This is a genomic window from Streptomyces sp. NBC_00353 (assembly GCF_036108815.1).
Lineage (GTDB): Bacteria > Actinomycetota > Actinomycetes > Streptomycetales > Streptomycetaceae > Streptomyces.
The window spans coordinates 3,725,375-3,840,717 of record NZ_CP107985.1; the positions used below are offsets into that span (position 1 = coordinate 3,725,375).

Sequence of the window (115,343 nt, forward strand, 5' to 3'; positions counted from 1 at the left end):
GCCCCGTCCGGCTGCTTGGTGAGCAACTCGCCCCACTCCTCCGTCACCTTGAGGAAGGCGAGGTTGAGCAGGGCCTCCTTGGAACCGTAGTGGTAACCGATGGAGGCGAGGTTGGTGCCGGAGGCCGCGACGATGTCGCGTGCCGTCGTCCGGGCGTACCCCTTCTCCAGCAGGCAGCGCTTGGCGCCTTCGAGCAGATCCTCACGGTGTCCCATGAAAGCAGCGTACCCGGCATGCAGACGTTTGTGTAAGACGCACGTCTACATGCCGGGTACGCCGGCCCGCACAGGATTTGCGATCAGTCGCTGAGGTTCACCGAGCGGGCCGAGGTCGCGCCGATCTCCTCGGCGATCTCGCTCAGGACCGCTGCCGGGACGTCGTCGTCGACGGTGAGGACGACCAGCGCCTCGCCGCCCGCGGCCGCCCGCGAGACCTGCATGCCGGCGATGTTGAGACCGGCCTCGCCGAGAATCTTGCCGACCGCGCCGACGACACCGGGACGGTCCTCGTACCGCAGGACGACCATGTGGTCGGCGAGCGCCAGGTCCACATCGTGCTCGCCGATCGCGACGATCTTCTGGAGGTGCTTGGGGCCGGCCAGCGTGCCGGAGACCGCGACCTCCTCGCCGCTCGCCAGCGTGCCGCGGACCGTCACCACATTGCGGTGGTCCGGCGACTCGGAGCTGGTGGTGAGGCGGACCTCGACACCGCGCTCCTGCGCGAAGAGCGGGGCATTGACGTAGGACACCGTCTCGTCGACGACGTCCTCGAAGACGCCCTTGAGCGCGGAGAGTTCGAGCACCTTGACGTCGTGCTGGGTGATCTCGCCGTACACCTCGACATCGAGGCGGGCCGCGACCTCACCCGCGAGCGCGGTGAAGATCCGGCCGAGCTTCTCGGCGAGCGGCAGGCCGGGACGTACGTCCTCGGCGATGACGCCGCCCTGCACGTTGACCGCGTCCGGCACGAGTTCACCGGCGAGAGCGAGACGGACGGACTTGGCGACCGCGATGCCCGCCTTCTCCTGCGCCTCGTCGGTGGAGGCGCCGAGGTGCGGGGTGCAGACGACCTGGTCGAACTGGAACAGCGGGGAGTCCGTGCAGGGTTCCTTCGCGTACACGTCGAGACCGGCGCCGGCGACGCGGCCCTCCTTGAGGGCGGAGGCGAGCGCCTCCTCGTCGACGATGCCGCCGCGCGCGGCGTTGACGATCCGCACCGAGGGCTTCACCTTGTGCAGCGCCTCGTCGCCGATCAGGCCGAGCGTCTCGGGGGTCTTCGGCAGGTGCACGGTGATGAAGTCGGAGACTTCCAGCAGCTCGTCCAGCGTGAGGAGCTTGACGCCCATCTGCGCGGCGCGAGCCGGCTGCACATAGGGGTCGTACGCGACGATCTTCATGCCGAAGGCCGACATGCGCTGCGCGACCAGCACGCCGATGCGGCCGAGGCCGACGACACCGAGGGTCTTCTCGCTCAGCTCGACGCCGGTGTACTTGGAGCGCTTCCACTCGCCGTTCTTGAGGGCGGTGTTGGCCTGCGGGATGTTGCGCGCGGTGGCGACGAGCAGACCGCAGGCCAGCTCGGCGGCGGTGACGATGTTGGACGTCGGGGCGTTGACGACCATCACGCCGGCCTTGGTGGCCGCGGAGACGTCGACGTTGTCGAGACCGACGCCCGCGCGGGCGACGACCTTCAGCTTCTTCGCGGCGGCGACGGCCTCGGCATCGACCTTGGTGGCGGAGCGCACCAGAATGGCGTCGACATCGGCGATCGCGGGGAGGAGTTCGGCGCGGTCCGCGCCGTTGCAGTGCCGGATGTCGAAATCCGGCCCCAGGGCGTCAACCGTGGCAGGCGACAGCTCTTCAGCGATGAGTACGACAGGTTTCGAGCTCACGTGAGTCCTCACAAGTCCAGTGCGGACGGCCGTCCCGACGGCCGCAGGCGGTGGAGGGGCTTGCCGCGTGGAAGACGCACGACACTGTGGGCCTGACGCGTGTATGTGTGGAGAAGTGTAGTCATGCGCGAGGGCGCATTCTGCGCCCCGATGGAAGGATCACCCACATGGGGCTGGACGACTTGTACACACGTACGGCGCCGCCTTCTTCCAGCGGTGATGCGGATGCGCCGCGGGGCGGGTCCGAAGACCCGCCCCGCGGCTGAGGACTTACGCGTCCTCGTCGTTCACCCAGCTCATGAGCTTGCGCAGCTCACGGCCGGTGGTCTCCAGCAGGTGGTCGCTGTCGGCCTTCTTGTACTCGTTGTACTTGGGCAGACCGTTGTGGTACTCGGCCATCCAGTTCTTGGCGAAGGTGCCGTCCTGGATCTCGGCGAGAACCTTCTTCATCTCGGCCTTGGTGGCGTCCGTGATGATCCGCGGGCCGGTGACGTAGTCGCCCCACTCGGCGGTCTCCGAGATCGACCAGCGCATCTTCTCCAGGCCGCCCTCGTACATCAGGTCGACGATGAGCTTCAGCTCGTGGAGGCACTCGAAGTAGGCGATCTCCGGCTGGTATCCGGCCTCGGTCAGGGTCTCGAAACCGGCCTTGACCAGAGCGGCGGTGCCACCGCAGAGGACGGCCTGCTCACCGAACAGGTCGGTCTCGGTCTCCTCGGTGAAGGTCGTCTTGATGACGCCGGCGCGGGTGCCACCGATGCCCTTCGCGTACGACAGGGCGAGCGCCAGGCCGTTGCCCGAGGCGTCCTGCTCGACGGCCACGATGCACGGGACGCCGCGACCCTCCTCGTACTGGCGGCGGACCAGGTGGCCCGGGCCCTTCGGGGCGACCATGCAGACGTCGACGTTGGCCGGCGGCTTGATGAAGTCGAACCGGATGTTCAGGCCGTGACCGAAGAACAGCGCGTCGCCGTCCTTGAGGTTGTCCTTGATGGACTCCTCGTAGACCTGGGCCTGGATCGGGTCCGGGACGAGGATCATGATGACGTCGGCCTCGGCGGCGGCCTCCGCCGGGGTCACCACGCGCAGGCCCTGCTCCTCGGCCTTGGCCTTGGACTTGGAGCCCTCGTGCAGACCGACACGGACGTCGACACCCGAGTCACGCAGCGACAGCGCGTGGGCGTGGCCCTGGCTGCCGTAGCCGATGACCGCGACCTTGCGGCCCTGGATGATGGACAGGTCGGCATCGTCGTCGTAGAACAGCTCGGCCACTGGGTCTTCTCCTTGGTGTGCAGGTGTTGCGTCCCACCGTACGGCGGGGTGCGTCAATTACGTTTTCGGGTCTCGCCATACGAGCGGCGAGAGGGGTGGCGGCTAGGCCGTACGGTCGAGGGCGCGCAGCGAACGGTCGGTGATCGAGCGCGCGCCGCGCCCTATGGCGATGGTGCCGGACTGGACGAGCTCCTTGATGCCGTACTGCTCCAGCATCTTGAGCATGGCCTCCAGCTTGTCGGCGCCGCCGGTCGCCTCGATCGTGACGGCGTCCGGGGAGACGTCCACGGTCTTGGCGCGGAACAGCTTGACGATCTCGACGATCTGGGAGCGGGTCTCGTTGTCGGCGCGGACCTTCACCAGGACGAGCTCACGCTGGATCGCAGCTGACGGCTCGAGTTCGACGATCTTCAGTACGTTGATCAGCTTGTTGAGCTGCTTGGTCACCTGCTCGAGGGGCAGGTCCTCGACACCCACGACGATGGTGATGCGCGAGATGTCGGGGTGCTCGGTGGTACCGACCGCGAGCGAGTCGATGTTGAAGCCGCGTCGGGAGAACAGGGCCGTGATCCGGGCGAGGACACCGGGCTTGTTCTCGACCAGGACGGAGAGCGTGTGCTTGGTGGACATGGAGTCGGTCTCTCTCTGTCTCTCAGTCGTCTTCGTTGTCGCCGAAGTCGGGGCGGACGCCACGGGCGGCCATGACCTCGTCGTTGGAGGTGCCGGCGGCGACCATCGGCCACACCATGGCGTCCTCGTGGACGATGAAGTCGATGACGACCGGGCGGTCGTTGATCGCGTTGGCCTCCGCGATCACCTTGTCCAGATCGGCCGGGTCCTCGCAGCGGATCGCGTAGCAGCCCATGGCCTCGGACAGCTTGACGAAGTCCGGCACGCGGGTGCCCTTCGCCGGGGCGCCCTCGGTGTCGGCGCCGGAGTGCAGCACGGTGTGGGAGTACCGCTGGTTGTAGAACAGGGTCTGCCACTGGCGGACCATCCCGAGCGCACCGTTGTTGATGATCGCGACCTTGATCGGGATGTTGTTGAGCGCGCAGGTGGTGAGTTCCTGATTGGTCATCTGGAAGCAGCCGTCGCCGTCGATCGCCCAGACCGTACGGTCCGGCATGCCGGCCTTGGCGCCCATCGCGGCCGGGACCGCGTAACCCATCGTTCCGGCGCCGCCGGAGTTCAGCCAGGTGGCGGGCTGCTCGTACTGGATGAAGTGCGAGGCCCACATCTGGTGCTGGCCGACGCCCGCCGCGAAGATCGTGTTCTCGGGGGCGAGCTCACCGATGCGCTGGATGACCTGCTGCGGGGAGAGGCTGCCGTCCTCGGGGAGGTCGTAGCCGACCGGGTAGGTGTCGCGCCAGCGGTTGAGGTCCTTCCACCAGGCGGAGTAGTCGCCGGTGTGTCCCTCGGTGTGCTCGGCCTGGACGGCCTGGACGAGGTCGGCGATGACCTCGCGGGCGTCACCGACGATCGGCACGTCGGCGGTGCGGTTCTTGCCGATCTCCGCCGGGTCGATGTCCGCGTGGACGATCTTGGCGTACGGGGCGAAGCTGTCCAGCTTGCCGGTGACGCGGTCGTCGAAGCGGGCTCCGAGGGCGACGATCAGGTCGGCCTTCTGCAGCGCGGTGACGGCGGTGACCGAACCGTGCATGCCCGGCATTCCCACGTGCAGCGGGTGGCTGTCGGGGAACGAACCGAGCGCCATCAGAGTGGTGGTGACGGGCGCTCCGGTGAGCTCGGCAAGGACCTTCAGCTCGGCAGTCGCCCCGGCCTTCATGACGCCGCCACCGACGTACAGCACCGGCCGCTTGGCCTGGGTGATGAGCTTGGCGGCCTCACGGATCTGCTTGGCGTGCGGCTTGGTGACCGGGCGGTAGCCGGGCAGGTCCTGGGTCGGCGGCCAGCTGAACGTGGTCTGCGCCTGCAGGGCGTCCTTGGCGATGTCGACGAGGACGGGGCCCGGACGGCCGGTGGAGGCGATGTGGAAGGCCTCGGCGATCGTGTGCGGGATGTCCTCGGCCCGGGTGACCAGGAAGTTGTGCTTGGTGACCGGCATCGTGATGCCGCAGATGTCGGCTTCCTGGAAGGCGTCCGTGCCGATCGCCTTGGAGGCCACCTGGCCGGTGATCGCGACCAGCGGGACGGAGTCCATGTGCGCGTCTGCGATCGGGGTGACCAGGTTGGTGGCGCCCGGACCGGAGGTGGCCATGCAGACACCGACCTTGCCGGTGGCCTGCGCGTAGCCGGTGGCGGCGTGTCCGGCGCCCTGCTCGTGACGGACCAGCACATGACGGACCCGGGTGGAGTCCATCATCGGGTCGTACGCCGGAAGGATGGCGCCGCCGGGAATGCCGAATACCGTGTCGGCCCCCACCTCCTCAAGAGACCGGATGAGGGACTGCGCACCCGTGACGTGCTCAACGGTGGCGGAGGACGATCCGCCGTTACGGGCCCGCGGCTGGGGATGATGGGCCCCGGTGGCCTGCTCGGTCATCGGCATTCTCTTCTCGAAGCTGAGGGTTTTTGCGGGGTTTTGAGGTGTGCCAGTGCAACAAAAAACCCCTCGTGCCGTGAGGCAAGCGAGGGGAGCGCGCCGGTGCGGTCTGCAGAGTGTCAACGAGGGACTCTGCTTCAGCCGACGCGCTTTCCAAGTACGAGAATTCGGGTGCGCATGGCATTGACCCTCTCTCCGACGCGCACAGCGTGTCAAGTAGGTGGGATAGGCATCTCAGAATGTGGTCCACTGAGCAGCGGAATCGAGCCGCCCGTCAGGACGGGCTGAGCAGTGGGTCCGCCCGGCACCGGGAACTCTCCGCGCACCAGCGTGCGGCGCAGACGGTACTCGTCCAGCGGTCCGGAGAAGGCCATCCCCTGGCCGTGCGTACAGCCCATGGCGCGCAGCGCGAGGACCTGTTCCGGCACGTCGACCCCGTCGGCCACCGACTGCAGGCCCAGATCGCAGGCGATCCTCAGCAGCCCACTGGTGATCTTGTTCAGTCGAGCCGATTCCACGACACCCTCGACGAGACCCCGGTCGAGTTTCAGTACGTCGATGGGGAGCCGGCGCAGCGCGTTGATCGCGGCGTAGCCACTGCCGAAGCCGTCGAGCGCGATCCGTACACCGAGCCGGCGCAGCGCGACGAGGCGCTGTTCGAGCTCGTCGAAGGAGACCCGGGGGTCGTTGTCGGAGACCTCGATCATCAGCGCCCCCGAGGGCAGGCCGTGCCGGGTGAGGAGCGCCTCGACGGAGCCGAACGGCATCGCCCTGTCCAGCAGTCTGCGGGCGGACAGCCGGACGGCAACGGCGACCTGGTGCCCGGCCCTGGCCCGGTCTGCGGCCTGCTCGACGGCCTCTTCCAGGAGCCAGCGGCCGAGCTCCGCGGTGCGGTCGCCGTCCTCGGTGACGCGGAGGAACTCGGCGGGGGTGAACAGGATGCCCTGGGCGGAGCGCCAGCGGGCCTGTGCGGCGACGGCCGCGACGGTGCCGGTGGCGAGATGGACCACGGGCTGATGGAGCAGGGCGAACTCGCCGTCCCGCAGGGCGGTGCGCAGCCGGGTCGCCAGTTCGGACCGGCGTACCACTTCGGCCTGCATCTGTGGGGCGTACAGCTCGACACGGTCCTTGCCGGCCGCCTTGGCGCGGTACATGGCGAGGTCGGCGTTGCGCATGAGGTCGGTGGGGGTGATGGCGGGCTCGGCGAAGGCGACCCCGATGGAGGCGGCGACGCGGACCTCGCCGCCGCCGATCCGGTAGGGCTGGGAGAGCGTGAGGCGCAGCCGGTCGGCGATCTCGTGGACCTGGTACTCCCGGGCGCCCTGGTTGCGCGTGCCGTCTCCGACGATGAGCGCCGCGAACTCGTCGCCGCCGAGCCGGGCCGCGGTGTCCCCGGCCCGCACGGACTCCTGGAGACGGCGGGCGGCCTGGACGAGCAGCTCGTCGCCCGCCTGGTGGCCGAGACGGTCGTTGACCGCCTTGAAGCCGTCGAGGTCGATGAAGAGCACCGCGGTGCCGGGGTCACCGGAGCGGCGGCCGCCGAGAGCCTGGCGGACCCGGTCGGTGAACAGGGCGCGGTTGGGCAGGTCGGTCAGCGGGTCGTGCTCGGCGTTGTGCTGCAACTGGGCCTGCAGCCTGACCCGTTCGGTCACGTCCCGGCTGTTGAGGATCAGCCCGCCCTGGTGGCGGTTGACGGTGGACTCGACGTTGAGCCAGTCACCGGTGCCGGATCTGAACCGGCACTCGATCCGCGTGGTGGGTTCCTCACCGGGCGGCGCGGCCAGAAACCGCCGCACCTCGTGGACCACGCGCCCCAGGTCCTCGGGATGGATGATCGAGGCGAGCTCGGCGCCGACGAGATCGTCGGCCTCCCGCCCGTAGACACCGGAGGCGGCGGGGCTGACGTACCGGAGGATGCCGGTGGGGGCGGCGATCATGATGACGTCGCTGGAGCCCTGGACCAGGGAGCGGAAGTGATTCTCCTTCTGCGCCAGCTCCTGGGTGAGCGCGATGTTGTCGACGAGCATGATGCCCTGTCGTACGACCAGGGCGAGCACCACCGTGCAGCCGGTGAAGACCACGACGCGGTCCACCCGGCGGCCCTCGATGACGTTGTAGAGAATGCCGAGGGTGCAGACGGCTGCGGCGAGATACGGCGTCAGCGCGGCCAGTGAACCGGCGATCGGACGGCTGGTGGTGCGCGGGGCCGGGCGGGGCTCGACAGCGTTGTCCCTTGTCCGGTTCGCACCCCAGGGGGCGTACGCGAGGAGCAGCGAACCGGCGAACCAGCCGGCGTCCAGCAACTGACCGGAGTGGTAGGTCTGGCGGAGCAGCGGCGAGGTGAACAGCGCGTCGCAGAGGACCGTCAGCGCGAGGGCGGCGATGGCGGTGTTCACCGCGGAGCGGTTGACGTTGGCCCGCCGGAAGTGCAGGGCGAGCACCATGGAGACCAGCACGATGTCGAGCAGTGGATAGGCCAGCGAGAGCGCCGCGCGGGCCACGCTCGCCCCTTCGGCGTCCGCGAGATGCGCGGTGCGGGCGAGCGCCAGGCTCCAGGAGAGCGTGAGGAGCGATCCGCCGATCAGCCAGGAGTCCAGCACCAGACAGACCCAACCGGCCCTGGTGACAGGGCGCTTGGCAAGGACGAGCAGCCCGACGATGGCGGGCGGCGCGAAGCAGAGGAAGAAGACGTCAGCCGGCGACGGGCTGGGCACATCGACCCCGAGCACGACCTCGTACCAGCCCCAGACGGCGTTCCCCCCGGCGGCCATCAGCGAGGAGAGCGAGAACAGCAGCCAGGCGGGCCGGAACCGGTCGCACGCGAAGCGCGCGTAGAGGAAGCAGGAGACGGCCGCGATCAGGGCAGCGGCACTGAGGCCGAAGTCGCCCATGACGAGCGCCAGCTCGGACGAGCCCCAGCCGAAGGCCGCCCCCACGGCGTAACCGCCGCAGACCAGGCCGAGAAGGATCTGCGAGACCGCCCCGGACGCCCCTCCGGCGGTCGACTGCCGGGAGAAGAACGCCCCGAAGGCGCTCGCCGGGGCGCTCACCGAGGTGTCCCCGATGCCGTCGGGCGGCTGAGGGCGCGGCACGATGGGCACCCGGGTGGTCTCCGTCGACCGCCCTGCCGCGTCGGATCGTTCGCCCATCGGCCCTGCATCGCCCGTCGCCCCCCTCGCGTTCCGCTGCCACCCCGCGCCGTCCCTTCCACGGCGCAGCCCCCATTCGGGACGATACACCAGACTCGTCACACAGGGACATAGTCCCTCTACTCTCCGTGACGATTTGGGGAGTTGTCGGCACTCTGCGCAGCAGAACGGCTTCACAGAGTGGTCAGCCGGTGGTGAGTACGACGTTCTGCACCGGCTCCCCCGCGGCGAACCGGGTGAGCTGTCCGGCCAGCAGTCGCTTGGCACGCGGCAGGAACGCCGAGGTGCTGCCGCCCACATGCGGAGTGATCAGGACGTTCGGAGCATGCCAGAGGGGGTGGCCGGCGGGCAGCGGTTCCGGGTCGGTGACATCGAGTGCCGCGCGCAGCCGCCCGGACTCGAGTTCGGACAGCAGAGCCTTGGTGTCCACGACTCCGCCCCGGGCGACGTTGACGAGCAGCGCGCCGTCCGGCATCGCGGCGAGGAAGTCGCCGCTCACCAGCCCTTGCGTGGAAGGGTTCAGCGGGGTGGACAGAATGACGATGTCGGCTTCGCGCAGCAGTGCGGGCAGGTCGTCGAGTGTGTGTACGGGGCCGCGTGCTGTTGTCCGCGCGGAGCGCGCGACGCGCGCCACCCGCGCACACTCGAAGGGCGCGAGCCGGTCCTCGATGGCGGCGCCGATCGATCCGTACCCCACGATCAGAACGGATTTGTCGGCGAGCGCCGGGTAGAAACCTGCCCGCCACTCCTCCTTGTCCTGACCGTGGACGAAGCCGGGGAAGCCGCGCAGCGAGGCGAGGATCAGAGCGAGGGCGAGCTCCGCCGTCGAGGCCTCGTGAACCCCCTTGGCGTTGCACAGCCGCACCCCGGCGGACAACCGGCCGAGCCCCGGCTGGACATGGTCGATGCCCGCCGAGAGCGTCTGGACGACCTGGACCGCCCCCATCCCGGCGAGCGGGCGGACCGCGATCTCCGGGCCCTTCATGTAGGGAACGACGTAGAACGCACAGTCCGCGGGGTCGGCGGGGAAGTCCTGCTCTCCGTCCCAGAAACGGTAGTTGAGCCCCTCGGGGAGCCCTTCGATCTCCTCGGCCGGAATCGGCAGCCATACATCGGGAGTCGTCATAGAAGTCATGGTCAGGAGGCTATGCGAAGTACGGGAGACGGCAGAGGTTACTTTGGGGTGCGGTGCGGGGTCCCGTGACGGCGGGACCGAGGGAGGGTTCGGGGAGTTGGAGCGCAGGAGTCTCGGTGCGGCGGCGCTCGCCGTGGGTGCGGTCGGGCTCGGCTGCATGCCGATGAGCTGGGCGTACAGCGCGTCGCAGCAGCACGGTGACCGTGCGTTGCGGACGGTGCACGCCGCGCTCGACGCGGGCGTCCAGCTGCTCGACACGGCGGACATGTACGGCCCCTTCACCAACGAGCTGCTGATCGGGAGGGCCCTCAAGGGGCGCCGGACCGATGCCTTCGTCTCCACCAAGTGCGGGCTGCTGGTGGGCGATCAGCACATCGTGGCCAACGGCCGTCCCGGCTATGTGCGCCGGGCCTGTGACGCGTCGCTGCGGCGGTTGCAGACCGATGTGATCGATCTGTACCAGCTGCACCGGGCCGATCCCGAGGTGCCGGTGGAGGAGACCTGGGGCGCGATGGCGGAGCTGGTCACCGCGGGCAAGGTGCGGGCGCTGGGGCTGAGCGCGGTCGGGGCGAGGGCCTCGCGCCGGCCGGGTGCGCGGATGCACGACGGAACGATCCGCCAACTGGAGCGGGTGCAGCAGGTCTTTCCGGTGAGCGCGGTCCAGGCGGAGCTTTCGGTCTGGTCGCCGGAGGCCCTCGACACGCTGCTGCCGTGGTGCGAGGCGCGGGGTGTGGGGCTGCTGGCGGCGATGCCGCTGGGCAACGGCTATCTGACGGGCACGCTGACGCCGGGCCAGGGATTCGAGCCGGACGATCTGCGGGCCAGGCATCCGCGGTTCACGGCCGAGATGATGGCGGCGAACCAGCCCGTGGTGGTGGGGCTGCGGCGGATCGCCGAACGGCACGGGGCGACTCCGGCACAGGTGGCGCTGGCGTGGGTGCTGCGCCAGGGCCCCCATGTGGTGCCGGTGCCGGGCACGAAGCGGGAGCGGTGGGCGGTGGAGAACGCGGGGGCGGCCGGGCTGGAGCTGACGGCGCAGGATCTGGCTGAGATTGCCCGGCTGCCGCGGGCGCTGGGTTCGTGGGACTGAGCGCAGAAACTCGGCGGTCATGCGGAACCCGGGGCGGGGCTGCGGTGTAAGAACAGTAGTCAGGCAGCCGTCGAAGGGATCGGTGCTGTGCGCGCTTCCGTATTCGGATCCGTAAGAGCTCTGGTGGAACGCCCACGAGGGTTTCCCGTTGCGCGCCGCGCGATGGTGACCGCGGTCGCGGTGGGCTCACTGATGATGTCGGCGGGGTGCTCGTCGAGCGACGGTTCAGGGAGCACGGGCGGTGACGCGGCGGGTACGACACACCCACCGCCCTCCTCCCCTGCTGTGTCCTCCTCGTCCTCCACCTTGCCGCCGCCGTCCTCGTTGCCGCCCGCAAAGGGCTCGGTGAAGGTGGTGTCGACGCTGACCGAGGGACTCGCCTCACCATGGGGTCTGGCGGAGCTGCCCGGCGGCGATCTTCTGGTGTCGTCGCGCGACGAGAGAACGATCACGCGGGTCGACGGGAGAACGGGGAGCAAGACGCTGCTGGGCACGGTGCCCGGGGTGTCGCCCGCCGGGGAGGGCGGGCTGCTGGGCATCGCGATCTCGCCGACGTATGCCTCGGACCATCTGGTGTACGCGTACTTCACGACCGGGTCCGACAACCGCATCGCCCGCATGCGGTACGACGAGCACGGTGACACCGGCCGGCAGCTGGGCGCGCCGCACACGGTCCTGCGGGGCATCCCGAAGGGCAACATCCACAACGGCGGCCGGATCGCCTTCGGCCCGGACCACATGCTGTATGCGGGGACGGGCGAGACGGGGAACACCGGCCTGGCGCAGGACAAGGCGTCCCTGGCAGGCAAGATCCTGCGGATGACGCCGGACGGCGAACCGGCACCGGGCAACCCCGAGCCCGGCCTGCTGATGTATTCGTACGGGCACCGCAATGTGCAGGGGCTGGCCTGGGACAGCCGGAAACAGCTGTGGGCGTCCGAATTCGGGCAGGACACGTGGGACGAGCTGAATCAGATCGTGCCCGGTGGGAATTATGGCTGGCCGAAGTACGAGGGGAAGGTCGGAACGAAGGGTTTCGTCGACCCCGTGGCACAGTGGAAGACGTCCGAGGCGTCCCCGAGCGGGATCGCCTTCGCCCAGGGCTCGATCTGGATGGCGGGCCTTCGCGGTGAGCGACTCTGGAGGATCCCGCTGTCGGAGAACCCGGACAAGGAACCTCTGGCGGCCCCGCAATCGTTCCTGAAAGGACAGTACGGCCGGCTGCGCACCGTGCTCGCGGCGGGCGGCAACAGACTCTGGCTGGTCACGAGCAACACGGACACCCGCGGCACACCGGAACCGGGAGACGACAGAGCCCTGGTGCTGGAGGTGCGGTAGCGGCTACAGCAGGCGAAAGGGCGCGAGCCGGTGTTCAACTTCTTCGAGGAACTCTTCGCCCCGGGCCGCAAGCACGCCGCGGAGGAGCAGAAACGCCTGGAGCTGACCCGGGTGGACCTGGGCGTGGGCGATCCCGGCCGGGGCCCGATAGACCTCGCGTCGGGAAAGGTGACGGTCCGCCTTCCTGAGCCGGAGGACGGGGACGAGGACGACGACGCCGCCGACGCCGACGCCGAGGACGGTCCATCAAGCTCGTCCGGCGATTGAGGACAGACGGGGCGGCGGCCCGGACCGCGCCCACACCCGCACCCGCACCCGCACCCGCACCCGCACCCGGCTATGACACCTCGCGGGCACGGTACAGGCGGAGGCGGTGGGCGAGCGCCGCGGCCTCGCCACGGCTGGAGACGCCGAGCTTGGCGAGAATGTTGGAAACGTGCACGCTTGCGGTTTTGGGTGAGATGTAGAGCTCCTCGGCAATCCTCCGGTTCGTGTGCCCGGCGGCGACGAGCCGGTGCACGTCCTGCTCGCGCCGGGTCAGCCCGAACGACTCCACTGCCGCGGCCGCCGCGTCCTGGCGCTGTTCCTCGGCCTGCTCGCGCTCCGCCGCCTTGTCCATGGTGGCGTCGTCGGCCGCGACGGTGACGGCGGTCGGGATCTCGTCGACGGAGGTGGCGAGCGTGATGCGGGCGCGGCCGGCCAGCAGCTCGATGGTCTCGGTCAGCGGACGCGCTCCGAGCCGTTCGGCGGCGCTGTGCGCGTCGCGCAGGAGGCTGGTGGCCCTGGCCCGGTCGCCGGAGGCGATGAGGAGTGCTTCGGCCCAGCGGTGGTGGACCTGCGCCAGTTCGTAGGGGCGGTACAGAGGGGCGAAGGCGGCGGCCGCACGGGACCAGTGGTCGGGGGTGTCGGTGCCCTCGGCGCGGGCCAGCTCGGCGTTGATCAGCAGACCGTAGGCGGCCCAGACCGGGACGAGCATCGGCAACTGCTTCAGGTGCTTACGGATCAGGGCAAGGACCGCCGGACGTCCGGGCTCCGTGGCGGGCAGGCCACGGGCGTCCGCCTCGGCCGTGGCGGCGATCTGGAGCAGGGGCAGCGCGTACCGCTGGGTACCGGGCGGGAAACCCAGTTCCGCCTGAGCCTCGAATGCGGCCCGCGCCTCGGCGAGGCGGCCCTGTTGTACGGCAAGGGTCATGGCGTGACGGACCGGGCTGAGGAGGTGCTGGGGCTGCGGGTCTCGGGAGCCGAAGTGGCGTTGGCTCAGCGCCAGTTGCACCTCGGCCTCGGCGAGGTCACCACGAGCGAGGGCCAGCTCGGTGCGGCATGAGGCGACGAGGCCGTGCGCCTTCCGGGACTGGGCGGCCCGGGCGGCCACGTCGATGGTGGCCTGGCTCTCGTCCCAGTGGCCGAGGGAGAAGTACGACATCGCCTGGTTGGAGCGGACCCAGGCCTCCGTGTCGGGGATGCCGTGGCGGTGGCAGACCTCGATCCCGTGGTCCGCGGCGGCCACGGCTTCCAGGGAGCGGCCCATCGCTTCGAGTGTGGAGGGGAGGTTGATGCTGGCGCGGCCCATGATGCCGACGAGGTGGAGTTCATCGGCTCGGTCGCGGACGGCGTACATCTCGGCGATGCCCTCGTCGACTGCGCCGGCGTCGGCGGTGAGCCAGCCTCGGGTGAGCCGGGCGTGCAGCTCGATGTACTCGTCGCCGACGAGTTGGGCGTACTCCACGGCCCGGTCGGCGGAGGCGAGTGTCTCGGCGCCGGGGCGGTGCAGGGCGCCCCAGCCGGCCACGCTCATGAGGACGTCGGCGTGTACGGCGGACGGCGGCAGACCTCGGACCAGGTCCTGGGCGGTGGCCAGTTCCTGCCAGCCGTCACCGCGGGTGAGTGCCTGCACCAAGTGCGAACGCTGGACCCAGAACCAGGCGGCGCGCAGCGGGTCAGCCTCGCCGTCCAGGACCCGCATGGCCTTCTTGGAGATGGCGAGGGCTCGTTCGCGGTCGCCGCCGAAGCGGGCGGCGACAGTGGCTTCGGCCATCAGGTCGAGGTAGCGCAGCGGGGTGGTGTCCGGTTCGCAGCCGCACGCCGGGTACACCTCGGCGTAGTCGATGGGGCGCAGGGTGCTGCGTATCTCGTCGGGGACGTCGTCCCACAGCTCCATGGCCCTTTCCAGAAGCCGCAGTTGCTCGGAGAAGGCGTAGCGGCGGCGGGCCTCGACGGAGGCCTTCAGCACGGCGGGGAGGGCCTTGGCCGCATCGTGTGCGCCGTACCAGTAGCTGGCGAGGCGGGTGGCGCGCTCACCGGCACGGACGAGGGTGGGGTCGGCCTCCAGCGCCTCGGCGTAGCGGCGGTTGAGCCGGGAGCGTTCGCCGGGCAGCAGGTCGTCGCTGACGGCTTCGCGGACCAACGAGTGCCGGAAGCGGTAGCCGTTGCCCTCCGGCGTGGTGAGCAGCAGGTTGGCGCCGACGGCTCCCCGCAGCGCCGCGATGAGTTCGTCCTCGGCGAGGCCGGAGACCGCGGCCAGTAGTTCGTACTCGACGGTGGAGCCGCCCTCGGCGACGATCCGGGCGATCTTCTGGGCGTCCTCCGAGAGCGCTTCGACGCGGACGAGGAGGAGGTCGCGCAGTGAGTCGGAGAGTCCGGAGCTGTCGCCGCACTCCAGGCTGCAGGCGAGCTCTTCGACGAAGAAGGCGTTGCCGTCGGACCGTTCGAATATCTCGTCGACGAGGGCGGGTTCGGGGGTGGCCGCGAGGATACCGGTGAGCTGGCGACCGACCTCGGCGCGGTTGAAGCGGGCGAGTTCGATCCGGCGGACGGTGCGGAGCCGGTCCAGTTCGGCGAGGAGCGGGCGCAGCGGGTGGCGGCGGTGGATGTCGTCGGCCCGGTAGGTGCCGATCACGACGAGGCGGCCGCTGCGCAGCGTGCGGAAGAGATAGGCGAGGAGGTGCCGGGTGGAGGCGTCGGCCCAGTGCAGGTCCTCCAGGACGAGGACGACGGGCCGGTCGGCGGAGATGCGTTCCAGCAGCCGGGCGGTGAGCTCGAAGAGGCGGGCGGTTCCGTGCTCGTCGGTGGCGTCCCGGTCGGCTTCGCCCAGTTCGGGGAGGAGCCTCGCCAGTTCGCCCTCCTGCCCGGCGCAGGCTGCGGCCATTTCGTCGGGCAGGGTGCGGCGCAGGGCGCGCAGCGCCGTGGAGAACGGGGCATACGGCAGCCCGTCGGCGCCGATCTCGACGCAGCCGCCGACGGCGACGACGGCCTCGCGTCGGCCGGCCGCTGTCAGGAATTCCTCGACCAGCCGTGTCTTGCCGACGCCCGCCTCGCCACCGATGAGCAGCGCCTGCGGTTCGCCGCCCGGGGCTCCCGGGCGGCCGGGGGGCCCGGCGGTGGCGCGGGCGAGCGCATCGGTGAGCGAGGTGAGTTCGCCTGCGCGGCCGACGAACACGGGACTGACGGACCTGGTCTCCACGCCGCCGAGCATCGCACATGGGTCCGACACAGTGGCGGTGGGAAGGGAATCGGCGCTCATCGCACGCTCGTCACGCGGCGCGGACGAACCGATTCCGGAACGTACTCACCGCCCCTTCGTCCTCCTGGCGTCCGGACCGGCGCGCGGCGCGGCGGGCCCGGCGGGCCTGCCGGACGACGCGCTCCAGCTCGGCCCTGCGGAGGAGTTCGGCTTCCTGGATCTTGTGGAGCTCGTACGCGTACATGTGCTTCTCCCGGATGACGACGGCCTGTTGAGGCCTGGTGGAGGGGCAGTCGGTGGCCGGCCCGGATCTTCCGGGCCCGGTTTCTGCCGTGCCTCTACTGTCGTCTCCCAGGGGGTGTCGCCACATCGGGCGATTTCCGCATCTCTACGGACTGGGGGCCTTAGGCGCACGCGACGGTTGCCGCATGCGGACCTAGGCCCCCCGAGTGGATGCCTTAGGGCACCGCTGGTAGTTGCGTACTGCTCAGTCGTGGCTCTCAGCCGGCGGCTGCGCTCGCCGCCGGCAGGGCGACGATGAGGTCGAAGTACATGCCGACGGAGATCAGTACGCCGAGGACGCCGAGCGCGATGCCGGCGGTCGCGACGGCGCGGACCCAGCCGGGCTGCGGGTCCTTGGCGGGTGCGCCGAAGGCCGGGCGGACCAGGGCGAAGACGCCGACGAGCAGGGCCAGCAGGGCGAAGATGCCGTTGACGAGGGCGGTGGAGTGCCAGGCGTCACCGTAGATCTCGGAGATCTGCCGGGCCACGGAGCCGCCGGAGGCGGTCTTCATCTGTCCCAGCAGGGTCTCGCGCTCGGCGACGACCCGGCCGGTCCAAGCCCCGGTGAGACCGACGATGCCGAGGCCGGTGGCGACAACGGCCTCGGCGGCCGCGGCGAGCCCCGACGGTGCCCGGTCGGAGTCGTCGTCCTCGAGGTCGTCCTCGAGGTCGTGGTCCAGGTCGGAGTCCCGGTCCGCGTCGGCGTCGAGGCCGCTGCCGTCGCTCACCGCGCGCTCGCCCTCGGCTTCGATGGCCGCCTTGTCGAGGCGGTCCGCCGCCTTCTCCCCGTGGTCGCCTTCGGCGGTGGGAGCTATGGGGGTCTTGGAAGTCGTGGGGTTCATGAGCCGCACGCTAGGCGGCCCGGATGAGAACGCCCTTAACGGCCACGGCCGGTCCGGCAGGCCCGCCCGGTTCCCCGGCCCCGCCTCAGCCCCGCTGTGCGCGCCATTCGGGCGCCAGGACGGACCATATCTCCGAGTCGTGCCTCACTCCGCGGTACGGATAGTTCTCGCGCAGCACCCCGTCGCGCGTCATCCCGAGCCGCTTCGCGACCGCCACACTGCGGGTGTTGGCGGAGGACGCCACCCACTCCACGCGGTGCATGCCGCGCTCCTCGACCGCCCAGTCGATCAGCTTCCGCACCGCCCGGGTCACCAGGCCGCGCCCCTCCCCCGCCGACTCCAGCCAGCAGCCGACCTCGCAGTTCCCGGACTCGGTGTCGAAGATCCGGAAGAGGACGCCGCCGACGAGGGTGCCGTCCAGCCAGATGCCGTACAGCCGGCCCGTGTCGGCCGCCTGCTTGTCGGCGTACCGCTGCAGCAGGGCGCGCGCCGATTCGAGGTCGGTGGCGAAGGTGGCGAAGGGGATCCACGGGTCGACGAGATCGCGCGCCCGGTCGATGTGGGCGAGGAACTCCTCCGCCTGCCAGATCTCCAGCGGGCGCAGTTCCGCACCGTCGTCACCCAGGGATACCGCGAACATCATGCTCCTTCGATGTCGGTCGATGTCGGTCTCGAGAAGTCGGTCTCAGGAGGTCCGTCCCAAGAGCTCCGTCCCAAGAGACCGCAATGAGATCTCAGTGGACGCGCTGTGCGACCGATCGGTCGTCCTCGCTGCTGCGCGCCCCGGAAATCCTCGCATGCGTCTCCCAGCACTCGGGCGGCTCGATGCTGATGCGCGGCAGCCGCCGTTCCAGCCAGCGCGGCAGCCACCAGTTCGCACCACCCAGCATGTGCATCAGGGCGGGTACCAGCAGGGTCCGCAGGACGAAGGCGTCGAGCGCCACCGCCGCCGCGAGCGCGATGCCGAACATCGCGATGACCCGGTCCCCGCTGAGCACGAAGGCGAGGAAGACCGAGATCATGATCACCGCGGCGGAGTTGATCACCCGGCTGGTCTCGGCGAGGCCGACCCGGACCGCCCGCCGGTTGTCGCCGGTCTCCAGCCACTCCTCGTACATCCGGCCGACCAGGAACACCTGATAGTCCATGGAGAGCCCGAAGAGCACGGACACCATGATCACCGGCAGGAAGGGTTCGATGGGGCCTGCGCTGCCGAGTCCGAGCAGTTCGCTCCCCCACCCCCACTGGAAGATCGCGATGACGACCCCGAACGAGGAGGCGACGGCGGCCACGTTCATCGCGGCCGCCTTCAGCGGAATGCCGATCGACCGGAAGGCCAGCAGGAGAAGCAGACAGCCGAGCCCTATGACGACCCCGATGAAGAGCGGAAGTCTGCCGATGATGATCTGTGCGAAGTCGTCGTAGCCGGCTGTCACCCCGCCGACATGGGCCCGGAGCGAGGTGTTCTCCTCGGCGTGCGGCAGGACGTCCGTGCGCAGCCGGTCGACGAGGGCACTCGTCTGCTGGGACTGCGGCGACGACGTCGGGACGACGGTGACGAACGCCGCGTCGCCGCTGTTGTTGTACGTGACGGGGCTGACCGATGCCACGCCGTCGGTGTCCCGCAGTGTGGCGGGCAGTGCGTCCATCGCGAGCCGGTCGTCGGCGCCGTCGAGCTGTGCGGCGATCGTCAGCGGACCGTTGACACCGGGCCCGAAACCATCGGCCAGCAGGTCGTACGCCTGCCGGGTGGTCGACGACGAGGCGTTGTTGCCCTGGTCGGAGGTGCCCAGATGCAGTGAGAACGTCGGCAGTGCGAGGACCAGCATCACTGCGGCGGCGGCCACGCCGAGCAGTTTGGGGTGACGTTCGACGAAGGCGGACCAGCGCGCGGCGAAGCCGGTGGGCAGTTCGGGCTGCGGTCCCTGCTCGGCGAGCTGTCTGCGTTCGCGCCGGCTCAGTGCCCGCATCCCGATGAACGACAGCAGTGCGGGCAGCAGCGTCACCGAGGCGGCGACGGTCAGCACGACGGTGAGCGACGCGGCGACGGCGACGCCGTTGAGGAACCCGAGCTGCAGGATCAGCATGCCGAGCAGCGCGATACAGACGGTGGCCCCGGCGAAGACGACGGCACGCCCCGTCGTCGTGACGGCGTTCTGCGCCGCCTCGGCGACCGGCAGACCGCGCCGCAGCCCTCTGCGGTGCCGGGTGACGATGAACAGGGCGTAGTCGATGCCGACGCCGAGCCCGATCAGCATGCCCAGCATGGGGGCGAAGTCGGCGACGGTCATCAGGTGCCCGAGCAGCACGATGCCCGCGTACGCCGTTCCGACCGAGACGAGGGCGGTGGCGACGGGCAACAGGCTGGCGGCGAGCGAACCGAAGGCGAGGAAGAGTACGACCGCGGCGACGACCACCCCGATGACCTCGCTGAGGTGGGCGGACGACGCTTCGGTGAGGGCGGCCACGGAGCCGCCCACCTCCACCTGGAGCCCGTCACCCGCGGCTGCCTTCGCGGTGTCGACGACGGTCCGGGCCTGCTGCACCGGGATGTCGTCGGCCTGCTGGTCGAAGGTGATCGTGGCGTAGGCGGTGTGTCCGTCCGCGCTGATCTGCCCGATGCCGGAGGCCCCGTAGGGCCCGGTGACGTCTCCGACGCCCGGCACCTCCTCGATCGCGTGCAGTGTCCGCGTCATCGTCTGCACGACGTCGGTGGCCCGGACGGTGGATCCGGTGGTGTGCCAGACGACGGTGTCGGTGTCGCCGCCGAGGTCCGTGAAGCCGCCCTGGAGCAGCTGGGTGGCCCGGCCCGACTCCGTGCCGGGCACCTCGTAGTCGTTGGAGTAAGCGGAACCCGCCGTGCCCGCCGCGGTGGCCGCGCCGCCGAGGGCGAGCAACCAGATGAGGACAGCGAGGAGACGGTGCGTGATGCACCAGCGGGCGATGGCAGCCAACGGACGCGCTCCCTGGTGGTTCGTGGATCTTCATCGGGAGATCTGATGAACAGCCCGCAAAGAACACATGACCTGAGAACCGTCACTCTGGCAGCCACTATTGATCATTTGCCCTTTTCGTGGCGATGCTCACAGTGTCTGATTATTCCCTTACATGCCCGGCGCCCCGTCCACCTCCCGCCCTCCCGCGCGTCCCCGTCCGGGTGGGCCCTCCCACGACACCTGTTCCGGTCAGCCGGAGACGCTCGCCCGGCCGTTCTCGATGTGTCCCATCAGCCGACGGCGGAAGACATCGTCCCCGTCGACCGTGACGGCCAGGTCGTACCAGCCGTGCGCGTCGGCCGCCGAGTGGACGACCGTACGGCTCCGCCCCGGCTTGACCTTGATCGTCCTCGTCCAGTCCCGCAGGTCCGCCTCGTCGACGTAGCCCAGCGGCCGGACGGTGTAGGTGAGCGTCCGCCGCCCCGTGTTGCGCAGGGTGAGGTGCAGATCGCGCTCGTGGACGTCGACCCAGGTGGCGACCTCGGGCCCGCCTTCGGCGGTTCCGGCGAACTCGCGGCGGAAGCCGTTCGGCCCGGTCACCGTGAACCGGTACGCCTCACCGGCAAGGGGCACCGTCCAGATCGCCGTGCCTCTGACGTCCCGGTGCTGCGGGACGGGGAACTCGCCCGCGTACGGGTAGAGCGCGAAGTGCGCCGACGAACGGCCCGTGTTGCTGAGGGCGACCCGCACCGCCCCGTCCACGATCTTCGCCTGCGCGTCCGGCTGGTACGGCAGCGGACGGGCGGGCCGGACACCGGACTCCTGTACGGGCATCTGCTGGACGGCGGGCGGCTTCGGCGCCCAGCGTCCGCTGAACGGCGGGATGACGCCCGGCTGCTCCACCTCGGGCCGGCGCCGTCCGCGCGTGAAGTCGAAGGCCGACGTCAGATCACCGGTGACCGTGCGCCGCCAGTCGCTGATGTTCGGTTCCTGCACGCCCGTCCACCGCTCCAGGAAGCGGATCACGGAGGTGTGGTCGAAGACCTCGGAGCAGACGTAGCCGCCCACGGTCCACGGCGACACGACGAGCAGCGGCACGCGCACCCCGAGGCCGGTGGGCTTGGACTCCCACTGCTCGTCGGTCACCTCGGGCGGCGCGACCGGCGGCGGGACATGGTCGAAGAAGCCGTCGTTCTCGTCGTAGTTGATGATGACGGCGGTGTGCCGCCAGACATCGGGGTGCCTGCCGAGCGCGTCCAGGACCTTGTAGACGATCGTCGCGCTGTGGATCGGGGAGGAGACGCTCGGGTGCTCGGAGTCGACCGCCGACGGCACCAGGTAGGAGACCTCGGGCAGTGTGCCCGCCGCGACGTCCTCGGCGAACGCGTCGGCCAGCGTGCCGGTCTCGACCCGGCGCAGCGCTCGCTCGAAGAGGCTGCGTTCGGCCTCGGTGAGCGTGGCGACCCCGTCCTCCAGCAGTCCGAGCAGCCGCTCGCGCTCCGCCGCGTCGTCCGTGTCACGGACGGCCGCGTAGAAGGACTCCATGTAGGTGTGGCCGCCGGTCTTCGCCAGCGCCTTGCGGGCGATCGCCTTGAACGTGGCGAAGAACTCGATCTGGTTGTCGGTGAAGTTCTCCCACTCGGTGTACGTCTTCCAGCTGTGCCCGGCCTTCTCCAGCCGTTCCGCGTACGTGCTCCAGCCGTATCCCGGATGGGTGCCCTCGCTGTACGCGTCGTTGCCGACCGCCCGCTTGCCGTTCGCCTCGAAGCCCGTCTTCCCGCTCCACAGGTGGTTCCGGTTGGGGCTGGTGGAGGTGTGGATGGACGAGTGGTAGGCGTCGCAGACCGTGAAGGTGTCGGCCAGTTCGTAGTGCAGCGGGATGTCGCGGCGGTCGTAGTACGCCATGGTGGCGGCCGTCTTCGCGGTCACCCAGCCGTTCATCCAGCCGCCGGCCCATGCCTTGCCGCCGCCGCTCCAGGAGTGGTCGAGGGCGCCTATGTACTGGAGATCCTTCTTCTGTATCGCGGCGGCGTCCCGGACCGGGAACGGCAGCACGGAGGTGCCCGATGCTCCGGGCTGCTCGAAGACGGGCTTGCCGGAGGGCAGTTCGATCGCGTTGCGGTCGCCGAAGCCGCGTACGCCGCGCAGAGTCCCGAAGTAGTGATCGAAGGAACGGTTCTCCTGCATCAGGATCACCACGTGCCTGATGTCCCCGAGCCCGCCGGACCCCGCCGGGCGCACCGGCTGCGCGGCGAGCGCGGCCTGCAGCGACGGCGGCAGCAGCGACCCGGCAGCCGCGGCACCGAGAGCGCCGCCGCCGAGCGCGAAGAGTCGTCGCCGTGAGATGTCCGTGGTCAAGTTGAGCCTCCCGAGTCCGGTCCTACAGCCGGGAAGCTAATCAAGCCAGGTGGCGGCAGAAAGACCACCGCGCGGCCCTGCGGTGAACGTCCAGCAGGCCACCTCGGGGAGCCCGGACCTCCTGCCCGGACCTCCTGCCCGGCCGCGGTACCGGTCACACCCCGATCGTGTGCAGCGCTCCCCACAGCGCGACCGTCGACACAACCAGTGTCGCCGGTACGGTCAGCAGCCCCAGCCGGGTGAAGTGGCCCAGTTCGGGCGCGGTGCCGTGGGCGTGCAGGATGCGGCGCCAGAGCAAAGTGGCGAGCGAGCCGACATAGGTGAGGTTCGGCCCGAGGTTCACCCCGATCAGCGCGGCGAGCAGCGGTCCCGGTCCGGCCGCCGCGACGACCGGGAGCAGGGCCAGGATCGCGGGCAGGTTGTTGATCAGATTGGCCAGCACCGCCGCCACCGCGGCCACCGCCAGCAGCGCGGGCAGTGACGAACCGTCCGGCAGGAGCGCGCCGATCCCGGCGCCGAGACCGTGATCGACGACCGCCTTGACCACCACGCCGAGGGCGAGCACGAAGAGGCAGAACAGTGGGTGGGCGGCGTGCACCAGCCCCTTGACCGTGGTTCTCCGCTGTCCCAGTGCCCGGATCCCGAGGACGGTCGCTCCGGCCAGCGCGGCCCACAGCGGTTCCGCGCCCGCGAACGACGTGACGACGAAGCCCGCCAGTGTCAGGGCGAGGACGACGAGCGTGAAGACGGGGACACCGGTCGGTTCCTCGTCCGGATCCGGCGGGTGCGCGCCCGCTGCCAGGTCGTCGGCGAAGACGCGGCGGAAGATGACGTACTCGACGGCGATGGCAGCCAGCCACGGCAGGCACATCAGCGCGGCGAAGCGAGTGAAGGAGAGGCCGCTCGCGGTGAACGCCAGCAGGTTGGTGAGGTTGGAGACGGGAAGCAGCAGGGACGCCGAGTTGGCGAGATGCGCGCAGGCGTACACGTACGGGCGGGGGCGGGCGCCGACACGGGCGGCGGTGGCGATGACGACGGGCGTCAGCAGGACCACCGTGGCGTCCAGGCTGAGGACGGCTGTGATCAGCGCCGCCACGACGAAGACCCCGCCGAGCAGCGGCCCGGTCCGCCCCCGGCAGAGACGGGCGACCATATGGCCGGCGGCCGTGAACAGTCCTTCGTCGGCGCAGAGCTGCGCCAGCACGAGAATGGCGGCGAGGAAGCCGACGACCGGCAGCAGGCTGCCGACCTGGGCCCGTGCGTCCGCGAACGGCACCGCGCCGAGGACCACCACCAGCACGGCGGCGGGTACGGCGATCGTCGCCTCGGGCAGCCCCCGGGGGCGTACGACGGCGAACGCCAGCACCGCGAGGAGCAGCGCGACGGAGACGATCTCGGCGGTGACGGTGTTCAGCGGACTCTCTCTCCGGACGCGCAAGGAATCATGAAGGGGCGGTGCACCCGTTGGCCGGGTGCACCGCCCCTTCACCTACGTACGTACGCAGCCGCAGCTGCGCGAAGGACTCAGCCCTCGACGCCGAGCTTCTCCAGGATCAGCTCGCGCACCCGGGCCGCGTCCGCCTGACCGCGGGTGGCCTTCATGACCGCGCCGACGAGTGCACCCGCCGCCGCGACCTTGCCACCGCGGATCTTGTCCGCGACGGCCGCGTTGGCTGCGATGGCCTCGTCCACGGCCGCGCCCAGGGCGCCCTCGTCCGAGACGACCTTCAGGCCGCGCTTCTCGACGACTGTGTCCGGGTCGCCCTCGCCCGCGAGGACACCCTCGATGACCTGGCGCGCCAGCTTGTCGTTGAGGTCGCCGGAGGCGACGAGCTCGGTCACCCGGGCGACCTGCGCCGGGGTGATCGCCAGCTCGTCCAGGGCGACGCCGGACTCGTTGGAGTTCCGGGCCAGCTCGCCCATCCACCACTTGCGGGCCTGGTCGGACGGGGCACCCGCCTCGGTCGTGGCGACGATCAGGTCGACCGCGCCCGCGTTGAGGATCGACTGCATGTCGAACTCCGAGACGCCCCACTCCTCGCGCAGCCGGTTGCGGCGTACGCGCGGCAGCTCGGGGAGCCCCTTGCCCAGCTCCTCGACCCAGTCGCGGGCCGGGGCGACGGGCACCAGGTCCGGCTCCGGGAAGTAGCGGTAGTCCTCGGCGTTGTCCTTGATGCGGCCGGCCGTGGTGGAGCCGTCCTCCTCGTGGAAGTGCCGGGTCTCCTGCACGACCTTGGCGCCGGAGTTCAACACCGCGGCGTGGCGCTGGATCTCGTAGCGGGCGGCACGCTCGACGGAACGCAGCGAGTTCACGTTCTTCGTCTCGGAGCGGGTACCGAAGGTCTCGGTGCCGTTGGGGCGCAGCGACAGGTTCACGTCGCAGCGCATCTGGCCCTGCTCCATGCGGGCCTCGGAGACGCCGAGCGCCTTGATGAGCTCACGCAGCTCGGCGACGTACGCCTTCGCGACCTCGGGGGCGCGCGCGCCCGCTCCCTCGATCGGCTTGGTGACGATCTCGATGAGCGGGATGCCCGCACGGTTGTAGTCCAGCAGGGAGTGGGACGCGCCGTGGATACGGCCGGTGGCGCCGCCGACGTGCAGCGACTTACCGGTGTCCTCCTCCATGTGGGCGCGCTCGATCTGCACCCGGAAGATCTCCCCGTCCTCCAGCTGGACGTCCAGATAGCCGTCGAAGGCGATCGGCTCGTCGTACTGCGAGGTCTGGAAGTTCTTCGGCATGTCCGGATAGAAGTAGTTCTTCCGGGCGAAGCGGCACCACTCGGCGATCTCGCAGTTCAGCGCGAGACCGATCTTGATGGCGGACTCGACGCCGATGGCGTTGACGACCGGCAGCGAGCCGGGCATGCCGAGGCAGGTCGGGCACGTCTGCGAGTTCGGCTCCGCGCCCAGCTCGGTGGAGCAGCCGCAGAACATCTTGGTCTTGGTGCCGAGCTCGACATGGACCTCGAGGCCCATGACGGGGTCGTACGTCGCGAGGGCGTCCTCGTACGGCACCAGGTCAGTGACAGTCACGGTGAAACTTTCCCTCTCAACCCAGCAGTACGTCGTCGTCGCCCAGGCGCTTCAGCTCTCGGTAGAGCAGAGCGATGCCGGTGGCGATGGCGGCAGCGGAGACGACGGCGTCGACCAGCCGGAGCGTGTCGTGCTCGGAGCGTGCCTTCTTGGCCTGCTTGAGCACGCTCACCGCACCGAACGCGGTGGTGCCGATGGACAGGTACGTACCGGTCTTGGACTTCTTGAAGCCCTTGGCCTTGGTCAGTGCGCTCACAGTGACGGAGCCTCCTCCAGCAGCGGGTGCCCCCACTTTTCCACGAAGGCGGCCTCGACGGCGGCCCCGACCTTGTACAGCCGGTCGTCCTTCATGGCGGGGGCGATGATCTGCAGACCGACCGGCAGACCGTCCTCCGGTGCCAGACCGCAGGGCAGCGACATCGCGGAGTTGCCTGCCAGGTTGGTCGGAATGGTGCACAGGTCGGCCAGGTACATCGCCATCGGGTCGTCGGCGCGCTCGCCGATCGGGAAGGCGGTGGTCGGCGTCGTCGGGGAGACGATCACGTCGACCTGCTCGAAGGCCTTCTCGAAGTCCCGCGTGATGAGCGTGCGGACCTTCTGCGCCGAGCCGTAGTACGCGTCGTAGTAGCCGGAGCTGAGTGCGTACGTACCGAGGATGATGCGGCGCTTGACCTCGTCGCCGAAGCCGGCCTCGCGGGTGAGCGCGGTGACATCCTCGGCGGACCTCGTGCCGTCGTCGCCGACCCGGAGGCCGTACCGCATGGCGTCGAAGCGGGCCAGGTTCGAGGAGCACTCGGACGGCGCGATCAGGTAGTACGCCGACAGACCCAGGTCGAAGGACGGGCAGTCCAGCTCGACGACGGTGGCACCGAGCGACTTCAGAAGCTCGACCGACTCGTTGAAACGCTGGACGACACCGGCCTGGTAGCCCTCGCCGGAGAACTGCTTGACGACGCCGATGCGCATGCCGTCGACGCTGCCGTTGCGGGCGGCCTCGACGACCGGCGGGACCGGGGCGTCGATGGACGTCGAGTCCAGCGGGTCGTGTCCGGCGATCACCTCGTGGAGCAGCGCCGCGTCCAGGACCGTACGGGCGCACGGGCCGCCCTGGTCGAGGGAGGACGAGAAGGCGACCATTCCGTAGCGGGAGACCGCACCGTAGGTGGGCTTGACGCCGACGGTGCCGGTGACGGCGGCGGGCTGGCGGATGGAACCGCCGGTGTCCGTGCCGATGGCGAGCGGCGCCTCGAACGACGCGAGGGCGGCCGAGGAGCCACCTCCGGAGCCGCCCGGGATCCGGGTGAGGTCCCACGGGTTACCGGTCGGGCCGTAGGCGCTGTTCTCGGTGGAGGACCCCATGGCGAACTCGTCCATGTTGGTCTTGCCGAGGATGACGACGTCGGCGGCCTTCAGCTTCTTGGTCAGGGTCGCGTCGTACGGCGGAACCCAGCCCTCGAGGATCTTCGAGCCGACGGTGGTCGGCATGGTCTTCGTGGTGAAGATGTCCTTCAGCGCGAGCGGGACACCGGCCAGCGGGCCGAGCTTCTCGCCCGCGGCCTTCTTCGCGTCGACGGCACGGGCCTGCGCGAGCGCGCCCTCACGGTCGATGTGCAGGAAGGCGTGGACCTTCTCGTCGACCGCGTCGATCCGGGCCAGGTGCGCCTCGGTGACCTCGACGGCCGTGAGCTCGCCGGAAACGATCTTCGCGGCGATCTCGGCGGCGGTGAGCTTGATGATGGAGCTGTTGTCCGTCATGGCTGTTAGTCCTCCCCCAGGATCTGCGGCACCTTGAAACGCTGCTGCTCCTGGGCCGGGGCGCCGGAGAGCGCCTGCTCGGGGGTGAGCGACGGACGGACCTCGTCCGCGCGCATGACATTGGTCAGCGGCAGCGGGTGGGAGGTCGGCGGTACGTCTTGGTCGGCGACCTCGGAGACGCGGGCGACCGCGCCGATGATGTCGTCGAGCTGACCGGCGAAGTGATCGAGCTCTTCGCCCTTCAGCTCCAGACGCGCCAGCCGGGCGAGGTGGGCGACCTCCTCGCGCGTGATGCCAGGCATGCAGCGATCCTCAGGGGTGAGTGTTGTGGTTTTGGCCCCAATCCTATGGGGTCCGGCGCTGACGGAGCCGCCACCCACGGAACACTCGCCTCCGGTCAGCCTCCGGCCGTGCCCGTATCGGGGGCGATCGGCTCGATTCCGCCGCCGGGATCCGGGCCACCGGGCCGGCTCATGTCGTCGCCGGACGCGACTGCGCGGCCCGCCCCGGCTGCCGCTGCTCCAACTCGGCCACCGCTGCGGTCACGCCCGTCACGCCCGATGCGGCGGCAGCGGCCGCGGCGGCCGCCGCCTCCAGCTCCGCCGGCCGCCGCCAGCCGTGCTCACCGCGCGCCCGCAGCCACGCCGTCGTCTCCTGCGGCGGCATCGCGGCCGCGACCAGCCACCCCTGCACCGCATCACAACGCAGGTCCCGCAGCCGCTCCCACGTCTCGTCGTCCTCGACGCCCTCGGCGACGACCAGCAGGCCGAGCGAGTGGGCCAGGTCGATGGTGCAGCGGACGATCTCCGCGTCCTCGTTGTCGACGGCCAGCCGGGCGACGAAAGACCGGTCGATCTTGAGCTCGCTGACCGGCAGCCGGCGCAGGTGGACCAGCGAGGAGTACCCCGTACCGAAGTCGTCGAGGGACATCTTCACGCCGTGCCCGGTCAGGCCGGCCAGCGTGTCGGCGGCGCGCTGCGGGTCCTCCAGCAGCACGTGTTCCGTAATCTCCAGCTGGAGGGAGCCGGCCGGTACGCCGTGCCGGGCGAGCCGGGCCGCGACGCCGCCCGCGAAGCCCGGGGTGTGGACGTCGCGCGGGGAGACGTTGACCGCGACCGGGACGAACAAACCCTGCGCCCGCCACCGGGCGACCTGGGCCAGCGCCGTCTCCAGCACGTACTCGGTGAGGTGCGGCATCAGACCCGACGACTCGGCGATGGCGATGAACTCGTCCGGAGGGACCCGGCCGCGCTCCGGGTGCACCCAGCGCACCAGCGCCTCGAGCCCGGCCACCTGGCCGTCGAACCGGACCTTCGGCTGGTAGTGGAGCTCGACCTCGCCGGCGTCCAGCGCGCGCCGCAGGTCCCCGAGGAGTCCGAGCCGGTCCGGGGTGTTGCTGTCCCGCTTCGACTCGTACACCTCGACACCCGTACGGTCCCGCTTGGCCTGGTACATCGCCACGTCCGCCCGTCTGAGCAGCCCTTCGGCGTCCAGCGCGTGGTCGGGGTAGACGGCGACTCCGGCGCTGGCCTCCAGCACCAGGGTGAGGCCGTCGAGGTCCAGTGGTGAGGAGAGCTCGGCGACCAGATGGCGGGCGACGCGCTGGGCACTGGTGGTGGAGTCCGCGGTCGGCAGCAGTACGGCGAACTCGTCGCCGCCGAGCCGCGCGGCCTCCGCTCCGCGCGGCAGGGCGAGCCGGAGCCGCTCCGCGATCTGCAGCAGCAGCCGGTCCCCCGCGAGATGGCCGAGGGTGTCGTTGACCGCACGGAACCGGTCGAGGTCGATCAGGACGAGCGCGGATCTGGCGCCGATGTTCTCGGCGTCCTCCAGCGCTGTCCATGTGCGCTCCAGCAGCCACTGCCGGTTGGGCAGTCCGGTCAGCGGGTCCCGCAGCTGCTCCTCGGCCCGGGCCCGGGCGATCCAGAGGGTGGAGTCCAGGGCGATCAGCGGAACGGCGAACAGCGGCAGCAGTACGGGTGTGGCGATCGCGACGACGCAGATCAGCGGGGCGAGCCCGAGGAGCGCGACCGCGACGAGCCCCTGGCGCAGCAGGGCGGTGCGGGCGATGGTCGGCAGCCCGCCGCCCTGGGGTGCCCGTGCGTACCAGAGGAGGATCCTGGTGACGACGAGATAGGTGGAGGCGGCCAGAATGACTTCCGGGACGGCGTCGATGCCCCAGTCGAGTGGCTGCCAGGGCGACTCGACGGACTGCAGGTCGCCGAACGCGGCGAGGACCAGGGCCGCCGCACCTATCCCCAGGATGTCCACCGCACCATGCAGCAGCCCCTGCCACCAGCGGTGTCTGCGCGCCACTCCGACGAGCACGACGACGACCAGGCTGACCAGGCCGGCGGGCACCCAGCCGTAGAGCAGCAGCACGGCGAGGGTGAGGGCGGCGCCGGATCCGGTACCGCCCCACCAGCGGTCCCGCCCGAGCGCGACGAGATGGCCGACGATGATCCCGGTGAGGACGGCGAGCGCCCAGCCTGCCGCACCGTTCGGGAAGAGTGCGTGCCCGGCGCTCACGGTCCGGTAGAAGCCGGTCGCCAGCTGAACAGCGGCGATCAGTACAACGGCGGCACCCACTTTGGGCATGAGGCCGAGGAAACCTTGCAGCCGTGACACCGGTGCGGCGCTCTCGGTCGGTTTCATTCCGTCCCTCTCACAGCCGGCGGTGCCGATGTCACCTGCTCGTCCCGCTCCCATGCCACCACGAACCCATGACCGTCACGCAGCCGGGATCACCGTCACGCATCCGGGCACGGCGGGCGCACGTCTCAACAGTAGGCCGCGGAACGCCCGTACGGGCAGCGCTCTACAGCTCTTGCCCGAATGCGAACTGACCATCACTCAGCATCTGATATGCGCCGAACGGGTGAACCGGGCGAACCGGTCGTGCCCTTCGCCCGTCCGGGCCCAACGCGGCTCGGCTACTCCTCGACCGGTCCGGCAACCGGTACGGCCGCCTCGCGTGCCGCGTCAGGCCCCTGTTCGAGCAGTACCGCGAAGCCCGCCCCGTCCAGAACCGGAACCTTCAGTTGCATCGCCTTGTCGTACTTCGAGCCCGGATTGTCGCCGACCACCACGAACGAGGTCTTCTTCGAAACGGATCCGGTCACCTTTGCCCCACGGCTCTGCAGGGCCTCTTTCGCGCCATCCCTGGTGTGGTCGGCCAGCGTGCCCGTGACGACGACGGTGAGCCCTTCGAGCGGACGCGGCGCCTCGTCCTCACCCGCGCTCTCGTCGGCCATCCGGACCCCGGCCTCCCGCCACTTGCGCACGATCTCCCGGTGCCAGTCCTCCGCGAACCACTGGGTGACCGAGGCGGCGATGATGGGTCCGACACCGTCCGCTGCGGCCAGCTCCTCCTCGGTCGCCGCCTCGATGCGGTCCATCGAACGGAACTGACGTGCCAGCTCCTCGGCCGCGACCGGACCGACATGACGGATCGAGAGCCCGGTGAGGATCCGGGCCAGCGGCGCCTGTTTGGCGGCGGTGATCGCTTCGAGCATCGCCACGGCGTTCTTCTTCGGTTCGCCGTGCTGGTTGGCGAAGACCAGGGCGGTCTTCGCCTCGCCGGTCTTCGGATCGTGCTTGGGCAGTCCGCTGTCCATGTCCAGGACGTAGGCCCGGATCGGCAGCAGCTGCTCGATCGTCAGCCCGAAGAGGTCGCTCTCGTCGCGCAGGGGCGGCTCGGTGGGCTCCAGCGGCTTGGTCAGGGCGGCCGCCGCGACATAGCCGAAGTGGTCGATGTCCAGGCACTTGCGGCCCGCGAGATAGCCGACGCGTTCGCGCAACTGCGCGGGGCAGAAGCGCGCGTTGGGACAGCGGACGTCGATGTCGGCCTCCTTCATGGGCCGCAGCTCCGTCCCGCACTCGGGGCAGTGGGTCGGCATCACGAACGCCCGCTCGGTGCCGTCCCGCAGATCGACGACCGGGCCGAGGATCTCCGGGATCACATCGCCCGCCTTGCGGATCACCACCGTGTCCCCGATGAGGACGCCCTTCTCCTTCACCACGTTCTGGTTGTGCAGGGTGGCGAACTCGACCTCGGAGCCCGCCACCTCGACGGGTTCGACCTGTGCGTACGGCGTGACCCGGCCGGTGCGTCCGACACCGACCCGGATGTTCACCAGCTTGGTGTTCACCTCTTCCGGCGGGTACTTCCAGGCGATCGCCCAGCGCGGGGCGCGCGAGGTGGAGCCCAGCCGGCCCTGGAGCGCGATCTCGTCGAGCTTGACGACGACGCCGTCGATCTCGTGCTCCACGGAGTGCCGGTTCTCGCCGAAGTGCGCGATGAACTCCCTGACGCCGTCGAGGGAGTCGACGACCTTGTTGTACTTCGCGGTGGGCAGTCCCCATTCGTGCAGCAGCTCGTAGGCATGCGAGAGCCGGTCGATCTCGAGGCCCTCGCGGGCGCCGATGCCGTGCACCACCATGTGCAGCGGGCGTCCGGCAGTGACCTTCGGGTCCTTCTGGCGCAGGGAACCCGCCGCCGCGTTGCGCGGGTTGGCGAACGGTTTGTCGTCGGCCGCCACCAGCCGGGCGTTGAGCTCCTCGAACGCCTCCATCGGGAAGAAGACCTCGCCGCGGATCTCGACCAGCGCCGGGATCCGGTCGCCCTTCAGCCGGTGCGGGATCTCGGCGATGGTGCGGACATTGGGGGTGATGTCCTCGCCGGTGCGGCCGTCGCCGCGGGTCGCGGCGCGGGTCAGCAGCCCCTGCTCGTACGTGAGGTTGACCGCGAGGCCGTCCACCTTGAGCTCGCACAGGAAGTGGTAGGTGCTGGTGCCGACGTCCTTGGCGACGCGCTCGGCCCAGACCGCCAGCCCCTCGTCGTCGAAGGCGTTGTCCAGGGAGAGCATCCGCTCGCGGTGCTCGACCGAGGTGAACTCCGTCCGGTACGGCCCCGCGACCTTCTGGGTCGGCGATTCGGGCGTACGCAACTGCGGGTACTCGTCCTCCAGGTCCTGCAGCGAGCGCATCAGCCGGTCGAACTCGGCGTCGCTGACGACCGGCTGGTCGTTCACGTAGTACCGGAAGCGGTGCTCCTCGATCTGCTCCGCAAGGAGCGCATGCTGCTGATGCGCCTCCGCGGGCACTTCCGATTTCTGTCCGCCGGCCATCGTCTCGTCCTCCCGTTACCCGATACCCGCTTACTCAGGGTTGTCTGCGAGCGATCTCGCGGCCCGGGCGCAGTGGGCGAGCGCGGCGCGCGCGTACGCGGGCGACGCACCTGCGAGCCCGCACGACGGGGTGATCACCAGCGACTCGGCGAGAGTCCCCGGATTCAGCCCCAGCCTGCGCCACAGCGTCCTGACACCCATGACGCTACCGCCCGGGTCCGACAATGCGCCCGAGGCCGGGTCGGTGCCGGGCACCACCCCGAGGAAGAGCTGCGTACCGCCTTCGACCGCTTCCCCGATCGCCTCCTCCTCACGCTCGGTGAGCAGTGAGAAGTCGAACGAGATGCCGTCGGCACCGGCCCGGCGCAGCAGCGCGAACGGCACGTCGGGCGCGCAGGTGTGCACGAGCGTCGCGTCTTCCCCGTTCGCCGCCAGGACATCGCGGAGCGTGCCCTCCACCACCTGCCGGTCCACGGCCCGGTAGGTGCGGTAGCCGCTCGCCGTCCTGATGTGCCCGCGCAGTGCGCCGGTCAGGGACGGTTCGTCGAGCTGGAGGATCACCCGGGCGCCGGGCATCCTGCGCCGTACCTCCGCGAGGTGACCCAGCAGCCCCTCGGCCAGGGAGGCCGCCAGATCGCGGCAGGCACCCGGGTCGCCGAGCACGGCCTCGCCGCCCCGCCGTTCCAGCGCGGCGGCAAGCGTCCAGGGACCTACGGCCTGGACCTTGAGCGGGCCCTGGTACCCCTGGGTGAACTCCTCCAGGGCGTCGAGGTCCTCACCCAGCCAGGAGCGGGCCCGCCGGGTGTCGCGGCCCGGTCGGTCACTGATGCGCCAGCCGCTGGGCTCGACATGGCCGTACATGTCGACGAGCAGTCCGATGGTCCGCCCGATCATGTCGGCGCCGGGCCCGCGTGCGGGCAGCTCCGGCAGATACGGCAGTCCCTCACCGTCCGCCAAGGACCCGGTGACGGTCTTCGCCGCCTCCCGCGCGTCTCCCCCGGGCATGGATCCGATCCCGGTCGCGCGGCACCCGCTGAACTTGCTTTTCTCGGTCACGCAGGAAGCCTACGGTCCGGGCCGCCGGCGCCGTCGCGGGCCCGGCCGGCCCGGCGGCCGACACTCGCGGGCCGGGGCCGGGCTCCACTCGGCGTCGGGGGACCCGGCCGCTGCGGACCCGGCGTCCGGGGCCTCAGTGCCCGGGGCGGACCGTGAGGTCGTTGACCTCGGCGTCGCGAGGCAGGTCGATCGCCATCAGGATCGTGGTCGCCACGGACTCCGGGTCGATGAACCGGGAGGCGTCGTACTCCTTCCCCTCCTGCTGGTGCACCTTGGCCTGCATGGGGCTGGCAGTACGTCCGGGGTAGACGGAGCTCACCCGGACACCGTTTCCGTGCTCCTCCTCGCGCAGCGAGTCGGCGAGCGCCTTCAGGCCGTGCTTGCTCGCGGCGTACGCGCTCCACTCGGCGTGTGCGCTGAGCCCGGCGCCGGAGTTCACGAAGACGACATGGCCCTGGGCCACGCGCAGTTGCGGCAGGAAGAGCCGGGTCAGCTCGGCAGGGGCGACCAGGTTGGTGTTGAGCTGGTAGTGCCATGCCTTGGGCGTGAGCTCCCCGACCTGGCCCAGCTCCACGACGCCCGCGACGTGCAGCAGCGAGTCGATCCGCTCCGGGAGCGACTGCTGTGCGAACGCCCAGGAGAGCCGGTCCGGGTTGCCGAGGTCGCCGACGAGCGTGCGGGCTCCGGGGTGGAGCGCGGCCAGTTCCTTGGCGCGGCCCGCGTCACGGGCCAGCAGCACGAGTTCGTCACCGCGCTCCAGGAGACGGCGGGCGACAGCTGCTCCGATGCCGGAACCGGCGCCGGTGATGAGGTGAGTGGACATGCGCCCATGGTCGCATCCGGCCGCGTGGCTACTGAATGCCGGACCACTCCTCCAGGTAGGCCAGCGCGCCGACCCCGTCCTTCGCGAAGAACACCAGGTCGGTGAGGGGAAGGGGCAGGAAGCCCTCGTCCTCCATGCGCTGGAACTGCAGACGCAGACCGTCGTAGAAACCCGCCGTGTTCAGCAGGACGACCGGCTTGTCGTGCTTGCCGTGCTTCTTCAGCTCCAGGATCTCGGTGGCCTCGTCGAGCGTCCCCATACCGCCCACCATGATCACGACGGCGTCGGCCTTCTCCAGGAGCAGCGCCTTGCGCTCGGCGAGATCGCGTGCGATCACCATCTCGTCGGCATCGGTCCGGGCCTGCGCGGCCATGAAGTCCACCGACACCCCGACGAGCCGCCCGCCCGACTCCTGCACCCCGTCGGCGACGACCTTCATCAGCCCGCTCTCCGACCCGCCCCAGACCAGCGTGTGCCCGCCGCGGCCCAGCAGCTCGGCGAACTCGCGGGCGGGCCGGGTGTAGCGGTCGTCGAGGTCGGCGGCGGAGAGAAAGACACAGATGTTCATACAGCAACGGTAAGTGCCCCCACTGACACTCCACGGGACGGGGGGGTTGGTCCGGGGAAGAATCCGGCGCACTGCACGGCTGAACAAGACATGACTTCCACCTCAGGACACGTGATCACCGTCGAGCCCGGCACCGAGCATGTCCGCGTGGTGCGTGACGGCCAGCTGCTCGCCGAGAGCCGCCGTCCGCTCGTACTGCGCGAGACGGGCTGTCCGGTCCGCTACTACCTGCCGCCCGAGGACGTCCGCACCGAGCTGCTCACGGCGTCGGACACCCACACCCACTGCCCGTTCAAGGGGGATGCCTCCTACTGGTCACTGCCGGACGCGGCCGATCTCGTCTGGGCCTATCCGGACCCCAAGCCCGAAGTCGCTGCGATCAAGGACCACTTCTGCTTCTACGACGCCGAGACGGTCTCCGGCTGACCGCCAGACACCTTGCTGGGCTGCGGAGTTGAGGAATCTCGAAAAACTTCGTCGCCGCAGCGATGAGTTCTGCGGTCCGCCGCAGTCCATCTGCACATGGACAGGACTCCTTCCCGTGACGGCACTTTGATCGCCCACCGGCGCAGAGGTGACGGGCCGCCCGTGATTCTGGTGGGCGGGGCGCTGAGCACCGCGGCGACCGAGACACCACTGGCTGAACTTCTGGCGTCGCGGTTCAGCGTCGTGACCTACGACCGGCGCGGCCGCGGCTCCAGCGGCGACGGTGTGCCGTACGCGGTCGAGCGCGAGGTCGAGGATCTGGCGGCGATGATCGATCGGGTCGGTGGCCGGGCCGCGGTGTTCGGGATGTCGTCCGGCGGCGCCCTGGCGCTGGAGGCGCAGGCCGCTGGGGTGCCCGTCGACCTGCTCGCGGTGTACGAACCGCCGTTCGCCCCGGACGCACCGAGCCGCCGGGCCAAGGCGCACTACGCGACCCGGCTGCACCGCCTGCTGTCCGCCGGGGACCGGGCAGGGGCACTCCAGCTTTTCCTGTCGCTGGCGGGGATGCCTGCCGACATGGTCGCCCGGATGCGGCACGCCCCTCTGTGGCGCGGCCTCGAATCACTGGCGCACACCCTGGCGTACGACGACGCGATCCTCGGCAATGGCGCGGTGCCCGCCGAGCGTCTCGGGTCCGTCACCGCGCGCACCATGGTGATCACGGGCGGATTCAGTCCCACCCCGATGCGCACCCTGACCCGCATCCTCGCGGACGCGATCCCGCGCGCCCGGCACCGCACGCTGACGGGCCAGACACATGACCTGGCGCCGCAGGTGGTCGCGCCGGTGCTGGCGGAGTTCTTCTCCAAGGACGTGTACGTCAGCCGGGCGTCGTGAGCCCCGCGGCCCACGACGCCTCGTTGCAGCCCGAGCCCGGCCCGCTTCGAATTCGAAGGAACGCCCCTAGCCCAGGCCGACCGCAGCCTCGGTGCGCCGCACCGTCGTCGCGATCGTCGCCGAGCCGACCACCCGCGTCCCGTCGTACAGCACGACCGCCTGGCCGGGGGCCACACCCCGTACCGGCTCGGTGAAGGTGACGTTCAGCGTGCCGTCCACGAGTTCGGCGGTCACCTCGGTCTCGCCGCCGTGGGCGCGGAGCTGCGCGGTGTACGTGCCGGGGCCGGCCGGGGCCGTGCCGCACCAGCGGGGCTTGATCGCCGTCAGCGCCGTGACGTCGAGGGCCTCCACCGGGCCGACCGTCACCGTGTTGTTCACCGGGGAGATGTCGAGGACGTAGCGCGGCTTGCCGTCGGCGGCGGGGTGGCCGATGCGCAGACCCTTGCGCTGACCGATGGTGAACCCGAAGGCGCCCTCGTGGGTACCGAGCCTGTTGCCGGACTCGTCGAGGATGTCACCCTCGGCCTTGCCGCCGAGACGGTCGGCCAGGAAGCCCTGGGTGTCGCCGTCGGCGATGAAGCAGATGTCATGGCTGTCGGGCTTCTTCGCCACGGCCAGGCCACGGGCCTCCGCCTCGGCGCGGATCTCGTCCTTGGTGGTGAGGGTGTCGCCGAGCGGGAACATCGCGTGGGCGAGCTGCCTCTCGTCCAGGACACCGAGGACGTACGACTGGTCCTTGGCCATGTCGGAGGCGCGGTGCAGCTCGCGGCTGCCGTCCTCGTTCAGCACGACGGTGGCGTAGTGGCCGGTGCAGACGGCGTCGAAGCCGAGAGCGAGCGCCTTGTCGAGCAGCGCCGCGAACTTGATCTTCTCGTTGCAGCGCAGACACGGGTTGGGCGTGCGGCCCGCCTCGTACTCCGCGATGAAGTCCTCCACGACGTCCTCGCGGAAGCGTTCCGCCAGGTCCCAGACGTAGAACGGGATGCCGATGACGTCCGCGGCGCGGCGGGCGTCGCGGGAGTCCTCGATGGTGCAACAGCCGCGCGCTCCGGTACGGAACGACTGCGGGTTCGCGGAGAGGGCGAGGTGCACACCGGTCACGTCGTGGCCCGCCTCGGCGGCGCGGGCCGCGGCGACGGCGGAGTCGACACCGCCCGACATGGCGGCGAGCACACGGAGGGGGCGCTGGGAAGTCTGAGTCATAGCTCCACCAGGGTACGGGGCGCCGGGAACCGAAAGCTCGCGGATATGCGTTGTCGATCTCATGGGGACCAAGAAGGCGGCAGGCGCCAGGCAGTCGGCGGGGGCCGAGGCGGAGCACGGCATCAGTCGGCGAGGGTTGCTGATCGGCGCTGCTGTCACGGCGGTGGGCACGGCGGCGCTGGCCCGGGAGAAGCTGGAGCACGCCTGGTGGCGGCTGCCCGGTGTGGAGAAGCCCCGCAAGCCCGGCGAGCTGGATTACGCGCGGGCGCAGTGGACGGCGGCGTCCCCGGCGAACTGGCGGCGGGCTGACCGCCCCGCCGACTACGCCATAGACCGGGTCGTCATCCATGTGACCCAGGGCAGCTTCCGCGGCGCGGTCAGGGTCTTCCAGGACCCCGCCCACGGTGCGGCGGCGCACTACGTGGTGCGCAAGGACGGTCATGTGACGCAGATGATCCGTGAGCTGGATGTGGCGTTCCACGCGGGGAACAAGTCGTACAACGAGCGCAGCGTCGGCATCGAGCACGAGGGGTTCGTGGACCGGCCGCAGGACTTCACGGCCGCGATGTACGAGGCGTCGGCGCGGCTGTCGGCGGCGATATGCGGGCGGTACGGGATACCGGTGGACCGGACGCACATCATCGGGCATGTGGAGGTGCCTGGCACGGACCACACCGATCCGGGTCCGCACTGGGGCTGGGACCGGTATATCGAGCTGGTGCGGGCAGCGGGCGCCCGGTGATCGCGGGGCCCGCCGCCCGGTTCAGCTGAGCCCCGCCGTCCGCGCGCGCTCGACCGCCGGGCCGATCGCCCGGGCGACGTCCTCGACGTCCTGCTTGGTCGAGGTGTGTCCGAGCGAGAACCGCAGCGTGCCGCGGGCCAGGTCCGGGTCGGTGCCGGTGGCCAGCAGTACGTGGCTGGGCTGGGCGATTCCCGCCGTGCAGGCGGAGCCGGTGGAGCATTCGATGCCCTGGGCGTCCAGCAGCAGGAGGAGGGAGTCTCCCTCGCAGCCGGGGAAGGTGAAGTGGGCGTTGGCCGGGAGCCGGCCGCCGGGGGCCGGATCGCCACCGAGGATGGCGTCGGGAACGGCCGCGAGCACGGCCGCGACCAGCTGGTCGCGGAGCCCGCCGATCTCCCGGGAGAACTCCTCCCGGCCGTCGGCGGCGAGCCGGCCTGCCACCGCGAAGGCGGCGATGGCGGGCACGTCGAGGGTCCCTGAGCGCACATGCCGCTCCTGGCCGCCGCCGTGCAGCACGGGTACGGGGGTGTGGGCGCGGCCGAGCAGCAGCGCGCCGATGCCGAACGGGCCGCCGATCTTGTGCGCGCTGACGGTCATGGCGGCCAGTCCCGACCGGGCGAAGTCGACTTCCAACTGACCGAAGGCCTGCACCGCGTCCGAGTGCATCGGCACATCGAACTCACCGGCCACGGCAGCCAGTTCACGTACCGGCATGATGGTGCCGATCTCGTTGTTGGCCCACATCACGGTGACCATCGCGACATCGTCGGGGTTGCGCGCGATCGCCTCGCGCAGCGCGTCCGGGTGGACGCGGCCGTAGGCGTCGACGGGGAGGTATTCGACGGTCGCACCCTCGTGTTCGGCGAGCCAGTCGACGGCGTCCAGCACGGCGTGGTGCTCGACGGGACCGGCGAGTACGCGGGTGCGCCGGGGGTCGGCGTCGCGGCGGGCCCAGTAGAGGCCCTTCACGGCGAGGTTGTCGGCCTCGGTACCGCCGGAGGTGAAGACCACCTCGCTGGGGCGTGCGCCGAGGGCGTCGGCGAGGGTCTCTCTCGCCTCCTCGACGGTACGGCGGGCCCGGCGCCCGGAGGCGTGCAGTGAGGACGCGTTACCGGTGACGGCGAGCTGGGCGGTCATCGCCGCGATCGCCTCCGGAAGCATCGGCGTGGTCGCGGCGTGGTCGAGGTAAGCCATGGTGGGCTCGATTCTACGAGCCCGGGGCGGGGCGTATGCCGGGCGCATCGCAGTCCGTACCCGCGCACGGCGGACAGGTGTCGTGCCACCTGCCCGAACCGGAGCCCGAACCGGAGCCCGATCCGGCCGGGGCGGCGCCGCAGGACGCCGTCGGTCAGCTGCCGAAGCTCCAGGAGACGGTGCCGTTTCCGGTGACCAGGAAGGCCAGGACGACGAGGTCGGCGATGCCGAGGGCGAGTCCGAGGAGGGCGCGGCCGCGGCGGGCGGTGGAGCGGGCAAGGGCGATGACCGCCATCACGATGGCGATCGGGCCGAGCACGATGTTCATCACAAGGAGGCCGATCAGCCCGAGCACGAAAGAGGCGACGGCCAGACCGTCGGCGTCCCGGGTGCTCCTCCTGCGGCCGACGGGCCGCGTGGCGTCATCCCCGGCGGTGGCGGCTTCCGTGCCGATGCCGGCTCGGCGGGCGAATGCGGTGAGTGTCATGGTGCGGGCTCCTTCGTCTCTGTCATTGGCTCGAACGTCGGATCGGAACAGGCCGGATCAGTGTGACCGGCGGTGTGCGCCCAGCCGCTCACGGACCGCGAAGATCAGCAGCCAGCAGCCGATCGCGGCGGCGAGGGCGAGGGTCAGCGGGAGCGGAATCTGGACCACCGCCCCGAGGACGACCCCCAGCAGGAGCAGGGCGGCGACGAGGATGATCATGTTCGGCCTTTCCGCGAGTTCTCGGGGCACTCGGACACTCTGCGCGCTGTGCGCCTATTTGAGAGTACGAGTGTTCACTGACTTGTCAGTCTAGACCCGTCCACCCCTTCCGTGGTCCGGAGAACAGTTGTTTACTGAATGGCATGAGTCACACCGTCGGCATCCGCCAGACCCAGAAGCTGAAAACCCGTCAGGCACTGCTGGACGCCGCGCTCCAGTTGTTGGAGCACCAGAGCCTGAGCAGCCTGGGACTGCGCGAGGTGACGCGGGCGGTGGGCGTCGCGCCGACCGCCTTCTACCGGCACTTCGACGACACCGCCGCGCTCGGCGTGGCACTCGTCGAGGAAGCGCTCGGCAGCCTGCACGGGGTGATCGGCGCGATCCTCGCCGAGACGGGCGACAGCGAGGCCCGGCTGGACCGCAGCGTCGAGCTGATCACCCGTCACGTACGTGAGCAGCCGGCCCACTTCCGCTTCATCGCCCGTGAACAGCACGGCGGTGTCGGTCCGGTGCGCGAGGCGATAGCCGCCCAACTGCGGCGATTCGCCGAGGAGGTGGCCGAAGCGCTCGCAGCGGAGCCGGAGTCGCGGGGCTGGACCGGCGAGGACCTGCTGATGCTGGGCGGTCTCTACGTCGACCACATGGTGATCACGGCCTCCGCGATGCTGGATGCCGGCCCGGCCGGCGAGGCCCAGGTGGCCGAGGTCACCCGCCGGCGGCTGCGGCTCGTCACCCTCGGCAGACACCATTGGCTGGACGGCGCCGACACCTGAGGGCTCTCCCGTACAGGAGGACACCCCGGCCGGGCCGACCGCCGCGCTCACTCGCTGTCTGCAGGTGGAACGGACGGGTCCGCGCACAGCCGGGCGCCGCATCGAGACCGAGCACGGAGGCTTCGAGGCGCCCGGCATGCTCGGTGGCGGGGACCGGTCCACGGGTCCGGAGCAGCAGGATCGAGAACAGCCGCTCGGATTTCACGCGGCCCGGACTCCTGGAATACCGGACGCCGAAATACCTGACGCCCTCACATCAGGTATTCCGGCGTCCGGGCACGGTGGCTCAGCTGCGCGGGGCTCGGGCCAACTGGCGGGACTGGGCGACCAACCGGTCGGCGCTGTCCCAGACGTCCGCGTCCTCCTCCAGGAAGCCGCCCGCGAGGTTGCGGGTGGTGATGGAGACACGCAGCGGGCCGGGCGCCGGGCGGCAACGGATGTGGGTGGTGAGCTCGATGGTCGGCGTCCAGCCCTTGAGACCCAGCTCGAACGAGGTCGGCGGCAGCGCGTCGACGGTGAGCAGCAGGGAGTACGGGTCGGCATCGCGCCCGTCCGCGAGGCCGAACCAGCCGCGCATCTCGCCCTTGCCGGACGGGGCGCCGATGGCCCAGCCGACGGTCGACGGGTCGAGCTTGATGTTGAGCCGCTCGGTGATCGCGGAACTGCCGGGGATGGGCGCCGGGCCGTCGCCCGGGCCGAAGCACTGCTCGATCGGCGCCATGGCCGGCGGCTTCGCCGACGTGCGGATGTCGTCGGAGAGCGAGTCCAGGTCGCCGTAGGTGCCCAGCACCCGGATGCGCTCGACCTCGGTGCCGTCCTCCGCGTACTGGAAGAGCGACGCCTGACCGGTGGAGAGGGTACGGCCGGTGCGGACGACCTGCGTTCGGATCAGCGCGGGGCCGGGAACCGACGCGGTGAGGTAGTGCGCGGAGACCGAGAAGGGGTCGGAGTGCGGCAGGGCCTCGCCGAGCGCGCGACCGAGCATGGCCAGTAGATACCCGCCGTTGACGGCGTGGATGATCGTCCAGCCCGCGGAGAGCTCGGCGTCGTAGACGCCTTCTTCGCGAAGGGTGACGGCGGTGTCCCTGTCGAACTCGCTGTCGCCGATGAGTGCCTGAGCTGCCTGTGCCATGAGATGCACCGTACACCGATTGTATTACTGAGCGGTAGCTTTTTTGATTCGGTGATGTGTCGGCGTATTGCGACTCGAACCATGGCCGGTCAGGTGGCGGCGGAGCCCTCCTCGGCCGCGGCCGAGGAACGCTTGTACGCGCGGGGCGCCCGCCAGTGGAAACGCATCGCCAGCAGCCGCAGAACAAAGGCGGTGATCACGGCGGTGCCGCTGGTGAAGGCGTTGATCGTGCCGAAGCGGATGCACAGCACGATCATGGCTGCGCCGACCATCGCGGGCACGGCGTACAGATCGCGGTCCCAGCGCAGCAGCGAAGGCGTCTCATTGGCGAGTACGTCACGCAGCACACCACCGCCGACCGCGGTGGCCAGGCCCAGGGCCGCCGAAGCGGTGAGGCCCAGGCCGTAGTCGTACGCCTTGACGGTGCCGGTGACACAGAACAGTCCGAGGCCCGCCGCGTCGAAGACGTTGACCGCCACCTGGATCCGCTCGACGTGCGGATGCAGGAAGAAGACCAGGCCGGCGGCGAGCAGCGGGGTGAGGAAGTAGCCGAGATCGGTGAAGGCGGCGGGTGGCACCGCCCCGATGATCAGATCACGGAACAGCCCTCCGCCCAGCGCTGTCACCTCGGCGAGCACCGCGATGCCGAAGACATCGAAGTTCTTGCGTACGGCGAGCAGTGCGCCGGAGATCGCGAAGACAAAAATTCCGACGATGTCGAGCGCATGCTGGACGGAGGGCGTGAACAGTTCGTTGAGCACCGGGCAATTGTGCCGGTACTACTGCTTGGGGCTGTCCTCCGAGGTCCCGGACGCCGTCGCGGCGTCGTCCGAGGACGGCGCGGCGGTGTCGTCGCCGTCGGTCGTGTCGTCGGACACCGAGGCCTCAGCGGCCTCGGTGGCCTCGGCCGACTCAGCCACCTCGGTGGCCTCCGAGGACTCGGTGACCTGAGCAGGCTCCGCGACCTCGGCCGACGCAACGTCCTCCGAAGGCTCCGCGACCTCGGCCGCCACCGCCTTCGTCACCGAAACCACCTCGACCGCCTCCCGCGCCGCGGCCAGCACCTTCTCACCCGGCACCTGGTCCGGCGCGTTCTCCGGGTGGTGGCAGGCCACCTGGTGACCGGTCTTCAGCGCGATCAGCGGGGGTTCCTGCGTCTTGCAGATCTGCGTCGCCTTCCAGCACCTCGTGTGGAAGCGGCAGCCGCTCGGCGGCGAGATCGGCGACGGCACATCGCCCTTGAGCAGGATCCGCTCGCTCTTCACCCCGCGCCGCCGCGGGTCCGGCACCGGCACCGCGGACATCAGGGCCTTGGTGTACGGGTGCATGGGCGACTCGTACAGCGACTTGCGGTCCGTGAGCTCGACGATCTTGCCGAGGTACATCACGGCGATGCGGTCCGAGACATGGCGGATGACCGAGAGGTCGTGCGCGATGATCACGTACGTGAGCCCGAGCTCGTCCTGGAGATCGTCGAGCAGGTTCACCACCTGCGCCTGGATCGACACGTCCAGCGCCGAGACCGGCTCGTCGGCGACGACCAGCTTCGGCCGCAGCGCGAGCGCGCGGGCGATGCCGATGCGCTGGCGCTGACCGCCGGAGAACTCGTGCGGGTAGCGGTTGTAGTGCTCGGGGCTGAGCCCGACCAGCTTCAGCAGCTCCTGGACGTGGTTCTTCAGACCGCCCTGGGGCTCGACGCCCTGGAGCCTGAACGGCGCGCTGACGATCGTGCCGATCGTGTGGCGCGGGTTCAGCGAGGAGTACGGGTCCTGGAAGATCATCTGGACGTCACGGCGCATCGGCCGCATCTGCCCCATGGACAGATGGGTGATGTCCCGGCCCTCGAACTCGACCTTGCCGCCGGTCGGTTCCAGCAGCCGGGTGATCAGCCGGCCCATGGTCGACTTGCCGCAGCCGGACTCGCCGACGACGCCCAGGGTCTCCCCCGGGTACACCTCGAAGTCGATGCCGTCGACGGCCTTGACCGCGGCGCTCTGCCGGCCGAACAGACCCTTGCGGATCGGGAAGTGCTTGACCAGGCCCTCGACCTTGAGCAGCGGCTCGCGCGGGGCGGTGGCCTGCTCCGGGATCGTCACGTCCTTGTCGAGCACGATGGGATCCTTCTTCTCGCTCACGTCGCTCACCTCATTCGCCTCGCTCACAGCTTCGGCGCAATCTCTTCGGTCCAGATCCGGGTGCGCTCCTCGGGTGCCATGTGGCAGGCCGAGTAGTGCCCGTCGCCGACCAGCTTCAGCTCGGGACGTGTGGTGCGGGTGATGTCGCCCTTGGGCACGTCCGCGTACGGGCAGCGCGGGTTGAAGGCGCAGCCGCTCGGGATGTTGATCAGCGACGGCGGCTGGCCCTTGACGGGGATCAGCCGTTCGGTCTGCTCGCGGTCGATGCGCGGCATCGAGGTGAGCAGCCCCCAGGTGTACGGGTGCTGGGCCTCGTAGAAGACCTGCTCCGCGGGGCCGCGCTCGATGCACCGGCCGCCGTACATCACCAGCAGCTCGTCGGCCATCTCGGCGACGACACCCAGGTCGTGGGTGATCATGATGACGGCGGAGCCGAACTCCTTCTGCAGGTCCCGGATCAGGTCCAGGATCTGCGCCTGGACGGTGACGTCCAGGGCGGTGGTCGGCTCGTCGGCGATCAGCAGCTCGGGGTTGTTGACCAGTGCCATCGCGATCATGGCGCGCTGGCGCATACCGCCGGAGAACTCGTGCGGATAGGCGTCGACCCGCTTGTGCGGTTCGGGGATGCCGACCCGGTCGAGCATCTCGATCGCGCGTGTACGGGCGATCTTCTTGCTGACCTTGTTGTGGACCCGGTAGGCCTCCACGATCTGCGCGCCGACCGTGTAGTACGGGTGCATCGCGGAGAGCGGGTCCTGGAAGATCATCGCCATCTTGCGGCCGCGCAGTTCGCGCACCCGGTCGGCGGTGGCCCCGATCAGTTCCTCGCCGTCCAGCCAGACCTCGCCGGAGATCCGGGCGTTGGGGGCCGTGCGGTGCAGACCCATCACGCCGAGCGAGGTGACGGACTTGCCGGAGCCGGACTCGCCGACGATGCCGAGGGTCTGCCCCGGCTTCACGTCGAAGCTGACGCCGTCGACCGACTTGACCAGGCCGTCGTCCGTCTGGAAGTGGATGCGCAGATCCCGTACGGAGAGGAAGGCCTCGTCGTCGCCGGAACGCCGGCCGGCCACCGGCTCGCCCGGCGCCTCGGTCTTGGAAACCTCACTCACGAGAGCCTCACCCTGGGGTCGATGGCGGCGTACACCAGATCCACCAGCAGATTGCAGATGACGATGAAGAAAGCGGCGACGAGCGTCACGCCCATGACGATCGGAAGGTCGTTGTCCTGCACGCTCTTGACGGCGTACTGGCCGAGTCCGGGGAAGGAGAACACGGTCTCGGTGATCACCGCGCCGCCGAGCAGCAGACCGAAGTCCATGCCGAAGATGGTGACGATGGGGGTCAGCGCGGCCCGCAGCCCGTGCTTGCCGATGACCCGGCTCTCCTTGAGGCCCTTGGCGCGGGCCGTACGGATGTAGTCCTCACCCATGGTCTCCAGCATTCCGGCCCGGGTGAGCCGGGCGTAGAGCGCGGAGTAGAGGAAGGCGAGCGAACACCACGGGATCAGCAGATTCCATGCCCAGTCGGCCGGATTGTCCGTGAACGCGACGTAGTTGACGCCTTCCCAGATCGGCCACTGCACGGTGAGGACGCCGAGCGCCAACATGCCGGTGAAGAAGATCGGGAGGGAGACGCCGGCCAGGGCGACGCCCATGAAGAAACGGTCCAGCAGCGAACCCCGCTTGAGGGCGGAGACGACACCGATGGCGATGCCGCTGATCAGCCAGATCACGGCGGCACCGACGGCCAGGGACAGCGTCACCGGGATGCGCTGGGTGAGCTGGGGCCAGACCTCGACGTGACGCTTGAAGGAGTAGCCGAAGCACGGGGCGTGGCACTGCGAGGCGTCGGGGCCGAAGTTGTAGGTGGCGCCGACGAAGATCTGCTTGATGAAGTGCCAGTACTGCGTGTAGAGCGGCTGGTCGAGACCCAGGTTGTGCTTGACCGCGGCAATGGACTGGGGATTGGCATCCTTGCCCACATACTGCGCGGCGAGCTGGTCCATCGTCTGCCCGGCCAGCCGGGGGACGAGGAAGAAAATCGCGAAGGTGACTGCGCTGACGATCAGCAGCAACAGCACCGCGCCGAAGACGCGTCGAATGATGTACGCAGCCACAGCTGTCCGGCGGCGGTGTCCGCCGGCCGGGCGCTCCGAGGAGCACCCGGTCCGGCGGACACCGAAACCTTCACCTGCCTTTCGAACTTTCGGGGGTACGGGGGTCGCCCCCCGAATGAATCAGCCCGGCGGACAGGCCCGGCAGTTACTTGGAGGAGCCCATCAGCAGGTAGTCGTACATGCCGAGGTATGCCTGCGTGACCGTGACGTTGGTCGCGGAGACCGGACGCAGCAGCAGGTTCTTGCGGTAGACGAGCGGCACGGCGGACGCGTTCTCGGCGACCAGCTTGTCGATGTCGCCCCAGGCCTTCGCACGGGCGGCGTCATCGGTGTTGGCGATGGCCTCGTTGAGCGCCTTGTTGATCGCCGGGTCGTCGAGTTCCTGGACGTTGTTGCCACCGGTCGGCTTGATGGCCGAGCCGTTGATGATCTGGTCCAGGAAGCCGAAGCCGGTCGGCCAGTCGGCGCCCCACGCGGTCATGATCATGCCGAGCTTGTGCTCGTGGACGTAGCTCGGGTTACCGGCGAAGTTCTGGAAGTACTTGCCGCCCGGGAACGTCTTGATGTTGGCGGTGACGCCGATCTTCTTCAGGGACGCCTGGACCGCGGTGACCATCGACATCTCGGCCGGACGGTCGGAGCGGGCGGAGATGTTGGTCTCGAACCCGTTGGGCTGGCCGCACTCCTTCAGCTCGGCCTTGGCCTTCTCGATGTCGCCCTTGTGACCCTCGGTCTCGTACAGGTCGAACTTGCTGTAACCGCTGACGGTCGGCGGCAGCAGCGTCGTCGCGACGTCACCCTTCGGGTCGCCACCCTGGGCGGCCTGGACCGACGCCTTGTCGATACCCCACTGCACGGCCTTGCGGCAGTGGATGTTGTCGAACGGCTTCACGTGCACGTTCAGACCGATGTACGAGGTGGCGCCCGCGTACGCGTTGTCCGTCTGCTTCTTGAGCTTCTGGTCGGTCAGGACCTTGGGCTGCGTGGCCGGGGCCACACCGGTGCCGGCCGCGTCCACCGTGAGGTTGTCCGCGAGAAGGTCGTTGTCGACCGTCTCCTGCTTGACCTTGAAGCGGATGTTGATCTTGTCCGGCAGTGCCGGACGGATCGGGTCCGTCTTCGGGTCCCAGTTCTCGTTACGGACGAGGCTGGCGCTCTTGCCCTCCTCGTACGAAGCGAACTTGTACGGGCCCGAGGACACGATGTGCTGGACGTACTCGGCGCCCTTGTCCTTCGCGGCCGGCACGGGGGCCGTCTGCGAGAAGGTCGCGAGGTAGTCGAAGTCCGCGAAGGCGTCCTTCAGCTTGAAGACGATGGTGGTGTCGTCCGGGGTCTCGATGGACGCGATCCCGTTCGGGTTCTTGTCCTTGTAGGGACCCTTGTACTTGTCGCCGCCGATGAGGTGCGCCTTGAAGTACGTCGGGCCGTTGGACAGCGCCTCGGGCGAGAAGTTGCTTCGCTCGATGGCGTACTTGACGTCCTTCGAGGTGATCGGCGAACCGTCCTCGTACTTCAGGCCCTTCTTCAGGGTGTACGTCCACGTCTTCGCGTCGGCGCTGGGCTTGCCCAGCGACTCCGCGAGGTCCGGGACGACCTCCAGACCGGCGCCGCCGGCGGCCGGCTTGAAGCTGGTCAGCGTACGGCCGTAGAGGCGCGCGAAGTTCTGCACCCAGCCGTAGTACGTGTTGCCGGGGTCGAGGGAGTCCGGCTCGTCCGACAGTGCGAGGGAGAGCGTGCCACCCTTCTTGTCGGACTTGTTGACTACCGAGGTCAGCGCGGCGTCGGTGGAGCCGCTGCTACCACCCTTGCTCTTGCTGTCGCTGTCCGAACCGCCACAGGCGGTTGCCCCCAGCGCGAGTGCCACAGCTGTGGCGATCGCAGCTGTCGCTCTTTTGGTCTTCACCTGAGGAATGCCCCCTCGATCGATGGTTGCGGCAGATGTATTGGCAGGTGCCGCGGATTACTTGCTGCGCGGGTCGAGGGCATCACGAAGCCCGTCACCCAGCAGATTGAACGCCAGAACGGTGATGAAGATCGCCAGACCCGGCACGATCATGTACTGCGGATCGGCCTGATAGATCTCGGCGGCCGTGGAGAGCATGCCTCCCCAGGAGGCCTGCGGCGGAGCGATTCCGACACCGAGGTAACTGAGCCCCGCCTCGAAGAGGATGTTCGTCGGGATCAGCAGCGTGGAGTACACCAGGATCGGCGCGACCAGGTTGGGCAGCAGCTCCCGCATCAGGATGAACGGGCCGCGGGCGCCCAGGCTTCGGGCGGCCTCCACGAACTCCCGCTCGCGCAGGCTGAGCGTCTGGGCGCGGACGATGCGGCCCATGTACGGCCAGCTGAAGAAGCCGATGACGAAGATCAGCACCGCGATCCTGAGCGGCAGCCCCGACAGTCCGAACGCTCCGTCCTGGAGCGAGGCCGAGATGGAGATCGCGAAGAGGAGCAGCGGGAAGGCGAGGAAGACGTCCATCGTGCGGCTGATGAGGCTGTCGGCCCAGCCTCCGTAGAACCCTGCGGTGACGCCCATGATCACGCCGATGATCACGGAGACCAGAGTCGCGCCGCCCGCGACGAGGAGGGACACCCAGGACCCCTCCACGATGCGGGCCAGGATGTCGCGTCCGTACTGCGGGTCGACACCGAGCGGATGGTCCCAGCTCATGCCACCCCAGGCGCCCTTGGGCGACAGCAGGGCCGGGTCGATCAGGTCCTGGTGGAACTCGTTGGGGTCGAGACCGAACATCGCCTGGATCGGCTTGGAGAGCACGGCCAGCAGCACCAGCAGGATGACGATGATGCCGCCGGCGACAGCCACCTTGTCGCGTTTGAAGCGATTCCAGGCGATCCGTCCTAGCGAACGACCCTCGATCTGTGAGGCCTTGACGCCCTTCAGCACAGACTCGGGCTGAGAACCGGCCTGCGATTCAGTGGTCTCTATGGGTGCGGTCATCGTCCCTCGTGCTTGCCCGTGCCGACGGTTGCCGACGATGCTTGGCGGCCGCCCGGGTCGACGGTGCGGTCCGTTGCTGCCGTGTTGCCGGGTGGTTCAGGTGGTGCCGAGGGACGGTGTCCGGTTCCGGAGCGCTCTGCACCGGATCCGCTATCCCTCTGTCCGGGGAGTCTTCAACGCGCCTGCGATCACCCGCCAGACCTGACGGGGAATGTTTGCTCAAACGTGATGAGGTCAGAAGGGTTCCGTAATCCGGACAACGTTGCTCCAGGAGCGGTTTCAGGCTTTCCAACCGCCGCTGTTTTCCGGACAGTTGCCCCGGGATCCACTGGAAGCACCGGATGCTCCGGTAGGCAGGAAATGCCCGGACTTGGGCTTCGGTGACGGCATTTGCCGGTAGCTCAACCGATTTCGGCAGGATCGGCGCACAGCCCGGGTCAACTCACCGGGCGCGCCTGGCCGTCGGGGCGCGGCACGGGACAATCCCGGGCGCCTCCGGCTCTTCTACCCGAAGGGGTACCCGTAGGCGGAACCGGCTGCGGGCGGCGGACCGGCCTGGGCGTGCGCCTCGCGGTCGTAGAACGGGCGGGCGTTGGCACGCAGCCACATCGCGACCGGGTCGTACTCGTCGGACATGGCGACGGTCGAGACGGGAAGCCCGTCCGGGACCGCGCCGATCGACTGCTGCATCATCGCGCGCACCGCGTCGACGGAGGACTGACTCGTGTCGTAGAGATCCAGACCGATGGCGAGATAGGGGACGCCGAGCGCGGGCTGCACCCAGGCGCGGCGCAACGAGCGGATCGCAGGGGTGCGATGGGCGTTCTGCGAGAGCAGTGCGTAGAACTGCGGGATCTCGACGGCCGGCTCGGTGAGCCGGAGCGGCCCGGCGGGCATCCGGTCGAGGCCGGTGGCGATCCGTCTCAGATCCAGCCAGGGAATGCCGACGCCGCCGCCGGGGGCGTGCGGGTTGAGCCAGATGCCCCAGCGGTCGGGGAAGAGGGCACGAGCGATGTCGACGCCGGTGACCACCTCATGGGCCCGGTTCCAGCCACTGGCCGCGAGTTCCTGGGCCGAGGTCACACAGGGGGCGTAGCCCAGCCCGTCGATCTCCATGTTCCCGTACTGGGCGTCCGGCGATCCGGCCTGTCCGTGCCAGAGCAGCATCCAGATCCGGTCCTGGGCGAGGGCCCGCAGCAACGCCTCGTACGCGTCGTAGCGCCCGGGCGTCACTTGGCGCAGCATGTGCTCGACCTGCCCGGCCGCCGCGGTGCCTGACGCACTCACCCTGGGTCCCGCCCCTCTTCGATCCACTGTGTCGGCCTGCCGCTCCCGGGGCACACGGGTGCGGCACGGTGGCCGAGGCACTAGCCATCAAACCAGCTTAAGCGGCGTCCCTGACACCGACTTGACGTCACAGGCCGACGCGTCGCGCCCCGGCCGCCGGGCTCCGGCAAGGGGGTACCCGCCGCTCAGTGGCCCTGGCGCTGGTAGAACGGCCGGATCCTGGCCCGCATCCAGTCGGCGACCGGGTCCTGCGCCACGTCCAGCAGGACCAGGTTGACCGGCCACGGGACCTCGACACGGCCGAGCGCGCGGCCCAGGGCGTCCATCGGGGCGTTGCGTCCGGCGCCGTCCCAGGTCGAGAACTCGACACCTATGAAGAGCACGGGGTCGCCGCCCTCGATGCTGGCCAGCGTGCGGCGGGCGGTGCGCACGACACCGCTCTCCTCGAACTCACCGGCCGCGGCGGCGAGGAAGTCGACGGGCTCCTCCTGCCAGTCCGGCTCGTACAGCCGGACACGGCCGCCGCTGGCCGGCCCGTCCAGAGAGGTGCGTCCGGCACGGCAGAGCTCGGCGACGGCGGGCGGCGGCAGCGGCATGCCGACGGCGCCACCCGGGTTCACCGCGATACCGAGCTGCGGGGGCAGTCCGCGGGCGAATTCGCGGGCAGGCGCCACGGTGAAGGACATATGGGTGCCGACGCAGCTCAGGAACTGCTGTTCGGAGCTGAAGACGGGGACGTACGCCGCGCCCTCGATCTCCACCGTGGGCAGATCGAGCGACGGGGCGTCGGGACCGCCGCCGTTGGGGAGCGGCACCCAGAGGTGGCTGCGGCCGAGCACTTCGACGAGCCGGCCGCCCGCCTGCGGGCTGCCGAGCGAGGCCCCGAGCACCTCTTCGAGCTCATTGGCCGGCCATCCGCCCTGCGGATGGGTCTGGACCGGTGCCGGAATGTCCACTGCTTCCCCTTCTCGCCCCATGGCTTGCCGCAGAACAGTAACTCCGGCGCGCCCCTCCGCGCTGACGGGCGCCAGAGCCCTCAGGGGCTGTGGTCGGCGAACGTGATCCGGGTCAGCATCCCGGCCGCCTCCCGGTCCAGCAGCACCGCCGAGCAGCAGCCGGGCGGCAGGATGCCGGCCTCGGTGTCCCGCAGCAGTCTGCCGACGGCCCGGCGGTGCCGGGCGAAGGCGTAACCGGAGACTCCGCGTCCGCGCTCGCGCTGGCCGTCCCTCGCCACCTGCGGGGTGACGTCCAGCAGCACGAGGTGAAGGACACGGCCGCGGCGTCGCGCGTCCCGGGCCAGCCAGCCCCGTACCCACGCCTGGGTGCCGCAGTCGTGGACCACGACCGGGTCACCGGAGCGCAGCGCCCGCCAGAGCCCCCAGTAGTGGGCGACCCGGACCAGCGGGCGGTAGAGGGCGTACGGGAGTAAGCGGGGCACTCGCTGCGCCCAGCGGTCCCGGGTGTCCTGGGAGTCGATGGCCCGTACGGTCACCGCTCGCCGGATGAGCGTCGATTTGCCGCTGCCGGGCAGCCCGGAGACCACCACCACATCGCCCGCGGCGAAGTGCAGGCCCCGCGGGCTGCGCCCGGCCCGCTCGCGCAGATCGCGCACGACGGGTGCGTGCGTGCCGAGCCTTCCCCGGACAGGTGTGCCCGGCTGTGCGGGCATCGCGCCGTGCGCGACCCCCGCGGTCGTCGCGTACCGCTGCAACGTCATTGCCCTCCCCCTGTCGGTCGCCCACGCCTGCCCACGAAGTGTAAAGAAAAGGCAATGCGAGACAACCGTCCCACTGTTCGTTTCCCTCACGGGGTACCGACGCCCCACTCTTCCGCAATGCGTGCGATGATGACCCGGCCAACTGCATAAAGGCCGCTTGAATCCGCGCGGGAGAGTTCCGGCCATTGACTGTGCCGGGCGCCGAAGGAGCAAGATCCTCCCTTGAATCTCTCAGGCCCCGTACCGCGTGGATGAGGCAGATCTGAAAAGCGAGTCGCCACGGCGGCTCCACCCAAGGTGCAAGCCGAACCCGTCAGGGTCTCTCGGCGAACCTCTCAGGTTCCGATGACAGATGGGGAGGGATCGTCCTCGCCGTCATGCCCTGGGAGCCACACCTATGAGCAACGCCCCCCGTCTCACCGCCCTCGATGCCCTGCACCGCTCGCTGGGCGCGACCATGACCGACTTCGCGGGCTGGGACATGCCGCTGCGGTACGCGAGTGAGCGCGACGAGCACAACGCGGTGCGTACGAAGGCCGGCCTCTTCGACCTGTCGCACATGGGCGAGATCACCGTCACCGGCCCGCAGGCAGCGGCATTCCTGAACTTCGCGCTGGTCGGCAACATCGGCACCGTCGCCGTCGGCCGCGCCCGCTACACGATGATCTGCGCCGAGGACGGCGGGATCCTGGACGACCTGATCGTCTACCGCCTCGGTGACACCGAGTACATGGTCGTCGCCAACGCCGGGAACGCCCAGATCGTGCTGGACGCGCTGGCCGCCCGCGCCGACGGGTTCGACGCCGAGGTGCGCGACGACCGCGACGCGTACGCGCTGATCGCCGTCCAGGGCCCCGAGTCCCCCGCCATCCTGGCCTCGGTCACCGACGCCGACCTGGACGGTCTGAAGTACTACGCGGGCCTGCCCGGCACCGTCGCCGGTGTGCCCGCGCTGATCGCCCGTACCGGCTACACCGGCGAGGACGGCTTCGAGCTGTTCGTCGCCCCCGAGCACGCCGAGCAGCTCTGGCAGGCCCTCACCGCGGCGGGCGCCCCGCACGGCCTCATCCCGTGCGGTCTGTCCTGCCGTGACACGCTGCGCCTGGAGGCCGGCATGCCGCTGTACGGGCACGAGCTGACCACCGAGCTGACACCGTTCGACGCCGGTCTGGGCCGGGTCGTGAAGTTCGAGAAGGAGGGCGACTTCGTCGGCCGCAAGGCGCTGGAGGCCGCCGCCGAGCGCGCCGAGACCGCCCCGCCGCGCAAGCTGGTCGGCCTGATCGCCGAGGGCCGCCGGGTGCCGCGCGCCGGTTTCCCCGTCGTCGCCGAGGGGCAGGTCATCGGCCAGGTCACCTCCGGCGCCCCGTCCCCGACCCTCGGCAAGCCGATCGCCATCGCGTACGTGGACACCACGCACGCCGCGCCCGGGACCACGGGCGTCGGAGTGGACATCCGCGGCAGCCACGAGCCGTACGAGGTCGTGACCCTGCCGTTCTACAAGCGGCAGAAGTGACGCAGTCGCGTCTCACCCCGTAAGACCATCGTTCATCAGCACTCCCCCGCGTACAGGAGAATTCAGGTCATGAGCAACCCCCAGCAGCTGCGTTACAGCAAGGAGCACGAGTGGCTGTCGGCCGTCGAGGACGGTGTGGCCACGATCGGTATCACCGAGTTCGCGGCCAACGCGCTCGGCGACGTCGTCTACGCCCAGCTCCCCGAGGTCGGTGACACGGTGACCGAGGGCGAGACCTGCGGTGAGCTGGAGTCGACCAAGTCCGTCAGCGACCTGTACTCGCCGGTGACCGGCGAGGTCACCGCCGCGAACCAGGACGTCGTGGACGACCCGGCGCTGGTGAACTCCGCTCCCTTCGAGGGCGGCTGGCTGTTCAAGGTACGCATCACGGAAGAGCCGAAGGACCTGCTCTCCGCAGACGAGTACTCCGAGTTCTCCGGCAACTAAAGACCCCAAGGGACCACCTGATGTCGCTTCTCAACTCCTCCCTCCACGAGCTGGACCCGGACGTCGCCGCCGCCGTCGACGCCGAGCTCCACCGTCAGCAGTCCACTCTCGAAATGATCGCCTCGGAGAACTTCGCTCCGGTCGCGGTCATGGAGGCCCAGGGCTCCGTCCTCACCAACAAGTACGCCGAGGGCTACCCGGGCCGCCGCTACTACGGCGGCTGCGAGCACGTCGACGTGGTCGAGCAGATCGCGATCGACCGGATCAAGGCGCTGTTCGGCGCCGAGGCCGCGAACGTCCAGCCGCACTCCGGTGCGCAGGCCAACGCCGCCGCGATGTTCGCACTGCTGAAGCCGGGCGACACGATCATGGGTCTGAACCTGGCCCACGGCGGTCACCTGACCCACGGCATGAAGATCAACTTCTCCGGCAAGCTCTACAACGTGGTCCCGTACCACGTGGACGACACCGGTGTCGTGGACATGGCCGAGGTCGAGCGTCTGGCCAAGGAGTCCAAGCCGAAGCTGATCGTCGCCGGCTGGTCCGCGTACCCCCGCCAGCTGGACTTCGCCGCCTTCCGCCGCATCGCGGACGAGGTCGGCGCGTACCTGATGGTCGACATGGCGCACTTCGCGGGCCTGGTGGCCGCGGGTCTGCACCCCAACCCGGTGCCGCACGCCCATGTCGTCACGACCACCACGCACAAGACCCTCGGCGGTCCGCGCGGTGGCGTCATCCTGTCGACGCAGGAGCTCGCCAAGAAGATCAACTCTGCCGTCTTCCCCGGCCAGCAGGGTGGTCCGCTGGAGCACGTGATCGCGGCCAAGGCGGTCTCGTTCAAGGTTGCGGCGACCGAGGAGTTCAAGGAGCGCCAGCAGCGCACCCTGGACGGCGCCCGCATCCTCGCCGACCGTCTGGTACAGCCGGACGTCACCGAGGTCGGCGTCTCCGTCCTCTCCGGCGGTACCGACGTCCACCTGGTCCTCGTCGACCTGCGCAACTCCGAGCTGGACGGCCAGCAGGCCGAGGACCGGCTCCACGAGCTCGGCATCACGGTCAACCGCAACGCCATCCCGAACGACCCGCGGCCGCCGATGGTCACCTCCGGTCTGCGGATCGGTACGCCGGCCCTGGCCACCCGCGGCTTCCAGGCCGAGGACTTCACCGAGGTCGCCGAGATCATCGCGTCGGCCCTGAAGCCCTCGTACGACGCGGACGACCTCAAGGCGCGCGTCACCGCGCTGGCCGAGAAGTTCCCGCTGTACCCCGGCCTGAAGTAGTCCGGGAATCGGTTCTGTACGTTTGAGGCGGGGCACCGCGCACACTGGACAGTGAGCGAGGTGCCCCATCCCTTGTCCCGCTGCTCTTCGGACCGACCGGTCCGTACCGCACCACCCGGCAGACAACGACGTCTACCAACCCCTTAGGAGTCACCCGTGGCCATCTCGGTCTTCGACCTGTTCTCGATCGGCATCGGCCCGTCCAGCTCCCATACGGTCGGCCCGATGCGCGCGGCCCGTATGTTCGCGCGCCGGCTGAAGAACGAGGGCCTGCTCGCGCACACCGCCTCGATACGCGCCGAGCTGTTCGGCTCGCTCGGCGCCACCGGACACGGCCACGGCACGCCCAAGGCCGTCCTGCTCGGCCTGGAGGGCGAGTCGCCCCGTACCGTCGACGTCGAGTCCGCCGACGACCGGGTGGCCGAGATCCGCGCCTCCGGACGGCTCAACCTCCTCGGCATGCACGAGATCGACTTCGACGCCGACGAGCAGCTGGTCCTGCACCGCCGCAAGGCACTGCCGTACCACGCCAACGGCATGACGATCTTCGCGTACGACCACGAGGGCGCCCCCCTGCTGGAGAAGACGTACTACTCCGTCGGCGGCGGCTTCGTCGTGGACGAGGACGCGGTGGGCGAGGACCGGATCGTTCTCGACGACACCGTCCTCAAGCACCCCTTCCGCACCGGCGACGAACTGCTGCGGATCGCGAGGGACACCGGACTGTCGATCTCCTCGCTGATGCTGGAGAACGAGCGCGCCTGGCGCACCGAGGACGAGATCCGCTCCGGTCTGCTCGACATCTGGCGCGTCATGCAGGCGTGCGTGTCGCGCGGCATGTCCCGTGAGGGGATCCTGCCCGGCGGCCTCAAGGTCCGCCGCCGCGCCGCGAACACCGCACGCCAGCTGCGCGCCGAGGGCGACCCGCAGGCCCACGCGATGGAGTGGATCACCCTCTACGCGATGGCGGTCAACGAGGAGAACGCCGCGGGCGGCCGCGTCGTCACCGCGCCGACCAACGGCGCCGCGGGCATCATCCCGGCCGTGCTGCACTACTACATGAATTTCGCGGCCGGCGGCGCCACCGAGGCCGAGAAGGAGGACAGCGTCGTCCGCTTCCTCCTCGCGGCGGGTGCCATCGGCATGCTGTTCAAGGAGAACGCCTCGATCTCCGGTGCCGAGGTCGGCTGCCAGGGCGAGGTCGGCTCCGCCTGCTCGATGGCCGCGGGCGCCCTCGCCGAGGTCCTCGGCGGCTCCGCCGAGCAGGTCGAGAACGCCGCCGAGATCGGCATGGAACACAACCTCGGCCTGACCTGCGACCCGGTCGGCGGCCTCGTCCAGATCCCGTGCATCGAGCGCAACGGCATGGCGGCGGTCAAGGCCGTCACCGCGGCGAAGATGGCGCTGCGCGGCGACGGCACGCACAAGGTCTCCCTCGACAAGGTCATCAAGACCATGAAGGAGACCGGCGCGGACATGAGCGTGAAGTACAAGGAGACCGCGCGCGGCGGGCTGGCGGTCAACATCATCGAGTGCTGAGGAAAGCGGCCCGACCTGCTCCGTCGCATCTTTCGGAGCTGTCGGGCCCTTCCCTGCCTGCGCAGTGAAAAGCCCCTGCGAAGTCCCTGGGAGGCGGGTGGGGCTCGCGCACCGCGGCGGGACCCCTCGGCTCCACGCCGGACCGAAGACCCCGCCGGTCCGGGTGGCGATGGCCTCGGCGGCGGAGGCGTGAGCGACGGTGGGCCTGCCATGCGCGTGCGTCGGAGCGGTCCTGTCCGTGGCGACTCGTCGCCGTGCACGCGCGACTTGCCTCGAAGCCCCTTGACCGGGCGGGAATCGCGCTCCTCGGAAACCCTGGTCGAAGGCCGCTCAACATATGCTCAACGGAGGCTCCACAAGCAACGCGCATGATCTGGCTCGGATTAAATCGAGCAAGTGAACGAGGGGGCGCGTTGACCGGGGGTTGGGGAAAAGTCGCCGTCGTCGGGGGCGGGCCCGCAGGGCTGTTCCTGGCGCGATTGATCCGTAGAGCGAGGCCTGCTGCATCGGTCGACGTGTACGAGCAGAACGCGCCCGACGAGGCATTCGGCTTCGGCGTGGTCTTCTCGGCCCGCACCATGTCCGAGCTGTGGAAGAACGACCAGGAGACCCATGCGCGCATCGTCGCTGCGAGCGTGGCCGTGTCGGACATGGAATTGCGGCATCCGCGGGCCACGCTGCGGTATGGGGGCTTCGACTTCTCCAGCATTTCCCGCCGGGAGCTGCTGCTGATCCTGCAGGAGCAGGCCGCCGAGGCCGGTGCCACACTCCACTTCGGCCACCCGGCGGCGCCCGGCAGCATCGACGAGGCCGACGTCGTGGTCTACGCGGACGGGGCGAACTCCTCCCACCGGGACGCGCGTCCGGGGCGTTTCGGCACGACCGTCCGGCACGGCGCTTCCCCGTACATGTGGCTGGGGACGCACGCCCCGTTCGACGCGGCGACCTTCTCGTTCGTCGAAACGGGGAACGGGCACTTCGCCGCCCACGCGTACCCCTATGCGGACGGTATGGCGACGGTGGTCATCGAGTGCGATCCCGGCACGTGGAAGGCATCCGGGATGGACCGCACCGGGGACTTCTCGCGGAACTCGGGCGGCAGCGACGAGGAGGCCCTGGGCCATCTCGGTGAGCTCTTCGCCGAACATCTCGGCGGACACGAGCTCATCGGCAACCGGAGCCGGTGGGCCACCTTCCGGACCGTGCACAACGAGCGCTGGTCCGACGGGAATGCGGTCCTGCTGGGCGACGCCGCCCACACCGCGCACTTCACGGTCGGCTCCGGCACCAAGATGGCGATGGAGGATGCGATCGCCCTTGCGGCGGCCCTCCGGCGGAACACCGATCCGGGATCGGCCTTTGCCGAGTACGAGCGGGAACGCCGCGGCCCGGTCGCCCGCACCCAGGAGCTGGCGGAGCCGAGCATGCGCTGGTGGGAGACGTTCGGGCGGCGTCTGCACATGGCGCCCGCCCAGTTCGGCCTGCACTTCATGACCCGGACCTCCGCACTGTCCTACGAGGGGATGCGCCGCCGCTTCCCCGACCGGGTCGACGAGGCCGAGGCCGCCTACCGGACGTCGGGAGGCGCTGTCGGGGCGGAGCTCGTGGCAGCGGCCGGGGCCGTCCCGCAGCTGAGCGCGGTCGCGGCGCCCCTTCTGATGGGTTCCGTCCGGCTCCGCAACCGCCTGGTCGAGGTGGTGCCCGGGGCCTGCGGCGACCCGGCGGCCGCCGTCCGCGCCGCCGAGGCGCGGGGAGCAGCCCTGGTCCTCGTCCGAGAGGCGCGCCCGGAGGCGGGACCGCAGGGGCAGCCCGGGCATCGGCCTCCGGTCGTCCTCGGGCGGCTCGTACCGCCTGACCCGCAGGCGGCCGACCTCGAAGCGGTAGGCCGTCCCCCGCTCTTCGCCGAGCTGGAGTGCCCGCCGGCCGACGAGTGGTCGCCGGCCGGCGACGACCTGATGGCGGCCGTGCGGGCTCTGGTGGCCCGCGGGGTGGAGGGCGTGCTCCTGACCACGGGCGCCGGGCAGCCCCCCGGGTGGCACAGGCTCCTCGGGCATGCCGCCCGGATCAGGACCGAGGCCGGTGCCGCGGTCGCGGTCACGGCCCCCGGAGGGTGGGCGCCGGACCCGCACGGGACGGCGGCTGCCGACTCGTGGCCGACCCGGATCCATCTGGCTCTGATCACCGGACGGATCGATCTGATCGCGTCCGCTCCCCCGGCAGGGACCGGCGCGACCGCATAGGCCGTCGTCCGGCCCCTTCCCCCATCCCTTCCCACCTGATTCGTCGACGCGGGCCCGCCCCATGCCCTGAGGGTCCGGACGGACGCCCCATGGAATCCGATTTGACCGCATTTCAGCGTAAGGGAGACGAGCGTATGTCCGAGACCAACGCACTGCCTGCCGACGAGGGCAGCGGTACCGAACCGATCGCGATCATCGGCATGGGATGCCGATTCGCCGGTGGCGCCCACTCGCCCGAGGAATTCTGGAACATGCTCATCGAGGGCCGGGACGGCGTCGCGGAGATCCCCGAGGAGCGCTGGGCCGAGTACGTCGAGGCGAGCGCAGAGAACGCCGCGGCACTGCGGAACACGACCCGGGTGGGCGCGTTCCTGGACGACGTGGCGGGATTCGACGCGGGCTTCTTCGGAATCCTGCCTCGCGAGGCCGAGCAGATGGACCCGCAGCACCGCCTCATGCTCGAGGTGGCGTGGGAGGCCCTTGAGCACGCCGGTGTTCCACCGCACCTGCTCGCCGGCGGTGACACCGGTGTCTACGTGGGCATCGGCACCGAGGACTACGGCCGACGGCTGATGGAGGACCTGCCCCGGATCGAGGCGTGGACCGGCATCGGCGCGGTCCACTGCGCCGCGGCCAACCGGATCTCGTACCACCTGGACCTGCGCGGACCCAGCATGGCGGTGGACACCGCGTGCTCCGCCTCGCTGGTGGCTCTGCACCTCGCCTGCCAGGCGCTTGCCACGGGTGAGACCTCGCTGGCCATTGCCGGCGGGGTCAACGCGATGGTGCACCCGGCCGTCACGATGATCATGGATGCCGCGGGTGCCTGTTCCCCCGACGGGCGTTCGAAGTCCTTCGACTCCACCGCGGACGGCTACGGCCGGGGTGAGGGCGCCGGCGCCCTCGTGCTCAAGCGGCTCTCGGACGCGGTGGCCGACGGCGACCGGGTGCTGGCCGTCGTCCGAGGAACCGGCATCATGCAGGACGGCCGCACCAACGGGATCATGCAGCCCAGCCGGGAGGCACAGGCCGACCTGCTGCGGCACACCTACCGGACCGCCGGGATCGCCCCGAGCTCGATCGGGTACGTCGAGGCGCACGGCACCGGGACCAACGTGGGCGACCCCATCGAGGCCGGGGCCCTGTCCGAGGTCCTCAGCACCGACCGGCCAGCGGGACAGCCCCTGCTGATCGGCTCCGTCAAGACCAACATCGGGCATCTGGAAGCGGGCGCGGGCGTCGCCGGCGTCATCAAGGCCGTCCTGGCGCTTCAGCACGGTGAGATCCCGCCAAGCCTGAACTGCACCGACCCGAACCCGGCCATCCCGTGGGACACCAACGGTCTGAAGGTCGTCACCGAGCCCACCGGCTGGCCGGCGTCGGCCCGGCCGCGGCGCGCCGGAGTCTCCGGCTACGGCTTCGGCGGCACCATCGGCCACGTCATCCTGGAGGAGCCCGCCCGGACCGCCGCAGGATCGGCGGGGGCGGGCGCGAAGGCGGGCAGCGGCCATCGGGCGCCGTGGCTGTTCCCCGTGTCGGGGGCATCCAGGGCCGGGCTGCGGGCCAACGCGTCCCGCCTCGCCGACTGGCTCGACGAAGCCGGCGACGAGGTGTCACTGGACACCGTCGGCCACACCCTGGCCGCGCGGCGCTCGCACTTGAGCCACCGTGGCGCGGTAGTGGCCGCGGACCGCGCCGGACTCGTCGCCTCCCTGCGCTCCCTCGCCGCCGGCGAGGAGATCGCGGGTGTGACCACCGGCATCGTGGAGGGGCATCCGAAGGACGCCGTGTGGGTCTTTGCCGGGCAAGGGGCGCAGTGGATCGGCATGGGCCGTGATCTGCTGGACGCGGAGCCCGCCTTCGCGAAGGTCATCGACGAACTCGGTCCCGTCTACGAGGAGGAGCTGGGCTTCACCGCCCGCGCGATCCTGGAGGGCGACACCCTGGAGGGCCCCGAGGTCCTCCAGCCGGTGACGTACGCCGTCCAGGTCGGCCTCGCCGCGATGTGGCGCTCCCTCGGGGTGGAACCCGCAGCGGTCATCGGCCACTCGATCGGTGAGCTCGCGGCGGCCGTGACGGCCGGCGGCATGTCCCTGCTCGACGGTGCTCGGCTGGTCTGCCGCCGGGCCCTGATGATGCGTCCGGCAGCCGGCAAGGGTGCGATGGCCCTGGTGAACCTCTCCTTCGAGGAGGCGACGGAGCGCCTCGCCGGCCGATCCGGCGTCACGGCCGCCATCTCCGCCTCGCCGATCTCCACGGTGATCGCCGGAAGCGCCGCCGCCGTCGAGGAGACCGTGCGGACGTGGGAGGCGCAGGGGGAACTGGTCGTCCGCAGGGTCCAGGCCGACATCGCCTTCCACTCCTCGGAGATGGACCCGTTCGCGGCCGAACTGCCCTCCGTGATGCATGACCTGACCGGTGGCAGGCCCGAGGTCACGTTCTACTCCACGTCGCTGGACGACCCTCGGGCGGACGTCGGACTGGGCGCCTCGTACTGGCCGGGGAATCTGCGCAACCCGGTGCGGTTCTCCCAGGCCGTGACCGCGGCGGTCGAGGACGGGCACCGGCACTTCCTGGAGGTGTCGAGCCACCCGATCGTGTCCCACTCGGTCAACGAGACCCTCGGCGAGCTCGGCATCGACGATGCCGTGGCGGTCGGGACGCTCCGCCGCAACACGCCGGACCGGGCCACCCTGCTGGGCAATCTGGCCGCTCTGCACTGCGCCGGTGTGGCCGCCGACCTCGGAGCCCTGTTCACGGGCACGACTCTCGCGGAGCTGCCCTCCGTGGCATGGCAGCACCAGACGTACTGGAAGGACACCCGCCCCGGAAGCGGCCGACGGGTGCTGCAGCACGACCCGAAGGTCAACACCCTGCTCGGCGGCGCGACCAGGATCGCCGGCAGCACCCCACTATGGCTGTGGCAGACGCACCTGGACGAGGAGAGCCGCCCGTACCCGGGCCACCACCCGGTCCACAACGTGGAGATCATCCCGGCTGCGGTGCTGATGAACACGTTCCTGGAGGCCCTGGCGCAGACCGGGTTGTCCGCGCCCGGCGGCCGACGACCCGCGCTGGTCGACGTGGCCCTGAAGGTGCCCGTCGCCGTCTCCGTACCGCGCGACATCCAGATCTCCTATCAGGACTCGACTCTGCGGCTGTCCTCCCGTATCAACGAGGAGGGCACCCGGGAGACCGAGGAGTCGTGGCTCACCCACACCACCGCCTCGGTCGATCCGGCCGGCGGTGTAGTGGAGGATCGCTTCGACCTCGACGAGGCGCGGGCCCGTTGCAGCGAACTGGTGAGCACGGACTACGTCCTGGAGCGAGTGGCCCAGATCGGTGTGGCCGGTATGGGCTTCCCCTGGGAGATCCAGGAACTGCGGCGCGGCGGCCCCGACGAGCTGTTCGCCGTGATCGACACCGGCGAGCCGGGGACGGCCACCTGGGCCTCGCTGCTCGACGGTGCGATGACGGTCACCTCGGTGCTGTTCCTCGGCGAACCGGTGCTGCGGATGCCCTCGCACATCGCGCGGCTCGCGCTGATCGGTGAGCCGCCGCAGCGGGCGAACGTCCAAGTCCGGGCGGGCGAGGGCGAGGCCGGGGCAGACACACTCGACGTGGTCGTCGCCGACATGGACGGCAACGTGATCGCCAACGTCACCGGGATCCGCCTCACCGTCCTGACCGGCGACCCGGGCGCCACTGCCGCGCCCCGCCAACTCGTCCACGAGATCGTCTGGCGTCCGCTCGAACTGCCCGCTGCCCGTCCGCTGGACACCGTGGTGGCTGTCGGCGGGCACCCGGCGTCGGACGAGGCACTTGCACAGGACTGCGCCCGGGCGGGGCTGGAGTTCCTCTCCGTACCCGGTCCGGACGGGCTTGAGGCTGTCGGGGCCCGGCTCACCGACACCACCGCGGTCCTGGTGACCCCGGCGGCGCCGGCGGCCGACGACGTCCTGGGCCGGGCTGCCCACGACTCGGCCTGGGAACTCGGGCGTTCGGTGCAGCAGATCGTCGCCGTCGCGGCGGGAAGGCCCCGGATCTGGTCCGTCACCACCGGAGTGCGTGAGAGCGCGGACCACAACGCCCTGGCCCAGTCGCCCGCCTGGGGCATCGGCCGGATCGTCGCGGCCGAGCACCCCGACCTGTGGGGTGGGATCGTCGACCTGGATCCGGCCGAGCCGGAGGCCTTCGGCCCGCTTCTGGAGGTGCTGCGCACCCGTCCCGAAGCCGACGTGATCGCGATCCGCGACGGCCTGCCGACAGCCTCGGTACTCGTGGCCGTGGGCGACAAGCCGGAGCGGAGCCCGGTCGAGTGCCGGCCCGAGGGGACCTATCTGGTGACGGGCGGTCTCGGCGCGCTGGGTCTTGAGGTGTCGCGCTGGCTGGCCGGCCGGGGCGCCCGCCGACTGGTCCTGGCCGGACGCCGCCGCTTCCCGGAGCGTTCGGAATGGGACGCCCAGCAGGATCCGGAGGTCCGTGGCCAGATCGAGGCCGTGCGTGCCCTGGAGGGCCTCGGCGTCACCGTCGCCGTGGTGTCCCTGGACATCTCCGACGCGGAGCAGGCGCGGAAGGTGCTCAGCTCGGCCGAGCTCGGACTGCCGCCGATCCGGGGCGTGGTGCACGCGGCCGGTGTCGTCGACGGCCAGATGGTCGTCGACCTGGAGGAGGACTCGCTCCGCAAGGTCCTGCAGCCCAAGGTGGACGGCGCACTGGTGCTCAACGAGCTCTTCCCCGCCGGCAGCGTCGACTTCATGGTCCTGTTCTCCTCCTGCGGCTACCTCTTCCAGTTCCCCGGTCAGGCCTCCTACGGATCGGCGAACGCCTTCCTGGACTCGCTGGCCAGGCATCGGCGAGCCGCCGGCCACGACGACACGGTCAGCTTCGGCTGGACATCCTGGCGGGGCCTGGGCATGTCGGCCTCGTCCGAGTTCATCTCGGCCGAGCTCGCCGCGTTCGGGCACGCCGAGATCTCGGCCACCGAAGCCCTGCGGGCCTGGGAGTACGCCGAGCGGTTCGGCGCCTCGCACTACGCGGTGTTCCGGCAGATCGCGATGGACGGCGGCCCGCGCCGGATCCCGTTGACACAGGAACTCGCCGAGGTGGGCGACAGCGCCGGGACGGACGGGGCCGAAGGCCAGGACTGGACGCAGTACGAGGCGCAGGAGCTGCTCGCGCTGCTCGTCGACGAGGTGCGCCGTCAGGTGGCGGCCGAGATCAAGCTGGCTCCCGAAGAGCTCGATCTGCAACGCCCGCTGCTGGAGATGGGGCTCGACTCGGTGATGACGGTGGCCGTGCGCCGCCGCCTGGAGCGGCTGTTCCGACTGAGCCTGCCGGCGACTCTGCTGTGGAACCGGCCCACCGTCCTCGCGATCGCCGAGTACCTGGTGGAATGCCTCGCTCCGGTCGAGTCCGCCGCTGAGGGGGACGCGGCCGCCGAAGCCACCGCCGAAGCAGGCATACCGGCGCCGGTGGTGACCGGCGTATGACGACCGTGGAGGAGGGGGTCGCCGGCACGCCCGGCGGCCGTGCCCCCCGCAGTACTCCGCAGCCCGGGACGGTGCCGTGGCCTGCCGAGTATGCGGCGCGCTACCGGGCGGCAGGACATTGGGCGGACCGGCCGCTCGGCCACTGGGTGCGGCGGTGGGCGCAGACGTACGGCAATCGGACCGCGCTGGTGGACGGCGAGATCCGGCTCACCTACCGCGAGCTGGCCGCCCGTGCGGACGCGCTGGCCGCGGCCCTGCGCGAGCGGGGCCTGCACCGGGGCGACCGGATCCTCGTCCAGTTGCCCAACTCGTGGGAGTTCGTGGCCCTGATGCTGGCCTGCTTCAGATCCGGAGTCGTACCGGTTCTGGTGCTGACCGCACACCGTGAGCACGAACTCGACTACCTGCTCCGCCATACCGAGGCCAAGCTCATCGTGGTGCCGGACCGCTGGCGGGACTTCGACCACCAGGACCTGGCCGCGCGACTCGCCGCGGCCGTCCCGTGGGAGTGCGGTGTGCTGGTGAAGGGTACGACGGCCGACGCGGCGCATCTGGACCTGGGGCGGCTCCTGGCCTGCGGTCCCGGCGCGCCGGAGCGCATCCGCGAGCTCGATGCCGATCCGCCCCACCCCGATGACATCGCGCTCTTCCTGCTGTCCGGCGGGACGACGGGTCTGCCGAAGCTGATAGCCCGTACGCACAACGACTACGAGTACAACGTCCGGCGCAGCGCGGAGGTCTCGGGCTTCGGCTCCACGACAGTGTTCCTGGCCGCACTCCCGGTCGGACACAACGCCGTTCTCGGCTGCCCGGGAATCCTCGGCACCCTGTCCGGCGGCGGCACGGTCGTCCTGGTGCCGTCCCCGCAGCCGCGTACCGCGTTGGCCGCCGTGGAGGCGGAACGCGTCACCGATGTGGCGGTCGTGCCGGCGGTCGCCCGGCAATGGGTGGCGGAGGCGGCGGGCGGCGGGTACGACCTCGGCAGCCTCCGGCTGGTGACCATCGGCGGCTCGGTGGTCGACCCGGAACTGGCCCGGCGGGTGCGCGACGGACTCGGTGGGCAGCTGCAGCAGCTCTACGGGATGGCGGAGGGCTTGCTCTCCTGCACCCGGCCGGACGACCCGGACGACCTGGTGCTCGGTACCCAAGGCCGACCCGTCAGCCCCGACGACGAGCTGCTGGTCGTGGACGAACAGGACCGTCCGGTGCCGCTCGGCGAGGTGGGAGAGCTGCTGACCCGCGGCCCGTACACGCCGCGTGGCTACTACCGGGCGGCCGAACACAACACCCGCGCGTTCACACGAGACGGCTGGTTCCGCACCGGGGATCTCGTACGACTGCACCCCGGCGGCAATCTGACCGTCGAGGGCCGGCGCAAGGAACTGATCAACCGGGGTGGGGAGAAGGTCTCCGCCGAGGAGGTCGAGAACCTCACCCGCCTGCTCGTCGGGGTCGACCGCGTGGTCGCGGTGCCGGTGCCCGACAAACAGTTCGGTGAGCGGGTCTGCGTGGTCGTGGTGCCTGCCCCCGGCGCACAGGCCCCCTCACTCAGCGACGTACGGCAGCGCTTCGTCCGGCACGGAGTGGCGCACTACAAGCTTCCCGAACAGCTGGAGATCCTCACCGACCTGCCGCTGACCCCGGTCGGCAAGGTCGACAAGAAGGCCATCCGCGAACGACTTGCCACAGAGGAGAAGTCATGACCGAACTGCACCCCGGTGGGGGGCTGCGTCTGGGCGGCGTCGACCACATCGCTCTCGTCACCTGGGATCCGGCGGCGACGTGCGACTTCTACACCCGGGTTCTCGGCCTGCCGCTGGTCCACGCCATCACGGCGACGGGCTGGCTCAAGGAGGAGTTCCCCGATTTCGTCCACTTCTTCTTCGAGTTGGGAAAGGGCAACTACCTCGCGTTCTTCTACTTCTTCGGCCTCCCGGAGGAGGAACCGGCCGGTGACCTCATGCACCGGTCCCGGCACCTGGCATTCCACGTGGACACCGAGGAGGAGATGCTCGCCTGGCGGGAGAAGATCAAGTCACACGGTGTGCGGGTGACCCACCCGATGCAGCACGAACTCCTCGAGTCGATCTACTTCGACGACCCCAACGGCATTCAGCTGGAGATCGCCCGGCCGCTCCGCCCGTTCGGCGACGTCGATGCCAGGGACGCCGAGCTCACCCTCGTAGCCCTGGCAGACGTGGCGGGCAAGGCCGATGCCACGGTGCAGGACATGTGGCGCCGCAAGGCGGAGATCGTCCGTACCCACGCGGGAAAGGAGAACAGCTGATGCCTGCCATCTACATACTCGACATCCCCGAGTTCGAACCCATTCTGCGTACCGCCCTGATCGCCGGAATGGAACAGGAGGACCTGGACGGCTATCTCAGGGTCAGCACGTCGGAGTCCGAGATCGTGCTCGAACGCCGGCACACGGACGTCCGCCCCGCTGTCTGGTTCGCCGCGCTGACCGGAGGACTCGAGGGGCGGATCGTGCACTTCGACTTCGACCGGCTGCACCTGGCCGAGGTCGTGCCGTCATGACCGTGCAGCAGGCCGCCGAGCGCGTGGCGGCAGATCCCTGGCCCCCCGTGCAGGATCCGGCCCCGCTGCTGCCGGACCGTGCGACGGTACGCATGCTGGGCACACGCGCCGCGGACGGTGTGGACCCCGCCCTGCTGCGGGAGCTCCACAGGCAGCTGGTCATCGGCCGTCGGTTCAACGAGCAGGCGACCGCCCTCACCCGGCAGGGCCGGCTCGCCGTCTACCCGTCGAGCCGGGGACAGGAGGCATGCCAGGTGGCGGCGGCCCTGGCGCTGCGGCCGCAGGACTGGCTCTTCCCCACCTACCGTGACACCTTGTCCGTGATGGCTCGCGGTGTCGATCCGGTGCAGACACTGACCCTGCTGCGCGGGGACTGGCACACCGGATACGACCCGGTGGAGCACCGGATTGCTCCGCTGTGCACCCCGCTGGCGACGCATCTCCCGCACGCTGTCGGTCTGGCCCACGCGGCCCGGCTCTCCGGTGACGACGTGGTGGCCCTCGCCCTCACCGGCGACGGCGGCACCAGCGAGGGCGACTTCCACGAAGCGCTCAACTTCGCCGGCGTCCTGCGGGCACCCGTGGTGTTCCTCATACAGAACAACGGCTATGCCATCTCGGTGCCGCTGGCAAAGCAGTCCGCCGCTCCGTCCCTCGCGCACAAGGGCGTCGGCTACGGGGTACCCGCGGTCCAGGTCGACGGCAACGACGTGATTGCCGTGCACAGCGTCCTGTCCGCCGCGGTCGAGAGAGCACGGACGGGCGGCGGGCCCACGCTCGTCGAGGCGCTGACCTACCGGCTCGACGCGCACACCAATGCCGACGACGCCAGCCGCTACCGGGGGAACGACGAGGTGGAACGGTGGCGGGCGCACGATCCCGTCGTCAACATGGAGGGCTACATGCGGGCGGCCGGTCTGCTCGACGAGGACGGGGAGCGGCAGGCCCGTGCCGCCGCCGAATCCATGGCGGCGCACATGCGGGCCGAACTGGCCGAAGACCCGATCGCCGATCCCATGGAGATGTTCGAGCACGTCTTTGCAGAGCCCACGCCTCAGTTGCGTGACCAGCGGAGCGTGCTCGCCGCCGAACTCAGGGCCGAGGCAGGGCACCGATGAACATACAGAGCTCGCGGACCACCATGGCCGAGGCGCTGAACACCGCGCTGCGCCACGCCCTGCGCGACGACCCGTCCGTGCATGTCATGGGGGAGGACGTAGGCGCCCTTGGCGGTGTCTTCCGGATCACCGACGGGCTGGCGGCGGAGTTCGGCGACGACCGGTGCGCGGACACCCCGCTGGCCGAGTCGGGCATCCTCGGGGCCGCGGTCGGCATGGCCATGTACGGCTTGCGCCCGGTGGTCGAAATGCAGTTCGACGCCTTTGCCTACCCCGCGTTCGAGCAACTGGTCAGCCATGTCGCGAAGATGCGCAACCGGACCCGGGGCAAGCTGCCCATGCCGATCACGATCCGCATCCCCTACGGTGGCGGGATCGGCGGGGTGGAACACCACAGCGACTCCTCGGAGGGCTTCTACCTGCACACGCCGGGGCTGCACGTGGTGGCGCCCGCGACCGTCGGCGACGCGTACGGACTTCTCCGGCAGGCCATCGCCTCCGACGATCCGGTGGTCTTTCTGGAGCCGAAGCGCTGCTACTGGTCGAAGGAGAACTGGTCACCGGCCGAGCCGGTCGCTGTGGTGCCGCCCATCGGGCGGGCCGTCCTGCGCCGCACCGGGACCGCGGCCGTCCTCATCACATACGGGCCGAGCCTGGCGGTCTGCCTGGAGGCGGCGGACGCAGCGCGGGAGGAAGGCCTGGACGTCGCCGTCCTGGATCTGCGAAGCCTGGTGCCGTTCGACGACGAGACGGTGTGCGCCGCGGTGCGCGGCACCGGGCGGGCCGTCGTGGTGCACGAGGCCTCCGGATTCGGTGGGGCCGGGGCAGAGATCGCCGCTCGTGTGAGCGAGCGCTGCTTCCATCATCTGGAGGCGCCCGTGCTGCGGGTGGCCGGTCTGGACATCCCCTATCCGGCGCCACTTCTGGAACGGCATCACCTGCCTGGCGTGAACCGGATTCTCGACGCCGTCCGCCGGCTGAACTGGCCGGACACCGGCGTCGGCACCAGGACGGAGAGCGGTGGTGAGTGGTATGCCGTCGGTGCGTGACTTCGTGCTGCCTGACCTCGGCGAGGGACTGCTCGAGGCGGAGATCGTGAGATGGCTGGTCGCGGACGGGGATCCGGTCGCCGTGGACCAGCCGGTGGTCGAGGTGGAGACGGCGAAGGCCGTCGTGGAACTCCCCTGCCCCTACGCGGGCGTGGTCTCCCACGTGTACGGCGGACAAGGCGACGTTCTGGCCGTCGGGCATCCGGTGATCGCGGTCAGGGTCGAGGAGGGCGCGGACCTGCCCGGCCCCGGAGCGGACGAGGCGCAGCCGGCAGGCGGCTCGGGCAGCGTCCTGGTCGGCTACGGCACTCGGGAGACGCCGCGGCGTCCCGGTGCGTCCGCTGCACGGCTCGGCTCCCGGCCGGCCGCCGTGTCCGCCGCGGCGGCGAACCCCGGCCCAATCCCTGTGATCTCACCGCTCGTACGGCAGCTGGCCCGTCGGCACGGCCTGGATCTGCGGACTGTGACGGGCACCGGCTCCGACGGCCTGATTCTGCGTTGCGACGTCGATGCGGCGATCCACCGGAAGGAGGAGGCCGTCCCCGGCGCGAACGTCGGCGTCCGGGTGCCGCTGCGCGGCCGACGGGCGGCCGCCGCGGCGCAGTTCACCCGCAGCCGCCGGGAGATCCCCGACGCCACCTGCTGGGTGGAGGCCGATGCCACCGCCCTGGTGGAGGCGAGGGCCGTGCTCGCAGCTCAAGGGGATTCCCCGATCGGGCTGTTCGCCCTGCTGGCCCGGATCTGTGTCACAGGCCTCGCCCGGTACCCGCAGCTCAACGCGAGCGTCGACACCGAGCGGGGGGAGATCATCCAGTGGCCGCAGGTGCACCTGGGCTTCGCTGCGCAGTCGGACCGGGGACTGACCGTCCCCGTGGTGCGGGACGCGCACCTGATGGACACGGCGCGGCTGGCCGGCGAACTCGCTCGGCTGACCAGGGCGGCCCGCGAAGGAGCACTCACCCCCGCCGAGGTCTCGGGCGGGACCTTCACCTTGAACAACTACGGCGTGTTCGGAGTGGACGGCTCGACCCCGATCCTCAACCACCCGGAGGCCGCGATGCTCGGGGTGGGACGGATCACCGACAAGCCGTGGGTCCACAAGGGCGAGCTGGCCGTACGCAAGACCGTCCAGCTTTCCTTCACCTTCGACCACCGGGTGTGCGACGGGGCGGACGCCGGCGGCTTCCTCCGGTACGTCGCCGACTGCGTGGAACAACCCCTGAGGCTGCTGCGGGAGTTCTAGCGATGCAGGTGACACAGGCGACGTACATGAGGAAAGCGAGCGGACGACAGACATGGTGAACAGCCTCCCCACGACCGGACCGTCCTGGATCAAGCGGTTCCACCCGGCTCCCGAAGCCGCCACCCGTCTGGTGTGCTTTCCGTACGCCGGGGGCTCGGCCGGCTACTACCACGGCATGTCTGCGAGGGTGTCCCCGAAGGTTGAGCTGCTGGCGGTCCAGTATCCGGGGCGTCAGGACCGTCACGCCGAGAAACCCGTGGACGACATCGGGGAACTGGCCGACGAAATCACCGAAGCCCTGATACCCGGGGCGCTCGAGAAACCGTTGGCCCTGTTCGGACACAGCATGGGGGCTTCCGTCGCCTTCGAGGTGGCCCGGCGCCTCGAACACCGCGGCGTCATGCCTTCGGCGCTCTTCGTCTCCGCCCGGCCCGGCCCGTCCGCAAACAGGAACGAAACACTCCACCGATCCACCGATGCAGACCTGGAACGCGAGATGCGCAGCCTCGGTGGCACGGGCGCCGAGGTCCTGAACGACGAGGAGATTCTGCAGATGGTCCTGCCGGTGGTCCGCAACGACTACCGGGCTGCCGAGACCTACCGCTATGTGCCGGGACCCGATGTGACCTGCCCGGTGGTCGCCTTCGTGGGCGAGGGCGACCCGAAGGCCACGGTCGCGGAGACCGCCGTCTGGGAGCGGCACACCACCGGACCCTTCGATCTGACGGTCTTCCCCGGCGGGCATTTCTATCTGAACGAGCACCAGGCGGCGGTCGTCGGCGCCCTGCTGCGGCACCTCACCCCGGCCGGCACACCACGGCGGTGAGGTCGAGCCCGTCGGCGGCCGGCCAGTTGCCGTGGAGGGACAGCGCGCCGACGCGGCAGCATGCCGACCCGCCGGCCCGGTAGCCGGCGGGCGGAGGCACCCCGATGCCCGTCAAGGCCCGCCGGGCGCACATCCGGGCGGTGATGAAGGCACGGAGCCTCTCCGGAAACACACCGGTGACTGCCCGTTGTTCCTCGGGAAACAGGCCTCCGTCGACCGCTTCCTCGAATACCTCGGCCCCGCAGACTTCGTCCGGGAGAATTCCGGAAATCAACGCGTGATTCACGTGGCGGTCAATCAGGAACGACGGTGGCCGGTATCTATTTCTGAACTCCTCGACCTCTGACGGCTATATCCGCGTGGCGACAGCCTTCTTGGTGAGCGCGAGAAATCTGTCCAGGCTGGGCACGCCCTCCCGGCTGCGCCGCCATGTCATGGTGGCGGGGGCGCGGAAGTCCGCGTCCTGAAGCGGGAATGCCAGCAGTTCGCCCCGCTCGACCTCGCTGCGGACCGCCATCTCGGGCAGCAGGGCCAGCCCCATCCCCGCGGCCACGCACGCGCGCAACGGGGCGATGCCGGAGACCTCCGCCTCGAGCTTCAAGCTCTCGGGGCCCAGCTCCGCCATGGCCTTGTCGAACATCTCGCGGAATCCGCAGCCGCGTTGGGTGGCCAGGAAGCGCTCACCGTGAAGGTCGGCCGCGTGCACACGCTCCTGCCTGCTGAGCCGGTGGCCGACCGGGGTGGTGACCAGGAGCCGCTCCTCGAAGAGCACCCTGCTCGCGTACTTGTCGTCCTTGGGCGGCGCGTCGAAGGTGAAACAGACATCGAGTTCCCCCCGGCGCACGGACTCGTACAGCTCCCGCCGGTTTCCCACGTCCACGCTGACGTTCACCTTGCCGTACAGCGCCCGGTACTCGGCAAGGACGGGCGGGATCGCATGCGTACAGAAGGTCTCCAACCCGCCGATGGCGAGAGCCCCGGTGGGTTCCTGCATGTCGAGGACGCCCACCGTGGCGGCCTCGTCGATCAGCAGCAGCACCTGGTCCGCGTACTCGCGGAGCCGGATGCCGGCACTGGTGAGGCGCAGCTTCCGGTTCGACCGCTCGAAGAGCTTGGTGCCCAGTTCGGCTTCCAGCGCCTGGATCTGTTCCGTGACGCTGGATTGTGCATAGTGAAGTTCTGCCGCTGCTTTCGTAAAGCTCAGGCTTTGCGCGACGGCACGGAAGGACTTCAGGTGACGGATCTCCATGTGGCCACGATCCCTCCCCCAGTTCTGATGTATCGGGCTCCCCGATACCACGCATCGTAACTGCCCGCTTCCCTCTCGTGCTCGAAACCGTCAGGCTCGGTACGAGAAGCCGTCCCGCATGGACGGATTTTTAATGGTTGACCATCAATTGCGTGATTCACGGGAGTTCTTCATGGCAATTCCGGCCACCCGGCCGAGCACACCGGCAGGTGCGCCCGGCTCGTCAGATGTCGGCGCCGGCCCGGCCCGTTCCCATCGGGGTCTCCTGGTGGGCCTCGCGCTCGGCTACTTCATGGTCCTCATGGACACCACCATCGTCACTGTCGCGCTTCCGGGCATCGGGGAGAGCCTCTCGGCGGGCCTCAGCTCCCTGCAATGGGTGTCCAACGGCTACACCCTGACCTTCGCCGCCTTCCTGCTCACCGCGGGCACCCTCTCCGACCGCTTCGGCGGACGGCGGGTGTTCCTGGTCGGGCTCTGGACCTTCGGTCTCATCTCCGGGGTCTCCGCGCTGGCCAACTCGGTGGAACTGCTCGTGGTCCTGCGCGGTCTGCTGGGTGTCTCCGGCGCACTGCTCCTGCCCACTTCGCTGGCCATCGTCGCAAACACGTTCTCCGACCCGGCGGCCCGGGCGAAGGCACTCGGCAGCTGGGCTGCGATCACCGGCGTCGCACTCGCGGCCGGCCCCCTCGTCGGCGGCGTACTGACCGACGCCATCGGCTGGCGGGCCATCTTCCTGGTCAACATCCCGATCGCGTTGCTGAGCATCGTCATCACCACCAAGAACGCCGGAGAGACGCGCCGCAATGCGGCGCGCGGCCTCGACCTGCCCGGGCAGCTGACCGCGATCGTGGCCCTGGCTGCCCTGACGTTCGGACTGATCCAGGCGGGTACGGCAGGCTGGACGGCGCCCGAGGTACTCGGCTCGTTCGCCGCCTTCGTGGTCGCCATGGGGCTCTTCATCGCAGTGGAGCGGCGGGAGGCCACCGAACGGCACACGCCGATGCTGCCGCTGAAGCTGTTCCGCAGCGGCACCTTCTCGGCAGCGCTGTTCGCCGGCCTGCTGATCAACTTCGCGCTGTCCGGTGTGCTGTTCACGCTCTCCCTGCTCTTCCAGCAGGGCCGGGGATACTCCGCGTTCCTCGCGGGGCTGGCCTTCCTGCCACTGACCCTGCCCACCGCGTTCAACCCGATCTTCACGGGCCGGCTGGTCGCCCGCATCGGCCCGCGCAAGCCGGCCACAGCCGGCTTCGTACTGATGGGAGTCGGCACCCTGATCCAGGCGGGCACCACCTCGGACTCGGCCGTGTCCGTCGCGGTGAGTTCGTTCGGACTGCTCCTCCTCGGATTCGGTATCTCCTACGCGATGCCTTCGCTCGTCGTGTCCGTCATGGGGTCGGTGCCGCGGGAGCTGTCCGGTATCGGCTCGGGCGCCCTCAACTCGGCCCGTCAGACCGGAGCTGTGGTGGGAGTCGCCATTCTCGGTTCCATCCTGAACGGCGCTTCGTCGATCGAGACCGGCACCAAGGTCGGCGTGATCGTCTCCGGCGTGCTGCTGCTGGTCGGAGCCGTCGTAGTCTTCGGCTTCGTAGGACGGGCGCAGAAGACAACTGCATAGTGGCTCCCGTCCCGGGAGCCGGGTGACACAGGAAGAGGTGCCTGCACGGGGCGCCGGGAGTGCGAGGCGGCAAGGGGGCCGCTTCCTTCATGCCTCTCGGTGCGCCGTGCTGGGACATGACACGGGGGTCTTCCGTTGGAAATCGGATTGCTTGGTCCACTTGTGGTGTCTTACGAGGGGAGATCGGTCCAACCGACAGCCGCCAAGCAGCGCACACTTCTGGCACTGCTGGTGCTGCACGCGGGGCAACTGGTGCTCACCGACTCGATCGTGGACGAACTGTGGGGAGACGATCCCTGCCTCAGCGCGGCCACCACAGTCCGGACCTACATATGCCAGATCCGCAAGCTCTTAGGCCATCTCCTGTCCGATCCGCGGCGCGACCCGCAGGAGATCCTGCAGGCCGTCCCGGGCGGATACAGGCTGAAGATGCCCGACGCCGCGTCGGACGCCGACCGGTACGAAAGGTCGGTCGCCGCCGGCCGGGAGGCACTCGCCTCGGGTGACTACGCCGTGGCCGGCACCAGATTCGAGACCGCGCTCGGCCTGTGGCGTGGCCCCGCTCTCATGGACGTACGGATGGGAACCCGGCTCCAGGCCGCGGCGCAGCGGCTGGAGGACTCCCGGTTGATCGTCCTGGAGCACCGGCTGGACGCGGACCTGCAGCTGGGCCGCCACCGGGAACTGCTCGGTGAACTCTCCGGCCTGTGCGTGGACCATCCACTGCACGAAGGGCTGCACGCGCAGTACATGCTCGCCCTGTACCGCTCCGACCGGCGGTCCGAGGCGCTCGCGGTGTTCCAGCGGCTGCGTACGGCGATGGTCGAGGATCTGGGCCTCGAGCCGTCGACCCGGGTGCAGAACCTGCAGCAGGACATCCTGCGGTCCGGAAACAACGGGCCCGCGCCCGAGCTGACCGCGCTGCTGCGGGCACAGTCCAGGACGATCGTCGAACTCACTCTGCGCATCGCGGAGATAGAGGACCGGCTCGGCCTGGACGGCCCCCGGGTACCGGGCAGCCCTTCCCCGCGGAGCGGGCCCCGAGAGAGCAGGCACAGCTATGCGCGCTGAACCGAGATATGCCTATCTGGGGCCGGAGGGAACCTTCACCGAGGCGGCGCTGCGCCTGCTGCCCGAGGCCGCCGGAGCGGTGTGCGAGCCGTTTCCGACCGTGAGCTCGACCCTGGACGCGGTGCGGTCGGGTGGCTGCCTCGCGGCCGTGGTGCCGTTGGAGAACTCGGTCCGCGGTGTGGTGCCCGCGACGCTGGAGGATCTGATATCCGGTGGTGCCACTCTGCAGTTCGACGCAGAGATCGAACTGCCGGTGACCTTCGCGCTGATGGCACGTCCGGGGGCGGCGGTCCAGGACATCCGGCGGGTCCTCAGCCATCCGCATGCCCATGGGCAGTGCCACCGCTGGCTCACCCAGCGGCTGCCCGGGGTGGAGGTCTGCCTCTCCACATCCACCGCCGCGGCAGCCCGGGAGATCGCGGAATCCTCGTCGCCGCACGCGCGGTACGACGCAGCGATCGCAGCGCCCATCGCGGCCGCACGCTACGGGCTGTCGGTGCTCGCCTCGGGCATCGGGGAGCGTCGGGACGCCGTCACCCGGTTCGTCTCCGTGCGGGGCACCGGCCCGTCCCCGGCCCGGACGGGCCGGGACCGTACCTCTCTCGTGGTGACCGCCGACGGCGCGCACTCGGGAGCGCTGGTGGACATTCTGACCGAGTTCTCCGCCCGCGGGGTGGGCCTGACCTGGATCCAGTCCTGGCCGACCGGCACGGCCCTCGGCAGCTACCACTTCTTCCTCGACATCGAGGGGCACATCGAGGACGGCGCCGTGGGCGACGCGATGATCGCCCTGCGGCGCAGGGCCGTGGAGGTGTCCTTCCTGGGCAGCTACCCGCACGTGGGCGGTAAGCCGGCGCGGCTGGACAGCAGCGGTGGGGGTGCCACTGGCGGCAGTCCCGAGGCCTGGCTGAGCGCCCTGCGCGCGGGCGAGGTACTCGTGGGCGGGCGGTGAACGCGGGCGGCTGGGCCGGCCCGGGCACCCGTGCAACGACCTCGGCCGCCGGGGGCGACCCACCGTCATGTGCGGCCACGCCCCGGCTGTCGTACCTGGTCTCCGCGAAGACGTGTCCGCCGCCCGGTGCGGGGCGCTGCGTCCGACGGGGGCGGAGCATCGCGTCGTACGACGCGCAGGTGGTTCCGGTCGGCGTCCTCGACCGAGTCGACGCGGCCCTGCGCGTCATAGTGGCTGGTGGAGACCGTCTGGGCAGACCGGGCTGCCGCTGCTGGGAGGACAGCCGCTGGGAGGAGATCTCGTCACCGAGGACAGGGGCAGAACGGCAGGCTTCCCTCAGGCCGACGCATGACAGGGACCCGCTGGGGCCCGCTTGCGCTGCGCCGTGCCGGGCACCACGGCATATTGGGTAGGTGGGGCCCCCAGGAACTCCACGTTCCCTGCGGTAGCGGATGACGCCGGTGGGGTGCGACGGGCGCGGTGGACCGGGCGTGGCCGGGAGTGCGTCGAGGTGTTGTCCGTAAGGAGGCACTGGCACGGATGAGCACACGTGAGGACCCCGCCGGTTGCCAGGACGGGTCGGTTGCGGCGCAGGGCGCACGGCTGGTGGTGGATGACCACGGGGTCGTGGTCGAGTGGAGCTCGCAGGCCCAGGCCTTGCTCGGCTATTCGGCCGAGGAGGTGCTGGGGCGCCGGGTGGCGGTCCTGCTGACCGGGCTCGGTGAGCAGACGGATCCGGGGGCTTCCGAGGTGAGGAAGTCTGCCCGTGAGCCGGCCGTCCGCCATCGGTCCGGGCAGGCACTCGCGGTCGGCATCCAGGTGTGGCCCATAGTGGGTGAGGGCGATGCCGTGTGGTGGTCCGTGCTTCTGACCCCGGCGGGGGGTTCCGGTCGGCTGAGTATCGACAGCGCGGTATTGCGCGCGGTACTGACCCAGTCCCCGCTCGGCCTGCAGGTCCTTGATCCCGATCTGCGGCTCATGCGGTTCAACACCGCCGCGCCGGGTGTGCGCGGTCTGCTGGGCGAAGAGGTCATCGGCCGGCCGATTCGCGAAGTGGCACCGGGTGTGGTCGACGATGCGTTGGAGCGGATGCTGAGGGACGTCCTGGACACGGGTCGACCCGTGATCGACGTCGAGCATGCCGGGCGGCCACCCTCCGACCCCGATCACGAGCACATCTATTCCGTCTCGCTCTACCGTCTCCAGGACCGCGCCGGGGGCGTCCTCGGCCTGCTGACGGCATCGACCGACATCTCCGAGCGGCATCGGGCTCGCGCGGGCCTGGACCTGCTCCTCGACGCCAGCACCCGCATCGGCACCACCTTGGACGTGGGGACGACGTGCGAGGAACTGGTCGGGGTCGCGGTGCCGAGCCTGGCCGACATCGCCGTCGTGGACATCGTCGACGAAGTACTGCAGGGGATGGCTCCGCAACCCGGTCCGGTGAGCTCCCACGCCGTGCTGCGACGTGCGGCCTTCAAGTCCACCGAAGGGGAAATCGCATCGGTCGCCTACCGCGTCGGAGAGGTCAACCTCTCGTATCCCCGGTCCTTCCGGGACTGCCTGGCCGATCTGCAGCCCCGCCTCGTGCAGCACCTGGAGATCGACAGTGAGTGGTCCATACACGACGCCCGGCGCGCCGAGCTGATCCGCCGGACCGGGGCCCATTCGCTCATGGTCGTACCACTCACCGCCCGCGGGGTCGTCCTCGGCCTGGCCAGCTTCTACCGGACCACGACACCGGACCCGTTCGAGGAGGACATCCTCGCCCTCACGGCGGATCTCGGCGCCCGGGCCGCCCTGTGCATCGACAACGCGCGCCGGTACACCCGTGAACGCACCGCCGCCCTCATCCTGCGCTCCAACCTGCTGCCGGAGGCCCTGCCTGCCCAGAACGCCGTCGAAGTCGCCCTGCACCACGTGTCCGCCGCCGCAGGAGACTGGTACGACGTGATCCCGCTGTCCGGGGCGCGCGTGGCCCTCGTCGTCGGACACGTGCCAGGACACGGCATGCACGCCGCCGCCGCCATGGGCCAACTGCGCACCGCCATCAACACCCTGGCCGCCCAGGACCTGGCCCCCGACGAACTGCTCGCGGACCTCGACGACCTGGTGACGGGCGCCGCCGGCCACGGCGCGCCCGCGACCCGCACCCACCCGGCTCGCGAACAGGCGATCGGCGCAACCTGTGTGTACGCGGTCTACGACCCGATATCCCGGCGCTGCACGCTGGCACGCGCCGGCCATCCCGCCCCCGTCATCGCTTCCCCCGACGGCGTGGTGGGCATACCCGACGTTCCTGCCGGACCGGCACTGGGAAACGGCCGCCCGCCCTACGAAACGAGCGAGCTGGAAATCCCCGAGGGCAGCACCCTCGCCCTGTTCACCAACAGCCTCATCACATCCCACGACAGCGATCCGCAACAGGGTCTGACCCGACTGCGCCGCATCCTGGGCAACCCGCTCCCCGCACTCCAGGACACCTGCGACGCCATCATCCGTGCACAACACCCCATCACGCACGACAACGACGTCGTCCTGCTCCTGGCCCGCACCCGCGCCCTCGCCGCCGACCAGGTCGCGTCCTGGACCCTCCCCAACGACCCCTCCGTCGTCACCAACGCCCGCAGCCTCACCAGCCGGCAACTGGCCACCTGGGGGCTGCAGGAACTCGACTTCACCACCCAACTGTTGGTGAGCGAACTGGTCACCAACGCCATCCGCTACGCCACCGGACCCGTCCAGCAACGCCTGATCCGGGACCGGACCCTCATCTGCGAAGTCACCGACGACAGCAGCACAGCCCCCCACCTGCGCCAGGCGGATCTCGCCGACGAAGGTGGCCGCGGCCTGTACCTCGTCGCGCAACTGGCCGGCCGCTGGGGTACCCGCTTCACCGCCCGAGGAAAGACCATCTGGGCAGAACAGGCCCTGCCCTGAACCATCGGCCCTGACGCCGGCAGAGCCCCGGTCGGCCGGTACACCGCGGCTCTCGACCGGGTCGGCCAGGCGCTCACCGGGCGATGACCTCGGCTTCCCGCCGTTCGGCCGGCACCTCGTTCCGCCGCCCGGTCAGCATCTCGGTCAGGATCCGCCGCGCGCCCCGCATCAGCCGCGTGCCCGAGCATGCGGACGTACCCGGCCCTGCGGATCGCCCACTGCCCACGGCATCTGCGCCCGGCGCACGCCCTCTGACCGGGTGACAGTGCACATCATCTCTCCACGCCCGTCGTTGATCTTGCGAGTAAATCCACTTCGGGGACCGTCCCGTCGTTCCCCGGCCGACTCGATGGAGAACCATCAAATGAACTCCAGAATGCTCACCGTCGCCGCTGCACTGACCGTCGCAGGTCTCATCGGGGCCGGATCCGCCACGGCGGCGCCCGGAACGGTCTCGGGCGCCGGCGGCAACCGCATCGGAACGGTGCGTGCCAACGGCGACGCCCACGCCAAGGAGGGCGGCCTCAGCGCCAGCTGGAACCTGGAGAGCAGCAGCATCAAGCAGATCGCCCTCTCCGGCGACCGCATCGGCGTCCTCAAGGCCAACGGCGACGCGTACGTGAAGGACGGCGGCCTCGGCGCCACTTGGGTGAAGGAAGCCTCGAACGTCAAGCAGATCGCGCTCTCCGGCAACCGCATCGGCGTCCTCAAGGACAACGGCGACGCGTACGTGAAGGACGGCAGCCTCACCGCCGCCTGGGTCCACGAGGCCGCCAAGGTCAAGGAGCTGGAGCTGGCCGGCGACCGCATCGGCATCGTCCAGGGCAACGGCGACGCCTTCGTGAAGGACGGCGGCCTCAGCGCCGACTGGGTCTACGAGGGAGGCGACATCGTCGACATCGACCTGGCGGGCAACCGGATCGGGGTGTTCACGGGCGACGGCAGGGCGTACGTGAAGGACGGCAGCCTCAAGGCCACGTATGCGAAGGAAGGCAGCGACGTCATTCAGCTCGAACTCTCCGGCGACCGCATCGGCATCCTCAAGGACAACGGCAAGACGTACGTGAAGGACGGCGGCCTCAGCGCCGCCTGGGCCCACGAGGCGGACAACGTCATTCAGATCGCCCTCTCCGGCAACCGCATCGGCATCCTGAAGGGCAACGGCAAGACGTACGTGAAGGACGGCAGCCTGACCGCCGCCTGGGTCCACCAGGCGGACAACGTCACCGAGCTCGCCCTGTCCTGATCCATCGCCCTCGTCCGGGCACGGTGTTGTCCGGACGAGGGCACTCCGCCTGCCGGTCCGGCGGACGGCTCCCGGGCGATCCGGCCAGACCCGATGTTCCGGCCGGCGAGTCGCTCGATTCAACGGTTCACCAACTGCTCATAAGTGAGCAGGCGTTCATGGCGATCAAGCAGTTTCGGTCACGAACTGCTTCCCTCCACCGCTCTCTCAGGGTTCACTGGATGTGACGAGTGGTGACGCGATCGCTGTCCGTATGCGGTCCGCCGCCGTGGCGTACCGGCCCGGCTCCGATGCCCCGGCCCCGGCGGAGGAAAGAGGACAGCGATGAGCTCTCCCGGAAACGATCGCCCGCGCGCCTGCACTGATTCGTGAAAGCGACTCATTCCCATTCCCTGTTCGCAACGTTCAGACGAGGGGCACCATGAGCAAAATCACGCTTCCAGAATTTCATATGCCGTTCGAGAGCACGGGCTGCAATCCAGGCATTCAGGCAACCAAACAAGCCGCCTGGGATTGGGCGGCCGACAACGATCTCGTCCTGTCTCCGGTGGCTCGGAAGAAAATGATCCGGACGCGTCCGGAGCTCTGGATATCCCTGATATTCCCGGCGGCGTCGCAGGAACACCTCGATCTGTTCTGCCAGTGGCTCTTCTGGGCGTTCCTGGTGGACGACGAGTTCGACGACGGCCCGGCAGGCCGCGACCCGCACATGTGCGAGGAGGCCATCGCCCGACTGGTGGACGTGCTCGACGGAACCAGCGCGCCGAACGGCCCCATGGAGCACGCTCTCGACGGTCTGATGGCGCGGACCTGTGAGGGACGGTCGCTGCGCTGGGTCCGGCAGTTCCGCCGGGACACGGTCGGCTGGCTGTGGACGTACTACGCGGAGGCCGTCGACCGGGCCGCGGGCCATGTGCCGAGCACCGCCGACTTCGTGAAGCACCGCCGTGACTCGGTGGCCATGCAGCCGTTCCTCGACCTGCACGAGATCACTGCCGGAACAGATCTCCCGGAATCCGCCCGCTCCCTCCCCGCATATATCGCACTGCGCAATGCAGTGGCCGATCACTCGGGACTCTGCAACGACATCTGCTCATTCGAGAAAGAAGCCGTGCTCGGATACGAGCACAATACGGTCCGGCTCATTCAGCGGGACCGCGGCGGCACGCTCCAGGAGGCTGTCGACGAGGCCGGAATATGGCTGGCGAGGATCGCCGACCGGGTGCAGCGAGCGGAAAAGGAACTCGTCGAGGAGATAGAGGCCGCACGCATCGACGGTCCGGCACGCGCTGCCCTTGAGCGCTGCGTCCAGGACTACCGAGGGCTCGTCCGCGGAGACTTCGACTACCACGCGCGGGCGGAGCGGTACACCCGCCCCGACCTGATGGAAGTCGACGAACAGCACTCCCTGTCCCGGAACTTCGCTGCCTGACCGGCCGGGAGCGGGGCGCCGGGCCAGGCCTGAAACCGGACCGGCCTGATTCGGCCAGATCCGGCCTGATCCGAAAGAAGGCCCTCGCCAAGAAGGCCCTCGCCGAGGCAGTCGTCCAGGGGCGCCGGTTCCGTCACCGGCGCCCGCCGGCGGCCCCCGGCCGACCACGGCCGGGGGTCCTCCCGGCGATCAGCCCTTGTTCTGGGCAGCCCAGAACTCGTCGAAGGTGAGCAGACCGTCACCGTTCGCGTCGTGGGAGTTGATGACGGCCTGGGCCACCGGCTCGGTGACGTAGGGGTCACCCAGCTGAGCCATCACGCTCTTGTACTCGGCAGCCGAAATCAGCCCGTCGCCGTTGAGGTCGTACCGCTCGAATGCCTTGCGCGCCGACTCGATGTCCGCCACTGTTCCGCCCCTTCATCATGCCTAACTGACGGGGGCCAGATTAACGGGCGCGACCGGCGCCGATCGCGGCGGCCGGTCGTCCATCATGGGTGGGGTGTCCGCGGACGGCGGGCGGGGCCCGGTACCGGGGAGTGGGACGCTTGACGAAGGACGCACTGGCTCGGACCCTGACGGCTGCCGCGCACGGGCGCTTCCCCGCGCCGGACGGGGGCACGACGGTGGTGGCACAGCCGAACGCGCGGGACGCCGGGGTGCTGGCCTTCACCGCGCACTCGGTGGTGTTCACCGACGAGGATCCGGCATGGGTACGGGCCACGCTGGCCGCCACCCCCGGCGATCCGCTCGCCGCGACGATGAACCCGTACTTCCTGGGCGCACTGCTGGCCCGTACCGGACGGCACATGAACACCATCGATCTGCTGACGGTCGCGAGCGCGCTGCCGGGTGATCCCGACATCGGGCTCCGGGAGATCGAGGACCCGGAACATCCGCGGGTGGCACGGGCGATGAAGTACCGCGACGAGGTGCGGGTCTGGGCCGCCGACGGCGGTGTGCTGATTCTGGGCCGTGGGGTCGCCGGACGCTGGGAGACGGCGATCGAGGTGGCCGAGGAGGCGCGCGGCCGGCGGCTCGGGGAGCGGCTGGCGCGAGCGGCCCGCCAGTTGGTGCCGGACACGGTGGTCTGGGCGCAGCAGTCGCCGGGGAACGCCCGCAGCGTGCGGACGTTCCAGGCGGCGGGCTACCGGCCGGTGGGCTCGGAGGCGCTGCTGATCGCGGGCTGACCCGCGGCCCCCGGCGAACGGGCCAAGGGCGCCGGGGCGCCGGGCGATCAGCGGAAGACTCCGGTGTGGCCGAGCGAGTAGCGGCCCGGCTGCGGATAGACGGCGAGCCCATGAGGTCCGTTACCCACCGGGATCCGGGCGAGCTGCTTACCGGTGGCCGTGTCGATCGCGTACACCTCGGCGTTGTAACGCCCGGACAGCCAGAGGACCTTGCCGTCCGCCGACACGCCGCCCATGTCGGGGCTGCCGCCGTTCGGCAGGTGCCACTTCTTCGTCAGTTTCTTCTTCGCGAAGTCGAAGATGGAGATGGAGCCTTCACCACGGTTGGTGACGTACATCTCCTTGGAGTCGCGGCTGACGTACAGACCGTGGGCGCCCTTGCCGGTGCGCAGCAGCTTCGGGCCGGTGAACTTCTGCCCGTCCAGCACCCAGATGCCGTTCGCGATCATGTCCGCGATGTAGAACGTCCGGCCGTCCGGCGACAGCTTCACATCCTGCGGCATCGCGCCCTTGAGCGGCAGCTTCTGCCGGCCGACGACCTTCATCCTCGCCGTGTCGACCTTGAGGAGTTCACCGGAGAACTCGCAGGAGACGATGAAGTACCGGCCGTCCGTGGAGAAGTCGGCGTGATTGACGCCCGCGCAGTCGACCGGGACGGCTCTGGCCTCCTTCATGGTGTGCGCGTCGCGGAAGACCAGCTGCCGGTCCATCGAGGCCATCACGACGGCGTACTTGCCGTTGGGCGTGAAGTAGAGGTTGTACGGGTCGGAGACCGCGACCGTCCGCCCGGCCTTCCCGGTGGCCGGGTCGATGGCGGTGAGGCTGTCGCCGAGGTCGTTGTTGACCCAGAGCGTCTTCAGGTCCCAGGACGGGACGACATGCTGCGGCTGGTGGCCGACCGGGATGGTCTCGATGACCTTGTACGTCTTCGGGTCGATGACCGACACGGTGTTGGACTTGGTGTTGGGTACGTACACCCGCGCCGGGAAGTTCTTGACGACCGGTGACATCATTCCGGCCCGGTCGGCCGCGTACACATCCTCGGGATCGAGCACCGGCGGCATCCCGGCGAGCCCCGGCGGGGTGGCGCGCTTCGAGGTGGCGTTGTCCGGGACGACGGGCGGCGCGGCGGCCTCGGTGTCGGCGGTCTCGGCCTTCCCCTTCTCGGCGGGGGTGCCACAGCCAGCGAGTACGGCGATGAGTACGCCCCCGAGCAGGGCCGCGGTGCGCTTGGTGGAGGAAAGCATCAGGTCAGCAGCTCCGTGGTCGTCACCGCACGCAGTTGTCGGCGGTCGATTTCGGCGAGGAGGACAGGCAGTGCGGCAACCGTGTCCGCGTAGCCGAAGTGCAGGCTCACCACCGATCCGTTGCGGATCTCCCCGGTGACCTTGCGGGTGACGGCCGCAGCGCCGGGAGAGGTGAAGTCGAGGGAGTCCACGTCGTACGAGAGGACGTGCGGGTAGCCCGCCCGGCGCGCGAGGCGCTGGACGAGCGGAGTGGCGTACCGGCTGCGCGAGGGGCGGAACCACGTTCCGATGGAGCCGGTGAGCCGGCGCAGCCGCTGGGCGCAGCCGGTGATCTCCGCGTACGCCGCCGCCTCGCCCATTGCCGAGATGTCGACATGGCTCTGGGTGTGGTTGCCGAGGTCGTGCCCCCCGTCGAGGATCCGGCGGGCCATCTCGGGGTGCTCGTCGAGCCAGCTGCCGACGGCAAGGACGGTGACCCGGGCGTGGGCACGTTCCGCCTCGGCGAGCACGGCCCGGGCGATGGCCGGGTCACCCTGGCCGTGGAAGGTCAGCGCGACGCGGGGGCGGCTGCGAGGGCCGTGGTCGATCTGGACCGGCTGCCCGGGGAAGCGGTGCGCGGCGGGCGCGGAGTGCGGGGGCCGCGTGCTCGCGTCGCTCGTGCCGGTGGTCTGCGCGGGGGCGCCCGCGGGCGTCTCGGCGGAGGTCTTCGTGGAAGTGGCGACAGCGCCGTGCCCTTCCGTACATCCGGCCGCAAGGGCGCCGACCAGGGCTGCCCCTGCGCCCGCGCGCAGTGCGCTGCGGCGGTGCACCGATGTCTCGGAGGCGTTCATGAGCAGAACAGTAGGGGCGCAATGCCAGGAAGATGAAAATTGACCCCATTCATACCTATTCAGGGGAGCCCGGGGTATGCCACCCGCAACCCGGATGCTCGATGAATCACCCGTCGAATCGCATAGTCATTCATGCATTACCAGGCCAGTGACTCATCACACCTACGATTCACCGTCGAAGTGTCCCGTTATGGCCAGTTTCAACCGATTAGCGCTTTTGGCTCCACGGTCGCCCATCTGCCATAGTCGGTTCCACGACCCCCATTGACCCGGGCCAGGTCGTCCTACGCGGCCGTGAACACACCCCCCATTTCACGGTCCTCACACAGAAGCCCCCGAGGCGCCGTACCACGGCAGACCGGGGGCTTCTGTGCGTCATCCGGACGGGCAGGAGAAGCGGGGACCCGGGAGGCCGGACCGGCTCAGCGGTCGGAGATCCGCATCTCGAACCAGGTGGTCTTGCCGCGCGGCAGCAGATCCACCCCCCACCGGTCGGAGAGCTTGTCGACGAGGAAGAGGCCGCGGCCACTGATGTCCATCTCCTGGACCGGCATGAGACACGGCAGGCCGCGCGAGGGGTCGCGCACCTCGATCCTGATCCAGCCGCGGCGGCGCAGCATCCGGAGCCCGAAGACGCGGGCACCGGTGTGCCGTACCGCGTTGCCGACGAGTTCCGAAACGAGCAGAACGGCGTGCTCGGCGGTCTGCGGGGAAAGCGCCCACTGACGAAGAACCACGCACGAGGTGAGCCGACGAGCGGTCGCCGCGGACTCCGGACGGGACGGCAGCCGGACCTCGCCCTCCGTCGGATTTCCGAACAACTCCAGCGCCTTGAACGCCTGTTCGTCCTCGACAGCCGACATCCAGCGTGCCGCAGTCGCACCGCCGCGCTGTCGCGGCTGTTCCACACCCTCCAGGCCCGCCATGCACACCATCATGGCCGCACGACGGGCGCTCCGGGGCCGTTCCGAGGGAATCCCCACCCCGGAGACAGGCATTCCGTGCAGGTCGGTAGGCATATGCCAGTGGCAGAATGCATCTCTCGACACCCACTCCGACCTGCACATATATGCCGCTCGAACGGGATTGCCCCGGTCATCGGAATGCCGAGCCTTAAGGTTGCCTTAAGGCTCAGCTAATCCGCCCACACGGATGAACCCACGGCCGTCTGTACCCAACTGGCTTTCGGTCAGAGGAACTTGGCCTTGCCCGGACCCTCTTCGACAAAGCTGCGCATGCCGCGCTCACGGTCCTCCGTGGCGAACAGACCGGCGAACCAGTTCCGCTCGATCGTGAGCCCGGTGTCGATGTCGGTCTCCAGCCCCGCGTCGATGGACTCCTTCGCGGCGCGCAGTGCCAGGGCAGGCCCCTTGGCCAGCCGCGCGGCCCAGGCGTGCGCCTGCTCGTACACCTCGGCCGCCGGCACCACCCGGTCCACCAGACCGATCGTCAGGGCCTCCTCGGCCTTCACGTGGCGGCCGGTGAAGATCAGGTCCTTGGCCTTGGACGGGCCGACCAGCCGGGCCAGCCGCTGGGTGCCGCCCGCACCGGGGATCAGACCGAGCATGATCTCGGGCTGGCCCAGCTTGGCGTTGTCGGCGGCGATCCGGAAGTCGGCGCAGAGCGCCAGTTCGCAGCCGCCACCGAGCGCATAGCCGGTGACCGCGGCGACGACCGGCTTGGGGATCCGCGCCACCGCGGTGAAGGAGTCCTGCAGCGCCTTGGACCGTACGACCATCGCCGCGTGGTCCATGGCCTGCATCTCCTTGATGTCCGCTCCCGCCGCGAACACCTTCTCGCCGCCGTAGAGGACGACCGCGCGCACATCGTCGCGCCGGGTCGCCTCCTCGGCGAGTTCACGCAACCGGTCCTGGGTGGCGACATCCAGGGCGTTCATGGGCGGGCGGTCCAGCCGGATCGTGCCGACACCGTCGCTTGCTTCGAGGGTTACCGTCATGGGAGGCAGGTTAACCGGCGCTAACGACGGCGGGCCCGGTGCTGTTGGTCACAGCACCGGGCCCGCCGTCGTGTCGTACGTCGCGAACTACTTGGTCCACTCCGCCCAGCTCATGTTCCAGCCGTTGAGACCGTTGTCCGGCTGGATCGTCTTGTCCTGGGAGTTCTTCACGACCACGACGTCGCCGATGATCGAGTGGTTGAAGAACCAGGCCGCCGGGGTCGTCTTGCTCCAGCCACCGCGTACGTCCTGCAGACCGACGCAGCCGTGGCTGGTGTTGGTCGAGCCGAACACGCCGGGCCCGCCCCAGTAGTTGCCGTGGATGAACGTGCCCGACGTGGACAGCCGCATCGCGTTCGGCACGTCCTTGATGTCGTACTCGCCGCCGAATCCGACGGTGTCGCCGTTCATCCGGGTCACCTTGAGCTTCTCACTGATGACCATCTGTCCGTTGTACGTGGTGGTCGCCGGGGCGCCCGCGGAGATCGGGATGTTCCTGAGCTGCTTGCCGTCGCGGACGACCTTCATGCGGTGCGTGCTCGCGTCGACAGTGCTGACCTGGCGGCGGCCGATGGTGAACGAGATCGTCTTGGCCTGCTTGCCGTAGACCCCCGGGCGTCCCTCGACCCCGTCGAGGTTGAGCTTCACGGTCACCTTGGTGCCCGCCGCCCAGTAGTTCTCGGGGCGGAAGTCGAGACGGTCGTTGCCGAACCAGTGGCCCTCGACGGGGACGGACGGCTCCGCCGTCACCTCGATGGCCTTCTCGACGGCGTCCGGGTCGGTGATGCCGCGAGTGAAGTGGATCGAGACCGGCATGCCGACGCCCACCGTGGAGCCGTCCTCCGGCGTGTACTGCCCGATGAAGGTGTTCTTCGGGACCAGTGTGGTGAAGGTGGTGTCCTTCGCCGACTGACGGCCCTTCGAGTCCTTGGCGATCGCGTGGACGCTGTACTTCGTCGCCGCGGCCAGGTGCTGCCCGGGCTCCCAGCTCGTGCCGTCCGCCGCGATCTCGCCCTCGACCTCGACGCCCTTGGGGTCGGCGACCTTGACCGTGGTCAGCTTGCCCTGCTCGGCGGAGATCTTCAGTGCCCCGCTGGTGGCGACGGAGTCGGCGCCGTCCTTCGGCGCGACGGTCACCACCGCCTGCGAGGCGGTGGTGTCCTCGTTCTTGCCCCCACCGGTGTTCTTGCCCTTGCTCCCGGCATCGGTGTCTCCCCCACCGCAGGCCGTCACCAGCAACAGCAGCGCTCCCAGTACCAGAGCCAGCAGTCCGGTGGTCCCCCGACCACGTCGCCTGCCGTTCGCCCCGACCGATGCCCCCGATATCGGCTGCCCGTTCAATGTGGTCGTCTCCCCTCACACGGCCTGGCCCCGCCAAGGCCCAGGGAGCCCGCAAGCTCCCACCCCCGCGCGCTGCTCATGCGCGCTCAGCGAAAGGTAACCACACCGACCGTGGGGAGATCTCCCCCAGGATGTCACCGTTCAGTCCCAAGTTGGTGCGGAACTTCCCCAGGTGACGCATGGTTCGGAGCGCTGCGCGGGAGTGTCCGGTGCGAGTCCGGCCGATCCGGGTCAGTGGAGCGCGGAGCCCGCCCGCCACTGGATCCAGTTCAGATTCCAGCCGCCCAGACCGTTGTCCGGAGCGACCTGCTTGTCCTCGGAGTTGACGACCTCGACCACGTCCCCGACGATCGTCCGGTCGAAGAACCAGCCGGCCGGGGTGTCCCCGCTGCCGCCCTTCACATCCTGCAGCCCGACACAGCCGTGGCTGACGTTCGCCGAGCCGAAGACGGCACCGCCCGCCCAGTAGTTGCCGTGCACGAAGGTGCCGGAGTCAGTGATCCGCACGGCATGCGGAACGTCCTTGATGTCGTACTCACCGCCGAAGCCGACGGTCCGGCCGTCCATCCGGGTCACCTCCTGCATCTCGGTGACCACCATCTTCCCGTTGTACGTGCTCGAAGCCGGGGCACCCGCCGTGATCGGGACCTTGGACAGCAGCCGGCCGTCGCGGCGTACCTCCATGGTGTGGTCGGCCACGTCCACCCTGGACACCTGCGAGCGGCCCACCGTGAAGGTGACCGTCCTGCGCTGGGTGCCGAACACACCGGGCGCGCCCTCCACATCGTGCAGCGCCACCGCGACGGTGACCTCGGTGCCCGGCTTCCAGTAGGCGGCCGGGCGGAAGTCCAGCCGGTCGCCGCCGAACCAGTGCCCCACCACCTCGACCGCAGGCTCGGCGGTGATCCGGATGGCCCGCTGCACCGCCGCACGGTTCGTGATGACGCGGTCGAAGCGGAAGGAAACGATCATGCCGGTGCCGACGGTCGACCGCTCGTCCGGCTCGAAGCTGCTGGTGAAGCGCTGCTGGGGGACCGCGGTGGTGAAGGTGGAGTGGCGGGCCGAGCGGCGCCCCGCACCGTCCACGGCCACCACGTCGACGCTGTACTTGGCGGACAGGCTGAGCCGGCCCGAGGCGCCGCGCGGGGTCCAGGAGAGGCCGTCCTGCGAGATCAGACCCTGCATCTCGCGCTGTCCTGCGTCCTTGCTCCGCTCTGCGTTCGCGGGCGGCTCAGCGACCTCGATCTGCGTCACCTTGACGTGTTCCAGCCGCCCGTCGGAAACCTTCACCTCGACCCGGGCGTCCGGCCTGATGTCCTTGGCCCCGTCCGTCGGGGTGATCCTGATCGCGTACGGCAACGACCGCGGCTTCCCGTTGATGAATGGTTCCCCGTCGGTGCAACCTGTCAGTACGCCCAGTACGGCCAGTACGGCGAGCAGTCCTGCCCATGTCAGCACGGTGGCCGGGCTCGCTCCTGCCTTCTTCGCGTTGTGGTTCACGTTCCCCCAACGACCGGAGCGGCCGGGGGAAACGTGAGTGCGGGCCCTGCCCTGGGCAGAACAGAGGGAGGACCACACTCGAGGAGCCACGGCCGGGACGCCGTGCGCTCCTCTTCGGTGCCGGGTCCGGACGAGCCGCGGGAGGCTGAGAGTGTCGAGCGCAGCCGAGCAGGAGACAGTGCCAGGGCCGGTCAGGGAGGCGGTGGAGCGGACAGCGGAAGAGGCGGGGACCGGCCCGGGGAGCGGGCGGGTCCCTTCCGGCGGGCAGCAGCAGCCGGCCGTGTGGCCCGGTGCGCCGATGCCGCTCGGGGCCCGCTTCCGGGTGGGGCCCGACGGGGTGGCGGGCACCAACTTCGCGCTCTGGGCGGGCGGCGCCGAGGCCGTCGTGCTCTGCCTCTTCGACGAGGAGGGGAACGAGACGCGCCTCCCGCTGACCGAGCTGACCCATGAGGTCTGGCACGGCTTCGTGCCGGGCGTGCGGCCGGGCCGGCGGTACGGCTACCGGGTGCACGGCCGCTGGGACCCGTGGACGGGTGCCCGGTGGAATCCGGCGAAGCTGCTCCTCGATCCGTACGCACGGGCCGTGGACGGCTCATTCACCCTGCCGGCCGAGGTGTACGGCCATGTGAGGGACTGGCCGCAGCAGCAGGTCGCCGACACCGTGCGCGACGAACGGGACTCCGCTCCGTTCGTGCCCAAGGGTGTCGTCGTCCACGACGACGACGACTGGGCGGAGGACCGGCGGCCCAAGACCCCGTGGGCGGACTCCGTCATCTACGAGCTGCATGTACGCGGCTTCACCAAGCTGCACCCGGGGATCCCCGAGGAGCTGCGCGGCACGTACGCCGGTCTCGCTCATCCGGCGGCCGTCGGCCACCTGCAGCGGCTCGGCGTGACAGCGGTGGAGCTGCTGCCGGTGCATCAGTTCGCCCATGAGGACCATCTGCTCCGGCGCGGGCTGCACAACTACTGGGGCTACAACTCGATCGGCTACTTCGCCCCGCACGCGGACTACTCGGCCAGCGGTACGGGAGGCCAGCAGGTCGGCGAGTTCAAACGCATGGTGCGGGCGCTGCACGACGCCGGGATCGAGGTGATCCTCGATGTGGTCTACAACCACACGGCGGAGGCGAGCGAACTGGGACCGATGCTGTCGCTGCGCGGCATCGACAACCGCGGCTACTACCGGCTCCAGTCCGACGCACGCAGATACGCCGACTACACCGGCTGCGGCAACACCCTGCACGTGGTGCAGCCGCACGTGCTGCGGCTGATCACGGACTCGCTGCGGTACTGGGTCACGGAGATGGGCGTCGACGGGTTCCGCTTCGATCTGGCGGCGGCGCTGGCCCGCTCGATGCACGACGTCGACATGCTGTCCCCGTTCCTCGCGGTGATCGCCCAGGACCCAGTGCTGCGCCGGGTGAAACTGATCGCCGAACCGTGGGACGTCGGCAACGGCGGCTACCAGGTGGGCGCGTTCCCGCCGCTGTGGACCGAGTGGAACGACCGCTACCGGGACGCCGTGCGGGACTTCTGGCGCGGCGCCCTGCCCGATGTACGGGATCTGGGCTATCGGCTGACCGGATCCAGCGATCTCTACGCATGGGGCGGCCGCCGGCCGTACGCCTCGGTCAACTTCATCACCGCGCACGACGGCTTCACCCTGCGCGATCTGGTCAGTTACGAGCAGAAACACAACGAGGCCAACGGAGAGGGCAACCGGGACGGCACGTCGGACAACCGGGCCTGGAACTGCGGCGCCGAGGGCGGGACCGACGACCCCGGCATCAACGCCCTGCGCCGCCGCCAGCTGCGCAATCTGCTCACCACGTTGCTGCTGTCGACCGGGGTGCCGATGCTGGTCGCGGGCGACGAGATGGGCCGTACGCAGGGCGGCAACAACAACGCGTACTGCCAGGACAACGAGGTCAGCTGGCTGGACTGGTCCCTGCTCGACCAGCCCCAGTGGCGGGAGCTGACCGAGCTGACGGCCCGGCTGCTCGCGCTGCGCCACGCCCATCCGGTGCTGCGCCGCCGGGCGTTCTTCTCCGGCCGGGCGCAGGCCGCGGACGGGCTGCGGGACCTGGCGTGGTTCACCCGGCAGGGTAAGGAGATGACGGAGACGGACTGGTACGCACCGGCCGCGACAATCGGTCTCTATCTCTCCGGGCGCGACATCCCGGGCCGGGACGCACGCGGCGAACAGGTCACCGACGACAGCTTCCTGGCGATCCTGCACGCTGCCGACCGCCCGATCAGCTTCCGGCTTCCGGGGCCGCCGTGGGCGCAGGCGTACGAACTGGTGCTGGACACCTCGCAGGAGGACCAGTCGACCGCGCCGGCGACGGTGCACCGGGGCAACGAGCTACTGACGGTGCCGGCGAGGGCGGTGGTGCTGCTGCGCGTCAGGGAGTGAGCAGGGAGCGAAGGGCGTGCGGATACGGACGGCGGGGGCAGGTCAGCCGAGGATGCCGCGGTCGTAGGCGACCGCGACAGCCGCGGCGCGGTCCTTGGCGCCCAGCTTGCCGAAGATGTGCGTGAGATGGGTCTTCACCGTTGCCTCGCTGATGAACAGTTCGGCGGCGATCTCCCGGTTGGAGGTGCCCTTGGCGACGAGTTCGAGCACCTGGCGCTCGCGTGCGGACAGCGACTGGTCGGCGGCGCCGGCGGGCATGCGTACCCGGTTGATCAGCCGGGAGGCGACCGCGGGAGACAGCACGGTGCGACCGTCGGCGGCGGCGCGGACGGCGGTGAACAGTTCGTCGCGGGGCGCGTCCTTGAGCAGGTAGCCGGTGGCTCCCGCTTCGATCGCCGGGAGGGTGTCGGAGTCGGTGTCGTACGTGGTGAGGACGAGCACCTTGGAACGGGCGCCGCGCCGGGTGAGTTCGGCGATTGCCGCGACTCCGCCGCCGCCCGGCATCCGCAGGTCCATCAGGACGACGTCGGGGTCCAGGCGGGCGGCGAGATCGACTCCCTCGACGCCGTCGGCCGCCTCGCCGAGCACCTCGAAGCCCGGGGCCGACTCGAACATGCCCCGCAGACCGTCCCGTACGACGGGGTGGTCGTCGACGACGACGAGGGTGATGGTGCGTGCGGTTTCGTCAACCATGGCGTTTCCACCGTACGCGGTGCTCGGATACGCGGTGCTCGGATACGCATGGCTCGGATACGCGATGTTCATTGCTGAGGAACCAGTGGGACGCGGGCGCAGACCACCGCTCCGTTGCCCGGTTCCGACTCCACCACGACGGCTCCCGCCATGCGTTCGGCGCGGGCACGCATACCGCCGAGACCGAAACCGTCCGAGCCCCGGTACGGCGGCAGGGCGACCGGGTCGAAGCCGCAACCGTCGTCCCGTACGTCCAGGGTGACTTCGTCGCCCATGAAAGAGAGCGTGACGCCGACCCTGGTGGCCCCGGAGTGACGGCCGACATTGGCGAGGGCTTCCTCCGCGATCCGGAGCAGGGTGGCGCCGACCTCGTCGTGCAGCGGCTCGGCGGTGCCGGTGACCGTGCACTCGGCGCGTACACCCGTGCGTTCCGCCCAGCTCGCGACGGTCTTCCCGAGTGCCTCGGGGAGGTCGTCGTGGGCCAGTGCGGCGGGGACCAGATTGCTCACGGACCGGCGTGCCTCACCGAGGCTGTGGCGGGCGAGTGCGGCGGCGCGGTCGAGGTGTACGCGGGCCGTCGCAGGATCGGACTCGGCGGTGGAGGTGACCACCTGGAGCTGGGCGATGATGCCGGTCAGCCCCTGGGCGATCGTGTCGTGAATCTCCGCGGCGAGCCGGCTCCGTTCGTCGGCGACCCCCGCCTCGCGTGCCTGGACGAGGAGTTGGGCGTGCAGGCCGGCGTTCTCCGCCAGGGCCTGTTCGAGACGGGCGTTGGCGGACTCCAGTTCGTCGATGATGTCGAGCTGGGTGCGGGCGTGCTCGGCCTCCCGGGTGCCGATCTGCGCGAAGACGAGGATGAGGGTGCCGTGCAGGGTGAACAGGATGCCGAAGGCCGCCCAGTTCGTCGGCGTGTCCGGCGGGAAGCCGCTGCCGCACTGGGAGCCCGCCATGGTGACGGCATTGGCCAGCATCCCGACCCGTGCGGCCCGCCTGGAGAGGAGGCTCCCCGCGTCGAAGTAGCTGAGGACCGCGTACATCGAGAAGAACGGGCTGCACCAAGACAGTACGAAGGCGAGGAGTGTGCGTACGACGAAGTAGACCGGCGCGGCCCACGACCGCCTGGAGGGCCGGTGCCGGATCCGGCTCCACCAGATCTGGAGCGCCAGCGCCACCGGGACCAACACCCCGGCCACGTACATCCCGGTACGGCTCATGACGAGGTCGGCGGACATCGCCGAGATGACGGTGGCCAGCCCCAGCAGACCGTACGGCCCGTACCGGAAGAACCACTCCCACCACTGCTCGGCCGTCCTGCCTGCTGCGGTATCACCGCCGGTACGCACCGTCCCCATGCGGTCAGTCTGCCCCGGCCCGGCCGGCCGCGTTACTTCCACCGGAACCAACGGGTCGCCGCGGCAGCCGTCAGGGCGGTCCACAGGGCCATCACCCCCAGATGCGCCCAGCTCGGCCAGCCGCCGGAGGCTGCCCTGTCCAGTGCCTGGGAGGCCGCGCCGAAGGGGGTGCACTGGACGATCCGGCGGAGGGTGCCCGGCATCGCCTGGACCGGTACCCAGACACCGGCCGTGAACATCATCGCGAGGTAGACGACCGAGCCGACGGCGGCGGAGGCCTTGGTGGTGGCGGAGAGGGCGCTGACCATCGCCCCGAGGGAGAGAACGCTCGCGGTCGCCAGGAGCAGGGCCAGCAGATAGCCGACGGGCTGACCGGGCAGCCGCACGTCGAAGGCGATGCGGCCGACGGCCATGACCAGCACGGCCGAACCCAGGGCGGCCGCGCCGTGGAGGGCGACCTGCGCGGTGAGCAGGGCGGACGGCCGCACCGGAGTGGTCGACATACGGCGCAGGATGCCGCGTTCGCGATAACCGGTGAGGACGGGCGGCATGGCCTGCAGCCCGGCCATGATCATGGCGAGCAGTACGGCCACCGGCACATACAGGTCGATGACGCGGCGGCCGCCGAGGGCGTCCTCGGGATGCCGGAAGGACGGGACCAGCCCGAGGATCGTCATCAGGACGGTGGGAAAGACGAGGATCCAGAAGAGACTGCCGGGCTCGCGGAGAAAGAGCCGGGTCTCGCACTTGAGGACGGCGAAAGAGGGGCTGCCGGGCGCCGGAGAGGTTGATGCGAGGGAGGTGGTGGGCATCTCAGACCGCCGTTTCCTTGTCTGCTTCGGGTTCTGGCTCTGTCTCGGTGAGATCGAGGAAAGCGTCGTCCAAGGTCGCTTCGGTGACACGCAGTCGGTGTGCGGTGATGCGGTGCCGGGCCAGCAGTGAGATCACCGCGTTGACGGTCTCGTCGGTGCCGTTGATGACGATCCGGCCGCCCTTCTGCTCGGCCGACGCCGCTCCGGGGAGCTCCGCCAGATCGCCGGTGGCGAGGGGCTGCGAGGGGGTGAAGGAGATGGCGGTGGTGCTTCCGGCTCTGCTGATCAGGCCGGACGGGGTGTCGAGGGCGACGGCCTTCCCCTTGTCGATCACGGCGATCCGGTCGCAGAGCCGCTGGGCCTCCTCCATGAAGTGGGTCACGAGAAGGACGGTCACGCCACTGTCCCGTACCTCTTCGATCAGTTGCCAGGTGTCACGGCGGGCCCGGGGATCAAGTCCGGTGGTCAGCTCGTCGAGCACCACGACCCGCGGGTTGCCGACCAGGGCGAGGGCGATGGACAGTCGCTGCTTCTGACCGCCCGACAGCTTGGCGAACCGCGTGGTGAGCTTGGTGTGCAGACCGAGCCGTTCGGCCAGGGTCCGCCACTCGGCGGGGTGCGGGTGGAAGGCGCTGTACAGCTCCAGCGCCTCGCGCACCGTCAGCTTGGCCTGCAGCTCGCTCTCCTGGAGCTGGGCTCCCAGCAGGTGTGTCACTCGCCCGTGGTCGGCGACCGGGTCGAGTCCGGCGACCCGGACCGTGCCGGCATCGGGGACGCGCAGTCCCTCGACGCATTCGACGGTCGTGGTCTTGCCCGCGCCGTTGGGGCCGAGGATCCCGAAGATCTCCCCCTCGTCGACGGCGAAGGTCACTCCGTCCACCGCGGGGCGCCCGGCGTAGGCCTTGCGCAACCCGTTCACTTCGATGATGGCCATGGGTACGAGGGTCCTGCCGCGCGGGCCCGCGCGGCATCGTCCATCGCGCTGGAAACGGCATCAGCCGATCGGTTGACGCCGGGTGCGACCGCGCAGAAAACCAGATGAGGGATGTCAATGGTGAACCGTAGGCTCGCCCCTGATGCCCGAAAACCATGTAGAGCCCAAGGACCGGTCCGCCGCGCGCTCCCTGCTGCGGCTGTGGCCTTACGTGAAGCCTGTACGGATCCGCCTGTCCGGCGCGGCTGCCGTGGCGATCATCGCCTCCTGCCTCGGCCTGGTGATACCCCTCGTACTGAAGTGGATCGTGGACGGCCCGGTCGCGCACCACGATCCGGGCGGAGTCTGGCTCGGCGCGCTCTACCTGCTGTTGCTGGGCATCGTCGAGGCGCTGCTCTTCGGACTGCGGCGGTGGCTGGTGGCGCGGCCGCTGGCGGGCGTCGAGGCATCGATGCGGGCCGACCTGTACCGGCATCTGCAGCGGCTGCCGGTGGCCTTCCACGACCGGTGGCCATCGGGTCAGCTGCTGTCGCGCGGCACCACGGATCTGATGCTGCTGCGTATGTTCCTGGCCTTTCCGCTGACGTTCCTGCTGGTCAACGCCACCACGATCCTGGCCGGTTTCATCATTCTGCTGGTGCAGCAGTGGACGTTGGGATTGGTGCTGCTGGCTCCGGTGGTGCCGCTGGTGATCCTCTGCTCGGTCTTCGAGACGAAGTACGCGGTGGTGGCGCGCAAGGCACAGGACCAGGTCGGCGATCTGACGACGGTTGTCGAGGAGAGTGTGCTCGGCATCCGCATCATCAAGGGTTTCGGCCGGCACCGTAGCCAGGCCCTGGCCTTCCGTGGTCTCTCGCAGCGGCTGCGCGGTACGGAACTCGACAAGGCACGGCTGCTGGCCGGCATCTGGGCGTTCATCACCACCATCCCCGAGCTGGCGATCGGGGCGGCGCTGGTGCTCGGCACGATCCAGGTCGCGGACGGCGGACTGTCGGCGGGCACGCTCGTCGCATTCCTCTCGACGGCGCTGGCGCTGCGGTGGCCGGTCGAGTCGATCGGCTTCCTGCTGGCGATGAGCCAGGAGTCGGCCACGGCGACCGAGCGTTTCTTCGAGGTGATGGACGTGGCGGAGGAACGCGAGACGGCCGGGGAGTTGAACGAGGAACCGTCCGCGGGGACGTCCACGAAGTCATCCCCGGAGTCTTCCGCGGACGGCGGGATGGTCTTCGAAGGCGTCGAGTTCCGCTACCCGGACGCGGAGGCCGGCTCCGTACCCGTACTGACCCGGATCGATCTACGGATCCGCCCCGGCGAGACGATGGCCCTGGTCGGGGCCACCGGGTCCGGAAAGACGACGCTCACCGCACTCGTACCGCGACTGCACGACGTCACCGCCGGGCGGATCACGCTGGACGGTACCGACATCACCACCCTGCCGCGCGAACGGCTGCGTGAGCTGGTGTCCGTGGCGTTCGAGGAGCCGACGCTCTTCTCGGCCAGCGTCGGGGAGAACGTTCTCATGGGCGCCGAGGATGCCGGCGAGGACGAGTTGCGGCGGGCGCTGTCGATCGCGCAGGCCGACTTCGTGTACGACCTGCCGCACGGCATCGACACCCAGGTCGGCGAGCAGGGTCTCAGCCTCTCCGGCGGTCAGCGGCAGCGCCTCGCACTGGCTCGCGCCGTCGTCGGACAGCCGCGCTTCCTGGTGCTCGACGACCCGCTCTCGGCTCTGGATGTGCACACGGAGACGCTGGTGGAGGCCGCCCTGCGGCGCGTGCTGGAATCGACCACGGCCGTGGTGGTCGCCCACCGGCCGTCCACCGTGATGCTCGCCGACCGGGTGGCGCTTCTGTCGGAGGGCCGGATCAGCGCAGTCGGCACCCATCAGGAACTGCTGCGCAGCAACGCCGAGTACGCCTGGCTGATGTCCGGCGCCGGAAGCTCGGTGTCCGCTGAGCTCACCGACGACGTGACCGCCGGGGACGCCAGTACCGCATACCTGTCCGACGCCGGCGTGCGTGCCATGGACGTCCCTGCCGAGGAGGGCAGTACCCGATGACCGATGCGACGACAGGGTGTCCCACAGGGACGGACGGCGACGACGGGAACCGCCCCGGGGCCGGCCCGGAGTCGACGGCTTCCGCCACGAAGGGCGCAATGACAAACCCGGTCACGAGCCCCGGAGCGGGCACGAACACGGTCGCGGGCACGGCTACGGCCACGGAGATCAAGGCCCGCGACCTGAGCGGCACGGGTGCCGGGAAGGGTCCCGGGCAGGGCGGCGGCCCGCGGCCGAAGGCCGAAGCCACCGGCCTGGAACCCGACTCCGCCGTCGACGCCGGGGCCGGGGACCCCTTCGACCGGGACGACCTGCCCACTCCCCGGGGCGCCACCCGCACCCTGCTGGTGTCCCTGCTCGGCCCGCTCAGGGGCCGGGTGGTGGTCGCCGCGCTGTTCCTGCTGATCCAGCAGGCAGCCGTCCAGGCCGGCCCACTGCTCGTCGCGTACGCGATCGACAGCGGCGTGCCGGCGTTCCGGGACAAGGACTACGGACCGCTGATCGCCGTGGCCATCGGATACGCACTGTGTTCGGCGGCCGCGGGAAGCATGCAGTACGCGTTCATCCAGGCCTCCGCCCGGATCAACCAGGACGTGCTGCTCGATCTCCGCGGACGGATCTTCCGCCACGCGCAGGCGCTGAGTGTGGACTTCCATGAGCGCTACACCTCGGGCCGGCTGATCTCCCGCTCCACGACAGATGTGGAGTCGCTGCGGGAACTGCTCAGCGAGGGCCTGCAGGAACTCATCGGTGTCGTGCTCTCCTTCGTGTCCATCTCACTGATGCTCCTGTGGCTGGACTTCGATCTCGGTGCGGTCGCCGTCGTCTCGTTCGTACCGCTGTATGCGCTGGTGCGGCTCTACCAGCGGCGGGCCGGTGTGATCTTCGCTGCGCGGTCGACGGCTATCGCGGCGGTCATCGTGAAGTTCGCGGAGACGATGAACGGAATCCGTCCCGTCCAGGCCTTCCGCCGCGAGCGCACCAACGACGCCGAGTTCGACGGGCTCAACCAGCAGCACTGCCGGACCAACGGCAACGCGCTGCTGGAGATGGCGCGCTACGTCGTCGGCTCCCGGCTGGTCGCCAACACGGCGGTGGCCGGGATCGTGCTGTGGGGTGCGTACCGAGTCGCCTCCGGCGCTCTCGCACTCGGCGTGCTCGCGGCGGCCGTGCTCTATCTGCGACGGCTGTACGACCCGATCGACCGGCTCGGCATGTTCCTCAACTCCTATCAGTCGGCCGCGGCTTCGCTGCAGAAGATCGCAGGCCTGCTGGCCCAGACCCCCACCGTGCCGGAGACCGCGAACCCGCGGGAGCTGCCTGCCCGCACGGGTGAGCAGCCGGGCCGGGACGTCGTCTTCGACTCGGTGAGCTTCGCCTACCGAACGGGCGGCGAAGTGCTGCCCCGCTTCGATCTGACGATCCCGGCAGGCCAGACCGTGGCCGTGGTCGGCTCGACGGGCGCCGGGAAGTCGACGCTCGCGAAGCTGCTGGCCCGGTTCTACGACCCGACCGACGGCCGGGTGCTGCTGGACGGGACCGACCTCCGGGACCTCGCCACGCCCGAACTGCGGCGCGGTGTGGTGATGGTGACCCAGGAAGCCTTCCTGTTCTCCGGGACGGTCGCCGAGAACATCGCCATCGGCCGCCCGGACGCCACTCCCGAGGAGATCGAGCAGGCCGCGAAGGCGATCGGGGCGCACGACTTCATCAGCAGTCTGCCCGACGGATACGACACGGACGTGCGGAAGAGGGGCGGGCGGATCTCCGCCGGCCAGCGCCAGTTGGTCGCCTTCGCCCGCGCCCTCCTCGCCGACCCGGCGGTGCTGATTCTCGACGAGGCGACGAGCTCCCTCGACATCCCCGGCGAACGTGCGGTGCAGCGCGCCATGGACACGGTGCTGCACGGCCGTACCGCAGTGGTGATCGCCCACCGGCTGTCGACCGTGGAGATCGCGGACCGGGTGCTGGTGATGGAGCACGGCCGAATCGTGGAGGACGGCTTCCCGTCCGAACTCATCGGTGGGACAGGCCGGTTCGCAGGGCTCCACCGCGCCTGGCGGGAGAGCCTGGCCTGAGACCGACCGCGGGTGGCGGTCTCCCCCGTCGGCCTCCCACAGCGGCGGTCTAGGGTGCGTACATGACTGAGCCCGTGGATCAGCCGGTCGGCCCGTATGCGGACCAGGAGACCCCGGACCTCCGCAGCCCCGGGCGGTATCTGTGGTGGCTGGTCACCCGTCAATGGCGCCGCGTTGCCGCCGGGGCCCTGCTCGGCAGCTCCTGGATGATCTGCCTGACCCTGCCGCCGTACCTGCTGTCGCGCGCCATCGACGACGGGCTGCAGCCCGGGGGCCGCTCTGCGCTGGTCGGCTGGGTCGCGGCACTGGTGGGTGTCGGAGTGCTCAACGCCTGGCTGGCCATCATGCGGCACCGCACGATGACCAGAGTGCGGCTCGACGGTGCCTTCCGTACGGTGCGGGTGGTGGTCGCCCAGGCGACCGGGCTGGGCGCGGCGCTGCCGCGCCGGGCCACGGCCGGCGAGATCGTCACCATCGGGTTCGGTGACGTCGCGATGATCGCCAATACGCTGACGGTCACCGGGCCCGGCGTCGGCGCCGTCCTCTCCTATGTCGTCGTGGCCGCACTGCTGTTGACCGTCTCGCCACTGCTCGCCGTGGTGGTGCTGCTGGGCGTGCCGCTGCTCGCGGCGCTGCTCGGCCCGCTGCTGGGGCGGCTTCAGGGAGCCGAGTCGGCGTACCGCGACCGGCAGGGCAGCCTCGCCGCCCGTTTCGCCGACATCGCCGGCGGTCTGCGTGTCCTCAACGGCATCGGCGGCAAGGACGTCTACGCCGAACGCTACCGGCGCGGTTCGCAGGAGCTGCAGGCGGAGGGGTACCGGGTCGGCGCGGTGACCAGCTGGATCCAGGCACTCGGCGTCGGCCTGCCCACCCTGTTCCTGGGCGCCGTGACCTGGCTGGCGGCCCGGATGGCCGCGCAGGGCGACATCACCGTCGGCGAACTGGTAGCGGTGTACGGCTACACGGCGGTTCTCGTCGTGCCCGTCTCCTTCTTCATCGAGGGCGGCTACGACATCAGCCGCGGTCTGGTCGCCGCGCGCAGAGTCATCCACTTCCTGTCCCTGAAGCCCGACTCGACGGTCCGGAAGGCATCTTCGGTGCCTCTGGACGGGCCCGGGTCGCCCTCCGCGCTCCACGATCCTGAGTCGGGGGTCGAGGTGGTCCCCGGAACGCTGACCGCTCTGGTCGGCGCCCGGCCGTCGGACTCCGCGACGGTGATCGACCGTCTCGGCGGCTTTGTCGCGTCGGCAGCGACCTGGGGCACCGTCCGCCTCGACGAGATCGAGCCGGCCCAGGTCCGCGCGCGGATTCTCGTCGCGGACAACGAGGCCGACCTGTTCGCCGGCACGCTGCGTGATGTCGTCTCCGGCAGCCGGGACCGGGACGACGAGGCGCTCCGCCGTGCCGTCCACGCCGCCGCGGCCCAGGACATCGTCCGCGGCCTGCCCGACGGGCTCGGCTCCACCGTCGACGCCCAGGGCCGCAATCTCTCCGGCGGCCAGCGGCAGCGTGTCCGCCTCGTCCGGGCCCTGCTGGCCGACCCCGAGATTCTCCTGGCGGTCGAGCCGACCTCGGCCGTCGATGCGCACACCGAGGCAGCCATGGCGTCCCGGCTGCGCACGGCACGGTCCGGCCTTACCACGGTCGTCACCAGCACCTCCCCTCTCGTCCTGGACCGGGCCGACACCGTGTACTACCTGGTCGACGGCTCCGTCGCGGCCGTCGGTACCCATCGCGACCTGCTGGACGAACACCCCGGTTATCGGCTCCTGGTGTCCCGTGGCGCGGACGATGACGACGCCGTCCCCGTGGACGACGGGGACGGCCCTGCGCCCCAGGAGGTCACCTCATGACTGCCTCTTCGTCCACTGCCCCGGCAGAGCCCCGGCCGCCGTCCGGGGCTCTGCCGGTCGCCGAGCCGTTCCGGATCCGTCGCGCGGCAGTCCGGCTCGTCCGGCAGGACGGCCGCGCCTTCGCCGCGCTGCTCGCGCTCAACGCGCTGGCCGCCGGCGCCGGACTCGTCGCCCCGTGGCTGCTCGGCCGTGTCATCGACGAGGTCAGGGCAGGCGGCGGAGTCGCCACCGTGGACCGGCTGGCGCTCACCATCCTGGTCTTCGCGCTGGCACAGCTCCTGCTGGCCCGCTACGCCGGCCTGGTCGGACACCGTTTCGGCGAACGGACCCTGGCGCGCGTCCGCGAGCAGTTCGCCGACCGCGCACTGGCGTTGCCCGCCTCGGTGGTCGAGCGAGCCGGCACGGGTGACCTGACGACCCGCGGCACCACGGATGTCGCGGCGGTCGGCACCACCCTCCGCGACGTCGGCCCCGATGTGCTGATCGCTGCGGTCCAGGCGCTGTTCATCCTCGGGGCGGTCTTCGCGCTCAACCCCTTGCTCGGTACCTGCGGCGTGCTCGGGCTGCTGGGCATCTGGTTCGCCGTCCGCTGGTATCTGCGCCGGGCGCTCACCGCCTACCTCGCCGAGGGTGCGGCCAATTCGGCACTGGCGGAGCAGCTGGCGGCCACCGCCGCCGGCGCCCGCACCGTCGAGGCGCTCGGGCTGCAGCGGAGCCGTATCGACGCATGTCACCGGGCGATCGAAGAGTGCCGGCGCACCCGGACCCGCACGCTCTTCCTGCGCAGCGTGCTCTTCCCTGCCGTGGACATCTCCTATGTCGTTCCCGTGGCCGGTGTCCTGCTGATCGGTGGTGTGCTGCACAGCCACGGCGCCATGAGCCTGGGTGCGGTGGTCGCCTCGGCGCTGTATCTGCGGCAGCTCTCCCAGCCGCTGGACACCATCCTGCAGCGGGTCGAACAACTGCAGAGCAGCAGTGCGTCCTTTGCCAGGGTCGAGGGGATCGGGGTGGTGCCACAGGTGCCCTCGGCCCGCTCCCGCACACCGGCGGACGACCGGATCGCGGTGACCGGTGTGCACTACGCCTACGGCGGCGGGGCCGACGACGAGGCCGATGTCCTGCACGGAGTCGATCTGACGGTCCGACCCGGCGAGCACTTGGCGATCGTCGGCCCGTCCGGCGCCGGCAAGACCACGCTGGGCAGGCTGCTGGCCGGCGTGGACGTGCCACGCACCGGCTCGGTGACAGTGGGCGGGGTACCGGTGGCCGGCCTGACGCCCGACCGGTTGCGCCGCCAGGTCGTCCTCGTCACCCAGGAGCACCATGTGTTCCTCGGCACGGTCCGGGACAACCTGCGGATGGCAGCCCCGTCGGCCACCGACGCCGAACTGCGTGCGGCGCTCGCCGCCGTCGGCGCCGAGTGGGCCGGCGAGCTCCCGGACGGCCTGGACACCGATCTGGGCCATGCCGGACACCGCCCGGACGGCGCACAAGCCCAGCAACTCGCGCTGGCACGTGTCGTACTGGCCGATCCCCACACGTTGATACTCGACGAGGCCACCGCGCTCCTGGACCCGAGGACCGCACGGCACACCGAGCGAGCACTGGCCGCCGTCCTCGAAGGCAGAACCGTCATCGCCATCGCGCACCGCCTGCAGACGGCCCATGACGCGGACCGGGTGGCCGTCATGGAGGACGGCCGGATCACCGAACTCGGCGCCCATGACGATCTGGTGGCCGCCGACGGCGCCTACGCCGCACTCTGGCGTTCCTGGCATGCCGACGGGCCTCATTCGTCGTCGTTGTGAACATGGCGCGGGGCCGGCCCTGCGCGACAGGACCACGGAGAGAGCGGCGGCTGCCGCCATCACCGCGCCGGCGGGCGTCTCGGGCTCGGCGGCGGATGCGGCGGGCAGCATCGTTCGGCGAACGTCCCGGCCGCGGACGGTTCGGAACAAGCCACAGTTCGAGGCCATTTCGACTGACAGGCGCTACCCCGTACCCAGCCCGCTGTTCGAACACGATGCATTCGGGCCCGACTTCGATCGCTCTTCGAATTCGGCCTGCACCGGACCCCTGGATGGCGTCGCGGTGATGATCGGTGAAACGTCCGCTTAACGAACATGGCGTTTCTGGCAACGGACGAATTCCGGCCAAGTTGTTGACGCGGTCCTGACAGAGACGTCCATCTGCTGACACTCTTCCCCCGTTCTGCGCACTGCTTGCTCTGCCCGGACGGCTCACCCAGCCGCCGTTACCCCCCTCGCAGAAGGAGTCCGCGTGAGATCCACGCCCAGCCGTCGCGCCACCGCGACCGGCGCTCTGATAGCCGCAGCAGCCCTCCTCGCCGCAGGAATCCAGACGGGCACGGCAGCCGCCGCGCCCGACAGTTCCGCTGCCGCCCCGGCCGCCACCCGTGTCAATCACGGGGCACTGGCCAAGCAGCTCTCCCCCTCCCAGCGCGCCGAGCTGATCCGCGAGGCCAACGCGAGCAAGGCGGCCACGGCCAAGGAGCTCGGTCTCGGCTCCCAGGAGAAGCTCGTCGTCCGCGATGTCATCCAGGACAACGACGGCACCACGCACACGCGTTACGAGCGCACCTTCGACGGACTTCCGGTCCTCGGTGGGGACTTGGTCGTCCAGGAGTCCAAGGCCGGTGCGACCGAGAGCGTCACCAAGGCGTCCAAGGCCACCTCCGCCCAGCTGAAGGCCGTCGACACCGCCGCCGATGTCGCCCCGGCCAGGGCCGAGTCGCAGGCTCTCGGTGCAGCCAAGGCCGCCGGCTCCAAGAAGACCGTCGCCGACCGGGCACCGCGCAAGGTGGTCTGGATGGCCCAGGGCAAGCCGCAGCTCGCCTACGAGACCGTCGTCGGCGGGCTCCAGGACGACGGCACCCCCAACGAGCTGCACGTCATCACCGACGCGTCCACCGGCGCGAAGCTGTACGAGTGGCAGGCCATCGAGACCGGCACCGGCAACACCCAGTACAGCGGCCAGGTCACGCTCGGCACCGCACCGTCGTACACGCTGACCGACACGACACGCGGCAGCCACAAGACGTACAACCTGAACCACGGCACGTCCGGCACCGGGACGCTCTTCTCCGGCTCCGACGACATCTGGGGCAACGGAAATCCGACGAACGTCGAGACGGCCGCGGCGGACGCGCACTACGGCGCGGCCGAGACCTGGGACTACTACAAGAACGTGCAGGGCCGCACCGGTATCCGGGGCGACGGCGTCGGCGCGTACTCCCGCGTCCACTACGGCAACAACTACGTCAACGCCTTCTGGGACGACAGCTGCTTCTGCATGACCTACGGAGACGGCAGCGGCAACGCCGCACCGCTGACCTCCCTGGACGTGGCCGCGCACGAGATGACGCACGGTGTCACCTCCGCCACCGCCGGCCTGGTCTACAGCGGCGAGTCCGGCGGTCTCAACGAGGCGACCAGCGACATCATGGCCGCCGCGGTCGAGTTCTACTCCAACAACGCCACCGACGTGGGCGACTACCTGGTCGGCGAGAAGATCGACATCAACGGCGACGGCACCCCGCTGCGCTACATGGACAAGCCGAGCAAGGACGGCGCGTCCAAGGACGCCTGGTACTCAGGCATCGGCGGAGTGGACGTCCACTACTCCTCAGGTCCTGCGAACCACTTCTTCTACCTCCTCTCCGAGGGCAGCGGCGCCAAGACCATCAACGGCGTCTCGTACAACTCCCCGACCTCCGACGGCCTGCCGGTCACCGGCATCGGCCGCGACAAGGCCGCGCTGATCTGGTTCAAGGCGCTCACCACCAAGTTCAGCTCCACGACGAACTACGCGGCGGCCCGCACCGGCACCCTCGCTGCGGCCGGTGACCTGTACGGCACGACCAGCGCCGAGTACAAGGCGGTGGCCGACGCCTGGGCCGGCGTCAACGTGGGCTCGCGCAGCGGTGGCGGAGGCGGCGGGACCGTCTTCCAGAACACCACCCACGTCGCCATCCCGGACAACGGCGCGGCCGTCACCAGCTCGGTCAACGTCACCGGTGTCACGGGCAACGCACCCAGCACCCTCCAGGTCGGGGTGGACATCACCCACACCTGGCGCGGTGACCTCGTCATCGACCTCGTCGCTCCGGACGGCACGGCGTACCGGCTGAAGAACTCCTCGTCCGGCGACTCGGCGGACAACGTCCAGACGACCTACACCGTCAACGCGTCGTCCGAGGTCGCCAACGGCACCTGGAAGCTGAAGGTCCAGGACGTGGCCTCGCAGGACGTCGGCACGATCAACAGCTTCAAGCTGACCTTCTGAACCCAGCAGCACGTTCAGGGCAGTCGATGCGCGGAACCGCCCGGGAGGGGCTCTCCTTCCTCCCGGGCGGTTTCGCCGTTCCGCGAGACAACCTGCCTCTGAAAGCAGGTCAGTTGGGGTTGTTCGCGTGGGTCAGGGTCTCCCAGGCGACGAACAGGTTGTTGGATCCGGCGGGCCTCTGCTGTTCGGTGAGGGTCTGGGTGTTGGTCATGGCGATACCCATCCGGTTGTGCAGGGCGTTGAAACCCACTTCGGTGATCGGCCCGAGGTTGTCCTTGAGCGTGCCGCCGCACAGCGTCGACGGGACTGCCGCGCCCAGCTGGTACTTGGCGTGCAGGCCCAGTGCGTGACGCAGGCGTTCGGCGATCTCGGGGTAGAGGTCCTGGCCCTGGATACGGCTTGTCTCGGCGATGTGGGAGATGGCGGAGATGCCGTAGCCGGTGTGGGTGAGATCGCGGCAGGTCTCCTGGGAGAGACCGTCCATGAAGGTGGACTGTCCCTGCCAGTAGCCGATGATCTCGTCGCGCGTGTCGAGGCCGCTGCCCGGCGCGGTCTTCGGCAGAGCGCCGTCGGCGGTGATGTAGATGTACGCGGGGACACGTCCGCGGAACTTGGTGACGGCCTTGTCGTAGGCGGTGCGGTCCTCGAGGAAGACCGCGATGCCGATCGCGGCCTCGGTCATGCTCAGTTCCCAGTTCCCGTTGCTGTTGGAGCCGTTGATGACCTCGGGGAGGTAGACGTTGCGCAGCATGGTGGCGAAGCGGCCGGAGTTCGGCCAGCTGCTGTACGTGTACTTGATGATCTCGGCGGCCCGGGGCCAGGAGGAGCCGGCCCAGCCGGTCTGAAGCGGAGCGTTGCTGTTGGTGTGGTCCTGGATCACGGCCGACCAGGCGTCCATGATCTCGATGGACTTCTGGGCGTAGCGGCTGTCCTGAGTGACGTACCAGGCCAGCGCGAGGGTGTAGGCGGCTATCGCGTCCTCGCGCTCATCGGTGCAGCCGTAGTTGGGGTTGGAGTACGAGCCGCACTCCACGATGGCGCGTGGCTTTGCGGTGCGGGTGAGCGAGGCGTACTTGCTGGCCAGCATCTGGTCGTACGCGCTCTTCCAGGGCTGGGCTCCGGCCTGCACCTTGGCGCGTACGAAGTCGAGCTGGGGGCGGCTGACGAGCACGCCGGGGTGGGTGAAGGAGGCTGGGGCCGCGACCGCGGCGGCCTTCACCGCTTGCGGGCCGTCGGCGGGTGCGGCTCTGTTTGCCGAGGCCGGGGCCATGAAGACCGCGGTGAGCAGGGCGGCCAGTGCGGTGGCGAGGCCGAGGCCGCGCCCGATGGATCCGGTACGCATGTGGGGTGCCTTCCGGTGCGGAGGAGGTTCAGCAACTCTCACCAGAACCAGTTCGGTTCACAGACATGAACATCGAGTCGAGTTGTGAACTCTGCAATGAGTGAGGAACTTAAATGCATCCCATGGACACGTCAAGGCATTGCGTTCAGAGAACGAAGGAGCCCGGCACCTCGCAGGTACCGGGCCCCAGGTGTCGGGACATCAGCGCATCAGCACGCCCGCACCGTCTCCCGTCGCTTCCGTCGGCAGGGCGACCAGGCCCAGTTCCGCACTGGTCGCAAGCAGCGGGTGGGCAGGAAGTACCCGCACGGTGTAGCCGTAGGGCCCCGTGCGGTCGAGGGCGAGCGGCCCCTCGTACAACCAGCGGCCCTCCAGGTCCTGACCACCGGTCGGCTTCAGCGGGAAGACCTGGGCATCCGAGATCGCGTCGGCGGAGTCGACCCGCCCGGCCACCGCCTGCACCTCCACATCGTCCGGCTCCAGTGCTCCGAGGGCGATCCGGACCCGCAGCGCCAGCGTGGACCCCAGCTCGGCCGAACTGCCCGCAGTGCTCGGTGCCACGGCCTCCACGTGGTCGACGGCGACCCGCGGCCAAGCCGCACGGACCCGGGCCTTCCAGTCCGCGAGTTCCCGCGCCGTGGCGGCGTCCAGGGAGCGGTGGGCCAGCGCGGCCGGTGCGTACAACCGCTCCACGTACTCACGCACCATGCGTCCCGCCAGAACCTTGGGCCCCAGGGAGCCCACCGTGCGGCGGACCATCTCGACCCAGCGCTCGGGCAGCCCTTCGGCGCCCCGGTCGTAGAAGCGTGGTGCGACCCGCTCCTCGATCAGTTCGTAGAGGGCATTCGCCTCCAGCTCGTCGCGCCGGTCCTCGTCCATCGCGGACCCGTCCGCGGTCGGGATCGCCCAGCCGAAGTCCGGTTCGAACCACTCGTCCCACCAGCCGTCGAGCACGGACAGATTGAGACAGCCGTTGAGGGCAGCCTTCATCCCGCTCGTGCCGCACGCCTCCAGCGGGCGCAGCGGGTTGTTGAGCCAGACGTCGCAGCCCGGGTAGAGCTTCTGTGCCATCGCCATCCCGTAGTCGGGCAGGAAGACGATGCGATGGCGGACCCTGGGGTCGTCGGAGAACCGCACCAGCTCCTGGACCAGCCGCTTGCCACTGTCGTCGGCAGGGTGTGCCTTGCCTGCGACAACGATCTGAATCGGCCGGGTCGGGTGGAGCAGCAGTTCCATCAGCCGGTGACGGTCGCGCAGCATCAGGGTCAGCCGCTTGTACGAGGGCACGCGGCGGGCGAAGCCGATGGTCAGTACGTCCGGGTCCAGCACACCGTCGATCCAGCCGAGTTCGGCCGGCTCCGCGCCCCGCGTGCGCCACGAGGCGGAGAGCCTTTCGCGGACCTCGGTCACCAGCTGTTCGCGCAGGTTCCGCCGCAGGTCCCAGATCTCCCGGTCCGGGATCCCGGCTGCCGCATCCCAGCGTCCCGGCGTGCCCCCGTACCGGTCCCGGAGTTCGAAGATCTCGGGCGCGACCCACGTGGGCGCGTGCACGCCGTTGGTCACCGAGGTGATCGGCACCTCCGCAGCGTCGAATCCCGGCCACAGTCCCGCGAACATCTTCCGGCTGACCGCGCCGTGCAGGGTGGAGACACCGTTGGCACGCTGGGCCAGCCGCAGGCCCATGACCGCCATGTTGAAGAGACCGGGCTCACCGCCGGGGTAGGTCTCCATGCCCAGCTGCAGGATCCGTTCGACGCCCACGCCCGCCAGTTCACCGTCGTCGCCGAAGTGGCGGGCGATGAGCTCCCGGTCGAAGCGGTCGATTCCGGCAGGCACCGGGGTATGGGTGGTGAAGACCGTGCCGGCCCGCACCGCCTCGACCGAGGAGTCGAAATCCAGCCCGGTGCCGGAGAGTTCGCGAATGCGCTCCAGCCCGAGGAAGCCGGCGTGTCCCTCGTTGGTGTGGAACACCTCAGGCTCCGCCTGCCCCGTGAGCCGGCAGTACGTCCGTACGGCCCTTACCCCGCCGATGCCGAGCAGCATCTCCTGCAACAGACGGTGCTCACTGCCGCCGCCGTAGAGCCGGTCGGTGACATCGCGTTCGCCGGGCGCGTTCTCCTCCACGTCGGAGTCGAGCAGAAGGAGCGGGATGCGGCCGACCTGGGCCTGCCAGATGCGGGCGTGGAGCGAGCGGCCGCCGGGAAGGTCCAGTACCACTTGGCTCGGTGTTCCGTCGGCCTCGCGCAACAGGGTGAGTGGCAGTTCGTTCGGGTCGAGGACGGGATAGTGCTCCTGCTGCCAGCCTTCGCGCGACAGGCTCTGGCGGAAGTAGCCGTGCCGGTAGAGCAGCCCCACCCCGACGAGGGGTACGCCCAGGTCGCTGGCGGCCTTCAGATGGTCCCCGGCAAGGATGCCGAGTCCGCCGGAGTACTGGGGAAGGGCTGCGGCCACGCCGAACTCGGGCGAGAAGTACGCCACGGCGGCCGGCAGTTCCGTGCCCTGCGCCTGCTGCTCCTGGTACCACCTCGGACCGTCCAGATACTCCTGGAGGGCGCCGGACACCTCGTTGAGCCGGTGCAGGAACTGCTCGTCCCGGGCCAGCTCGGCGAGCCGCCCGGCGGAGACGGCGCCGAGCAGACGTACAGGGTCGGAGTCCGCCGCCCGGCTGCCCTCCGGGGCGACGGCCTGGAAGAGCTCACGTGTCTCGGTGTGCCAGGACCAGCGCAGGTTGCGGGCGAGGTCGCTGAGCGGTTGAAGGGGGTCGGGGAGGACGGGACGCACGGTGAATCGACGAATGGCCTTCACGTATTCCACCTTTACAGGGGACGTACGAATCCGAGGGGACGCACCACGGTGTGCGCCCTCTCCGTCACCCTCGACGGTAGCGGTGTGCCGTACTGCGAAACCACGGCGCGCGACCGGCTCACACCGGGCGACGCCCGGTGAGCCGCCCGCCCCGGCCACGCCCCCGACCGAAGCCCCGCAGGCATGGGTCCCCTCCGTATCACTGCCCCCTCGGAGCAAATCACTGCACATCCGCCACGGGGGTTATGGCCGATTCCACCCCCTCGGGCGGCCTTGTGGCACCTCATCCCACAGGGAAGGCTGCCGTGTGGCGCGTACGGGGTCGGGGCGGACCGGCCGGCCACCGGCGCGACTCCGTGCGGCGAGTTCCACGTCGACGAGGAGGTTTCGGCTCATGGGACGGACACGACGACGCCCGATGCCCGGCACGGCACGCCCGAGCACCGGCAGGACGACCGCGCCGGCCGCCCCGTCACCGGGGACGGAGCCCGGCGCATTCAGACCTTCACAACTACGCCCGAGTAGTTAACAAACCACCGGATTGGCCCCCCGAGAACGGTGGGAAGGCTTCTGCGGTACACAGCCCGAATACCACCCGAATGCGGATCATCTGTGATCCAGCAGCGGCTCGTATGCAGTGCGTACGGGTCCGGTGTGCATCCGGTCCCCACCCGTACACCACACCCGTGCCCCAGCCATTCGAGTGCCATTCGAGTGAACGCGGACAGGAGCGGCCATGCTCACACCCCATCAGCCGACAACGGAGCAGCTAGAAAGGACGGACCCTCACAGTCGCGGCGTACTCGCTCAGCCCTTCCCGGCCTCGCCGCGCCCCGTGCAGCCCGAGCTCCAGTCCCCAGGTGATTCCATGATCGGTCGCATTCCCGTCCTCGACGTCCGCCCGCTCGTCGACTGCGGCAGAAGGCCCGCGAAGGCCGTTGCCGGTGAGACCTTCCAGGTCACGGCCACCGTGTTCCGTGAAGGCCATGACGCGGTCGCCGCCAATGCGGTTCTGCGGGATCCGAGTGGACGAACCGGCCCGTGGACACCGATGCGCGAGCTCGCCCCCGGCTCCGACCGCTGGGGCGCCGATGTCACCCCCGACTCCGAAGGGCGCTGGACGTACACGGTCGAGGCCTGGAGCGATCCGGTGACCACCTGGCGTCAGCATGCCCAGATCAAGATCCCCGCCGGGATCGACTCCGCGCTCGTCCTGGCCGAGGGCGCCGCGCTGTACGAACGGGCCGCCGAGGGCGTACCGAAACGGGACGGGCGCGAGGCGGTGCTGGCCGCGGCCGACGCGCTTCGTGACGAGTCCCGTCCGGCCGCCGCCCGGCTCGCCGCCGCGCTCGCTCCCGAGGCAACCGCCGCACTCGCCCGCCACCCGCTGCGCGAGCTGGTCACCGCGGCCAGGCCGCTGCCCCTCGTCGTCGAGCGCCGACGGGCCCTGTTCGGTTCCTGGTACGAGCTGTTCCCCCGGTCCGAGGGGGCCAGGATCGAACCGGTCGAGCCGGTGAAGGCGACCAAGGCCGCCAAGAAGGGCAGGGCGGGGAAGGCTTCGGCCAGGACGGAGGAGCAACAGCAGGGAAGGATCATCAGCGGCACGTTCCGTACCGCTGCCGAGCGGCTTCCCGCTGTCGCCGCCATGGGGTTCGACGTCGTCTATCTCCCGCCCATCCACCCCATCGGAACCACCCACCGCAAGGGCCCCAACAACTCGTTGTCCCCCGCCGCCCACGATGTCGGGGTGCCGTGGGCGATCGGTTCGGCCGAAGGGGGGCACGATGCCGTGCACCCCGAGCTCGGCACGCTCGACGACTTCGACCACTTCGTCGAGACCGCCCGCACCTTGCGTATGGAGATCGCGCTGGACTTCGCGCTCCAGTGCTCCCCCGACCATCCGTGGGTGGAGACGCACCCCGAGTGGTTCCACCACCGGCCGGACGGCAGCATCGCCTACGCCGAGAACCCGCCCAAGAAGTATCAGGACATCTATCCGATCGCCTTCGACAAGGATCTGCGCGGCCTGGTCGCGGAGACCCTCCGCATCCTCCGGTTCTGGATGGACCACGGCGTACGGATCTTCCGCGTCGACAATCCGCACACCAAACCGGTGGTCTTCTGGGAGAAGGTGATCGCCGACATCAATCGCACCGACCCCGATGTGATCTTCCTGGCCGAGGCGTTCACCCGCCCCGCGATGATGCACACGCTCGCGACGGTCGGTTTCCAGCAGTCGTACACGTACTTCACCTGGCGCAACACCAAGCAGGAGCTCACCGAATACGTCACCGAGCTGTCGGGTGACGCGGCCTCCTACATGCGGCCCAACTTCTTCGTGAACACTCCCGACATCCTGCCGGGCTATCTCCAGGACGGCGGACGTCCGGCCTTCGAGGCCCGGGCCGTGCTCGCCGCGACGCTCTCGCCGACCTGGGGCGTGTACGCGGGGTACGAGCTGTGCGAGAACACCGCGGTGCGGGCCGGCAGTGAGGAGTACCTGAACTCGGAGAAGTACGAAATCCGTCCCAGGGACTGGGAGTCGGCGGAGCGCGAAGGCCGTTCCCTGGCTCCGCTCATCACCTCGCTCAACCGGATCAGGCGCCGCCACCCTGCCCTGCAACAGCTGCGTGACGTGCACTTCCACTCCGCCGACAACGACGCGCTGATCGTGTACAGCAAGCGCTCGGGTTCGAACATCGTTCTGGTGGTCGTCAACCTCGACCCTCACCACACCCAGGAGGCCACGGTCTCGTTGGACATGCCGCAACTCGGCCTCGACTGGCACGAGACCGTGCCGGTGCGCGACGAGCTCACCGGCCACACCTATCACTGGGGCAGGAACTTCTATGTGCGCCTAGAGCCGGGCGTCACGCCCGCGCACGTCGTCGTCCTGCGACCGTCCCCGCCGACCGGAGGGTCACCCACACCATGATTGTCAATGAGCCTGTCCACGACAAGTTCGAGGACACCCCCGCCAAGGACCGCGATCCCGACTGGTTCAAGCGCGCCGTCTTCTACGAGGTCCTCGTCCGGTCCTTCCAGGACTCCAACGGTGACGGCATCGGTGACCTCAAGGGTCTCACCGCCAAGTTGGACTACCTGCAGTGGCTGGGCGTCGACTGCCTCTGGCTGCCGCCGTTCTTCAAGTCGCCGCTGCGCGACGGCGGCTACGACGTCTCCGACTACACCGCGGTACTGCCGGAGTTCGGCGATCTCGCCGACTTCGTGGAGTTCGTCGATGCCTCGCACCAGCGCGGAATGCGCGTGATCATCGACTTCGTCATGAACCACACGAGCGATCAGCACGACTGGTTCCAGCAGTCCCGCAGCGACCCCGACGGCCCGTACGGCGACTACTACGTCTGGGCCGACGACGACAAGCAGTTCCAGGACGCCCGGGTCATCTTCGTCGACACCGAGACGTCCAACTGGACCTTCGACCCGGTGCGCAAGCAGTACTACTGGCACCGGTTCTTCTCCCACCAGCCCGATCTCAACTACGAGAACCCGGCGGTGCAGGAGGAGATCATCTCCGCACTCCGCTTCTGGCTGGACCTCGGTATCGACGGCTTCCGCGTCGACGCCGTGCCGTACCTCTACCAGCGGGAGGGCACCAACTGCGAGAACCTCCCGGAGACCCACCAGTTCCTCAAGCGGCTCCGCAAGGAGATCGACGCGCACTACCCGGACACCGTGCTGCTCGCCGAAGCCAATCAGTGGCCGGAAGACGTCGTCGACTACTTCGGCGACTTCCCGGCCGGCGGCGACGAATGCCACATGGCCTTCCACTTCCCGGTGATGCCGCGGATCTTCATGGCCGTACGGCGCGAGAGCCGCTACCCGGTCTCCGAAATCCTGGCGAAGACCCCGGAGATCCCGTCCGGCTGTCAGTGGGGCATCTTCCTGCGCAACCACGACGAGCTCACGCTCGAGATGGTCACGGACGAAGAGCGCGACTACATGTACGCGGAGTACGCCAAGGATCCTCGGATGCGGGCGAACATCGGCATCCGGCGGCGGCTCGCGCCCCTGCTGGACAACGACCGCAACCAGATCGAGCTGTTCACGGCGCTGCTCCTGTCCCTGCCGGGCTCCCCGATTCTGTACTACGGGGACGAGATCGGGATGGGCGACAACATCTGGCTGGGCGACCGGGACGCCGTACGGACCCCGATGCAGTGGACGCCCGACCGGAACGCGGGATTCTCCTCCAGCGATCCGGGGCGCCTCTATCTCCCCACGATCATGGATCCGGTCTACGGCTACCAAGTGACCAATGTCGAGGCGTCGATGGCCTCGCCGTCGTCGCTGCTGCACTGGACACGGCGGATGATCGAGATCCGTAAGCAGAATCGGGCGTTCGGTCTCGGCTCGTACAGCGAACTGCCGTCATCGAACCCCGCCGTGCTCGCCTTCACCCGTGAGTACAAGGACGATCTCGTCCTGTGCGTGCACAACTTCTCGCGGTTCGCGCAGCCGACGGAGCTCGATCTGCGGTTGTTCAACGGGCGTCATCCGGTGGAGCTGATCGGTGGGGTGCGCTTCCCCGCGATCGGTCAGTGGCCCTATCTGCTGACTCTCGCCGGGCACGGGTTCTACTGGTTCCGGTTGCGGAAGGACGCGCCGCCGAGCTGATACGGCGTCAATTCCCGCCACAGATCGCGGGGCGGTTTCCGCCGCCCCGCACGGGGCAGTCTCCCCCACATCGAGCTCTTCAGGGCTCTTCGGGGTTCTTCAGGGCTCTTCAGACAGTTACAGAACTTCGGGGCCCTTCGGGGCGGCTCTCCCGGAGCAGATCGAGTCCTTCCGGGGCCTCGTGCCTTTTCGAGGCCCTCACGTCGAGTCCGTACGGACCATCCTGACCCGACACGTCCCGCACAGCCGGACAGCTATTGCCGCAATCCGGGACACTCTTCGCATCCTGTG

General features: G+C 69.8%; 87 protein-coding genes and 1 riboswitch (1 of these 88 cut by a window edge). Of the genes, 35 read left to right on the forward strand and 52 right to left on the reverse strand.

What is annotated here, in order from left to right:
- The 7 genes from OHA88_RS16880 to OHA88_RS16910 form a co-directional block, all read right to left on the reverse strand.
- A protein-coding gene (locus tag OHA88_RS16880) for a TetR/AcrR family transcriptional regulator (protein WP_328626144.1) crosses the window boundary here: on the reverse strand, positions 1-215 show its 5' portion. Its footprint begins 373 nt before the window's first position; the window shows 215 of its 588 coding nt (coding positions 1-215); it begins with the start codon at positions 213-215; its stop codon lies off the left edge, out of view.
- An 83-nt stretch (positions 216-298) separates the two neighbouring features.
- Positions 299-1,891 (reverse strand): phosphoglycerate dehydrogenase, encoded by a 1,593-nt coding sequence (gene serA, locus OHA88_RS16885; protein WP_267001538.1) that lies wholly within the window; start codon positions 1,889-1,891, stop codon positions 299-301.
- A gap of 270 nt (positions 1,892-2,161) precedes the next feature.
- Positions 2,162-3,163 (reverse strand): ketol-acid reductoisomerase, encoded by a 1,002-nt coding sequence (gene ilvC, locus OHA88_RS16890; protein WP_093772369.1) that lies wholly within the window; start codon positions 3,161-3,163, stop codon positions 2,162-2,164.
- A 102-nt stretch (positions 3,164-3,265) separates the two neighbouring features.
- A complete protein-coding gene (gene ilvN / locus OHA88_RS16895; protein WP_030928848.1) occupies positions 3,266-3,793 on the reverse strand; it encodes an acetolactate synthase small subunit in 528 nt (175 codons plus the stop codon).
- Between the two features lie 22 nt (positions 3,794-3,815).
- Positions 3,816-5,672, reverse strand: coding sequence for an acetolactate synthase large subunit (locus tag OHA88_RS16900; protein WP_267001542.1), 1,857 nt, complete (start codon positions 5,670-5,672; stop codon positions 3,816-3,818).
- A 206-nt stretch (positions 5,673-5,878) separates the two neighbouring features.
- Positions 5,879-8,815 carry a putative bifunctional diguanylate cyclase/phosphodiesterase gene (locus OHA88_RS16905; protein WP_328626145.1) on the reverse strand — a complete coding sequence of 979 codons (2,937 nt, stop codon included), beginning with the start codon at positions 8,813-8,815 and terminating at the stop codon, positions 5,879-5,881.
- A 184-nt stretch (positions 8,816-8,999) separates the two neighbouring features.
- Positions 9,000-9,950, reverse strand: a complete 951-nt coding sequence (locus OHA88_RS16910; RefSeq protein ID WP_267001544.1) for a 2-hydroxyacid dehydrogenase — start codon at positions 9,948-9,950, stop codon at positions 9,000-9,002.
- 133 nt (positions 9,951-10,083) lie between these two features.
- On the opposite strand from OHA88_RS16910, the gene OHA88_RS16915 reads away from it, so the two are divergent.
- The 3 genes from OHA88_RS16915 (at position 10,084) to OHA88_RS16925 (ending at position 12,645) form a co-directional block, all read left to right on the forward strand.
- A complete protein-coding gene (locus tag OHA88_RS16915) occupies positions 10,084-11,040 on the forward strand; it encodes an aldo/keto reductase (protein ID WP_328629707.1) in 957 nt (318 codons plus the stop codon).
- A gap of 87 nt (positions 11,041-11,127) precedes the next feature.
- Complete coding sequence (locus tag OHA88_RS16920) at positions 11,128-12,378, forward strand: PQQ-dependent sugar dehydrogenase (protein WP_443044238.1); 1,251 nt, start codon at positions 11,128-11,130, stop codon at positions 12,376-12,378.
- A 30-nt stretch (positions 12,379-12,408) separates the two neighbouring features.
- On the forward strand, positions 12,409-12,645 hold the full coding sequence (locus tag OHA88_RS16925; protein WP_328626146.1) for a DUF6191 domain-containing protein: 237 nt from the start codon (positions 12,409-12,411) through the stop codon (positions 12,643-12,645).
- 70 nt (positions 12,646-12,715) lie between these two features.
- Here OHA88_RS16925 and OHA88_RS16930 read toward each other — a convergent pair whose 3' ends face one another.
- The 16 genes from OHA88_RS16930 to OHA88_RS17005 all read right to left on the reverse strand — a co-directional run bounded on the left by OHA88_RS16930 (position 12,716) and on the right by OHA88_RS17005 (position 34,617).
- Positions 12,716-15,850, reverse strand: a complete 3,135-nt coding sequence (locus OHA88_RS16930; RefSeq protein WP_328629709.1) for a helix-turn-helix transcriptional regulator — start codon at positions 15,848-15,850, stop codon at positions 12,716-12,718.
- 58 nt (positions 15,851-15,908) lie between these two features.
- Positions 15,909-16,082, reverse strand: a complete 174-nt coding sequence (locus tag OHA88_RS16935) for a hypothetical protein (protein ID WP_267001550.1) — start codon at positions 16,080-16,082, stop codon at positions 15,909-15,911.
- A 256-nt stretch (positions 16,083-16,338) separates the two neighbouring features.
- Positions 16,339-16,962, reverse strand: a complete 624-nt coding sequence (locus OHA88_RS16940) for a hypothetical protein (RefSeq protein WP_328626147.1) — start codon at positions 16,960-16,962, stop codon at positions 16,339-16,341.
- A gap of 85 nt (positions 16,963-17,047) precedes the next feature.
- Positions 17,048-17,602 carry a GNAT family N-acetyltransferase gene (locus OHA88_RS16945; RefSeq protein WP_267007943.1) on the reverse strand — a complete coding sequence of 185 codons (555 nt, stop codon included), beginning with the start codon at positions 17,600-17,602 and terminating at the stop codon, positions 17,048-17,050.
- A gap of 94 nt (positions 17,603-17,696) precedes the next feature.
- On the reverse strand, positions 17,697-19,916 hold the full coding sequence (locus tag OHA88_RS16950) for an MMPL family transporter (RefSeq protein WP_328626148.1): 2,220 nt from the start codon (positions 19,914-19,916) through the stop codon (positions 17,697-17,699).
- Between the two features lie 231 nt (positions 19,917-20,147).
- Positions 20,148-22,256 carry a phosphocholine-specific phospholipase C gene (locus tag OHA88_RS16955; RefSeq protein WP_328626149.1) on the reverse strand — a complete coding sequence of 703 codons (2,109 nt, stop codon included), beginning with the start codon at positions 22,254-22,256 and terminating at the stop codon, positions 20,148-20,150.
- 154 nt (positions 22,257-22,410) lie between these two features.
- A complete protein-coding gene (locus OHA88_RS16960) occupies positions 22,411-23,694 on the reverse strand; it encodes an SLC13 family permease (protein WP_443044239.1) in 1,284 nt (427 codons plus the stop codon).
- Positions 23,695-23,780: 86 nt separating this feature from the next.
- The gene (gatB, locus tag OHA88_RS16965) at positions 23,781-25,289 is read right to left on the reverse strand and encodes an Asp-tRNA(Asn)/Glu-tRNA(Gln) amidotransferase subunit GatB (RefSeq protein ID WP_328626150.1); all 1,509 of its coding nucleotides are present in this window, start codon (positions 25,287-25,289) and stop codon (positions 23,781-23,783) included.
- A gap of 16 nt (positions 25,290-25,305) precedes the next feature.
- A complete protein-coding gene (locus OHA88_RS16970) occupies positions 25,306-25,545 on the reverse strand; it encodes a hypothetical protein (protein ID WP_030930926.1) in 240 nt (79 codons plus the stop codon).
- Positions 25,542-27,044 (reverse strand): Asp-tRNA(Asn)/Glu-tRNA(Gln) amidotransferase subunit GatA, encoded by a 1,503-nt coding sequence (gene gatA / locus OHA88_RS16975; RefSeq protein WP_328626151.1) that lies wholly within the window; start codon positions 27,042-27,044, stop codon positions 25,542-25,544. Before gatA ends, OHA88_RS16970 begins: the two co-directional genes overlap by 4 nt.
- Before the next feature lie 5 nt (positions 27,045-27,049).
- A complete protein-coding gene (gene gatC, locus OHA88_RS16980) occupies positions 27,050-27,346 on the reverse strand; it encodes an Asp-tRNA(Asn)/Glu-tRNA(Gln) amidotransferase subunit GatC (protein WP_015036350.1) in 297 nt (98 codons plus the stop codon).
- A gap of 169 nt (positions 27,347-27,515) precedes the next feature.
- On the reverse strand, positions 27,516-29,696 hold the full coding sequence (locus OHA88_RS16985) for a putative bifunctional diguanylate cyclase/phosphodiesterase (protein ID WP_328626152.1): 2,181 nt from the start codon (positions 29,694-29,696) through the stop codon (positions 27,516-27,518).
- 278 nt (positions 29,697-29,974) lie between these two features.
- On the reverse strand, positions 29,975-32,170 hold the full coding sequence (ligA, locus tag OHA88_RS16990; protein ID WP_328626153.1) for an NAD-dependent DNA ligase LigA: 2,196 nt from the start codon (positions 32,168-32,170) through the stop codon (positions 29,975-29,977).
- 30 nt (positions 32,171-32,200) lie between these two features.
- Complete coding sequence (locus OHA88_RS16995) at positions 32,201-33,226, reverse strand: methionine synthase (RefSeq protein ID WP_328626154.1); 1,026 nt, start codon at positions 33,224-33,226, stop codon at positions 32,201-32,203.
- 133 nt (positions 33,227-33,359) lie between these two features.
- Positions 33,360-34,049, reverse strand: a complete 690-nt coding sequence (locus OHA88_RS17000; protein WP_328626155.1) for an SDR family oxidoreductase — start codon at positions 34,047-34,049, stop codon at positions 33,360-33,362.
- Between the two features lie 28 nt (positions 34,050-34,077).
- Positions 34,078-34,617, reverse strand: a complete 540-nt coding sequence (locus tag OHA88_RS17005; protein WP_267001573.1) for a TIGR00730 family Rossman fold protein — start codon at positions 34,615-34,617, stop codon at positions 34,078-34,080.
- A 90-nt stretch (positions 34,618-34,707) separates the two neighbouring features.
- On the opposite strand from OHA88_RS17005, the gene OHA88_RS17010 reads away from it, so the two are divergent.
- Positions 34,708-35,043: a DUF427 domain-containing protein gene (locus OHA88_RS17010; RefSeq protein WP_328626156.1), complete on the forward strand. Its 336-nt coding sequence runs from the start codon at positions 34,708-34,710 to the stop codon at positions 35,041-35,043.
- Positions 35,044-35,139: 96 nt separating this feature from the next.
- Entirely contained in the window at positions 35,140-35,940 is an 801-nt protein-coding gene (locus tag OHA88_RS17015) for an alpha/beta fold hydrolase (protein ID WP_328626157.1), read from the forward strand.
- A gap of 66 nt (positions 35,941-36,006) precedes the next feature.
- Here the strand turns inward: OHA88_RS17015 and mnmA are convergent, their stop codons facing one another.
- A complete protein-coding gene (gene mnmA / locus OHA88_RS17020; protein WP_267001577.1) occupies positions 36,007-37,143 on the reverse strand; it encodes a tRNA 2-thiouridine(34) synthase MnmA in 1,137 nt (378 codons plus the stop codon).
- Between the two features lie 61 nt (positions 37,144-37,204).
- Here mnmA and OHA88_RS17025 point away from each other — a divergent pair, with 61 nt between their 5' ends.
- Positions 37,205-37,885: an N-acetylmuramoyl-L-alanine amidase gene (locus OHA88_RS17025; RefSeq protein WP_328626158.1), complete on the forward strand. Its 681-nt coding sequence runs from the start codon at positions 37,205-37,207 to the stop codon at positions 37,883-37,885.
- Positions 37,886-37,906: 21 nt separating this feature from the next.
- Here OHA88_RS17025 and OHA88_RS17030 read toward each other — a convergent pair whose 3' ends face one another.
- The 3 genes from OHA88_RS17030 to OHA88_RS17040 form a co-directional block, all read right to left on the reverse strand.
- The gene (locus tag OHA88_RS17030; RefSeq protein ID WP_328626159.1) at positions 37,907-39,076 is read right to left on the reverse strand and encodes a cysteine desulfurase family protein; all 1,170 of its coding nucleotides are present in this window, start codon (positions 39,074-39,076) and stop codon (positions 37,907-37,909) included.
- Positions 39,077-39,230: 154 nt separating this feature from the next.
- Entirely contained in the window at positions 39,231-39,563 is a 333-nt protein-coding gene (locus OHA88_RS17035; protein WP_328626160.1) for a DUF4190 domain-containing protein, read from the reverse strand.
- Positions 39,564-39,620: 57 nt separating this feature from the next.
- Positions 39,621-39,812, reverse strand: coding sequence for a hypothetical protein (locus OHA88_RS17040; RefSeq protein WP_326608786.1), 192 nt, complete (start codon positions 39,810-39,812; stop codon positions 39,621-39,623).
- A gap of 113 nt (positions 39,813-39,925) precedes the next feature.
- Between OHA88_RS17040 and OHA88_RS17045 the strand changes: the two genes are divergently transcribed.
- The gene (locus OHA88_RS17045) at positions 39,926-40,555 is read left to right on the forward strand and encodes a TetR family transcriptional regulator (protein WP_328626161.1); all 630 of its coding nucleotides are present in this window, start codon (positions 39,926-39,928) and stop codon (positions 40,553-40,555) included.
- Between the two features lie 286 nt (positions 40,556-40,841).
- Here OHA88_RS17045 and OHA88_RS17050 read toward each other — a convergent pair whose 3' ends face one another.
- The 10 genes from OHA88_RS17050 to OHA88_RS17095 all read right to left on the reverse strand — a co-directional run bounded on the left by OHA88_RS17050 (position 40,842) and on the right by OHA88_RS17095 (position 51,904).
- On the reverse strand, positions 40,842-41,687 hold the full coding sequence (locus OHA88_RS17050) for a thioesterase family protein (protein WP_326605881.1): 846 nt from the start codon (positions 41,685-41,687) through the stop codon (positions 40,842-40,844).
- An 89-nt stretch (positions 41,688-41,776) separates the two neighbouring features.
- The gene (locus OHA88_RS17055) at positions 41,777-42,448 is read right to left on the reverse strand and encodes a trimeric intracellular cation channel family protein (protein WP_267001591.1); all 672 of its coding nucleotides are present in this window, start codon (positions 42,446-42,448) and stop codon (positions 41,777-41,779) included.
- An 18-nt stretch (positions 42,449-42,466) separates the two neighbouring features.
- Positions 42,467-43,801, reverse strand: a complete 1,335-nt coding sequence (locus OHA88_RS17060; protein WP_328629711.1) for an ABC transporter ATP-binding protein — start codon at positions 43,799-43,801, stop codon at positions 42,467-42,469.
- 44 nt (positions 43,802-43,845) lie between these two features.
- Complete coding sequence (locus OHA88_RS17065) at positions 43,846-44,934, reverse strand: ABC transporter ATP-binding protein (RefSeq protein WP_326605880.1); 1,089 nt, start codon at positions 44,932-44,934, stop codon at positions 43,846-43,848.
- Entirely contained in the window at positions 44,931-45,941 is a 1,011-nt protein-coding gene (locus tag OHA88_RS17070) for an ABC transporter permease (RefSeq protein ID WP_326605879.1), read from the reverse strand. Before OHA88_RS17070 ends, OHA88_RS17065 begins: the two co-directional genes overlap by 4 nt.
- Before the next feature lie 145 nt (positions 45,942-46,086).
- Positions 46,087-47,844 (reverse strand): ABC transporter substrate-binding protein, encoded by a 1,758-nt coding sequence (locus OHA88_RS17075; protein WP_328626162.1) that lies wholly within the window; start codon positions 47,842-47,844, stop codon positions 46,087-46,089.
- A gap of 57 nt (positions 47,845-47,901) precedes the next feature.
- Positions 47,902-48,900 carry an ABC transporter permease gene (locus OHA88_RS17080; protein WP_328626163.1) on the reverse strand — a complete coding sequence of 333 codons (999 nt, stop codon included), beginning with the start codon at positions 48,898-48,900 and terminating at the stop codon, positions 47,902-47,904.
- Positions 48,901-49,404: 504 nt separating this feature from the next.
- Positions 49,405-50,187, reverse strand: a complete 783-nt coding sequence (locus OHA88_RS17085; RefSeq protein WP_267001599.1) for an enhanced serine sensitivity protein SseB C-terminal domain-containing protein — start codon at positions 50,185-50,187, stop codon at positions 49,405-49,407.
- A gap of 185 nt (positions 50,188-50,372) precedes the next feature.
- The gene (locus tag OHA88_RS17090; protein ID WP_328626164.1) at positions 50,373-51,143 is read right to left on the reverse strand and encodes an enhanced serine sensitivity protein SseB; all 771 of its coding nucleotides are present in this window, start codon (positions 51,141-51,143) and stop codon (positions 50,373-50,375) included.
- An 80-nt stretch (positions 51,144-51,223) separates the two neighbouring features.
- The gene (locus OHA88_RS17095) at positions 51,224-51,904 is read right to left on the reverse strand and encodes an AAA family ATPase (protein WP_328626165.1); all 681 of its coding nucleotides are present in this window, start codon (positions 51,902-51,904) and stop codon (positions 51,224-51,226) included.
- 158 nt (positions 51,905-52,062) lie between these two features.
- Positions 52,063-52,160: riboswitch (glycine riboswitch) on the forward strand.
- A 141-nt stretch (positions 52,161-52,301) separates the two neighbouring features.
- Here OHA88_RS17095 and gcvT point away from each other — a divergent pair.
- The 13 genes from gcvT to OHA88_RS17160 all read left to right on the forward strand — a co-directional run bounded on the left by gcvT (position 52,302) and on the right by OHA88_RS17160 (position 71,192).
- The gene (gene gcvT, locus OHA88_RS17100) at positions 52,302-53,417 is read left to right on the forward strand and encodes a glycine cleavage system aminomethyltransferase GcvT (RefSeq protein ID WP_328626166.1); all 1,116 of its coding nucleotides are present in this window, start codon (positions 52,302-52,304) and stop codon (positions 53,415-53,417) included.
- A 69-nt stretch (positions 53,418-53,486) separates the two neighbouring features.
- Positions 53,487-53,864, forward strand: a complete 378-nt coding sequence (gene gcvH, locus OHA88_RS17105) for a glycine cleavage system protein GcvH (protein ID WP_030931004.1) — start codon at positions 53,487-53,489, stop codon at positions 53,862-53,864.
- A gap of 20 nt (positions 53,865-53,884) precedes the next feature.
- The gene (glyA, locus tag OHA88_RS17110; protein WP_030971368.1) at positions 53,885-55,144 is read left to right on the forward strand and encodes a serine hydroxymethyltransferase; all 1,260 of its coding nucleotides are present in this window, start codon (positions 53,885-53,887) and stop codon (positions 55,142-55,144) included.
- Positions 55,145-55,300: 156 nt separating this feature from the next.
- Complete coding sequence (locus OHA88_RS17115) at positions 55,301-56,683, forward strand: L-serine ammonia-lyase (protein ID WP_328626167.1); 1,383 nt, start codon at positions 55,301-55,303, stop codon at positions 56,681-56,683.
- Positions 56,684-57,198: 515 nt separating this feature from the next.
- The gene (locus OHA88_RS17120; RefSeq protein WP_328626168.1) at positions 57,199-58,923 is read left to right on the forward strand and encodes an FAD-dependent monooxygenase; all 1,725 of its coding nucleotides are present in this window, start codon (positions 57,199-57,201) and stop codon (positions 58,921-58,923) included.
- A 134-nt stretch (positions 58,924-59,057) separates the two neighbouring features.
- Positions 59,058-64,415 (forward strand): type I polyketide synthase, encoded by a 5,358-nt coding sequence (locus tag OHA88_RS17125; protein WP_328626169.1) that lies wholly within the window; start codon positions 59,058-59,060, stop codon positions 64,413-64,415.
- The gene (locus OHA88_RS17130) at positions 64,412-66,118 is read left to right on the forward strand and encodes a (2,3-dihydroxybenzoyl)adenylate synthase (RefSeq protein ID WP_328626170.1); all 1,707 of its coding nucleotides are present in this window, start codon (positions 64,412-64,414) and stop codon (positions 66,116-66,118) included. Before OHA88_RS17125 ends, OHA88_RS17130 begins: the two co-directional genes overlap by 4 nt.
- A complete protein-coding gene (locus OHA88_RS17135) occupies positions 66,115-66,702 on the forward strand; it encodes a VOC family protein (protein ID WP_328626171.1) in 588 nt (195 codons plus the stop codon). The genes OHA88_RS17130 and OHA88_RS17135 overlap by 4 nt, the downstream gene beginning before the upstream one ends.
- Positions 66,702-66,956, forward strand: coding sequence for a hypothetical protein (locus OHA88_RS17140; protein ID WP_326605868.1), 255 nt, complete (start codon positions 66,702-66,704; stop codon positions 66,954-66,956). The genes OHA88_RS17135 and OHA88_RS17140 overlap by 1 nt, the downstream gene beginning before the upstream one ends.
- Entirely contained in the window at positions 66,953-68,074 is a 1,122-nt protein-coding gene (gene pdhA, locus OHA88_RS17145; protein WP_328626172.1) for a pyruvate dehydrogenase (acetyl-transferring) E1 component subunit alpha, read from the forward strand. Before OHA88_RS17140 ends, pdhA begins: the two co-directional genes overlap by 4 nt.
- Positions 68,071-69,123, forward strand: coding sequence for an alpha-ketoacid dehydrogenase subunit beta (locus OHA88_RS17150; RefSeq protein ID WP_328626173.1), 1,053 nt, complete (start codon positions 68,071-68,073; stop codon positions 69,121-69,123). Before pdhA ends, OHA88_RS17150 begins: the two co-directional genes overlap by 4 nt.
- Positions 69,107-70,366, forward strand: a complete 1,260-nt coding sequence (locus OHA88_RS17155; protein ID WP_328629712.1) for a dihydrolipoamide acetyltransferase family protein — start codon at positions 69,107-69,109, stop codon at positions 70,364-70,366. The genes OHA88_RS17150 and OHA88_RS17155 overlap by 17 nt, the downstream gene beginning before the upstream one ends.
- Positions 70,367-70,418: 52 nt before the next feature.
- Positions 70,419-71,192: a thioesterase II family protein gene (locus tag OHA88_RS17160; protein ID WP_328626174.1), complete on the forward strand. Its 774-nt coding sequence runs from the start codon at positions 70,419-70,421 to the stop codon at positions 71,190-71,192.
- On the opposite strand, the gene OHA88_RS17165 is transcribed toward OHA88_RS17160, so the two are convergent.
- Together OHA88_RS17165 and OHA88_RS17170 are read right to left on the reverse strand one after the other, a co-directional pair.
- The gene (locus OHA88_RS17165; RefSeq protein ID WP_328626175.1) at positions 71,164-71,478 is read right to left on the reverse strand and encodes a hypothetical protein; all 315 of its coding nucleotides are present in this window, start codon (positions 71,476-71,478) and stop codon (positions 71,164-71,166) included. The two genes, OHA88_RS17160 and OHA88_RS17165, sit on opposite strands and share 29 nt — an antisense overlap.
- Before the next feature lie 63 nt (positions 71,479-71,541).
- A complete protein-coding gene (locus OHA88_RS17170) occupies positions 71,542-72,441 on the reverse strand; it encodes a LysR family transcriptional regulator (protein WP_328626176.1) in 900 nt (299 codons plus the stop codon).
- Between the two features lie 172 nt (positions 72,442-72,613).
- Here OHA88_RS17170 and OHA88_RS17175 point away from each other — a divergent pair, with 172 nt between their 5' ends.
- The 6 genes from OHA88_RS17175 (at position 72,614) to OHA88_RS17200 (ending at position 81,700) form a co-directional block, all read left to right on the forward strand.
- On the forward strand, positions 72,614-74,059 hold the full coding sequence (locus OHA88_RS17175; protein WP_328626177.1) for an MFS transporter: 1,446 nt from the start codon (positions 72,614-72,616) through the stop codon (positions 74,057-74,059).
- A gap of 165 nt (positions 74,060-74,224) precedes the next feature.
- Positions 74,225-75,130 (forward strand): AfsR/SARP family transcriptional regulator, encoded by a 906-nt coding sequence (locus OHA88_RS17180; RefSeq protein WP_328626178.1) that lies wholly within the window; start codon positions 74,225-74,227, stop codon positions 75,128-75,130.
- Positions 75,120-76,082, forward strand: coding sequence for a prephenate dehydratase (gene pheA, locus OHA88_RS17185; protein WP_328626179.1), 963 nt, complete (start codon positions 75,120-75,122; stop codon positions 76,080-76,082). The genes OHA88_RS17180 and pheA overlap by 11 nt, the downstream gene beginning before the upstream one ends.
- 540 nt (positions 76,083-76,622) lie before the next feature.
- Positions 76,623-79,022: a SpoIIE family protein phosphatase gene (locus tag OHA88_RS17190; protein WP_328626180.1), complete on the forward strand. Its 2,400-nt coding sequence runs from the start codon at positions 76,623-76,625 to the stop codon at positions 79,020-79,022.
- Between the two features lie 364 nt (positions 79,023-79,386).
- On the forward strand, positions 79,387-80,268 hold the full coding sequence (locus tag OHA88_RS17195) for a peptidase S1 (protein ID WP_328626181.1): 882 nt from the start codon (positions 79,387-79,389) through the stop codon (positions 80,266-80,268).
- Between the two features lie 562 nt (positions 80,269-80,830).
- Complete coding sequence (locus OHA88_RS17200; RefSeq protein ID WP_425895870.1) at positions 80,831-81,700, forward strand: terpene synthase family protein; 870 nt, start codon at positions 80,831-80,833, stop codon at positions 81,698-81,700.
- Positions 81,701-81,889: 189 nt separating this feature from the next.
- On the opposite strand, the gene OHA88_RS17205 is transcribed toward OHA88_RS17200, so the two are convergent.
- The gene (locus OHA88_RS17205) at positions 81,890-82,105 is read right to left on the reverse strand and encodes an EF-hand domain-containing protein (RefSeq protein WP_018102550.1); all 216 of its coding nucleotides are present in this window, start codon (positions 82,103-82,105) and stop codon (positions 81,890-81,892) included.
- Positions 82,106-82,245: 140 nt separating this feature from the next.
- On the opposite strand from OHA88_RS17205, the gene OHA88_RS17210 reads away from it, so the two are divergent.
- Positions 82,246-82,887, forward strand: a complete 642-nt coding sequence (locus tag OHA88_RS17210; protein ID WP_326605857.1) for a GNAT family N-acetyltransferase — start codon at positions 82,246-82,248, stop codon at positions 82,885-82,887.
- A 47-nt stretch (positions 82,888-82,934) separates the two neighbouring features.
- Here the strand turns inward: OHA88_RS17210 and OHA88_RS17215 are convergent, their stop codons facing one another.
- From OHA88_RS17215 to OHA88_RS17240, 6 genes are all read right to left on the reverse strand, one after another.
- Positions 82,935-84,134, reverse strand: a complete 1,200-nt coding sequence (locus OHA88_RS17215) for a YVTN family beta-propeller repeat protein (RefSeq protein ID WP_328626183.1) — start codon at positions 84,132-84,134, stop codon at positions 82,935-82,937.
- Positions 84,134-84,964 carry a polysaccharide deacetylase family protein gene (locus OHA88_RS17220; RefSeq protein ID WP_328626184.1) on the reverse strand — a complete coding sequence of 277 codons (831 nt, stop codon included), beginning with the start codon at positions 84,962-84,964 and terminating at the stop codon, positions 84,134-84,136. The genes OHA88_RS17215 and OHA88_RS17220 overlap by 1 nt, the downstream gene beginning before the upstream one ends.
- Before the next feature lie 422 nt (positions 84,965-85,386).
- Complete coding sequence (locus OHA88_RS17225; protein WP_328626185.1) at positions 85,387-85,902, reverse strand: ATP-binding protein; 516 nt, start codon at positions 85,900-85,902, stop codon at positions 85,387-85,389.
- Between the two features lie 251 nt (positions 85,903-86,153).
- Entirely contained in the window at positions 86,154-86,921 is a 768-nt protein-coding gene (locus OHA88_RS17230) for an enoyl-CoA hydratase/isomerase family protein (protein WP_030931038.1), read from the reverse strand.
- Between the two features lie 87 nt (positions 86,922-87,008).
- Positions 87,009-88,262: a L,D-transpeptidase gene (locus tag OHA88_RS17235; protein WP_328626186.1), complete on the reverse strand. Its 1,254-nt coding sequence runs from the start codon at positions 88,260-88,262 to the stop codon at positions 87,009-87,011.
- 231 nt (positions 88,263-88,493) lie between these two features.
- Positions 88,494-89,762 carry a L,D-transpeptidase gene (locus OHA88_RS17240; protein ID WP_328626187.1) on the reverse strand — a complete coding sequence of 423 codons (1,269 nt, stop codon included), beginning with the start codon at positions 89,760-89,762 and terminating at the stop codon, positions 88,494-88,496.
- A gap of 151 nt (positions 89,763-89,913) precedes the next feature.
- Here OHA88_RS17240 and glgX point away from each other — a divergent pair, with 151 nt between their 5' ends.
- Entirely contained in the window at positions 89,914-92,181 is a 2,268-nt protein-coding gene (glgX, locus tag OHA88_RS17245; protein WP_328626188.1) for a glycogen debranching protein GlgX, read from the forward strand.
- A gap of 42 nt (positions 92,182-92,223) precedes the next feature.
- On the opposite strand, the gene OHA88_RS17250 is transcribed toward glgX, so the two are convergent.
- The 4 genes from OHA88_RS17250 to OHA88_RS17265 form a co-directional block, all read right to left on the reverse strand.
- Positions 92,224-92,874 (reverse strand): response regulator transcription factor, encoded by a 651-nt coding sequence (locus OHA88_RS17250; protein ID WP_328626189.1) that lies wholly within the window; start codon positions 92,872-92,874, stop codon positions 92,224-92,226.
- Between the two features lie 68 nt (positions 92,875-92,942).
- Entirely contained in the window at positions 92,943-94,226 is a 1,284-nt protein-coding gene (locus OHA88_RS17255; protein WP_267001658.1) for a sensor histidine kinase, read from the reverse strand.
- A gap of 32 nt (positions 94,227-94,258) precedes the next feature.
- Positions 94,259-95,038, reverse strand: coding sequence for an ABC transporter permease (locus OHA88_RS17260; protein ID WP_267001660.1), 780 nt, complete (start codon positions 95,036-95,038; stop codon positions 94,259-94,261).
- A gap of 1 nt (position 95,039) precedes the next feature.
- On the reverse strand, positions 95,040-95,972 hold the full coding sequence (locus OHA88_RS17265; protein ID WP_328626190.1) for an ABC transporter ATP-binding protein: 933 nt from the start codon (positions 95,970-95,972) through the stop codon (positions 95,040-95,042).
- 142 nt (positions 95,973-96,114) lie between these two features.
- On the opposite strand from OHA88_RS17265, the gene OHA88_RS17270 reads away from it, so the two are divergent.
- From OHA88_RS17270 to OHA88_RS17290, 5 genes are all read left to right on the forward strand, one after another.
- Positions 96,115-98,031 carry an ABC transporter ATP-binding protein gene (locus OHA88_RS17270; protein ID WP_328626191.1) on the forward strand — a complete coding sequence of 639 codons (1,917 nt, stop codon included), beginning with the start codon at positions 96,115-96,117 and terminating at the stop codon, positions 98,029-98,031.
- A gap of 98 nt (positions 98,032-98,129) precedes the next feature.
- A complete protein-coding gene (locus OHA88_RS17275) occupies positions 98,130-100,109 on the forward strand; it encodes an ABC transporter ATP-binding protein (protein WP_443044375.1) in 1,980 nt (659 codons plus the stop codon).
- Between the two features lie 62 nt (positions 100,110-100,171).
- Entirely contained in the window at positions 100,172-101,962 is a 1,791-nt protein-coding gene (locus OHA88_RS17280; RefSeq protein ID WP_328626193.1) for an ABC transporter ATP-binding protein, read from the forward strand.
- Positions 101,959-103,770: an ABC transporter ATP-binding protein gene (locus OHA88_RS17285; protein WP_328626194.1), complete on the forward strand. Its 1,812-nt coding sequence runs from the start codon at positions 101,959-101,961 to the stop codon at positions 103,768-103,770. The genes OHA88_RS17280 and OHA88_RS17285 overlap by 4 nt, the downstream gene beginning before the upstream one ends.
- A gap of 472 nt (positions 103,771-104,242) precedes the next feature.
- Positions 104,243-106,267, forward strand: a complete 2,025-nt coding sequence (locus tag OHA88_RS17290) for a M4 family metallopeptidase (protein ID WP_328626195.1) — start codon at positions 104,243-104,245, stop codon at positions 106,265-106,267.
- A gap of 109 nt (positions 106,268-106,376) precedes the next feature.
- On the opposite strand, the gene OHA88_RS17295 is transcribed toward OHA88_RS17290, so the two are convergent.
- Together OHA88_RS17295 and glgP are read right to left on the reverse strand one after the other, a co-directional pair.
- Complete coding sequence (locus tag OHA88_RS17295; protein WP_328626196.1) at positions 106,377-107,609, reverse strand: alginate lyase family protein; 1,233 nt, start codon at positions 107,607-107,609, stop codon at positions 106,377-106,379.
- Between the two features lie 201 nt (positions 107,610-107,810).
- Positions 107,811-110,414, reverse strand: coding sequence for an alpha-glucan family phosphorylase (gene glgP, locus OHA88_RS17300; RefSeq protein WP_328626197.1), 2,604 nt, complete (start codon positions 110,412-110,414; stop codon positions 107,811-107,813).
- Positions 110,415-111,282: 868 nt separating this feature from the next.
- Here glgP and OHA88_RS17305 point away from each other — a divergent pair.
- Positions 111,283-113,349, forward strand: a complete 2,067-nt coding sequence (locus OHA88_RS17305; RefSeq protein WP_328626198.1) for an alpha-1,4-glucan--maltose-1-phosphate maltosyltransferase — start codon at positions 111,283-111,285, stop codon at positions 113,347-113,349.
- Positions 113,346-115,052, forward strand: a complete 1,707-nt coding sequence (gene treS / locus OHA88_RS17310; RefSeq protein WP_328626199.1) for a maltose alpha-D-glucosyltransferase — start codon at positions 113,346-113,348, stop codon at positions 115,050-115,052. The genes OHA88_RS17305 and treS overlap by 4 nt, the downstream gene beginning before the upstream one ends.
- Positions 115,053-115,343 lie beyond the last annotated feature (291 nt).

Coding starts and splice junctions, on each gene's coding strand:
- ilvN (WP_030928848.1), bottom strand. CDS start 3,793: ATGTCCACCAAGCACACGCTCTCCGTCCTGGTCGAGAACAAGCCCGGT.
- OHA88_RS16900 (WP_267001542.1), bottom strand. CDS start 5,672: ATGCCGATGACCGAGCAGGCCACCGGGGCCCATCATCCCCAGCCGCGG.
- OHA88_RS16905 (WP_328626145.1), bottom strand. CDS start 8,815: ATGGGCGAACGATCCGACGCGGCAGGGCGGTCGACGGAGACCACCCGG.
- OHA88_RS16910 (WP_267001544.1), bottom strand. CDS start 9,950: ATGACTTCTATGACGACTCCCGATGTATGGCTGCCGATTCCGGCCGAG.
- OHA88_RS16930 (WP_328629709.1), bottom strand. CDS start 15,850: ATGCTCGGCGGCGTGGAGACCAGGTCCGTCAGTCCCGTGTTCGTCGGC.
- OHA88_RS16935 (WP_267001550.1), bottom strand. CDS start 16,082: ATGTACGCGTACGAGCTCCACAAGATCCAGGAAGCCGAACTCCTCCGC.
- OHA88_RS16940 (WP_328626147.1), bottom strand. CDS start 16,962: ATGAACCCCACGACTTCCAAGACCCCCATAGCTCCCACCGCCGAAGGC.
- OHA88_RS16945 (WP_267007943.1), bottom strand. CDS start 17,602: ATGTTCGCGGTATCCCTGGGTGACGACGGTGCGGAACTGCGCCCGCTG.
- gatA (WP_328626151.1), bottom strand. CDS start 27,044: ATGACGGACAACAGCTCCATCATCAAGCTCACCGCCGCCGAGATCGCC.
- gatC (WP_015036350.1), bottom strand. CDS start 27,346: ATGCCTGGCATCACGCGCGAGGAGGTCGCCCACCTCGCCCGGCTGGCG.
- OHA88_RS16985 (WP_328626152.1), bottom strand. CDS start 29,696: ATGAAACCGACCGAGAGCGCCGCACCGGTGTCACGGCTGCAAGGTTTC.
- ligA (WP_328626153.1), bottom strand. CDS start 32,170: ATGGCCGGCGGACAGAAATCGGAAGTGCCCGCGGAGGCGCATCAGCAG.
- OHA88_RS17000 (WP_328626155.1), bottom strand. CDS start 34,049: ATGTCCACTCACCTCATCACCGGCGCCGGTTCCGGCATCGGAGCAGCT.
- OHA88_RS17005 (WP_267001573.1), bottom strand. CDS start 34,617: ATGAACATCTGTGTCTTTCTCTCCGCCGCCGACCTCGACGACCGCTAC.
- OHA88_RS17010 (WP_328626156.1), top strand. CDS start 34,708: ATGACTTCCACCTCAGGACACGTGATCACCGTCGAGCCCGGCACCGAG.
- OHA88_RS17015 (WP_328626157.1), top strand. CDS start 35,140: ATGGACAGGACTCCTTCCCGTGACGGCACTTTGATCGCCCACCGGCGC.
- mnmA (WP_267001577.1), bottom strand. CDS start 37,143: ATGACTCAGACTTCCCAGCGCCCCCTCCGTGTGCTCGCCGCCATGTCG.
- OHA88_RS17025 (WP_328626158.1), top strand. CDS start 37,205: ATGGGGACCAAGAAGGCGGCAGGCGCCAGGCAGTCGGCGGGGGCCGAG.
- OHA88_RS17030 (WP_328626159.1), bottom strand. CDS start 39,076: ATGGCTTACCTCGACCACGCCGCGACCACGCCGATGCTTCCGGAGGCG.
- OHA88_RS17035 (WP_328626160.1), bottom strand. CDS start 39,563: ATGACACTCACCGCATTCGCCCGCCGAGCCGGCATCGGCACGGAAGCC.
- OHA88_RS17045 (WP_328626161.1), top strand. CDS start 39,926: ATGAGTCACACCGTCGGCATCCGCCAGACCCAGAAGCTGAAAACCCGT.
- OHA88_RS17050 (WP_326605881.1), bottom strand. CDS start 41,687: ATGGCACAGGCAGCTCAGGCACTCATCGGCGACAGCGAGTTCGACAGG.
- OHA88_RS17080 (WP_328626163.1), bottom strand. CDS start 48,900: ATGACCGCACCCATAGAGACCACTGAATCGCAGGCCGGTTCTCAGCCC.
- OHA88_RS17095 (WP_328626165.1), bottom strand. CDS start 51,904: ATGACGTTGCAGCGGTACGCGACGACCGCGGGGGTCGCGCACGGCGCG.
- gcvT (WP_328626166.1), top strand. CDS start 52,302: ATGAGCAACGCCCCCCGTCTCACCGCCCTCGATGCCCTGCACCGCTCG.
- gcvH (WP_030931004.1), top strand. CDS start 53,487: ATGAGCAACCCCCAGCAGCTGCGTTACAGCAAGGAGCACGAGTGGCTG.
- glyA (WP_030971368.1), top strand. CDS start 53,885: ATGTCGCTTCTCAACTCCTCCCTCCACGAGCTGGACCCGGACGTCGCC.
- OHA88_RS17125 (WP_328626169.1), top strand. CDS start 59,058: ATGTCCGAGACCAACGCACTGCCTGCCGACGAGGGCAGCGGTACCGAA.
- OHA88_RS17130 (WP_328626170.1), top strand. CDS start 64,412: ATGACGACCGTGGAGGAGGGGGTCGCCGGCACGCCCGGCGGCCGTGCC.
- OHA88_RS17135 (WP_328626171.1), top strand. CDS start 66,115: ATGACCGAACTGCACCCCGGTGGGGGGCTGCGTCTGGGCGGCGTCGAC.
- OHA88_RS17140 (WP_326605868.1), top strand. CDS start 66,702: ATGCCTGCCATCTACATACTCGACATCCCCGAGTTCGAACCCATTCTG.
- pdhA (WP_328626172.1), top strand. CDS start 66,953: ATGACCGTGCAGCAGGCCGCCGAGCGCGTGGCGGCAGATCCCTGGCCC.
- OHA88_RS17150 (WP_328626173.1), top strand. CDS start 68,071: ATGAACATACAGAGCTCGCGGACCACCATGGCCGAGGCGCTGAACACC.
- OHA88_RS17155 (WP_328629712.1), top strand. CDS start 69,107: ATGCCGTCGGTGCGTGACTTCGTGCTGCCTGACCTCGGCGAGGGACTG.
- OHA88_RS17160 (WP_328626174.1), top strand. CDS start 70,419: ATGGTGAACAGCCTCCCCACGACCGGACCGTCCTGGATCAAGCGGTTC.
- OHA88_RS17170 (WP_328626176.1), bottom strand. CDS start 72,441: ATGGAGATCCGTCACCTGAAGTCCTTCCGTGCCGTCGCGCAAAGCCTG.
- OHA88_RS17175 (WP_328626177.1), top strand. CDS start 72,614: ATGGCAATTCCGGCCACCCGGCCGAGCACACCGGCAGGTGCGCCCGGC.
- pheA (WP_328626179.1), top strand. CDS start 75,120: ATGCGCGCTGAACCGAGATATGCCTATCTGGGGCCGGAGGGAACCTTC.
- OHA88_RS17190 (WP_328626180.1), top strand. CDS start 76,623: ATGAGCACACGTGAGGACCCCGCCGGTTGCCAGGACGGGTCGGTTGCG.
- OHA88_RS17195 (WP_328626181.1), top strand. CDS start 79,387: ATGAACTCCAGAATGCTCACCGTCGCCGCTGCACTGACCGTCGCAGGT.
- OHA88_RS17200 (WP_425895870.1), top strand. CDS start 80,831: ATGATCCGGACGCGTCCGGAGCTCTGGATATCCCTGATATTCCCGGCG.
- OHA88_RS17215 (WP_328626183.1), bottom strand. CDS start 84,134: ATGCTTTCCTCCACCAAGCGCACCGCGGCCCTGCTCGGGGGCGTACTC.
- OHA88_RS17220 (WP_328626184.1), bottom strand. CDS start 84,964: ATGAACGCCTCCGAGACATCGGTGCACCGCCGCAGCGCACTGCGCGCG.
- OHA88_RS17225 (WP_328626185.1), bottom strand. CDS start 85,902: ATGATGGTGTGCATGGCGGGCCTGGAGGGTGTGGAACAGCCGCGACAG.
- OHA88_RS17230 (WP_030931038.1), bottom strand. CDS start 86,921: ATGACGGTAACCCTCGAAGCAAGCGACGGTGTCGGCACGATCCGGCTG.
- OHA88_RS17250 (WP_328626189.1), bottom strand. CDS start 92,874: ATGGTTGACGAAACCGCACGCACCATCACCCTCGTCGTCGTCGACGAC.
- OHA88_RS17255 (WP_267001658.1), bottom strand. CDS start 94,226: ATGGGGACGGTGCGTACCGGCGGTGATACCGCAGCAGGCAGGACGGCC.
- OHA88_RS17260 (WP_267001660.1), bottom strand. CDS start 95,038: ATGCCCACCACCTCCCTCGCATCAACCTCTCCGGCGCCCGGCAGCCCC.
- OHA88_RS17265 (WP_328626190.1), bottom strand. CDS start 95,972: ATGGCCATCATCGAAGTGAACGGGTTGCGCAAGGCCTACGCCGGGCGC.
- OHA88_RS17270 (WP_328626191.1), top strand. CDS start 96,115: ATGCCCGAAAACCATGTAGAGCCCAAGGACCGGTCCGCCGCGCGCTCC.
- OHA88_RS17275 (WP_443044375.1), top strand. CDS start 98,130: ATGACAAACCCGGTCACGAGCCCCGGAGCGGGCACGAACACGGTCGCG.
- OHA88_RS17280 (WP_328626193.1), top strand. CDS start 100,172: ATGACTGAGCCCGTGGATCAGCCGGTCGGCCCGTATGCGGACCAGGAG.
- OHA88_RS17285 (WP_328626194.1), top strand. CDS start 101,959: ATGACTGCCTCTTCGTCCACTGCCCCGGCAGAGCCCCGGCCGCCGTCC.
- OHA88_RS17295 (WP_328626196.1), bottom strand. CDS start 107,609: ATGCGTACCGGATCCATCGGGCGCGGCCTCGGCCTCGCCACCGCACTG.
- OHA88_RS17305 (WP_328626198.1), top strand. CDS start 111,283: ATGATCGGTCGCATTCCCGTCCTCGACGTCCGCCCGCTCGTCGACTGC.
- treS (WP_328626199.1), top strand. CDS start 113,346: ATGATTGTCAATGAGCCTGTCCACGACAAGTTCGAGGACACCCCCGCC.